This window comes from Arthrobacter sp. KBS0702, assembly GCF_005937985.2.
Classification (GTDB): Bacteria; Actinomycetota; Actinomycetes; order Actinomycetales; family Micrococcaceae; genus Arthrobacter.
This window is the reverse complement of the sequence record NZ_CP042172.1, coordinates 907969-1021784: the sequence shown is the minus strand read 5'-3', so window position 1 is coordinate 1021784 and position 113816 is coordinate 907969. Positions and strand designations below refer to the sequence as shown.

The window sequence follows — 113816 nt, the reverse complement described above, 5'->3', positions numbered from 1 at the left end:
GTGCACGAGATGGGGTTCCCGGCAGACGCTGCCGCTCCGCCCGGGCCGCACCAGGGCTGAAAGGCTGCCGATGGACTACCACCGACGCACCTCCGTAGACGAAGCGCTGCCGGAACGGCAGGGCTTCCCGCACGATCCGGCTGCATCCGGGTCCACGGCCGGAAGCGCCTCCGGAACCGCGGCCGCCGGCGCCAGCGGCAACGGCAGCCGGAGGCAGTCGGGACCCACCCTGCCCGCGCCGATGGAAGCCGAGGCCTTCCACACCGCCAGCGAGCGCATCCTGCGCGCCATCAACACCGTGATCGACGGCAAGGCCGAGGCGGCAAAGCTGGCCCTGACCGTGCTCCTCGCCCAGGGCCACCTGCTGCTGGAGGACGTCCCGGGCGTGGGCAAGACCCTGCTGGCGAAGACCCTGGCCCGCACCATCGACTGTTCGGTCAGCCGGATCCAGTTCACTCCTGACCTGCTGCCCTCCGACGTCACCGGGGTCTCCATCTACAACCAGGCCTCACGGATGTTCGAGTTCCGGCCCGGCGCGGTGTTCGCGAACATCGTGATCGGCGATGAGATCAACCGCGCCTCCGCCAAGACCCAGTCCGCGCTGCTGGAGTGCATGGAGGAGCACCAGGTCACGGTGGACGGGAACTCCTACAAGCTCGACGAGCCGTTTATGGTGGTGGCCACCCAGAACCCGATCGAGATGGAGGGCACCTACCCGCTGCCGGAAGCACAGCGGGACCGCTTTATGGCCCGCATCTCGATGGGCTACCCGGACAAGGACTCCGAGATGGAGATGCTGGAGACCCATCAGGCCACGTCCCCCCTGGCCCGGGTGACGGCCGTGGTCACCGCCGACGAGGTGGCCGCCATGATCGCCACCGTCCAGCAGGTGTACGTGTCCCAGTCGATCAAGGAGTACACGGTCGCCCTGGGCCGTGCCACGAGGGAAAGCTCCATGCTCCGGCTGGGCGCCAGCCCCCGCTCCATGCTGCAGCTGCTGCGGGCCGCGAAGGCCACCGCCGCGCTGGAAGGCCGGGACTTTGTGCTGCCGGACGACGTCGTGAGCGTCGCCGAATCGGTGCTGGCGCACCGGATCATCCTGGACCGGAAGGCGGCCAGCACCGGCGAGACGCCGCAGAGCGTCATCCGGTCCATCCTCGCAAAGGTGCCGGTCGGGCAGGACACATCCGCGGCGTTGTCCCGGGCCGGCCGCGACAATGGACGGCCCCGCTCCGCCGCACAGCCCTCCGCGACCCCCACAAGCCGCTAGGGAGCTGGCGCAGCCGTGGCGTTGCTGGACCGGTTACCGAGGAACATCTTCAGCTCCCGTGGCTGGGGCCTGCTCGGGGCTGGGATCCTGTCCCTGCTGGCAGCCCAGGTGATGGGACGCCGCGACTTGCTGGCGCTGGCCCTGCTGCTGCTGGTCCTGCCGTTGCTCTCCCTTGCCGGGACCCGGGTGTTGAAGCCCCGGTTCCAGGTCTACCGGGAGTTCAACCCCTCCCCGGTGGAGACATCCGCTACCACCACGGTCCGGCTGGCGGTGGCGCGCACCGGCCCCGGCACCGGCCACGCCCTGATGGAGGAGCAGCTGCCCTCGCGGTTCGGGCAGTCTCCGGTCTTCCGTTTCCCGGCGCGGACGGCCACCGCGGGGTCCAGCCGTTACGAGTACCAGTTGCGGAGCGCGAAGCGCGGCCAGTTCCTGATCGGGCCGGTCACGGCCGAGTTCAGCGACCCGTTCGGACTCTCCGTGCACCGCCACGCGATCGACGCCGGCGACATCCTCACCGTCACCCCGGCCGCCGTCGAGCTCCCCGAAACCGGGCTGGCCGGCGCACGCGGCCACGACGGCGTCACGGCGACGCGGATCCGCGCCAATCCCAGCGACGACGACGTGATGACCCGCGAGTACCGGAACGGTGACCCGATGCGCCGGGTGCACTGGGCGGCGACGGCCCGCCACGGTTCGCTCATGGTCCGCCAGGAGGAATCCGTCACGACGCCGGAGGCCACGATCATCCTGGACCAGCGGTTCCTGGCCTACTCCCATGGCGCCGGCTACGTCGCCGGCGGCAGCGCGGCCGACGCGCACGAACTCGTCACCACCGACGCGTTCGAGTGGGCCGTTACAGCAGCCATGTCCATCAGCGCCCACCTGGGCGAGCGCAACTACGCGCTGCGCTGCCTGGACCCGGCCGGCGACCCGGCGTTCCTGCATTCCCCGTCGGCGCCCGAACCGGAAGCCGACGAATACTCCGGTGCCGGCGGCCTGCAGTCCATCGCGGAGAGCCTCGCGGCGATCCAGCTCACCGGGCCGCACCACCCGAGCGCCGACGCCGGTCCGCAGCCGTTCGACGACCGGCTGATGGACAAGCTCTCGGCCCACCGGCTCCGCGGGCCCATCCTCGCGATCCTGGGGCGGCTCTCGGCGGCCGAGGCGGGGGCCCTCGCCCCGGCGGCAGGGTTCGGCGCGAATGCCTTCGCCCTCGTCATCACCGACCGCGGAGCTGACACCGGCCCGGTCCTGGAAATCCTTCGCCGCGGCGGCTGGCACGCCGTGGCCGTCTCCGCGGCCACCCCGCTCCCGGCCGCCTGGTCGGCCTTCGACCAGGGCGGATCCCCGGGGCTCACGGCTGCTGCCGATGTGCGCCGCGGCGCGGGAGGCCGGCGATGACCCTGGCACCGCACCGCGGCCCGGCCGCCGGGAGCCCGGCCTCCGACGACGACCGGCGGGCCGCCCCGGCACCGGAAGGGGCCGCCCGGCGGGACCGGGCCGTCGTCGAGCCCTGGGCAATGGGGCTCGCCGTCGCGGTTGCGGTGGCAGGTGCGGCGCTGGGACTCAACGGTGTGCTGCGCGGGTGGGCTTGGTATCCGGCCGTGCTCACCACGGTCTTCACCGTGGCGATGACGATGGCGGGGCTCCGGGCCCTGCGGCTGCGCGGGGTCCTGGTCGGCGCCGGCGGCTTCCTGGCGCTGGCCCTGGTGCTCACGTTCACCTTCTTCCGGCAGCACAGCATCGCCGGTTTCATCCCCTCCGGCGACACCCTGGTCCAGCTGCAGCGTTACCTGCGGCGTGCCAGCGAGACCGTCCTGGCCGAGAGCACGCCGGTGGCGCCCAACGCCGGCATCGTGCTGCTGATCTGCGGAGTGCTGGGCCTGCTCGTGATCCTGGTCGACGCGCTCGCCCTGCCGCTCTCGCTGCCGGCAACCAGCGGGCTCGGGATCCTGGCCATCCTGGTGGTCCCGGCCATGGTCAAGCCGCAGAGCGTCGGCTGGCTGGGTTTCACCGGGGCAGCCGTCGGCTACCTGATGATCCTTGCCTGCAGCAACTGGTTCCATCCGGGCTCCGGAGCCCGGGCGGACACGGCGCACAACCCGGGCCAGCTGAAACGCGCCACCCTGACCGGGGCCATGGCGCTGGCCCTCACACTCCTGCTCCAGCTGGTGGTCCCGGGCTTCGACCAGGGCACCTTCCCGCAGGGCTCCCGGCTGAACCCCTGGGGCACCGCCAACGGGCTGAATCCGATGATCAGCCTGGGCAACAGCCTGCGCAGCCCCACCGGCACCGGCCGGATCACGTACGCCACCAACGCCGCGACGGCGCCCTACCTGCGCTCGGTCACCGTGGACGGCTTCGACGGCGATTCCTGGTCGCCCGACGACCGCGACGCCAGCCGCAGGCTGGGCACCGGGAGGATCGACCCGGGAGTCGATTCGACCGTCGAAGAGCAGGTCCGGGTGGTCACGGCCGTCAACACCGGCCAGTTCACCAGCCCCTACCTGCCGGTGCCCTACGCGCCCGAGGCGGTCAACGGGCTGACCGGCCGGTGGACCTGGGACCCGGCCACCCTGAGCATCAAGGGCGTGGACCTGAACTCCCGCAACCAGCAGTACGTGGTGATGTCCGTGGCGCCGAAGCTGTCGGCGGCAACGCTGGCGCAGGCATCCGCCCCGGCGCGCGGCATTCCGGACATCTTCACCCGGATCCCCGGCAACGTCCCACAGATTGTGCGCCAGACCGCCGATGCGGTCACGGCCGGGAGCAGCACCGGCTACGCCAAGGCAATGGCGATCCAGAAGTACCTGCGATCCGTGGAGTTCCGCTACTCGCTCCAGTCCCCCGTCCAGGGCGGCTACGACGGGAACGGGCTGTCCGTACTGTCGGACTTCCTGGCCCAGAAGAGCGGCTACTGCATCCACTTCGCCTCGGCCATGGCCGTGATGGCGCGGCTGGAAGGGATCCCAAGCCGGGTCGCCGTCGGCTACGCACCGGGCCGGCCCACCGGGGCCACGGTGTCGATCCCAGGCCAGGGGGCGCTGCCCGAGTACGAGGTTGATGCCCGCGACGCGCACGCCTGGCCCGAGCTCTACTTCCAGGGCGTCGGCTGGGTGGCATTCGAGCCGACGCCGTCCCGCGGTGTGGTGCCGGCCTACGCCGTCGAGCCGGCCGCGCCCAGCGGCGCCAGCACCAACCAAAACAATGACGGCCTGATCCCCAAGGACGACCCGAAGCCGAGCGCGGCGCCGGCGCCCGCCCCGCTTCCGCTGCCCGGCCCCGGCGGCGAGGCCGGGTCCGGCAACCGGCTGATCCCGCTGCTGTACGGGACCGGCGGCGTGCTGCTGGTGCTTCTGCTGCTGGCAACCCCGGCACTGGCGCGCGGTGGCCTCCGGCGGCGCCGGCTGAAGCTGGCCGGAGCCGGCCAATCCGGGGCCGCGGCGCCGGCCTGGGCCGAGCTGCTGGACCTGGCCACAGACTTCCGCGTTCCGCCGCGGGACAGCGAATCCCCGCGGCACTTCGCCGCACGGCTGCGCGGGTCCTCGGCCCTGGGCGGCCCGGTGGTGGGCCCGGACGCGCTGGGCGGCCCGGTGGTGGGCCCGGACGCGCCGGGCGGCGCTGAGGCGGGGGCACAGGCCGCCGTGGCGGAGCTGACCTCTGACTTTGAACGCCAGCAGTACGGCCGGCCCGATGCCGGTACGCCGGCCGGCGGCGCCTCCGCGGACCGGATCGCCGCGGTCCGGGATGCCCTGCGGGAGAACGCGTCGTGGTGGACCCGGCTGCGCGCCACCTGGCTGCCGCCCTCACTGCTGGCACACTGGCGAAGCCGGGCGTCGAGGCCGCTGCACGCGGCCTCGGGCCCGGCGAAGAGCGCCGGCCGGGTCGCCGCGGAGTCCTGGTCCAGGATCCGCGACGCCGCCCGCAGGCTCCGCCGCGGCTAGCCGGCGTAGGGGTCGGCGATGCCGATGTACTGGGTGTAGAGGTACTCCTCGATGCCTTCGAGGCCGCCCTCGCGCCCGAGCCCGGACTGCTTGACGCCGCCGAACGGGGCGGCCGCGTTGGACACCACGCCCGCGTTCAGGCCCAGCATGCCCGTCTCGAGCCTCTCGCCCATCCGGATGCCCCGGTTCAGGTCCCGGGTGAAGACGTAGGCCACGAGGCCGTATTCGGTGTTGTTCGCGAGCCGGACGGCTTCGTCCTCGGTGTCGAAGGTGATGATCGGGGCGACCGGGCCGAAGATTTCCTCGGACAGGATCCGGGTGCCCTCGGTGACGCCGGTGAGGATCGTGGGCTGGTAGAAGTAGCCGGGGCCTTCGACGGCGGAGCCGCCCAGCACGGCAACCGCACCGGCGGACACCGCGTCGGTAACGAGTTCGTGGACCTTGTCGCGGCTCTTCGCGTCGATCAGCGGGCCGACCTTGGATTCCGCTTCGGTGCCGCGGGCCGTCGTCATCTCTGCCATCTTCGCGGCGAACTTCTCCGCGAATTCGTCGGCGACGGACTCGTGCACGATGAACCGGTTGGCCGCGGTGCAGGCCTCACCCATGTTGCGCAGCTTCGCCAGCATCGCCCCGGCCACGGCAGCGTCGACGTCGGCGTCCTCGAACACCACGAACGGGGCGTTGCCGCCGAGCTCCATCGAGGTCCGCAGCACCGTCTCGGAGGCGTCCGCGAGCAGCCGCCGGCCGACCTCGGTGGAACCGGTGAAGGAGAGCTTGCGGAGCCGGGAGTCCTTGATCAGCGGGCCGGTGGTGGCGCCGGCGGTCGAGGTGGGGATCACGTTCAGCACACCGGCGGGGAGGCCGGCTTCGAGCATGACGGCGGCGAAGAGCTGCGAGGTCAGCGGCGTGAGGTTCGCGGACTTCAGCACCATGGTGCAGCCGGCCGCGACGGCGGGGGCGATCTTGCGGGTGGCCATGGCCAGCGGGAAGTTCCACGGCGTGATCAGCAGGCAGGGGCCCACCGGCTTCTTGGTCACCAGCAGCCGGGTCTTGCCGTCCGGGGAGACGGAGTAGCGCCCGAAGGCACGGACGGCTTCCTCGGAGAACCAGCGGAGGAATTCCGCGCCGTAGGTGACCTCGCCACGGGCCTCGGCCAGCGGCTTGCCCATCTCCAGGGTCATCAGCAGCGCGAAGTCATCGGCCCGTTCAGTGACGAGGTCGAAGGCGCGGCGCAGGATTTCGCCGCGCTCCCGGGGCGGGACCTTGGCCCAGGACTCCTGCGCGGCGGCGGCGGCGTCGAGGGCGGCGGCGCCGTCCTCGGGACCGGCATCGGCCAGGCTCAGCAGCACCTTGCCGGTGGCGGGGTCCTCGACGTCGAACGTCTTGCCGGATGCGGCCGGACGCCACTGTCCGTCAATCAGCAGGCCGGTCGGCACGGAGGCCAGCAGTGCGGCTTCGCGCTCCGCGGTAACGGTGGGCTGGGCAGTTACAGTCACAATGACTCCCTCGTCAGCAATGGGTTCGGAAATTTCTGATCGGCCCCGCGGCGGCTTGGCGCCGCGGGCCCCGGACTACTGCCACGGTACTGCCGGATTCTCCGGAGTGTCTACGCATCCGCGCACTAGTCCACGCGGGTTTCGCTGTGCAGCTGCACAAGGGCGGCCGCAGCCCGGGGCAGGGCCGGCGGCAGGGGTGTCAGCGTGCGGCGAGCACGGCCGAATAAAGTTCGCGTTTGCTGACCTTCGCGTCCTCGGCGACGGCCGCGACCGCCTCCTTCAGCCGGATGCCCTGGGCAATGAGCGCGTTGACGGCGGCGACCTGGTCCTCCGGTTTGCCCGGCTCCCGTTCCGGAGCGCCTCCCACCACGACGGCGATCTCGCCGCGGACCTCGTTGTTCTCGGCCCATTCGAGGAGTTCGTGGACGTTTCCGCGGATGACCTCTTCGTAGGTTTTGGTCAGTTCCCGGCAGACGGCCGCCCGCCGCTCGGCCCCGAAGCGTTCGTGCAGGGCTCGGAGCATGGGCTCCAGCCGGTGCGGCGCCTCGAAGAAGACCATGGTGCGCCGTTCGGAGTCGAGGTCCGCGAGCCGGGAGGCCCGTTCGCCGGCCTTGCGCGGCAGGAAGCCTTCGAAGCAGAAGCGGTCCGTCGGCAGCCCGGAGAGGGCGAGCGCGGTCAGCACGGCCGAGGGCCCGGGCACGGCCGTGACGGTGAGCCCGGCGGCGACGGCGCCCTCCACCAGGCGGAAGCCGGGATCCGAGACCGAGGGCATGCCAGCGTCGGTCACCATGACCAGGGTCTTCCCGGACCGCACCTGGTCCAGGAGTTCGCCGGTCTTGGCGGCCTCATTGTGTTCGTGGTAGCTGATCACCCGGCCGGCCACGGTGATGCCGAGGCTTTGTACCAGCCGGTGCAGCCGCCGGGTGTCCTCGGCGGCCACGATGTCCGCTGTCTCCAGGAGTCCGATCAGCCGGGCGGAGGCATCCCCGACATTGCCGATCGGCGTGGCGGCCAGCACGATCCGGCCCGGACCGGCGGCCGTCCCCGCTGTCGGAACAGCGTCGGCGGGGGCAGGGGACGGGGAACTGCTTTGCTCGGGATCCACACCACCAGCCTACTGCCGGCGGGCGCGCGGGACCGACGATTCCCTGCCGCGAACGGTAGCATGGGCAACGTGACGCAGACCCCCATGCGGCCTGCCGAGGCCGGTTCAGCCGCATCGGCGCCCGACGATGCCAGCCCAGACCGTACCCGCCACGCCGGAAGTCCGGGGCCGGCCGGGACCCCCCGCAACCTTGAGGGCCACCGCTGGATCAGCCGGCCCGACGACGCATTCACCGTCGAAGCCCTCACGCAGCGGCTGATCGGCAACATCCGCAGCTGGCGGGACTACCCGGCCTCGCTGCGCCTGTGGTTCTGGCTCATCCCCGCACTGACCGCGGTGCTCGGCGGGATCCTGCGCTTCGTGCGGCTGGACGACCCGCACAACCTGGTCTTCGACGAAACCTACTACGTCAAGGACGGCTATTCGTTCCTGGTCAGCGGTTACGAGCGGGCGTGGCCGGACAAGGCCAACGACGCCTTCATCGCGGGCAACCCCGGCGTGCTGCTGGAGAGTCCGGAGTACGTGGTCCATCCGCCGGTAGGCAAGTGGATGATCGCCGCCGGCATGTGGCTGTTCGGGCCGGAGAGCTCGTTCGGCTGGCGTTTCGGCGCCGCCCTGACCGGCACCCTGTCCATTTTCCTGCTTGCCCTCATCGCGCAGAAGATGTTCCGCTCGCTCACCCTGGGCGCGGTGGCCGGCGTGCTGCTGGCGGTCGACGGCCACCACCTCGTGATGTCCCGCACCTCGCTGCTGGACATCTTCCTGATGTTCTGGGTCCTTGCCGCCTTCGGCGCGCTGCTGATGGACCGCGACGACGGCCGGCGCCGGCTCGCGGCGCGGCTCGGCCGGCAGGCCGCGGCCTCCCCCGGCGGGGTGCCCTCCCGGTTGCAGCTCGCCGCCGGCCCGTGGCTGGGAATCCGCTGGTGGCGTCTGGCTGCCGGTGTCTGCCTGGGCCTGGCCGTCGGCACCAAATGGTCCGCCCTGTTCTTTATGGCCGGCTTCGGGCTGCTGACGGTCCTCTGGGACCTCAGCGCCCGCCGGATCGCGGGCGTCCACGGCTGGATCACCGGGGGCATCCTCAAAGACGGCATCCCCGCCTTCCTCAGCATCGTCCCCGTCGCGGCCCTGGTCTACACGGCCACCTGGACCGGCTGGTTCCGCTCCAGCAACGCGTACTTCCGTCACTGGGCCGAGACCAACCCTTCGGCGGAGTGGGGCTGGCTTCCGGATTCGCTCCGCTCGCTGGCGCACTACCACCTGGAGGCGTACAAGTTCCACCAGGGCCTGACCGCGGACCACCCGTACGAGGCGAGCGCCTGGAGCTGGCTGGTGCTGGGCCGGCCGACGTCGTTCTTCTACGAGTCGCCCAAGCAGGGAACGGACGGCTGTGAACTGCCCAGCTGCACCTCTGCCATCCTCTCGGTCGGCAATCCGCTGATCTGGTGGAGCGCGGCCATTTGCCTCGTGGTGCTGCTGTTCTGGTGGGCCGGCCGCCGCGACTGGCGTGCCGGGGCCATCCTGGCCGCAGTGGGCGCCGGCTACCTGCCCTGGTTCCTGTACCCCGAACGCACCATGTTCTTCTTCTATGCGGTGTCCTTCGAACCGTTCCTGGTGCTGGCACTCACCTATTGCCTGGGACTGGTGCTGGGCCGGCGCACGGACCCGCTCTGGCGGCGCCGCTCCGGCCTGTTCCTCGTGGCGCTGTTCGTCGTGGCCGCCGTGCTGCTCTCGGCATTCTTCTACCCGGTGTGGACCGCGGAGCTGATTTCCTACCAGGACTGGCGGTTACGCATGTGGATGCCGTCCTGGATCTAGGGCAGGATTACTAACGGAGTCCGGGGCCGCCGGGCCACGGACCGGAACGGGAGACGTGGGTTGTGAGAGAAGCTAGCACCGGGCTGCTCGTTGAGCTGGACCCGGAAAGCAATGTGACGGACCTGCTGCTCGAGCAGCACGCCAAGGACCCCGTGCACGCGCTCTACTCCCGCAAGGGGCCCTCCGGCTGGACCGACATCCCGGCCCAGCAGTTCCTGGACCAGATCCGGGCCCTCGCCAAGGGCCTGATCGCCGGCGGCCTGGCCCCGGGTGAGACGGTGGCCGTCATGTCCGCCACCCGCTACGAGTGGACCGTCGTGGACTTCGCCATCTGGTTCGCCGGCGGCGTCACGGTCCCCGTTTACGAAACCTCCTCCGCCAGCCAGGTCGAATGGATCCTGCACGACTCCGGCGCCCGGCGCGTCTTCGTTGAAAACCAGGAGAAGGCCGCCCTGGTCCAAGGCGTCCTGGACGGCTCGGGCCTGCTGGGCGACCGGCTGCTCGGCGTCGTCCGGATGGACTACGACGGCGCCGCGCCGAACCTCGCCAGCCTCGCCGCCGCCGGCTCGGGCGTCAGCGACGCCGAGCTGGAGCGGCAGCGCTCCGCGGCCGGCCTCGCCGACGTCGCCTCACTCGTCTACACCTCGGGCACCACGGGCCGGCCCAAGGGCTGCGAAATCACCCACGGCAACTTCGCCCTCGTGGCCAAGAACATCGTCCTGTTCCTGCCCGAAATCCTGCTGCAGCCCCACACCCGGACGCTGATGTTCCTCCCGCTGGCCCACGTCCTCGCCCGAGCCGTCCAGGTGATTTGCCTCAGCGCAGGCACCACGCTGGGCCACACCTCCAACGCCAAGGAACTCCTGGAGGACCTCGGCACGTTCAAGCCGACCTTCCTGCTCGTGGTGCCCCGGATCTTCGAAAAGGTCTACGCCGGCGCCGCGCACAAGGCCGCGCTGGCCGGCAAGGACCGGCTCTTCGAGACGGCTGCCGCCGTCGCCGTCGAATATTCCAAAGCGCTCGACGCCGCCGCCCGCGGTGCCGGCGCCGGCCCCGGCTGGGTCCTGCGCGCCAAGCACGGCGTCTTCGACCGGTTGCTGTACCCGAAGCTGCGGCAGGCGTTCGGCGGCCGCCTGGGGTACACGGTCTCCGGGGCGAGTCCGCTGAGTGACCACGACGCGCACTTCTTCCGAGGCGCCGGCATCCCCGTGCTCGAAGGCTATGGTCTGACCGAAACGACGGCGCCCTGCACGGCCAACACCCCCACCCGCACCCGGGTGGGGACCGTGGGGATCCCCGTGCCGGGCACCACCATCAGGATCGCCGACGACGGCGAGATCCTGGTCAAGGGCATCGGTGTCTTCAAGGGCTACCACGCAAACGAGGCGGCCAACGCCGAGGCGTTCGTCGACGGATTCTTCCGCACCGGCGACCTGGGTTCCCTGGACGCGGACGGCTTCCTGACCATCACGGGGCGCAAGAAGGACCTGCTGGTCACCGCGGGCGGCAAAAACGTCGCCCCGGGGCCGCTGGAGGAGAAGATCCGCGAACACCAGCTGGTGGCGCAGGCCGTAGTGGTCGGTGACGGGCGGCCGTTTGTCTCCGCCCTGGTCAACCTGGACCCGGAAGGCCTGGAGAACTGGTGCGCGGCGCAGCGGGTTCCCGCCATGGGGACAGCGGAAGCGGCAGTCAGCGAGCAGGTCCGTGCCGCCATCCAGGCCGCCGTCGACGAGGCCAACACGCTGGTGTCCAAGGCGGAGTCGATCCGTGCCTTCGTGGTCCTGGATGCCGACTTCACGGTCGAGTCCGGGCACCTGACGCCGTCCCTGAAGCTCAAGCGCTCCGCCGTCGTGCGCGACTTCGAGGCGCAGATCAACCGGATCTACGGCTAGCGCCGCGGCGCCCGGTCCGTCGGACGCAAAAGCGGCCGGCACCTGTGGGTGCCGGCCGCTTTGCTGGCGGTACTCCTAGGACGTCCTGTCGCGGGCCGCCGGTGCCCCGCCGCGGTCTGCGGCGGGCGCATCGCCGCCGTCGGCGTTGTGAACCGCACCGGTGTCGCGGACGGCGCCGGTGTCCCGTCCGGTGTCCGCGTCGTGGCCGGCCGGGGTTTCTGTCCGGCCGTTCCGTCGCTTGAAGCGGCGGCCCTTGAGCTCAGCGGGGTCCACGGCGCCGGCCTCGTCCTCGCCGGATTCGCTCTCCCGGGCGGCGGCCCGCGGCGGCAGCCCGCGGCGTTTGCGGGTGGGCCAGGTGAGGACCAGGGTGAGCAGGGCAGCCAGCAGCACCAGGGCGCCGATCACAATGCCGGAGTCCACCCAGAACTGACCCGGGAACAGCCGGATCAGGGTGTCCTGCAGCGAGAACGTCCAGGTTCCGTTGGCGAAGAAGACGCGGTGGAACTCGGTGAAGAACTGCTCCCAGCCCAACGCCGCGAGCACGCCCAGGCCAATGATGATCACCAGGGTGGCGATGGAACCGGCGAACAGGCCGCGGCGGACGCCTCCGGTGCTGCGGCGGCGCAGGTAGAGGATGGCGACCAGGCCGAACAGGGCAAGCAGGGCGCCCGCCCCGAACGCGGAGAGGATAACGAGCTTGACGTCGGCCATGTGGCTGACTTCGCCGTCCTTGAACAGCTTCTCCCCGGCACGGTTGACGAGCTCGCCGAGATAGCGCGGGCCGGACCAGTTGCTCAGGTAATCCACGGCGTAGGACCCGTAGGTCATCCGGTCGTCGGTGCTGAAGCCGTAGCCGTCGCCCGGGAAGCCCGGACGGTTGTACTCCACCCAGAGGAACAGGGGGCTGGTCACGGCACGCACGGCCAGGACCAGCAGGATGACCGGGTAGCAGACCGCGAGCAGGACCTGCATGACCCGGGGGGCCACCGGCTTCGCGTTGGCGGCGTGCTCGCGTTCGGCGTTGCGGCGCTCCACCTCTTCCCGGGGCGGCCGGACCTGCAGCGCGGAAGTGGGCAGCGACTCGTGGAAGCCTTCGTCCGTGGACCGGCGGCCGCTTGCCTCGGTGGAGGCGGCCAGGCCCGTGCCCGCGGCAGAGCCTGTGCCTTCGGCGGGGCCCGTGCCGGCGGGGCCCGTGCCTTCGGCTGCGGCCTTCCGCTCGGCGCGGCGGCCCTGGCGTTCGCCGGCGGCGGGGGCTCCGGACGCATCGCCGGCGTCAGGCGTCGCGGCGCCCCGGCCGGCGCCGGCGGTGCTGTCGGCCCGCTGGCCCGCTGCCGCCGGCTTCATCCACTCGAAGGCGGGCTCGTCGGCGTCCTCGGCCGGATCCAGGGGCGGATCCTGCCGATTCGGAGGGGTGGGACTCTGTTCAGTCACTGCTGCTTCGCTTCCGTAGGCTCTCACGCCACCGGGCCTTGGGTCCGGCGGCGCCACATATCTGACTCCGAGCCTACCGTCAGGGCCTGTGCACCGGCGAGGTGCCACCCCGGAGCCGGGCGGATTCAGGCGGCAATTTCGGTGTACCCGGCGTCCGCGCTGCCAAGGTCGCCGCTGGCACCGGCCCGGTGCGCCCGGCCGCCGTACCTGAGCACGTAGCCCCAGTAGGCCGCCACCACCGAGGCGCCGACGGCAATTTTGGCCCACACCGGAAGATCGCTCGGCGTCACAAAGCCTTCCACCACACCCGAAACCAGCAGGACCAGGACGAGTCCGAGGGCCACCGTGATCAGCGAGCGGCCCTCGAGCGCGAGCGCCTGCGAACGGCGGCGCGGCCCGGGCGCCACCATGGCCCAGAAGATCCGCAGCCCGGCCGCGCTGGCCACGAAGACAGCCGTCAACTCCATCAGGCCGTGCGGGAGAATGTAGCTGAAGAACACGTCGATCTTGCCGGTCGCGGCGAAGACTCCGGCGGCGACGCCGACGCCCTGGGCATTGCCGATCAGGATCATCGGGACCCAGAACCCGGTGATGCCCAGGGCCACGGCCTGCGCGGCGATCCAGGCATTGTTGGTCCACACCATTCCGGCGAAGGACGCGGCAGGGTTCTCGGAGTAGTAGTTCACGAAGTCGTGGTCCACGTATCGGCGGACCGCCGCATCCGAGCCCAGGGCGCGGAGGGCCTCCGGCGAGTTGCCGATCCAAAGCGCATACGCCGCGGCGATCAGGCAAAAGGCGAGCCCGCACGCGATCGTCAACCAGCGGATGCGGTACAGGGCGGCGGGCAGGGCGATGACGAAGAACTGGGCGAGGTCCTCCATGAAGTTCGATCGAGCACCGGTGAACCGTGTGCGGGCCTGGGCAAGGGCCGCCGACAGCGCCGCGGACCGACCACTCTCGGGCGCCACGGAGCGCAGCAGCGAGAGGTCGGCGGAGGCGCCCTGATAGAGCCGGAGCAGTTCGTCGGCTTCGGCCCCGTCGAGCCTGCGCTGGTGCGCCAGGGCGTGTAGTCGCGCCCACTTGTCCCCGTTCACCAGGGAGAACGCCTCGATGTCCACGGCACCACCCTAAGCCCCGGGGCCCGGATTGCGCCCCCACGACGGCGCGAACGGACACTTGGGGCCCCGGTTGCCCCGGAAAACAGGGCCCCAAGTGTCCGTTCGCGCTCAGGATCGGGGCCGGATGGTGGTTAGACTGTGCCTGATTGGCAGACGAGCGGGGGCGGGTTTGAGTTCCATCATCACAGGCGAGGCCGTCGTGCTTGAACTGCGCCCGGCGTCGTTTGCAGCCCGGGCGCTGGGGCTGCTGCTGGATGTCCTGGTGCACGCCGTCGTGCTCTGGGGCCTCGTCTCGGTGGTGGGCGCCGCAGCCCCGGACCTGGACCGCGCCGTCCTGGGCGCCTTGATCACCGTGGCCGTGGTGTTCTGCTTCGTAGTGCTGCCGGTCACGGTGGAGACCCTCAGCCGCGGGCTGTCATTGGGCAAACTCGCCACCGGCCTGCGGATCGTGCGCGACGACGGCGGTTCCATCCGCTTCCGGCACGCCCTGATCCGGGGGCTGATCGGGTTCCTCGAAATTTACGCCACGCTGGGCGCCCTGGCGGTCGCCGTCGCGCTGTTCAACGGCAGGTCCAAGCGGCTCGGCGACCTCGTGGCCGGCACCTACGCGCTGCGGCGCCGGGTCCCGGCCGAGGCGCCTGTGCTGCACCAGGTGCCGTTCCAGCTGCAGCCCTGGGTGTCGCTCGCGGACATCGGCCGGATCCCGGACGCCGCGGCCCGCCGCGCCTCGCTTTTCCTCCGCCAGTCTGGGCGCATGTCCCCCGCTTCCAGGGTGGTCATGGCGGAGTCGCTTGCCACCGAGCTGGCGGCGCACGTCGCTCCCCCGCCGCCGGCCGGAACCGGACCGGAGGACTACCTGGCCGCCGTGCTGGGCGAACGGAGCCGGCGCGAACTGGACCGCCTGCATCTCACCCGGGAACGCAGCGCCCGCCTTGGCGCACGGCTGGGCCGGCTGCCCCACGAGCGCGGCCGCTGACCCCGCAGGGGCAGCGGAACCGGATCAGCGTTTGGCGTACTGGGCCCAGGGGATGTTCCAGTCGCCGAAGCCTTCCAGCGGTTCCACGGCCGGGGCGCCGGTATTGAGGGTCTGCACCACGTCACCGGTCTTCATGTTGGTGAAGAACCAGGCGGCGTCCGCGGGGAGCAGCCCGACGCAGCCGTGCGAGACGTTGAATTTGCCCACCGCGCCCCACGCCGATTCGAGGGCCTGGTGGACATACACCCCGGAGCTGGTGAGGCGGTTGGCGTACTCCACGGTCAGCGGCGGATAGTAGCCCTTGTCCCCGGGCTTCAGGCCGATGCTGCCGGCGTTGAATTTGGAACTGCGTTCCTGCTCCATGATCACGGCGTAGCCGGTGGGCGAGAGCCAGTCGGCGTCTCCCAGCGTTACCGGCGCGGTCCTGACGAGTTGTCCGTCGAAGTAGACCTTCATGGTCTTGGTGAGGTCATCGACGACGGCGAGGCGGCGTTCACCCACCGTGAAGGAGACCTTGGTGTCGGAGTTGCCGATCATTTTGTTGCCGAAATCGACTCCGAAGAGCTTCAGGTCCACGGTGACCTGGGAGTTGGCGGCCCAGAACGCTTCAGGCCGGAGCCGGACACGGCGGTCCGAATACCAGCGCCACGCCACGGCCTGGCCGGACGACGCCGTGACGGTGACGGCCTTTTCCATTGCCGCCTTGTTCAGCACCGGCTCGCTGAAGACGATCTCGATGGGCTGGCCCGCGCCGACGGTGGTGCCGCCCCGCGGGTAGATGGCGGCATCCGCCTCGTTGGCCTTGGCGACGGTGGTGAAGGTCTGGGCCTTCTTCGTCTCGCGTCCGGCCTGGTCAACAATGGTGAAGCTGTACGTGTACCTGGTGTCGAAGTCCAGGGGCTCCTCTGCGGTCCAGGTCGAGCCGTTCGGGCTCGTGGTCCCGGGGACGGGGTTACCGCCGGTGTCGGGCACCAGCAGCACGTCCTTGACCACCCCGTTGACGGCCTTGACCGACGGGAGGGAGGCCGGGTTGACGCCCTTGGCGCCATCGGTGGGCGTCACCCCGAGTTCGACCGCCTTCACAACCGGGGCGGCCAAGCCCGCGACGTTGCGCATCGGCGCAGCCGACTCCGAGGGCAGGGCGCCGTCGGCCCAGACCGGGCTGGTGGCGGCGCCGATCCCGCCCGCGCCCACTGCGAGGCAGACCCCGGCGACGGCCAGTATCTTCCCGGTCCTTCGTCCGGTGTTTCGTCCGCTGTTTCGTCCGGTGCCACTGCCGCCCCGGGTGTTCCGGGCGCTCAATTCCGCCATCGGTTGTTCCCCCATTTCCCCCATTGCACATCCTGTAACAGCCTGACGGCTCAGTTCGCGTACTGCGCCCAAGGGATGTTCCAGTCCCCGTAGCCGTCGTCGTTCGCTGCGTAGTCGCCGTCGGTGTTGACCACGTTGACGACGTCGCCGGCGGTCATGTTGTCGAAGACCCACTGGGCGCCGTCCGGGCCGAGGCCGATGCAGCCGTGCGAGAGGTTGGCCTGGCCGATGAAGGGCAGCGCGGAGTCCGTGGCCTGGTGGATGAACTCCCCGCTGGGGGTCAGCCGGGTGGCGAAATTGACGTCCAGTTCCCCGTAGTAGGCCGGGTCGCCGGGCTTGAGGCCGATCGAGGCCGCGCTCATGTGCTCCACCCGGTACTTCTCCATCAGGACCAGGTAGCCCCGGGCGGACGGGAACCTGGTGTCGCCCATGGTAGCGGGCCACTCGCCCACCTGCTTGTCGTTGATGAAGGCTTTGAACGTGTGTGCAGTGGCGTCGGCGACGGCGACCTTCTTGTCGCCGATGTGCACGGTCACCTTCTTGTTGAAGTTGCCGATCTGCCCCTTGCCGAGATCGACGCCGAACAGCTTCATATCCATCGTGATGGTGCTGTTGGCGGCCCAGAAATTCTCCGGGCGGTACCGGACCATGGTGTTGCTGAACCAGTGGAAGTCGCCCACCTGGCCGGAGCTGGAGGTGATCTTGATCGCCTTTTCGACGGCGTCACGGTTCAGCACCGGCTCGCTGAAGGTGATCTGCAGCGGCTGCGCCACTCCGACCTTCATGCCATCCAGCGGGTAGATCGCGGCGTCGGCTTCGTTGGCGGTCGAGACCGTGGTGAAGCTGCGTGTGGTGCTCGTGCTGCGCCCGACGCCGTCCACGATCGAGTACGTGCAGGTGTAGCGGGTGTTGAATTTCAGCGGCCCGGCGGCGGCCCAACTGGAACCGTCAGCGCTGAGCGTTCCCTCCACGCCGTCGCCGGAGGCGCTGGTGAGCGACGCCCGTTCGATCCGTCCGTTAACCACCTTCAAGGTCACCGGGGCGGCGGGGTTGACCTGCGTGGCCGCGTCCGCGGGGGCGGCGGTCAGCTGGACCGGCGGCACCACCGGGAAGGCCAGGCCCTGCGTGGAACGCTCGGGCGAGGCGGACTCGGAGGCAAAGGACGGGTGGGCCAGCGGACCGGCCGCGGCGAAGACGCCGCCGCCGGCTGCCAGGGCGCACACCGCAGCCAGCACGGCGGCCTTCCGGCCGGCGCTCCAGCTTTTCGGGGCGATCACGATACTCGGGTCCTTCCAGACGTTACCTTGAAAGCATAGGTGAATTTCCGTCCCGCCCCGCCGCCACCCACGCCACGATACGGTCACAAAAAGGGGCCCCGGACGGTGACGTCCGGGGCCCCTGGCTGCACGCCGCGGTGCTTCTAGTAGCGGTAGTGCTCCGGCTTGTAGGGGCCTGCGGCGTCAAGGTCCAGGTACTCGGCCTGTTCCTTGGTCAGCTCGGTGAGCTCAGCGCCGAGAGCGTCCAAGTGCAGCCGGGCCACCTTCTCGTCGAGGATCTTGGGCAGCACGTAGACCTGCTTTTCGTACTCGCGCTCCCCCTCCGGCTGGGCCGCCTTGGTGAACAGTTCGATCTGCGCGATGGTCTGGTTGGCGAAGGAGTTGCTCATCACGAAGGAGGGGTGGCCGGTGGCGTTGCCGAGGTTCAGCAGCCGTCCCTCGGACAGCACGATGATGGAGCGGCTGTCCTTGCCAGTGGCGGGATCGGCCTCGAAGACCCACTCATGCACCTGGGGCTTGATCTCGACCTTCTTGATGCCCGGGATCCGCGCCAGCCCGGCCATGTCGATCTCGTTGTCGAAGTGGCCGATGTTGCCCACGATTGCCTTGTCGCGCATCCCGGCCATGTGTTCGGCCATGATGACATCCTTGTTGCCGGTGGTGGTGATGAAGATGTGGCCCTCGGCCAGCACGTTCTCCAGTTTCGCCACCTGGTAGCCGTCCATGGCGGCCTGCAGGGCGCAGATCGGGTCGATTTCGGTGACAATCACCCGCGATCCCTGGCCGCGGAAGGCCTCCGCCGCGCCCTTGCCCACATCGCCGTAGCCGCAGACGACGGCGACCTTGCCGCCCATGAGCACGTCCGTGGCGCGGTTGATGCCGTCCGGCAGCGAGTGGCGGATGCCGTACTTGTTGTCGAACTTGCTCTTGGTCACGGAGTCGTTGACGTTGATCGCCGGGAACAGCAGCTTGCCCTGCTCGGCGAGCTGGTAGAGGCGGTGGACGCCGGTGGTGGTCTCCTCGGTCACGCCGAGCAGGCGCGAGCCGATCCGGGTCCACTTCTGCGGGTTCTTCTCGAGCGAGGCGCGCAGGACGGACAGGAAGACGCGGCCTTCCTCGGACTCGTCGTCGCCCGTTGCGGGAACGGCGCCCAGGGCCTCGAACTCGGCGCCCTTGTGCACCAGCATGGTGGCGTCGCCGCCGTCGTCGAGGATCATGTTCGGGCCCAGCTCCGGGTTGCTGTCCGCACCGGGCCAGGTCAGGATCTGTTCGGCCGTCCACCAGTACTCTTCGAGCGTCTCGCCCTTCCAGGCGAACACCGGAACACCCTTCGGGTCCTCGACCGTGCCCCGGCCGACCACGACGGCGGCGGCGGCCTCGTCCTGAGTGGAGAAGATGTTGCAGGAGGCCCAGCGGACCTCGGCGCCCAGGGCGGTGAGCGTCTCGATCAGCACGGCCGTCTGGACGGTCATGTGCAGCGAACCGGCGATCCGGGCGCCCTTGAGCGGCTGGCTCGCACCGAATTCCTCGCGCAGGGACATCAGGCCGGGCATTTCGTGCTCCGCGAGGCGGATCTGGTGCCGGCCGGCCTCGGCCAGGGAGATGTCGGCAATTTTGTAGTCGAAGGTCATGGGGATCCTTTGTGGTAGCCGGAATGGAGCTGAAGGGACTGCAAGTGGTTCGGCGCCGGGGCGCCCGCCGATGGGCCGGCACCGGGATTTCCCTCGGCCACCTGCCGTTGCAGGGGCGGGATTACTCCGCGGCGTGGCGGGGCGCGCCGCCGGAGCGGCCGCCGTCGTGGTTGCCGCCGTCGTGCTGGTCGGAGCGGGCAGCGGTGGCAGCGGCGAGGAGTTCCGGCGGGAGCAGCAAGGGGATGCCGTCCTCGATCGCGTACCGGAGAATCTGCCCGTCCGCGCCGGGGCTCGTTGCGACAAGCGCTTCGCCCTCCTGTACCAGGGCGGAACCCGTGACGGGGCAGCGCAGGACAGACAACAGCTCGGGACTGATCAACGACATGGTAGGACCTGGCATGGTGAAGGCTCCCTGGGTGCGACGCAGCAGGCGCCGGTGGCGTACGGAAATTTCAGTTCCCAGCCTACCGCCAGTTCGCGGCTCAGGAGGGTTCGCGCAGGACGCGCAGGTGTCCGCGGCGTGTGCCTTCGGCCCCGGCCGGGGCTTCCAGGGCCGGATGCGCGGTCCGTTGTCCCTGGACGGGCTCCGTGGACGCGGGCCTGGCCGCGGCGGCCTCCCGGACGGCGTGCGCCAGGGCCAGCAGGTCATCGGGCCCGGGTCCGGCCGGGGTTGCGGGCATCGCGAGCCGCAGGACTTCCCAGCCGCGAGGCACGGTCAGCGAACCGGCATGCTGTTCGCAGAGGTCATAACAGTGCGGTTCGGCGTAGGTGGCCAGCGGGCCAAGGACGGCCGTGGAATCGGCATAGACGTACGTCAAAGTCGCCACCGCCGAATTGCGGCAGGCGGACCTTGAACACTGACGAATTGCACCCACGACATCACAGACTACTCCCTCCGGCCCGCGGCGCCGCGCATTGAAACGCCCCCTCGGTCCCGGACGCCGCGTGCGGCCGAAAGTCCGGTCCGGCCAGGGTGCACGCCAATGGCTGCTGCGCACGACGGCGGCCGGGGCGCGGCGGGGCGCGGGGGCGCGGCGGCGGCGCGGGGGGCGCGGCGGGGGCGCCGTCTCGCAGAAATCCAGCGCCGGGTTTAGAGTCAAGATATGCAGTCATCGCACCACGTTCCCGGCTTTACGGTCCGGTTGGCTGATCCCGCCGCCGGCGGCACCGCCACGGGCAAGGGCTTCCGTCAGCGCCGCAGGAACCGTCATGGCCGGGGCCTGCGCGGCGAACTCATGCTCCCCACCTTGCCCGGGTACCGGACCCGCTCCGACCGGTTCGATGACTTTGTCCTGGACTCCGCCCAGCGCCTGCACGACATCTGGGGCAAACCGCTGGACGGTGTCCGCTTCGCCGTGGAGGAGATCCCGCCGGGACTCGAGCAGCTCGTGGCCGAGGGGACGCCTGCGCCGATGGGCAGCTACACCCCGGCGACGGCCGAGGACGGCCCCGTGATCACGCTGTACCGGAGGGTCGTGGAGCAGGCCTGCGGCAGCCGTGAGGAACTCCAGGACCTCGTGCACGACGTCGTAGTCGAACGCACGGCGGAGATGCTCGGCGTCCCGCCGGAGTCGCTGGACCCGGTGTACCGCCGCCGCTACTAGGTCGCCGCGGGTCGTCCGCGGGCCCAGGTTCTTCCGCGGGCCGGGCTAGTACCCGAGGATGACGGGGACCTGTTCCTGTCCGGCCGCGCCGGGCGCCACCGGGATGGTCGAGACGTCGGACTTGTTGTCCTGTTCCAGCAGGACGGAGCCGTAGGCCGCGCCGCCTGCCGCCGACACCAGGTACCCCACCAGCGGCGAGCCCTCCACGTCGGCGGGGATCCGGACGGACGCGGTGGTTCCGCCCGCGATGTCGGCGGTGGCCGCGGCGCGGATCTTGCCGTCGGCGGTGATCGGCGTGTAGGAGATCGTGGCCCGGCCGTCCGGGACGCCGAACATCAGGAAGCGGGCGCCTGTGGCCGGCACCGGGACCACGTGTTGGCTTCCGAGCCGCACCGAGGAGGGCGCCCAGGCGAAGTCGGCGGCGTCCTCGGCCTTGAGCCCGCGGGTGACGCGGGCGGCGGCGGCAAAGGACACGTCCGAACTGGCCGTGAGTGTGTAGTGGCCCGCCGGAACCCCCGCGAGCGAGACTTCGGTCACGGCGCCCGCCTTTGCGGTCACCACCCCGCCGCCGGGCAGGGGCTTCTGGCCGTCACGGCCGAACAGTTTCACTTCCACCACGGCGTCCGCGGCGCCCGGGACGGTGATCTGGAGGGCGGGTTTGGCGTCGGCGAAGCCGGGTTTGGCGGCCAGCGCGGCCAGCGCGGCCGGGTCCTGGAGGTCGAGGCCCGAGATCGCCTGCCGGGTGGCCGGGGCCGTTCCGGGCGAAATGAAGTCCACGCCGCCGGCGGTCAGTCCGCGGAGCACGCTTTGCTGGATGACGGCCGCGACCGGTCCGCCGGTGCTGCGCACGCGCACGCTCAACTGCTCCTGCCCGGGCGCCAGGCCGGCGAGAATGACGGAGCGGGTGGTGCCCGGCGCGACCAGCAGCCCGCGGCTTCCGGGCGCCTGGATGGGCCCCTTGGCGCCGTAAAGATCCAGGCTGACGGTGGCCGGGGTGCCGGAGGCGTTGCTGAGGTTCAGGACCGCGGTCCGGCCGATGGCGGTGTTCGCCCCGACCAGCCAGAGGTCGTTGGCCGGACGCTGGCAGGCCGCGGCGGCGGTGCCGCGCAGGTCGCCGTCGGCGGCGGTGTAGCTCATCACGGCGCCGGCGGACGGCTGCCGGTTTCCCTGCGCATCGGCGCTGAGGACGCTGACGGCGTCGACGGCGCGCTGCGGGACCACGCCGGCCCGGAGCGCCGGGGCGCCGGGGGCGGGGCTGGGCGCTGCGGACGGCGCAGTGGCCTTGGCCAGTTCCACCAGCGGGCTGCCGGTGAGCGCAGCGAGGCGGCTTCCGGGAAGTTCACCGGCACTGGAACTAAGCACGACGGCGTTAACCGCGCTCTTGGCGGTGGCTGATTCCGGGCTGAACTGTGGGTCGGTGCCCACGGGCGCACCTTCGAGCAGCCGCGCGGGTCCCGGACAGATGCCCAGGCTGCTCCCGGCGGGCACCGCGGCCAGGGGTGCCTCGAGCGGGCGGCTGCCGGGGCCCTGCGGGGAAAGTGCCGCCGCCGCGACGAGGCCGCCGCCGGCCGCAACCAGCAGCGCGGCGGAGAGGACGCCGCCTACGGCACCCCAGAGGATTTTCACCCGGGCCAAGGCCGGGGCCGGGGCGCTGCGCGTGCTGCTGCCGCGTCCGCTTCTGTCCCGTTTGGCTTCCGCCGCGGCGTCCGGAGCCGGCCGGGTGGGGTCGGGCCGGTCCGGAGGCGTTGGGCGCCCGTTCTCGTTCTGGTCATGCATGCTGATGTTCCTTACGCAGGGAGCCTTCGTCCCTGGAGAGCCCGGTGTTCGGCCGGCGGGCCGGCATGGGGATGGCCAGCAGGATGGTCAGGCCGATCACGACGGCCTGGGCGATTCCGGTCCACAGCGCCCACGGGTTGTCGTAGCGGATGGTGAGCTTGCCGCCCTGGGCCGGCAGGGTGAACGCCTGGGCCCAGTCCGAGGAGGTGGCGGTCAGGCGCCGGCCGTCGACCCAGGCACTCCAGCCCGGGTCGGAACGCTCGGCGAGGACCACCAGGCGGCCTTCCGGCCCGGCCATCACGGCCGCCTCGGCCGTGATGGCCTCGGAGGGCAGCAGACCGACGGTCGCTCCGGCGCCGTCGACGATCCGGACGCGGTGTGCGACGTCGGCGGCGCCGATCACCGGCTGGTTCAGCGGGCTGATCCGCCACAGCCAGCCGGCATCGGTCTGGCCGACGGCGACGAGGCCGGGGACCGCGTCCATCCGGCTGGCGGTCAGCTGGGCCGCGCTGTCCGCGGCTTCCAGCACCACGAAGCCGACCCCGAGCTGCTCCAGCTGCCCGCGCGGGTCCACGCCCTGGCCGGCGACGATGGTGGCGACCACTCCGCGCAGCGACGCGGCAACGGCATCGTCGTCGCGCACCGTTTCCTCCCCTGGCGCCCCGATCACGGTGCGGGCGGAGGCGACGGCGGAGAGGGCGTCCAGCCGTGTGCCGGCGCCTCGCATGAGGGAGGCCGCGAAGGTTCCGTTTTCCCCTGCGGTGATGACCAGGGTCCTGGCCTGTTCCGGGCCTTCGGCGCGGTCGATGGCCGTCGCCGGCAGGGTGCGGGCCTTGCTGGCCTGGACCAGCCGGCGGGTGCCCAGGTCCCCGGTTCCGGCCGTGTCGGTGGCGGAGCCGGTTCCGGGGATGGCGTCCGGGGAGCTGCCGGTGGCACCCGCAGCGGCAGTGGGGTCGGTTGCTGTGGTGGGTGTGGCGGCGGAGGCCGGAACGGTCTGCAGCACGTTGTGCGCGGCCCAGGCGGCCAGTCCGGCCAGCGGACCGGCGAGCAGCAGCACTATGGCGGTGACGGCGGTGCCGCGGACCAGGATCTTGCGGGCCAGGACGTGGCGGCCGGGCGCGGCAGCCGCCGTCGCGTCGGCGGCGTCGAGCAGGGCTTCGGCGCCGACCAGGGCCGCGCCGAGCAAGGTGAACGCCGCGGCGGAGACCGCAGGACCGGTGAACGGGGTGACCAGGACCTCGGCGCTGGCGCCGGTGGCGACGTGACCCGCCAGCCAGCCGCCTGCCAGCATCAGTGTGCCGGCGGCCCAGAGGCAGCGGGCCAGCCGGGCCCGCCGGCCGTGCCGGCCGGGGAGAAACAATGCCGTCAAGGCCAGCAACAGCACGGGCAGGCCGAGCAACAGGGCCAGCAGGAGCGCCCACGGCACGGCCCCCGGCCCGAAGGGGGCCAGCCCGGCAACGCCTGCGCCGGGGTCGAAGCGCAGCGGCTGGCCCAGTACCTGCTGCCAGAGCGGAGCAGGGTCGAAACCCAGCGGCAGGCCCGGATCGGCGAGCAGGGCACGGGGCCGGTCCAGCACGGAGAGCGCAAAGGGAAGGAACAGGGCCAGGCTGGGCAGCAGCGACCACCAGACGGTGCGTCCGCGGCGTCCCAGCAGCACGCCGCAAAGCGCGACGACGACAACGGCGGGCAACAGCAGCGACGGCGCTGCCGCGGTGACGACGGCCAGCGCCAGTCCGGCCGCGGCTGCCGCGGTCCAGGACGGGGTGCCGTTGATTCCGGGCTTGGCGGGAGGTTTCTCCGTGAAGCGCCGCTCCCCCGGGCCCGGCACCGCAAAGCGTCCGCGGCCCGGGACCGAGCCGGTGGCGCGCAACAGGGCCAGGACAAGCAGTGGCATCATCACGTGCGCAACCAGCGGGCCGAGGCGGCCCTGGTTGAGGGCCACCTGCAGGGCCGGCGCGCCGGCCCAGAGCAGCGCGGCCGCGAGCCGCAGCCGGCGCCGCTGGGTCACGGCCCCGGCGGCAAACCAGGCGCCCAGGGCGGACAGCGGCATCGCGAGGACCAGCAGCCACACCACGGTGCCGCTGGCGTTGCCGGCCCCGAGGACGCCGAGCAGCCACAGCACGTAGCCGAAGGGGTCGCCGTGGCCCGGTAGTCCGGCCCCGAGCGCAATCCACCAGCTCGAAGCATGGTTCCAGATGTCGCCCAGGCGGGCTGAGACCGGTATCAGCGCCCCGCCGGTGACGGCGTCGGCCCGGAACAGGTTCAGCAGGCCGATGAGCGAGGCCGCGGCGGTGACCAGCAGCGCCAGCAGCGCCCCGTTGCCCACCCAGGCGCGCCCGGTGGTGCTGAGGGCCGCGAAATCGTCGGTGGAGTCCCCGCTCGGCTGGTCCGCGAGCGGGTCGTGCCCGGCGTCCGGGTCGGAGTCGTCGGATCCGATGGCCTCGATGAGGGAGCGGCGGTGCGCCCAGACCTCGCGCCGGGGCGTCTGCAGGCCCTTGATCACGGAGCGCCGGATGCGCCGGGTGCGGGCCGCGTTGCGGCGGCCGCGGAGCACGGCGGCGGGACGGCCCAGCGCGCCGAGGGTTGCCAGCAGCTGCGAGAACCCGTGCCCGGGGTCCTTGACGGCGATGCTGAGGACAAGCTTGAAAAGGCTGCCAAGCAGGGCGCCGACCGCGTGCAACGGGACTTTCCACGCCGAGGCGTGCTTGAGCCGAAGGTGGACCTGGGCCTTGCGGGCCGCCGTCGCGGTCCCGAGGGCGTGCGGCCGGTGCGAGACGTGGAACATCCTGGCGCTCGGGACCACCACCACACGGTGGCCGGCGAGCCGGTTGCGCCAGCAGAAGTCGACGTCGTCCCCGCTGCCGGGCAGGGCCGGGTCGAAGCCCCGCAGATCTTCCCAGACGTCGCGGCGGATCAGCATGCCGGCGGAGTTGACGGCGAAGGTGTCGCTGCGGCCGTCGTACTGGCCCTGGTCGAGTTCGTCGGCTTCGATCAGGGTCAGGCGTTCGGCCCACCGGCTGGTGGAGAGCCCGACGTCGATCAGGCGGCGACCGGCGTGCCAGTCCAGCTGCTTGCAGCCCGCTACGGTGACCGAGGGCGCGCGCTCCACGGCATGCAGCAGCTCGGCGAGGGCCTCCGGGGCCGGCGCGGCGTCGTCATGCAGCAACCAGATCCATTCGGCGGCCGCATCCGCGGCGCCGCCGCTCCGGGGCGCGAGGGCCTTGAGGCCGGCCTGGACGGCGGCGCCCATGCCGGTCCTGGCCTGCTCGAAAACGCTGACGTTGGAGGTGCCGAGCGCCTGGCCCAGCAGCGCCGCCGAGTGGTCGCGGGATCCGGTGTCGACCCCGATCACCGCGTCCGCCGGCCGCGTTTGCGCCGCCAAAGCCGCCAGGGTCCTGGGGAGATAGTCACCGCCGTTGTGGGCTACCACAACGGCGGTGACACGTACTTCTTGAAGAATTAGACTGCCCGCTTCCTAAGCCGGCGGCGTTCCCGCTCGGAGAGGCCGCCCCAGATTCCGAAGCGCTCGTCGTTGGACAAGGCGTACTCCAGGCACTGCGAGCGGACGTTGCATGCACCGCACACTTTCTTGGCGTCGCGGGTGGAGCCGCCCTTTTCCGGGAAGAAGGCCTCCGGGTCGGTCTGCGCGCAGAGCGCGTCCGTCTGCCATCCCAGTTCGCCTTCGTCATCGAAGTCCTGTCGGGACGGCAAGCCGATCCACACCGGCTGGGCGGTGGTTCCGGAGTGCAGGGTCTGCAGTTCCATCGGCGGGTCCAGCGGATCGTCCTGCTCCGGGTTGCCCGCCAGGAGTGCTTCGTGTGCTGCGAGGAAGGCCGTGGCCTGGTCCTGCAGGGAATCCTGGGTGTGTTCGTTGTACCGCTCCGCGGCGTCCGGATCGGCCGGGTCGACATACCAGTCGCTCGGCACTCCGCGTGAACGGTATTTTGCCGTCGCCTGGCCGGCGACGACTTCATCTTCATGGATACGCTCTGCAAGCCCCATTGGCGTTCCCTCTCTGATTTTGCAGCCCCTGACTGACCCTCGGACACTCGGTTGTGTGCCGGCTGTTGCGCAGTGGCTTTCGATACCTAATTACACGTGTGTAAGTATCCGGGAGTCAAGCCGCAGCGGAGATAATAATCAATTTCCATCGGATTGCCGGGGCACGCCACGCCCGGGATTTTTCGGACGCCGTCCGCGCCCAGCCGGGGAATTGACAGCATACTGAGCAGTTTCCTGCGCTTTTCCTGCGACCACACTGGGATTCTCTTGCGTTTTCGGCGATTTTGCGCGCCGGCCCTCCACCGCGTCGCGGCGCTTCCCTGCCTCCAGCCGGACTTGTCGTGACGGAGATCACGCCGGGATGGCCGTGGCAAGATGAACGCATGAGCATCCCGGCAATCGAACTGATGACGGCCCTGCGTTCGGGCCAGTCCACCTCCCCGCGGCTGACCTGGTACGGGCCCGACGCCGAACGGGTGGAACTCTCCGGCCGGGTACTGGACAACTGGGTGGCCAAGACCAGCAACCTTCTCCAGGACGAGCTGGACGCCGAACCGGGGACGCGGCTCCGGCTGGACCTGCCGGCACACTGGAAGTCGGTAGTGCTCGCGCTGGCCGCCTGGCAGCTGGGCATGGAAGTGGTGCTCGACGCCGCGGAAGCCGAACTGATCGCCACCGCGGAACCCGATCCGGCGGCCGCCGGGGGTGCTTTCGAGACCGTTGTGGCGGTGGCGCTGCCGGCGCTGGCGATGCGGTGGCCGGGCGAACTGCCCTCCGGCGTCGTCGACTATGCCGCAGAGGTCCGCTCGCACGGCGACTTCTTTATGCCGCACGTGGATCCGGAGCCGGACCGCCCGGCCGTCCGGACCGCTGCGGGCCCGGTGCACACCCACGGCGGATTGCTGGCCGGTTTCGCTGCGGCAGGGCAGGCCTCGGAGGCGGGCCTGCGGCTGCTGGTCCGGGCCGCCGACGGGCTCGAAACGGTCCTGGCCCAGGCCCTCGCGGCGTGGCAGGGGGACGGCTCCGTGGTGTTGGTGCACCCGGACGTGCCGGTGACGGAGCGGCTGCTCAGCGACGAACGCGTCAGCCGGAGCTGACCCGCCGGCTCAGCGGCGCTCGGGGTTGGCGCCGGGTGCGTCGGGCTCCTCGGCCGGCTGCCCGGGAACCGTGACGGGCGCCCCGCTGTGCGGGTGCCGTTCGATGATCTCGTGGTCGTGCGAGAACTCCGGCTCGTCGTCGAGTTCCTTGTTGAAGACCAGGAAGCGGTAGGCGAAGAAGCGCACGACGGTGGCGACGAGGATGCCGACGACGCCGGCCAGGAACAGCATGTTCTTGTCCGTGATGCCCATGCTGTACTTGGCGAGGGCGGTGAGGCCGGTGGAGATGCCGATGCCGATGCCGTTGATGAGGACGAACATCGCGAACTCACGCAGCACGTTTTCCTGCCTGCGGTGGCGGAACGTCCAGAAGCGGTTCGCGATCCAGGAGAAGATCGTGGCGACGGTCGCACCGACGAAGCGGGCCTTGGCCTCGCTGTCGGACATGGCGCCGTGCATCAGGTAGTACGTCAGGCCGTTGTCGATGACGAAGGCGACACCGCCGACGGCGCCGAACTTCGCCACTTCGCGCCAGAAGAGCGAGGCAAGCCCGCGCACACGATCTGCAAGTGTGTTAATCATGACCCTCCGTGGCCCTCTTGAATCTGTCAGCCAACCGGCCAACGGCCCATTTTAGCGCCGTTTCCCGGGTGCGCGCCCCCGGCCGGCGCAAATCCGGGGCCCGCCCCCGGCAGTCCCCGCCGAAAATTGCGGCCGATTCGGCGGCCCGGGCGCGCGGGGGCCGGGTTCCGCGCAGGTTTTCGGTAGGCTGGGAGATGTGACTTTTCCTGTAATCGGTGTGGTTGGCGGCGGCCAGCTAGCCCGCATGATGGCCCCGGCCGCGACCGCACTCGGCTTCGAACTCCGTGTCCTGGCAGAGGGCGAGGACGTCTCCGCCGTCGCTGCGGTGCCCAAGGCTCCCGTCGGCGACTACACCGACCTCGACCACCTGCTGGAGTTCTCCCGCGGACTGGACGTGCTGACCTTCGACCATGAGCATGTCCCCACCGGGCACCTGCGCGCCCTGATCGAGGCCGGCGTCAACGTCCACCCGGGCCCCGACGCCCTGGTCAACGCCCAGGACAAGCTGGTGATGCGTGCGGCCATCGACCGGCTGGAACTCCCGAACCCGCGCTGGGCCGCCGTCGCCGATGTGGAGGCCCTCGTCGCCTTCGGCGACGACGCCGGCTGGCCGGTGGTGCTGAAGACGCCGCGCGGCGGCTACGACGGCAAGGGCGTACGGATTGTGGACTCCGCCGAGGACGCCGCGGCGTCAGCGGACTGGTTTGAGGCCATGTCCCCGCTGCTGGCGGAGGCCAAGGTGGAGTTCAGCCGTGAGCTCTCCGCGATGGTCGCCCGCACCCCCGACGGCGAATCCCGCGCGTGGCCGGTGGTGCACACCATCCAGGTCGACGGCGTCTGCGACGAAGTGATCGCCCCCGCCCTGGACATCCCGCTGGAGGTTGCGGCCGCCGCCGAGGACGCCGCAGTCCGCATCGCCAACGAACTCGGTGTCACCGGCGTGATGGCCGTGGAGATGTTCGAGACCCCCGGCGTCGGCGCCGGTTTCCTGATCAACGAACTCGCCATGCGCCCGCACAACACCGGCCACTGGACCCAGGACGGCTCGGTCACGAGCCAGTTCGAACAGCACCTGCGCGCCATCCTGAACCTGCCGCTGGGAGCCACCGACCTGCTCGGGCCCGTGGTGGTCATGAAGAACTTCCTCGGCGGAGCGAACCAGAACCTGTTCTCCGCCTACCCGGCGGCCCTCGCCAGCGAACCGGCCGCCAAGGTCCACTGCTACGGCAAGGCCGTGCGCCCGGGCCGCAAGATCGGCCACGTCAACCTCGTCGGCACCTCAACGGCCGACGTCGACTCCGTCCGGCAACGGGCCGGCACCGTCGCCAACATCATCCGGGACGGTCGGGCCCCGGCCGGCACCGGCCAGGGAACCACCGAGGAGACCGCGTGAGCGCCAGCACCGAAGCCCAAGCTTCCGGACCCCGGGCCGCCGACAACGGCTCCACCCCGATCGTGGGGCTCGTCATGGGCTCCGATTCCGACTGGCCCGTGATGGAGGCCGCCGCCGAGGCGCTGGCCGAATTCGGCATCCCGTTCGAGGCCGACGTCGTCTCGGCGCACCGCATGCCCACCGAAATGATCCGCTACGGGCAGACCGCCCACGAACGCGGGCTGCGCGTGATCATCGCCGGCGCCGGCGGCGCCGCTCACCTGCCCGGCATGCTCGCCTCCGTGACGCCGCTGCCGGTCATCGGCGTCCCCGTGCCGCTGAAAACCCTCGACGGGATGGACTCCCTGCTGTCCATCGTGCAGATGCCCGCCGGCGTCCCGGTCGCCACGGTCTCCATCGCAGGCGCCCGCAACGCCGGACTGCTGGCGGTGCGGATGCTGGCCTCAGGCACGGATGCCTTCGCGGGGCAGTTGCGGTCCCGGCTGCTTGAGTTCGCCCAGGAGCTCAACGACGCCGCCACGGCCAAGGGCGCGAACCTGCGCAGCAAGGTGGCCGACGTGTTCTCCGACGACAACAGCGTTCCGCGGGGCGGCCGGTAAGGATCCAGGACATGAGCCAGAGTTTCGCTGCTGCGCAGGACAAGAGGCAGCCGACAAAGGGAGCGCTCACCGACCCGGTCCGCTACCCCTCCGGGGCGGGCCAGCGGGTCCTCGCCAAGCGTGCATTCCTGCTGATCCTGCTCACCCTGCTGGTACCCGGCAGCGCGCAGACCGTGGCGGGCAACCGCCGGCTGGGGCGCACCGCGCTCCGGGTGACGCTGACGGTCTGGGCCCTGGTCATCGTGGCGCTCCTCCTGCTCGTGATGTCCCGGCCCACCCTGATCAACCTCGTCGCCGACTCCGCCGCCTCGCTCGTTCTGATCATCGTGCTCACGGCGCTGGCCCTGGGCTGGGCGGTACTGTTCGTCAACACGCTGCGCCTAATCCGCCCGGCGATGCTCGAGACCCGGGCGCGCGCCGCCGTCGTCGTGACCCTGGTCCTGGCCATGCTGCTCAGCAGCGGCAGCCTGGGCTACGCCGCCTACCTGCTGAACGTCGGCCGGGACGCAATCGGCACGATTTTCGCCAGCGGACCGGCGATGGAGCCCTCCGAGGGCCGCTACAACTTCCTGATGATGGGCGGCGACGCCGGGGCGGACCGCACCGGACGCCGCCCGGACAGCCTCTCGGTGATCAGCGTGGACGCCAAGACCGGCCAGTCCGCCATTATCTCGATCCCGCGCAACCTGCAGAACGCCCGGTTCAGCGACGACTCGCCGATGCGGAAGATCTACCCGGACGGCTACGACTGCGGCGATGAGTGCCTGATCAACGCCATCAACACCGAGGTCACCAACAAGTACAAGGACCTCTACCCCGGAGTGGAAGACCCGGGGGCGCAGGCCACCCTGGAGGCGGTCTCCGGGACGCTCGGAATCAAGGTCCAGGCCTACGTCCTGGTGGACATGGACGGCTTCGCCAAACTCATCGACGCCATGGGTGGCATCCGGATCAAGGCCGGCGGCTGGGTCCCGATCAGCGGCGAGACGATCGACGAGGCCAAGGGCATCCACGGCATGCCGCTCGGCTGGATCCCGGCCGGGGACAACACCCTGGACGGCTACCACGCCCTCTGGTACGGCCGCTCGCGGGAGTTCGTCGACGATTACGCGCGCATCGCGCGGCAGCAGTGCGTCCAGCAGGCGATGCTCAAACAGCTGGATCCGGCCACCCTGCTGACCAAGTTCGAGGACATCGTCAAGGCCGGCACGAAGGTGGTCGATTCCAACATCTCGGCCAGCCAGCTCGGCAGCTTTGTGGACCTGGCGATGAAGTCCAAGGGCCAGCCGGTGAGCCGGCTCACCATCGGTCCGCCCGACTTCGATGCCTCCTTCTCCACGGTGCCGGACTTCGACAAGATCCACCAGGCCGTGGACAAGCTCCTGGGGCCGGCACCCGCGGCGGGGGCGGCCGACGATTCGCTCCGCCAGCCGGCCGCGGCTCCCGGGCCGATCTCCGCCGGCGCGGTGCCATTGGCGCAGCCGGGCACCAAGCCCGCGCCGTCGCCGTCGTCGTCTGACTTCACCCCGGTGACGACGACGCCCCAAGGCGAGCCGATCACCGAGGAAATGCTCAACGGCTTCAAACGCAACGGCGATGAGCAGTCCATCCGCAACCTGGTAGCCACCAACGGCCAGTGCGCCCCGCTCTAGGATAAGGATCCATGTACGCACTCGAGAACGTCCTCCGGCCCTACGCCTGGGGGTCCAAGACCGCGATCGCCGGCCTGCTCGGCCGGCCGGCCTCCGGCGGTCCGGAGGCCGAGCTGTGGGTCGGCGCCCACCCGGACTCGCCCTCCGTGGTCGTCACCAGGGACGCCGCGGCAGCCGCTCCTGCCGCTGGCGCCACGGGCGACGGCGACCGGCTGGCGCTCGACGCCCTGATCGCCAGCGACCCGGTGCACCACCTGGGCGGGGATAGCGTGGCCGAGTTCGGTCCGCGGCTGCCGTTCCTGCTCAAGGTCCTAGCCGCCGAGCGGCCGCTGTCCCTGCAGGTGCATCCGACACTGGAGCAGGCTCGGGCCGGCTTCGCCCGCGAGGAAGCCGCCGGCGTCGACCATGCCGCCGCGACCCGCAACTACAAGGACGACAACCACAAGCCGGAAATGATCTTCGCCCTGACGGACTTCGAAGCGCTGTGCGGCTTCCGGCCGGCAGCGGCGTCGCGGGCCATCTTCCAACACCTGGCGGACTGTTTCGAGCTGGCAGGCCTGGACCTGCCGCCGCTGATCCCGCAGCTGCTGGAGGATCTCGCGCGACCGGACGAACCGGCCGCGCTGCGGTCCGCCTTCGAGCGGCTGATCGCCGGCGGCGAGGATGTCTCCGCGGCGACGGCCGCCGTCGTCGCCGCCCTTGTCTCCGGCGCCCCGATGGGGGCCCACGTGGCGGAGCTGACCACCGTGGTGAACCTCAACGGGGACTACCCCGGGGATCCCGGTGTGTTGATCTCGCTGCTGTTGAACCGGATTTCGCTGGCCCCCGGCGAGGCCGTGTACCTGCCCGCCGGGAACGTGCACGCCTACCTGCGCGGCCTGGGCATCGAGGTGATGGCCTCCTCGGACAACGTGCTCCGCGGCGGGCTGACGCCGAAATTCGTGGACGTCCCCGAGCTGCTGAAGACGGTCGCTTTTGAGGCCGTTGGCGTGCCCATGCTCTCCGCCGAGACCACGATGCTGGGTCAGGAGCTCTTCCGCCCTCCGTTCCGGGAATTCGCGCTGCAACGGGTGGAACTGCTTCCGGGCGCGGAGCCGGTCCCGCTCGCGCAGTCAGGAGCCGCCGTGATCATCGTGGTCACCGGCTCAGTCCTGCTGGACTCCCCCAAGGGCGACCTGCAGCTGGATCACGGGGCGTCCGCGTTCCTGCCGGCCGCCGAGGCGCCGGTTAACGTGCACCCCGTCGCCGGTGCCACCGGGCCCGCCGTGGCCTTTGCCGTTACTACCGGAATGAAGGCCTGAGCCGTGGACTACTTCCTGCAGGGCCCGCACTGGGCCGACGTACAGCGCGCCCTGGGCCGCACCGTCCACGAAGAGGCGGGACCGGGCTGGCGATTCCTGGCCATCGAGGAAAGCAACCCCGCCGGCAAGCTGCTCTATGTGCCCTACGGGCCCCTGGCCGATTCCCTTGACGCCTTCGACGCCGCGCTTGAGTCCCTGACCGCACTGGCACGCCGGTGCGGGGCGGTGTTCGTCCGGGTGGAGCCGGTCGACGCGGGCTTCACCAGCGCCGACGCCGGCACCGTGCTGCGCAGCCGCGGGCTGCGTCCCGCCCCGGCGAACCTGCAGCCCGAACTGAGCTGGATCGTGGACCTGGACCGCGACTTCAAGGACGTCCTGGCGGACATGAAGCCGGTCAACCGCAACCTGTACCGCAACATCCACAAGAAGGGTGTGACGTTCCGGTCCAGCCAGGACCCGGCGGAGATTTCCGTGCTGCTGAAGTTCCTGCACCTGACCGCGGCCCGCAACGGCTTCAAGCCGCAAAGCGACGAGTACCTGAGCCAGGTGGCACGGTCTTTGATGCCCGCCGGCGCGGCCACCCTGTTCATCGCGGAACTGGAGGGCGAGCCGATCGCCGCGGCCCTGGCGTACGACTCGGCGGACACCCGCACCTACGCCCACGCCGCTTTGGACGACACCCACCGGAAGCTCAGCGCGGGAATCCCGCTGCTTGTGACGCTGATGGCCGACGCTAAGGAAAAGGGCCTGCAGCATGTGGACCTTTGGGGTGTGGCTCCGGCCGACCAGCCCGACCACAAGTGGGCCGGTTTCACGGCGTTCAAGAAATCCTTCGGCGGCCGCGAAATCGCCTTCCCGGGGACCTGGGACCTGCCGGTGAAGAAGCTTCGCTACGGCACCTACCAACTCGCCCGCAAGGCCGCCCAGGTAGGGAAGAAGCTCGTCAACTCCCTGCGCGCCCGCCTCCGGAAGTAACCCCTCCGGCGCGAACGTACACTTGAGGCCCCTCGCCTCGGCGCGAACGTACACTTGGGGCCCCTCGGAGCCCTGTTTTCAGGGCCCCAAGTGTACGTTCGCGCGATGGCAGCCGTCGGGAGCTGTGGATAACCCCTCTGACCGGTTCATGTCGGCGCACACTGAAGCATGGCCCGTCGTCCGCTGCCGCCGGAATTGCTTGCCGGCTCCTTCACCGCCCGGGATGCCGATGCCGCGGGCATCTCCCGCAAGCGGACCCGCCGGCCCGATGTCTATGTGCCCTCGCGCGGCATCCGGGTTCCCGCGGCCGCGGACGACCCCGCCGCGAGCCTTCGCGCTTTCTCCGCCCTCGACGACGAGTCGACACTGACCCACCACTCCGGCGGACGGTTCTGGGCCATGGGCCTGCCCGGGTGGCTGCAGGAGGACTGGCGGATCCATGTGGCCCGCGAACGTGACAGCAGCAAACCGCGACGCCGCAACGTCGTCGGACACCGCCTGACCTTCCTGCCCGGCGAGGTGGTGGTCGTGGACGGGCTCCGGGTGACCTCGCCGGCCCGGACTTGGCTGGATCTTGCTGCCATCCTGACACCCGACGAGCTTGTGGCGGCCGGCGACTCCATCGTCGTCGCCCACGGGCCGGAGTTCCCCGCGCCCCGGTCCGCCCTGGCCGCCCCGGCGGAGCTTCAACGGATCGTTGCGGCGCATCCCGGAATGCGCGGGGTGCGTACCGCGCGGGCGGCGCTGCCGGACATCCGGGTGGGCGCCGACTCACCGCAGGAAACGAAAATGCGGCTGATTCTGTGCCGGGCAGGTTTGGGCGAACCCGTGCTGAACCACATCATCCGCAACACGTGGGGCCAGGCCTGCGTCTGGCCCGACGCCGCCTACCCGGAGCACTACGTCGCCCTTCAGTACGACGGCGCCCACCACGCCGACCCAAGGCAGCAGCAGAGCGACAGCCGTCGGCTGGCGATGACGGAAGCCCTCGGCTGGAAGGAAGTGCGGGTCTTCAAGGAGGACCTCGACGGCGATCGGCCCTTCGTCATCGAGAAGGTGCGGGCCGCCCTCGGCCGCAGCCTGCGCGCCGAACGTACACTTGAGGCCCCGATCCGGCTGGATTCGGGGCCCCAAGTGTACTTTCGCGCGCTGTGACGGCTAGTGCTTGCGGGCGTAGCCCTCCCACTTGCTGGCCTGGTGCTCGCCGTCGACGAAGCGGATGGTGCCGGACTTGGAGCGCATCACGATGGACTGGGTGAGGACCTTGTCCTTGGAGTAACGCACGCCCTTGAGCAGGTCGCCGTCGGTGATGCCGGTGGCCGCGAAGTAGCAGTTGTCGCTGGAGACCAGGTCGTTGGTGGAGAGCACCCGGTCCAGGTCGTGTCCGGCGTCAATCGCTTTCTGCTTCTCCTCGTCGCTGGTGGGCCAGAGCCGGCCCTGGATGACGCCGCCGAGGGACTTGATCGCACAGGCCGCGACGATGCCTTCCGGGGTTCCGCCGATGCCCATCAGCGCGTCGACGCCGGTGCCGGCACGGGCCGCCGCGATGGCGCCGGCAACGTCGCCGTCCATGATGAACTTCGTGCGGGCGCCGGCTTCGCGGATTTCCTCGACCAGCGGCCGGTGCCGGTCGCGGTCCAGGATCATCACGTTGAGCTGGTTGACCTTGACGCCCTTGGCCTTGGCGATGAGGTGCAGGTTCTGCTTGACCGGCAGGCGCAGGTCAACCATGTCGGCAGCTTCCGGGCCGGTGACGAGCTTCTCCATGTAGAACACGGCGGAGGGGTCGAACATGGAGCCGCGCTCGGCCACGGCCAGGACGGCCAGAGCATTGTTGATGCCGAGGGCGGTCAGCCGGGTCCCGTCGATCGGGTCGACGGCGACGTCGCACTCGGGGCCGGTGCCGTCGCCGACACGCTCGCCGTTGAACAGCATGGGGGCTTCGTCTTTTTCGCCTTCGCCGATGACCACGACGCCGTTGAAGTGGACGGTCTGCAGGAAAGAGCGCATGGCGTCGACGGCGGCACCGTCGGCCTTGTTCTTGTCGCCGAATCCGACCCAGTGGCCGCCGGCGATGGCCGCGGCCTCGGTGACGCGGACCAGTTCCAGAGCAAGGTTGCGGTCAGGCTCATCGATTCCGACGGCGAGCGACGGGGAAAGCGTGGAGTACTTCTGGGTCATGGACGCTGGTGACACGTGAACCTCTTCTTCGAGTGGCGATCGTTGAACCCGGGGCATCCGGGGTCCGGCCGCCACGGTGATCCGTCTGTAACTGATCATAGTCGCGGCGGCCGCGATCGGTCATGGAATGACCACACCGTGAACCGCCCGGCACCGGCCGGCACCCTCCCGTCGAATGTGAGATCGGCCCGGAATGGGCGACTATAGAGGGGTGAATGAATTGCAGGACACGTCGCCCAAGGCCCCCGGATCGCCGGCCGGCGGAGCAGCACCCGGCGCCGAAGGCGCCGCCGGCGGCCAGCCCGTGAAGCCCGTCATCCGCGCGGCCGCCGCCAAGCGGGCCAATGCCTCGGTGATCGGCATGATCATCGCGCTGGTCCTGAGCATCGCCGCCTTCCTGCCGGTGGTGCTGATGAACCCGTCGCCGAAGAGCGACGGCTACCATCCGGACATCAACGTCAGCGCCATCGCGAAAAACGCGGCGGGTGTGGCCGGATTCACACCGGTGGCGCCGGATACCGGCGACACATTCCGTTCGAATTACGCCCGCTGGGAGTCCGGCACAGGCAGCGGCGTGGCCACCTGGGAAGTCGGCTACCTGACGCCCAAGGACTCCTTCATCGGGCTGGTCCAGACCCGCCAGTCCAATCCGACGTGGCTGCTGCAGCAGACCAAAAGCGCCCCGGTGACCGGGACTCGGACCGCCGGCGGGCGCGACTGGCAACTGCGTGACACCGGCAAGGGCGAGAAGTCCATGGTGCTCGACTACCGCGGGACCACCGTGGTCCTGACCGGCCCCGCTCAGCTCGAGGAGTTTTCCGTGCTCGCGGCGGCCGTCGTGAAGGCGCTGGACGCCCCGGCAGCAACAGTTTCACCCTCGGCCACCCCCACGCCGTAAAGTAGGGGCCGTGGCTACTTACCTGACTCCCGCCCTCGCCTGGCGCCGGCTGCGCGAAGGCAACGAACGCTTCGTCGCCGGTGAATCCTCCCACCCCAACCAGGACGCCTCGCGGCGCTCCTCGCTGGTGGAGACCCAGAACCCCTTTGCCGTCATCTTCGGCTGTGCCGACTCCCGCCTCGCCGCCGAAATCATCTTCGACCTCGGCCTCGGGGACGCATTCGTCGTCCGGACGGCCGGCCAGGTGATCGACGACGCCGTCCTCGGCTCGATCGAATACAGCATCGGCGTCCTCGGCGTGCCCCTGATCGTGGTCCTCGGCCACGACAGCTGCGGCGCGGTCATCGCCACCAAGAACGCCGTGGAGACCGGAGAGATGCCGGCCGGGTTCATCCGCAGCCTGGTCGAACGCATCACTCCCGCCGTGCTGACCTCGATGCGCAACGACCAGCATGACGTCAACGACATGGTCGTGGAGAACGTCAAGCAAACCTCGCAGCGCCTCGTGGACAGCTCCCGGGTGATTTCCGACGCCGTCGAGGGTGGACGCGCCGCCGTGATCGGGCTGGCCTACCGCCTCGCCGAGGGCCGCGCGGATCTCGTTTCCGGCATCGGCGAGCTCCAGTAGCCCCGCTTCAGCGCCGGTTCACGGTTTTCGGTGGGACGCTTGGGCAGAATAAGCTAGCCCCATGACTTCCACAGCAGATTTGAACACTGAAGAGTTCCGCATTGAACACGACACGATGGGCGAAGTCCGCGTCCCCGTGAACGCGCTGTACCGTGCCCAGACGCAGCGTGCGGTCGAAAACTTCCCGATCTCCGGCAAGACCCTGGAGCGCGCCCACATCGAGGCCCTCGCCCGGGTCAAGAAGGCTGCCGCCCAGGCCAACGCGGAGCTGGGGGTGCTCGACGGCGAGCTGGCCCAGGCGATCGCCGACGCCGCCGACGAGGTCGCCGCCGGGAAGTACGACGGCGACTTCCCGATCGACGTGTTCCAGACCGGATCCGGAACCTCCTCGAACATGAACACCAACGAGGTCCTGGCCGAGCTCGCCTCCCGTGCGCTCAAGGCCGCCGGCAGCGAGAAGGTGGTCCACCCGAACGACCACGTCAACGCCTCGCAGTCCTCCAACGACGTTTTCCCGACCTCGGTCCACGTGGCTGCCACGTCCGCCCTGATCAACGACCTGATCCCGGCACTGGGGTACCTCGCGGAGTCGCTGGAGCGCAAGGCCGTCGAGTTCAAGGACGTCGTGAAGTCCGGCCGCACCCACCTAATGGACGCCACCCCGGTCACCCTCGGCCAGGAGTTCGGCGGCTACGCCGCGCAGGTCCGCTACGGCATCGAACGCATCAACGCCTCCCTCCCCCGCGTTGCCGAGGTTCCGCTCGGCGGCACCGCCGTCGGCACCGGCATCAACACCCCGGCCGGCTTCCCGGAGCGTGTCATCGAGCTCCTCGCCGCGGACACCGGGCTGCCGCTGACCGAGGCCCGCGACCACTTCGAGGCCCAGGCCAACCGCGACGGACTGATCGAGGCGTCCAGCCAGCTGCGCAACATCGCGATCTCCTTCATGAAGATCAACAACGACCTGCGCTGGATGGGCTCCGGCCCCAACACCGGCCTCGGCGAAATCGCGATCCCGGACCTGCAGCCCGGCTCCTCGATCATGCCCGGCAAGGTCAACCCGGTCATCTGCGAGGCGTCCATCATGGTCTGCGCCCAGGTCATCGGCAACGACACCGCCATCGCCTGGTCCGGCACCAACGGCGCCTTCGAGCTCAACGTCGGCATCCCCGTGATGGCCGCCAACCTGCTCGAATCCGTCCGCCTGCTGGCGAACACCAGCCGTGTTATGGCCGACAAGATGATTGACGGCATCACCGCCAATGTCGAGCGGGCCCGTTTCCTCGCAGAGGCCTCGCCGTCCATCGTTACGCCGCTGAACAAGTTCATCGGCTACGAGAACGCCGCCAAGATCGCCAAGAAGGCCGTCGCCGAGGGCCTGACGATCCGCGAGACCGTGGTGGCGATGGGCTTCCTCGAGCGCGGCGAGCTGACCGAAGAGCAGCTGGACACCGCCCTGGACGTCATGTCCATGACGCGGCCGCCGCACAAGGCCTAGCCCCCACCGCCTGCTCCTGCGGGCAGCGTGTCCGACGGCGGCCGGCACCTTTCCAGCGAAAGGCGCCGACCGCCGTCGTGCTTTAACCGGCGCCGGGCCGGTCAGTCCGTCGGCAGCTCAGCTGCGGAAGTGCGCCGCGCCGTCCGGTTCCCGCGCGCGCTCAATGGCCTCCAGATGGCCCGGCATCAGCTCGGGAAACTCCTCGGGCCGGAACCATCCCACGGCGAGGGATTCATCGTCGTTGACGCGCGCCTCCCCCGAGACGAAGCGGCACCGGAAGACCAGGGTCAGGAAGTGGCAGACGTCGCCGTTGGGATAAGTGGTGGGACCGACGGCATCCACCGAGACGAGCCGTTCGGCTACGGCCACCACCCCGGTTTCCTCCAGGACCTCCCGCAGCAGCCCCGGCGCCGGCTCCTCGCCCGGTTCCAGGATCCCGGTGATCAGCCCCCATTGGCCGTTGTCCGCCCGCTGGCCGAGCAGGACCCGGCCGGCGTCGTCGAAGACCACCGCCCGCGCGCCCGGAATCCACAGCGACTCGTGGCCGATCTTCTCGCGCAGTTTCAGGATGAAGTCCGGAGTGGCCATGCCGCCAGCCTAGCCCGCGGGCAGCAGCAGCATCGCAGCCGCCGTGCCCGCCAGCATAAAGGGGCCGAACGGGATGTCCGACTTCAGCGTTCCGCGCCGCGTCAGGAGCAGGGCCACGCTCCAGAGTCCGCCGAACAGGAAGGCCGCGAAGGTCCCGGCGAAGACGTGGGCCCAGCCGAGGAACCCGAGGTAAAGGCCCAGCACCCCCGCAAGCTTGACGTCCCCGAAGCCCATCCCGGGCGGGTAGACGGCGCGCAGCAGGAAGTAGAACAGCCAGAGGACCGCGGCGCCGGCCAGGACCCGGAGTCCGGGCACACCGAACAGTCCCGCGCCGCCGTCGGCCGCCGCGCCGCCAAGCAGCAGCACACCCGCGACCGCATAGGAGGGAAAGATGATCCGGTTGGGGAGCAGGTGGTGCCGGATGTCGATGACGGTCAGCCGGGCCGCCATAACGGCGAAGTACGCGCACGCCAGCAGCACCAGCCAGAAGGCCAGCGGGGCGGCTCCCCCGAGTTCGCCGAGACGATGGATCACCCTCGGATGCTACCGGTTTTTGCCGCGCCCGCGCCGCTCCCCGCCGGGTTGATGTGACTGGCGGCCCCTGCTCCCCGCCGCTAGGCTTCCCGGATGACTGAACTCGCCCGCTACTGGCCGCCCTTTGGCCTCACCCTGACCACGCCCCGCCTCACGCTCCGTCCCATCCGAGACGAAGATATCCCGGCAGCGGTGCGGGCGGCCCGGAGCGGCATCCACGAACCCGGCCGCAGCCCCTTCAGCACGCCCTGGACCGAATCCCCCGCCGAGGAGCTGGGGCCGAACATGGCGCAGTGGTACTGGCGTTGCCGCGGAACCATGTCGCCGCAGGACTGGACCCTGCTGCTGGGCATCTGGCACGACGGCGAGTTCATCGGTTGCCAGGACCTCGGGGCCAAGGACTTCGCCACCCTGAAGACGGTCAGCACCGGCTCCTGGCTCACCCAGAGCGTGCAGGGCCAGGGACTAGGCAAGGAAATGCGCGCCGCCGTCGCCCTCTACGCCTTCGACTGGCTCGACGCCGAGGTCGCCGAATCCGAGGCAGCCGCCTGGAACCAGCAATCCCTGGGCGTTTCCCGCTCGCTCGGCTACGAACTCAACGGCACCACCCGCGCCAATTGGGGCGGCCAGCTCCGGGACGCCCAACGGGTCCGCCTCACGCCCGCCACCTTCAAACGCCCCGACTGGACCCTGAAAGTCGAAGGCCACGAACCCACCGCCAAGCACCTGGGCATCGGCCTGTAGGACCCCGCGAGCGGGGCCACGGCGCCCCGCCGTCGCTTAGACACCTCCCGTCGCTGCGCCGCGGTCGCTGGGGGACCTTCGCTCCGCTCTGGTCGGCGATGCGCTCCTACGCGGCCCACCGCGTCCCCGCGAGGGTGACGGACGCACGAGCCGTGCCGCGGCCCCTTCGCGTAGTCGCGCATCGCGACGACGGCGGCCCCGGAGGTCGCCCAGCGACCGCAGCGGGTCGCCGTCGTTGTGTCTAAGCGACGGCGAAGGGGCCGAGGCCCGGCGGACCCGACCACGCCACACGGCAAAGGGGCCGAGGCCCGGCGGACCCGACCACGCCACACGGCAAAGGGGCCGAGGCCCGGCGAACGCGGCCACGCCACACGGCAAAGGGGCCGAGGCCCGGCGAACGCGGCCACGGCCCCAAACAGACGTTGCCCTAGATCTCAGCCCCCTCGAGCATGTCCGTCACCAGAGCCGCGATCGGCGAGCGCTCGGAGCGGGTCAGGGTGATGTGCCCGAAGAGCGGGTGGCCCTTGAGGGTTTCGACGACGGCGGCGACGCCGTCGTGCCGTCCCACCCGGAGGTTATCGCGCTGGGCGACGTCGTGGGTCAGCACGATCTTGGAGTTCTGGCCGATCCGGCTCATCACCGTGAGCAGCACGTTCTTCTCGAGGGACTGCGCCTCGTCCACGATCACGAAGGCGTCGTGCAGGGAGCGGCCGCGGATGTGCGTGAGCGGCATAACCTCGAGCATGCCGCGATCCATGACCTCCTCGACCACCTCCTGGCTGACCAGCGCCCCGAGGGTGTCGAAGACGGCCTGGGCCCACGGGTTCATTTTCTCGGACTCGGACCCGGGCAGGTAGCCGAGCTCCTGGCCGCCGACGGCGTACAGGGGTCGGAACACGATGACCTTGCGGTGCTCACGGCGCTCCAGGACCGCCTCGAGGCCGGCGCACAGGGCCAGGGCGGACTTCCCGGTGCCGGCGCGGCCGCCGAGGGAGACAATCCCCACGGACGGGTCCATCAGCAGGTCGATGGCCAGACGCTGTTCGGCGGAGCGGCCGTGCAGGCCGAACACGTCCCGGTCCCCCTTCACCAGGCGAACCTGCTTGTCGGCCCCGACGCGGCCCAGGGCCGAACCGCGGCTGGACAGCAGGACCAGCCCGGTGTTCACCGGCAGCTCGGCCGCGGCCGGGATGAAGACCGGCTCGTGGCCGTAGAGGGTGGCCACCTCGTCCTCGGCGGCGTCGATTTCGGCGATGCCGGTCCAGCCCGAGTCTTTGACCAGCTCGTTGCGGTACTCGTCCGCGAGCAGGCCCATGGCGGAGGCCTTGACCCGCATCGGCAGGTCCTTGGAGACCACGGTGACGTCGCGTCCCTCGTTGGCGAGGTTCTTGGCGACGGCGAGGATCCGGCTGTCGTTGTCGCCGCCGCGGAAGCCGGCCGGCAGCACCTCGGCCGAGATGTGGTTCATCTCCACCATGAGGGTGCCGCCGTCATGGCCCAGCGGGATGGGGCGGTCCAGGCCGCCGTGCTCCACCCGGAGGTCATCGAGGAGCCGCAGCGCCTTGCGGGCGAAGTAGCCCAGCTCCGGGTCGTGCCGTTTGCTTTCAAGCTCGGTGATGACCACGATCGGCAGGATGACTTCGTGCTCGGCGAACCGCAGCAGCGCGCGCGGGTCCGAGAGCAGCACGGAGGTGTCGATTACGTAGCTTCGGGCGGTTTCCTGCTCTGCTGTCCCTTCCCCGGAAACAGCAAGACCGGCCGCAGCGTCGGGATTCGCTGCGCCGGTCGTGGAAGTGGCTCGCTTGGCGCGAGAGGTAGCCTTCTTGCCCTGGTCGGAAATGACGTCGGGCAATACTTCAGAAATAGCCACATCGACTCCAGCCCCGGGCCGCCGGCCCGGAATTGTTATTGGTGAGGCGGCTCGGCCGTGAGGCCGGACGCGGCCTCCCATACATCCGGTGCGAACTTCCGCTCCATGTACTGGCCTCCCCGATCAGCCGGCGGTTTGCCCGCTGATGTGATTAACGTACGTCCGCGGCGCGACGATTGCCGGACTATTTTTCGGCGATTCTTGAAGACATCAGGTGACGCGCGGATTAACCGTTCACGCCCCGAAGCGGCGCTGCCTGCCGGCGTAGTCGCGCAGGGCGCGGAGGAAGTCCACCTTGCGGAACGCCGGCCACAGGGCCTCACAGAAATAGAACTCGCTGTAGGCGCTTTGCCACATCAGGAACCCGGACAGCCGCTGCTCCCCCGAGGTACGGATTACCAGGTCGGGATCGGGCTGGCCGCGGGTGTAGAGGAAGCGGGAGATGTCGTCCACGCTGAGTTCGTCCGCCAGCTTGCCGATGTCGGCGCCGCGGGCGACGGCGTCATGCAGCAGTTCGCGGACGGCGTCGACGATCTCCCGGCGGCCGCCGTAGCCGACGGCGACATTCACGTGGATCTTCTCGTGCGCCGGGGTGCGGGCCGTGAGTTTGTGCAGCCGCTCGGCGAGGTAGTCGGGCAGGAGCTCCGGCGCACCCATGGCGTGCACCGAGATGTCGGCGTCCTCGTCGAGGCGGTCCAGGGTGTTGGCGATGATCCCCATCAGCAGATCCAACTCCTCGCCCGAGCGGTTCATGTTGTCGGTGGAGAGCATGTACAGCGTGACGACCTTGACCCCAAGCTCCTGGCACCAGCCGAGGAATTCGTGGATCTTGTCCGCGCCCGCCTGGTGGCCCTGGCTCGTGGGGGCGTTGAACTGCCGGGCCCAGCGGCGGTTGCCGTCGACCATCACGCCGATGTGCCGGGGGATCCGCTCCGGGTCAAGGGACCGCTGGAGTTTCCGCTCGTAGAAGCCATACAGGAACCCGGGCAGTTCCATCCGGAGATTCACCTGGCTTCCTTGAGGTCTGACGGCAGTGCATTCCTAGGCTACCCGCCGCAAGGCCCCCGCCGCGCACACCGCAGGCGTCATTTTCCGGCACCCTCATTGTTACCGACGAGTAACTTACTGGGCCGTAGGTTATTATGGCGGCATGGAGAGCACCAGTCCGGAGCCCGGATCCGAGCGGTCCGCAAACGATGCACCTGGCCCCTCGGGCCGCGGCAACGGCCCGGTCGATGACGCCGCCGTCAGGATCGCCGAGCTGCTGATGATCAAGCCGAAGTGGCGGGGCTGGATCCACACCGTCACCGCGCCGCTGGCCTTTGCCGCCGGCCTGGTCCTGGTGCTCCTCGCCCCCACCGCGGATCTGAAGATCGCGTCGGCGGTGTATGCCTTCACGGGCGTCCTGCTCTTCGGCGTCAGCGCCGTCTACCACCGCGGGAACTGGTCCCCGCGCGTCAAGATCGTGCTGAAACGGCTGGACCACACCAACATCATGCTGGTCATCGCCGGCAGCTACACCCCGTTGGCCTGGGCGCTCCTGGACCGGCCCAAGGCCGTGCTGCTGCTGTGGGTGATCTGGTCCGGCGCGGTGCTGGGGGTGCTCTTCCGGCTGCTTTGGACCCACGCCCCCCGCTGGCTCTATGTGCCGATCTACATCGCCCTGGGCTGCGGCGCGCTGTTCTACCTGCCCGACTTCTTCGCCGCCAGCGTCCCGGCCGCCGTGCTTATCTGCGTCGGCGGCGCGCTGTACATCGCCGGCGCCGTCTTCTACGCCCTCAAAAAGCCGAACTTCAGCTACGAGCATTTCGGCTTCCACGAACTGTTCCACGCTTTCACGGTCTTTGCCTTCGCCGCGCACTACATCGGGATTGCGATCGCCGTCCTGGGCTGAGGCCTCCTGCCGTACACCCCGGGCCGCAGCTGCGCGGATTCTCCCCACGTTTGAAGGCCCGACGCCGGGACCCGCCGGGACTCCGCCCCGACACGCCGTCCGCCGCCGTCGAACCCGGGGAAAATCCGGCGACAGGGTCGGCCCTTAGCCCGGCCGTCCCGCGGCGATCAGTTCCGGGAGCTGGCGCATGTCGCGGAACACGGTCGTGCCGGGGCCTTCCAGCCGGCCTGCCGGGGTCACGCCGCCCGCGTAGGCAAAGACATGCATCCCCGCGGCCCGCGCCGCCTGGACGCCGTACGCGCTGTCCTCGACGACGGCGCAGCGCTCCGGGGCGGCTCCGAGCGTTCCGGCCGCGTGCAGGAACAGGTCCGGCGCGGGTTTGCCGTTGGCAACTTCGGTGGCGCTGAAGATGCGGCCGGCGAAACGGTGCAGCAGCCCCGTCCGACCCAGGGTGCGCTGCATCTTCGCGTGGCTGCCGCTGGAGGCAACGCAGTGCGGAAGCCGGAGCCGGTCCAGGGCCTCCTCGATGCCGTCGACGGCCGCGAGGTCCCGTTCGAAGGCCTCGTGGTACCACTGCTGGTAGGTCCGGTCCCAGCCGTCGGCCAGTTCGATGTCCAGCTCCCGTTCGATGGTGGCGATGAAGTTGGCCTCGCTCTTGCCGACAAAGCGCTGGACGATTTCCTCGATCTCCAGCTCCCAGCCGAGATCGGCCAGCACCCGCTGGTCTACCCGGACGGCGATCACCTCGGAATCCACCAGGACGCCGTCGCAGTCAAAAACCACCAGTTCAAAGGCGTCCGGGGCCACCGGGGAAGAAGTCATCCAGCCATGCTAGCCAGTTGTTCCCGGAGCGCCTCGACAGAACGCGCCGGCAGCTGGCAGACCATGCCGCGGCACAGGTAGGCCTGCGCTGCCCCGTCCGGCGCGGCCTCCCTGCCGCGCAGCAAGGGGACCCGGCCGTCGTCGGACTCCCCCGACGGGTCCTGCAGCGCGATCACCAGTCCCGGGCTCGGCGATTGCAGCAGTGTCCGGTGCAGCGCCGTCCGCTGCGGCGTGTCGGGCCCGACGACGGCGGCCTCCAGCGGGCCCGCCAGTGCGGCCTGCGCCGCGGCCAGCAGCCAGCCGGCCACGCGGGGAGCACGGGCGGCAAGAGGCGGCAGCAGGGACAGGATGTTCCCCGCCATGGCTCGGTGTTCCGCAGATCCGGTGAGGGCGGACGCGGTCAGCAGGACCCCGGCAAACGCGGCCGCACCGCTGGGGGTGGCGTTGTCGAACGGATCCATTCCCGCTCGGCGGCCCTGGGCGTTGAAGACCTGCGGTGATTCGCCGGCCGTGTCACGCAGCATTCCATCGGCGGCGAACCGGGAGCCGGCGGCTGCCACGAGGGCTTCGGCGAGGTCGTACCAGCGGGTCCGCCCGGTGACGGCGTAGAGCGCGAACAGGCCCTCGGCGCAGAAGGCGTAGTCCTCCAGCAGGCCGCCGATGCCGCGGGCCGTCCCGTCATGGGAGACCCGGACCAGCCTGCCCGGTTCCGCCCCCTGGCCGGGGGTCCAGTGCACCCGTTCAAGGTAGCCGGCTATCCGTTCCGCCGCGTCCACGAGTTCGGGCCGGTCCAGCACGGCGCCGGCTTCGGCCAGGGCCGCGACGGCCAGCCCGTTCCAGCCGGCCACCACCTTGTCGTCCCGGGCCGGCTGCGGCCGCGCCGCGCGGGCTCCGCGCAGCACGGGCCGCACCCGCTGCCACAACCCGGTGTCCGGACCGTCCAGGGCCCGGCCAGGATGCAGCGGCGACCCGGCCTCGGAGACGGTAGCCGTGGGGTGCACGTGCATCAGGCGCGCCACCGCGGCACCGTCCGCCGGCCCCAGCAGGGCGGCCAGTTCGGCTGGGGTCCAAAGGTAGCTGGCGCCCTCGGCATGCACCCCGTCCACCACGGTGTCCGCGTCGAGCGATGAAGCCAGCGCCGCGGGGGCCGTTCCGTCCTGCCCCTCGGTTCCGCCGAGCCCCAGCGAGGCTAGCATCCAGTCCGCGGTGCTGCCGGCGACGGCGGCGGCATCCCCGGCCGGGTACCCGGCGGTGCCGCCGAGGCGGATCCAGTGGACGTAGACCCGCAGCAGCTGGGCATTGTCGTAGAGCATTTTCTCAAAGTGCGGCACGGACCAGTCCCGCGTCACGGAGTAGCGGGCGAAGCCGCCGTCGAGCTGGTCGAAGAGGGCCGAGCGCGCCATCGCGGCGAGCGTGCGCCCGGCCAGGTCCCGGGCCGCCTCAGCCGACGCGGACGGCACTGCGGCGTGGCGGATCAGGAACTCCAGGACGGCCGACGGCGGAAACTTCGGCGCCGCGCCAAAGCCGCCCGCCGCGTCTTCTGAGCGGGCGAGGGCACGTACCGCTTCGGAGAGCAGCTCCGGGTCCAGGTCCGGCGCCGGCGCGTCCAGCCGGACGGCTGTGCCGTCCTGCGCGGCCGCGATGCCGCGTGCCAGCGCGTCGGCGTTCGCTTCGACGGCGCTGCGGCGTTCCAGCCAGGCTTCGCGGACCGCGCCGAGCACCTGGCGGAAGGACGGCCGGCCGGGCATTGGCCGGGGCGGATAGTAGGTCCCGGCGTGGAAGGCCCGGCCGTCCGGCAGCAGGAAGACGGACATCGGCCAGCCGCCCTCGCCGCTGATGGCCTGCGTGGCGGCCATGTAGACGGCGTCGACGTCCGGACGCTCTTCCCGGTCCACCTTCACGGCGACGAAGTTGGCGTTCAGGAAGTCGGCGGTGTCCTGGTCTTCGAAGGACTCGTGGGCCATGACGTGGCACCAGTGGCACGCCGCGTAGCCGATCGAGAGGAACACCGGGACATCGCGGGCCGCGGCGAAGGCGAAGGCTTCGTCGCCGAAGGGGCGCCAGTGCACGGGGTTGCCGGCGTGCTGGCGCAGGTAGGCAGAGGGTTCCCCGCCCAGGGCGTTGGACGCCCCGGGCCAGGCTTCGGAGGAGCCGCGCTCAGCGGGTCCCGGGTCCGGCGTCACCGTTGGCTTCCGGCCGGGTGTCCGCGCCGTCGGTGCCGGGCCGGTCCCCGCCGGTCCGGCCGCCGTCTCCGGGCCGGCCGGAGTCGCCGCCGGCACCGTGCTGGGCCGCCTCAAACTGCGCATACTCGTCCGCCCCCGCACGTTCTTCCTCCACCTGCGCGCGGTACCGGACCCGGCGGATCCTGCGCACCATGTCCACAATCAGCAGTGCCGTGAGCACAACAATGAACGCGGTCAGCAGGAAGCCCAGCAGGCCCGGGGTGACCTGGTCCTGGTCGAGCCCGGGGCGCAACGACGGCGACGGTGCGGGCGACGGGGATGTCGCCAGGGCGGTGAGCAAGGAATGCACGGTGGAAACCTTCTGTGGGGAGCGTCTTTTGCGGAACTTTGCCTGCCGCATTTCTACGCGGCATAGAAGTCCCTGCTGGATCTATCTTAGCCCGGCGAAGAAGTCCGTTTCGGGCACCTCGGTGGGGACCCGGGACTGGATCAGCGAGTAGTCCTCCCACGGCCAGGTCTGCCGCTGCATCTCCGGCGATACGGCGAAGAAGAAGCCTTCCGGGTCGATCTGGGTCCGGTGCGAGCGCAGGGCGTCATCGCGGGCCTCGAAGTAGTCCCCGCACTCGATCTGCGTGGTAGTGGGATGGGTGGGTGCCGGCGGGGTGTGGCCCTCCGCGTCGGCCTCCAGCCACGCGGCGAGCCGTTCGGCGTAGGGCGACTGCAGCCCGGCCTCCTCCAGGGCGTAGTGCAGGGCGCGGAAGCGTTCCGGGCTGAAGGCGCGATCGTAGTAGAGCTTGGCCGGGGCCCAGGCCTCCCCCGTGCCCGGGTACCTCGCCGGGTCGCCGGCGGCCTCGAAGGCCTCAACGGCGACGCGGTGCGCCATGATGTGATCCGGGTGGGGATAGCCGCCGTTCTCGTCATAGCTGAGGATGACCTGCGGCTTGAACTCACGGACCAGCCGGACCAGCGGCGCCGCTGCCCGCTCCAGCGGCAGCGTCGCGAAGGAACCGACCGGGAGCGGCGGGAGCGGGTCTCCCTCCGGCAGGCCCGAGTCGACGAAGCCAATCCAGCGCTGGCGGATCCCGAGAACCCTGGCCGCGTTCGCCATCTCCAACCGGCGGGCGCCGGCCATGTCCCGCTTGGGGTGCGGAGCACTCTCCATCGCCGGGTTCTGGATGTCTCCGCGGGAACCGTCGGTGCAGGTGGCCACCATCACCTCGACGCCGGAGGCGGCGTACATGGCCATCGTCGCCGCACCCTTGCTGGACTCGTCGTCGGGGTGCGCATGGACGGCTAGCAGCCTGAGCGGGGCCGGCTGACTGGGGGACGCTGTCATCGTCGGACGGCTCCTCTTTCTACTGCGGATATCTACTGCGGATTTCTAGTGCGGATTCGGTGCTGGACCGGGTGCCGGGGCGGAACATGGGTGCGGATTTTCCCCGGCCCGATCCACACTAAACTGGACTGGTGACTTCTGAGGAGCAGCCTGCCGCGCCCGCGCCGGCACCTACCAGCCTAGCCAATCGTTACGGCGGCCAAAAGCGTGCCCTGGGCGGCAAGGCAAAGCGGAACCTCCTGATCGTTGCCCTGGCCGCCGGGATCGGCGTTATGGCCTGGATCTCGACGTCGGCGGCCACCGAGTCCGTCGGTTTCAAGGACATCGGCTACAGCACCCCCGACGCCACCCTGGCCGAGATTGATTTCCAGGTCACCAAGAATCCGGGGACTGCGGCCAAGTGCGCGGTCAAGGCCCTCGACTCGAAGTTCGCCGTGGTCGGCTGGAAGGTCCTCGACGTCGGTCCCAACGCCGCCGATGCGGGCACCGACGGCGGCCGCACCACGGTGCACCGGGTGAGGTTGCACACCGAATCGCAGGCCGTGTCAGCCGTCGTGGACAACTGCTGGATCCCGGACGCCGCCAAGTAGCGCCGCCCGGCCGTTAACCCGCGGTCAAAAAGGGCGGCCGCCGTAACACGGTGTGACCTGCACCGCAGCGGTTCTTGGGTTTATCCACAGCATTGACTACAATGGATCAATACCCCTGCCCCGCTGAGCTGGTTACTGAGATCCATAAGTGGCCACCGTGGCGGGGTCTTTGCTTGTTTGACCAGCTTGTTTGACCATCAAAAGGAGAAGTCCGTGTCGACCACCAACAGCGCAACTGCAGCTTGGCTCACCCAGGAAGCTTTTGACCGCCTGAAGGCAGAGCTGGACCACCTCTCCGGCGCCGGCCGTGCAGACATCGTTCAGAAGATCGAAGCTGCCCGCCAGGAAGGCGACCTCAAGGAGAACGGCGGCTACCACGCAGCCAAGGAAGAGCAGGGCAAGATCGAGGCGCGCATCCGCCAGCTCACCGTGCTGCTGCGCGACGCGCACGTTGGTGAAGCCGCGGCCGACGACGGCATCGTTGAGGCCGGCATGATCGTGGTCGCGAAGATCGCCGGGGACGAAGAGACATTCCTGCTCGGCTCCCGCGAAATCGCCGGTGACTCCGAGCTGGACGTCTTCAGCGAGAAGTCCCCGCTGGGTTCGGCCATCGTCGGCCACAAGGAGGGCGACAAGCTCAGCTACACCGCCCCGAACGGCAAGGACATCACGGTGGAGATCATCTCCGCCAAGCCGTACGTCGGCTAGTCGCACCAGCTCCCGACGCCGGCCCTCCCCCTGCGGGAGGGCCGGCGTCGATGTTTAAGCCGGCCGGCGCTGGCTCAGCAGCAGCGCCGCCACCACTCCGCCGACGGCCCCGCCCAGGTGCGCCTGCCAGGAAACATAACCCGCCACGGTGGGCAGCACCCCGAAAAGAATCCCGCCGTAGGCCAAAAAGAGCAATACGGAGAGCAGGATTTGCCCCCAGTGGCGGTTGAAGAAGCCGCGCACCAGCAGGAACGCGAAGAGCCCGAAGACCAGCCCGGACGCGCCCACCGTGATGTTGTAGCCGCCGATCAGCCACACCACCACGCCCGATCCCAGCCAGCTCGAGGCGAGGGCGGTGGCAAAGACCCGCGCTCCGGACAGGAAAACCAGGAACCCGAAGATGATCAGCGGAAGCGTGTTCGAGAGCAGGTGGGCGAGGTTGGCGTGCAGCAGCGGAAACGTGAGGATGTCCAGCAGCCCGTCCGGAGTGCGGGGGCGCAGCCCGAAGGTTCTGTTGAGTGAGTGCAGCATCAGGGCGTTGAGGAACTCGATCGCGTAGAGCAGCAGCACGAACGAACCCACCACCTGAAGTCCCCGGCGGGCTCGGACGGCGGGGGTGTCACCGCGCCGCTCCCCCTTGGACGCGTCGAGCACCGCGACCGCCTAGTGCACCACGATCGGCTGGAAACCCTCGGCTCGGAGCGCGCCCAGGACCTGTTCGCAGTGCTCGTGGCCCTTGGTTTCGAGGTTGACCGTGATGGACACGTCGCCCATGCTGATCGAACCGCCCACCCGGGTGTGGTCCAGACCGGTGACGTTGGCATCGTTTTCGGCGATGATCCGGGCGATCGTTGCCAGCGAGCCCGGGCGGTCATCAAGCATCATCCGCACGGTCATGTAGCGGCCGGCGGCGGAGAGGCCGCGCTGGATGACCTTGAGCATCAGCATGGGGTCGATGTTGCCGCCGGAGAGGACCACGGCGGTGGTTCCGGGGTTCTCGATCTTGCCCTCCATCAGGGCGGCCACGCCCACGGCGCCGGCCGGTTCGACCACCATCTTGGCCCGCTCGAGCAGGAAGATCAGCGCGCGGGCCAGTGCGTCCTCGCTGACCGTAACGACGTCGTCCACGAGCTCGCGGATGATGCTGAACGGCAGCTGCCCCGGCCGGCCCACGGCGATGCCGTCGGCCATCGTGGAGACGCGCTTGAGCGGCACGAGCGCGTCCGCGGCCAGCGAGGGCGGGTAGGCGGCGGCGTTTTCGGCCTGCACGCCGATGATCCGGATGTTCCGGCCGAGTTCCTTGGCCCGGGCTTTGACCGCGACGGCGACGCCGGCCAGCAGCCCGCCGCCGCCGACGCCCATCAGGATGGTGTCCACGTTGGGGATCTGTTCGAGGATTTCCAGGCCGACGGTCCCCTGGCCGGCGACGACGTCGACGTCGTCGAAGGGGTGGACAAACACGGCGCCCGTTTCGTCGGCGTAGCGCTTGGCCTCGGCGAGCGCCTCATCAACGTTGTGGCCGTGCAGCACCACCTCGGCGCCGTGGCTGCGGGTCGCGGCCAGCTTGGGCAGGGCGACCCCCAGCGGCATATAGATGCGGGCCTTGATGCCGAGGGCCTTCGCCGCGACGGCGACGCCTTGGGCATGGTTGCCGGCCGACGCCGCCACGACGCCGCGCTTTTTCTCCTCGACGGAGAGCTTGGCCATCCGGACGTAAGCGCCGCGCACCTTGAAGGAACCGGCGCGCTGCAGGTTCTCGCATTTGAAGTAGACCTCGCCGCCGGCGATGCTGCCGAGGGCCCGGGAAGACTCCACCGGGGTCCGCGTAATAATCCCGTCGAGCAGCTTCTGCGCCTCCAGGACATCGTCCAGCGTGACGGGCAGGCTCTCGAGGGTATTCACGAACTAGTCTCCTTTGGGGGTTCCGGCATCGGCGCCAGGGAGGTGGACCTCCCTGAAGCTCGGGTCCTCGCCGGCGCCGGCGAGTGCAGGGGATCCCTGGGGGCTCGCGGCAGCCAGCTCATCATCATGTTCCCACGTTCTGCCCGCAATGTACCGAACGGCCGAGTTTGCTACGGCGAGGATCGGGACCGAGAACAGGGCTCCTGGGATCCCGGCGAGGTAGGAACCGGCGGCCACGGACAGGATCACGGCCACCGGGTGGAGCGAGACGGCCTTGCCCATCACCAGGGGCTGCAGGATGTGGCTTTCGAGTTGCTGGACCAGCAGCACGATGCCGAGCATCACCAGCGCATTGACCAGCCCGTTGGCCACGAGCGCCAGCAGCACGGCGATGGCGCCGGTCACGAGCGCGCCGACGACCGGGATAAACGAGCCGATGAAGACCAGTACACCGAGCGGCAGGGCCAGCGGGACGCCGATGATCGCGGCACCGACGCCGATCCCGACGGCGTCCACGAACGCGACGAACATCTGTATCCGTGCGTAGCTGACCATCGAGGTCCAGCCGCGGCGGCCGGCGCCGTCGACGGCCCGGCGGGCCTTCCGCGGCATCAGCCGGACCAGGAAGCCCCAGATCCGGTCGCCCTCGAGCAGGAAGAAGATCAGGACGAAGAGCGCCAGCAGGAGCCCGGCGGCGAAGTGCCCCGCGGTGCTGCCGAAGGTGAGCGCCCCGCTGAGGATGCTGCTGCTGTTGTTCTGCAGCGCCGCGGTGCCTTCCTTGATGTAGGTGTCGATCTGGGCTGCTGTCAGGTGCAGCGGGCCCTCGGCCAGCCAGGTCTGGACCTGCTCCACGCCGGTGAGCGCTTGGCTCCAGAGCTCGCCGAAGCCGGCGGTGAGCTGGCGGCCGACCAGGGCGAGGGCGCCCGCGATGAGCCCGATGAAGCCGAGTACGGTCAGTGCCACGGCGGCGCCGTTGGGCACCCGGCGCCGGCGAAGCCACCGCGTGATCGGGCTGAGCAGCCCGGCCAGCAGCGCGGCGACCATCACGGGGATGATGAGGAAGGTGATCTTGCTCAGCAGCCAGATGAGCGCAGCGGCGACGACCAGGATGAGTCCGATCCTCCACGCCCATGACGCCGCGATCCGCACCCCGTACGGGATGTCCTCGTCCAGTTGCCGGTCGCTGCGGGGCTGGTCGCTGCGGGGCATGGGTGCGGGCACGGTCCCGGCAGCCGTCGGTCCGGGGTCCGCGGCGGGGGCGGAGAGCCCGGGGGCGGCATACCCGGGGAGCTCGGAGTCTGATCGGGGGGTGGCGTCCTCAGCTGGCGTCATAGCCCCATAATTCCCCAGTGCGCCGCCGAAGTGAAACGGGAAGGGCAAACGCAGCTAGCCCTCGAGCGCGGCGGTGATTCCCCAGCTCATGGTGAAGGACTCCCCCGCCGGCAGCCAGGCCAGGCCGTCCCCGCTGTTGAAGGCATTGGCCGGCCCCGTCATCGGCTCGAGCGCCACAGCCCTGGTGCGGCCGGGGAAGGTGTCGGTGACAAAGACATGGACGTAGCGGCAATGCTCGTCCTGCCAGAGGCTCACGCTGCGGCCGTCTGGCGCGCGCAGCGTGCTCCGGGCCACGCCGCCGTCGAAGTCCAGGTCGGTGTAGGCGCAATCCAGCACGAGGCCGTCGATCTCTCGGCCGGACCGGAGGTCGAAGTCGCCGCCCACCGGCTCGGTGCCGCGCGGGATCAGGCGGTCGTCCGTCACCAGCCGGGTGCGGCCGCTGACCGTCACGGTAAGGTCCTCGCTCGGGACCTCTCCCAGCCGCAGGTACGGGTGGGCGCCCAGCACAAACGGGGCCGGCGACTGGGAGTCGTTGACCAGCGTCTGCCGGACCGTGAGCCCCAGGTCCCCCTCCAGTTCGTAGCGCACCCGGTGCCGGAGCAGGAAGGGGTAGCCGTGCTGCGGGAAAACGGCCGCTTCCAGGGTCACCGAGAATTCCGTTTCATCCACGAGCTCGTAGGACGCGTTGCGCAGCAGCCCGTGGCTGGCGTTATTGCGGGACACCTCGGTGATGTCCAGCTGCTGTTTCTTCCCGTCGAGGTACCAGAGTCCGTCCTCGACGCGGTTCGCCCACGGTGCCAGGGTGATTCCGGCGGCCCCCGGGGAAATCTGGTCGTCCCCGTAGCTCTCCGTCAGCTGGACCCCGGCACGGCTGTACAGCCGCAGTCCGGCTGCCAGTTCGGTCACGATGGCCAGGGCGTCGCCCCGGCGCAGCTCGTACTGCCGGCCGCTCGCGTAGCGGCGGGCGGAGGCGTCGGAAGGGGATTCGGGGGAAGCGCTGCGGTCCATGGGCACCACGGTACCGAACCGGGTCTTCACCCGCACACGGCGGGGCTTTGCCGGAAGCTCGCGAAGTCTGATCGAATGATGGAATGCGCGCCCACAGCATCAGCCAGGCCACCCTCGCCGACGGCCGGGAACTCTATTACTTTGATGACGCCGCCGACGGCGCCGCCGACGGCGGATCCGGCGGCACCGATGCGGCTGCGCAGCGGCGGGGCAGCCGGCGGCCGGGCTTCGCCGACCTCAGGGCGCCCGGAGCCCGGAGTGCCGCCGGCGAGCTGCGCTTCGACGCGCTCACCGGCGAATGGGTGGCCATCGCGGCGCACCGCCAGTCCCGGACGCACCTCCCGCCCGCCGATGAGTGCCCGCTCTGCCCCAGCACTCCGGAGAACCCCTCGGAGATCCCGGCGCCGGACTACGACGTTGTGGTGTTTGAAAACCGCTTCCCCTCCCTGGGGCCCGACGTCGGACGGCTCCCTGCGCGGCCGGCGTGGGGAACCAGCGTCCCGGCGTACGGTCGCTGCGAGGTGGTCTCCTTCACGCAGGACCACACCGGCTCCTTCAGCGGCCTCGGCGAGGTCCGGGCCCGCACCGTGGTGGAGGCCTGGGCCGCCCGCACCGCAGCGCTCAGCGCACTGCCCGGGATCCGCCAGGTGTTCCCGTTCGAGAACCGTGGCGCGCAGATCGGCGTCACGCTGCACCACCCGCACGGCCAGATCTACGCCTACCCGTATGTTCCGCCGCGGGCCGCCGTGCTGGCCGCCGCGGCCCGGAAGTACTACGACGACGCCGGCGGCCGGGACACCCTGACCGGATCGCTGTTGCGCGCCGAACGGACCGACGGCAGCCGGATGGTGCTCGAGGGCCGGCACTTCAGCGCCTATGTCCCATTCGCCGCCCGTTGGCCGCTGGAGGTGCACCTGGTCCCGCACCGGCAGGTGGCCGACCTCGCGGGCCTCGACGACGGCGAGAAAGACGAACTCGCGCGGCTGTACCTGGACCTGCTCCGGCGCCTCGATGCCCTCTACCCGACCCCCACGCCCTACATCGCGGCTTGGCAGCAGGCGCCGCTGGATAAGCTGCTGCGCCCGGCCGGCTACCTGCACCTGCAGCTGACCTCGCCCCGCCGCGCCGCGGACAAGCTGAAATACCTGGCCGGCTCCGAGGCGGCCATGGGGGCGTTTATCAACGACACCACCCCGGAGGCCGTCGCGGAGCGGCTCCGCGGCGCCGCGGACACCACCGGCACGGAAGGCAGCACACGATGAACGTCCCGCTCGGCACCACGGAACTCCGTTCCAGGTTCGAGGCCGTCTTCGGGGCCGCCCCCGACGGCGTCTGGCAGGCCCCGGGCCGGGTCAACCTCATCGGTGAGCACACCGACTACAACGAGGGCTTCGTGCTGCCGTTCGCCATTGACCGGGCCGCCAGGGTGGCCGTCCGCCTCCGCCCCGACTCCACCGTGCGGATGCTGTCAACCTTCGGAAACCAGGGGCTGACGACGGCGGACGCCGCGGCCTTGGAGCCCGCCGCGGCCAGGGGCTGGACGAAGTATCCGCTCGGTGTGCTCTGGGCCCTGCAGCAGCGGGGCCTCGCCGTCCCGGGCCTGGACCTGCTCCTCGACTCGGACGTGCCGCGCGGGGCCGGACTCTCCTCCTCGCACGCCATAGAATGCGCCGTCATCCTGGCCCTCAACGAGCTGACCGGCGCGGGCCTCAGCGCGCAGGACATGGTCCTGGCCACCCAGCGTGCGGAGAACGACTTTGTCGGCGCCCCCACCGGGATCATGGACCAGTCTGCCTCGCTCCGGGGCGCTGCGGGCCAGGCGGTGTTTCTCGACTGCCGCGACCAGGGCGTCCGCCTGGTGCCGTTCGACGCCGAGGGCGCTGGCCTGGTGCTGCTGGTGATCGACACGAAGGTCTCGCACTCGCACGCCGGCGGCGGCTACGCGGCTCGGCGCGCGTCGTGTGAACTGGGCGCTGACGTGCTCGGCGTCCGGGCCCTGCGCGATGTGGGGGTCGAGGATCTCGAGGAGGCAGCCGGCCTGCTGGACCCGGAGACGTTTCGCAGGGTCCGGCATGTCGTCACCGAGAACGACCGCGTGCTGCGGACCGTGGAGCTGCTCGAGGGTGCCGGGCCGCAGGCGATCGGCCCGCTGCTGGACGCGTCGCATGCCTCGATGCGGGACGATTTCGAGATCTCCTGCCCCGAGCTGGACCTGGCGGTGGACACGGCCCGGACCGCCGGCGCGATCGGCGCCCGGATGACCGGAGGCGGCTTCGGCGGCTGTGCGATCGCGCTTGCCCCGGCGGGCGCGGAGGAAAGGCTGCGGGCCACCGTCGCAAGCGCCTTCACGGGTGCTGGTTACGCGGCACCGGACATTTTCCGCGTGCGCCCGGCCGCGGGAGCCCTGCGGCTGGCCTGACCTGCTTCGAACGGACCTGGGCCGCGCCGGACCTGCTCCGGCGGGCCCGGCGTAGGCTGGGCGCATGCCTGAAGCTGTCATCGTCGCCACCGCCCGGAGCCCCATCGGCCGCGCCTTCAAGGGATCACTGAAGGACGAACGGCCCGACGATCTGGCCTCCGCCATGGTCGCTGCCGCCCTGGCCAAGATCCCCGCCTTCGACCCGCGCGACGACGTCCGCGGCCTCGACGACCTGTATCTGGGCTGTGCCGAGCCCAGCGGGGAGGCCGGGTCCAACATGGCCCGGGTGGTCTCCATCCTGGCCGGACTCGACAACGTGCCCGCCGCCACCGTCAACCGCTTCTGCGCCTCGAGCCTGCAGACCCTGCGGATGGCCTTCCACGCCATCAAGGCCGGCGAGGGCGAGGCCTTCGTTGCGGCCGGGGTGGAAGCGGTCTCGCGCTACCGTGACTGGGCCGGGGCCGGGGAGACCGACGCCTCCACCCACAACCCGCTGTTCGAGCCGGCGCGGCAGCGCACCGCGGCCCGGGCCGCGTCCAACACACCGTGGACCGATCCGAGGCTGGGCGGGCGGATGCCGGACATCTACATTTCGATGGGCCAGACCGCGGAAAACGTCGCCACCAGCTACGGCATCAGCCGCGCAGAGCAGGATGCCTGGGCCGTCCAGAGCCAGAACCGGGCCGAGGCGGCTCTCGCCTCCGGGTTCTTCGCCCGCGAGATCACCCCGTACACGCGCCGGGACGGCACCGTGGTGGACCGGGACGACTCGCCGCGGGCCGGCGTCACCCTCGACTCGGTGGCGGCGCTGCAGCCGGTCTTCCGCGCCGAGGGTACCGTGACGGCCGGCAACGCCTGCCCGCTCAACGACGGCGCTGCCGCCGTCGTTGTGATGAGCGACTCCCGCGCGAGGGAGCTGGGGCTGGAACCGCTGGCCCGCATCGTCGCCACGGGAGTCAGCGCCCTGTCCCCCGAATTGATGGGCATGGGCCCGGTCGAGGCGACCCGGCGGGCGCTGAAGCAGGCGGGCCTCACCATCGGCGACATCGACCTGGTGGAACTCAACGAGGCTTTTGCGGTGCAGGTGGTGGCGAGCGCGCGGGAACTGGGGATCGACCCGGACCGGCTCAACGTCCACGGCGGCGCCATTGCCCTCGGACATCCCTTCGGCATGACCGGCGCCCGGATGACGACCACCCTGCTCAACGGGCTGCAGGAGAGGGACGGCAGCCTGGGCCTGGCGACCCTGTGTGTGGGAGGCGGCCAGGGCATGGCAGTGATCCTGGAACGGCTCGGCTGAGGCCGATGACAATAAAGCGGCCCCGCCTTTCCGGCGGGGCCGCTTTATTGTCGTGCTGTTTTTTCTTGCGGCTGCTAGTCGTCGCCGCGGAGGATGGCCAGCAGGCGGATGATCTCGACATAGAGCCACACGAGGGTGACGGTGAGGCCGAAGGCGGCGGTCCAGGAGAAGCGCTGCGGGGCGCCGGCGCGGACGCCGGCCTCGATGCTGGTGAAGTCCATGATCAGGGAGAACGCGGCCAGGCCGATCGCGAGCAGGCCGATGAAGACGCCCAGCGGAATGCCGAAGATTTCGAAGCTTGTGCGAAGGCCGAACGGGGAGTTGACCGCCCCGGTCCACATCATCACCATGTTGATGAGCGCGAAGACGGCGTAGCCGATCAGCGCGATCATAAAGAAGCGCATGGCCTTGGGCGTGGCCCGGACCTTGCCGCTCTTGAACAGCACCAGGGTCACGGCGAAGACGGAGAGCGTGCCGATGACGGCCTGCAGGCCGACGCCGGGGAACATGCCGTCGAGGATGCGGGTCAGGCCGCCGAGGAACAGGCCCTCGAGGGCGGCGTAGGCCAGGATCAGCGCCGGGGAGGGCTGCTTCTTGAAGGTGTTGACGAGGGCCAGGACAAAGCCGCCCAGCGCGCCGACCAGCATCAGCATGGAGGCCAGGCCCTGGGCCACCACGAGGGTGACGGCTGCGCCGGCAATGACGGCGCCGAGGCAGGCCGCGGTCTTCATGATGACGTCGTCGAAAGTCATGCGGCCGGTGTCGACCGGTCCCGCGGCCGGGCGGTTGTACAGGTCCTGCAGTTGGTCGTTGCTCATGGCCTGCTGTGCCGGGTTCCAGCCGGCCTGGGCCTGACCGTAGCCGTTCTGGCCGTAGCCGTTCTGGCCGTACGGCGCCTGGCCATAAGCGTTCTGGCCGAAGCCCTGCCCGTAGGCGGCCTGCGGGGCAGGCGGTGCCTGGGTGGCTCCACGGAAATTCTTTCCGTTGAAGATCGGGTTTCCGCCAAGTGCCATTGCTGGTGTCCTCCAGGTTAAGGGGGTAGGTGATGATAGCTCGTAAAGATCGGTACGCTTCACGCTACCAATTCCCACGCCCGGGCGGCAGGGATAGTTCCCGCCGGGTTCCGGCCGCAACACAACCGTGATCTGGGCGCGCCCCGGTTCAGGTGGCGTCGGCCTGCCTGTTCCACCCCTGCCGGCCGCCGGCCAGGAACCCGGAATGCGACCCGCTGTCGACTTCCGGCCGCTTCAGGATGCTGGGTTTGGGTGCGGGGAGGACCCCGGGGATCGGCACAGGGTCCCCCGTGCCACCGTTGACCACCAGGTCATCGACGTAGATGTCGCCCTTTTGCTGGTCATGCTCGGACCCCAACTGCACCGTGTCGGCCGTGGTGGCGCGGATGTCGATGGTGTTCGATTCAAAGACGGACCGGCCGTCCCACCAGATCTGCACGCCGGTCGCGGGCCCATTCGGAACGACGTGCATGACCAGTCGGTGCCAGATTCCGTCCCGGACGTTCGGCGCCAGGCTGGTGTAGGTGAACCCCTGCGGCGACGTGGTCCGCAGCACGAGTTCGTGCGAGATGTTCTGCCGGAAGACATCCATGATCCGGACGCCCCCGGAGAAGATCCGCAGGTACGGGACATTGTTGCCAACAGGGCCCTCGGTGGCAATGTTAAACCAGCCGTCGGCATAGATTTCCCGCGTCTGGGTGTCGAGTGCCAGACTCACCTTGGCAAGGGATCCCGGATCCGTGGTGGTGTGGAGCCGGATCGAGCAGGTGCCGGAGTGGGCCGCGGCAGAAGACAGCGTCGCCGCCCCCGTTCCCGCAGTGACCAGTTGCAGCCCCTCAAGCGAAGACGTCTCGAAGTTGGCTGCCACGGCCGTTCTGCCGGGGTAGGGATCCACGGCCGGCGCCGCTCCGCTCACGCAGGCCTGCGCCCCGGCGGTTGACGGACCAGACACCAGCGCCGGCACAAGCAGCAGCGCCAGCGCGGCTGCGCCGGCGACTACGTATCTGGACCACCGTTTCATCGGTCGTCCCTCCGACTTAAGCGTTGAAATCACACCAACAGCACCAACCTCAGGACAGGCACCCCTGGGATGCCTTGGACGAACCATACCCCGGTGAAACTTGGGTAAACCTTGGGTGCCCGGCCCTCCCACCGTGCGGCCGGGGGCTGGAATGTTTAGGAATCCTCGGGAACAACAAAAGTTTTCTTTAGCTCGGCTAAAGCGGTGATCATGGCCGGCTTCACGGTTGTTACGCGATCGCGACGTTCTGCCTGCTCGCGACGGCGTTGGATGCACCGCCCGGGCTGTAACATGGGGCCGACAGGGTGACGGAGGTCACAGGCTATACGGCTCCATCGCATCGCAGTATCTGCTCCGCCTTCGCCCCCTGAACGTTCGCAGCGGTTGCAATGGCGCAACCCAGACCACCCCCATGTGGAGGTTTTCAATTTGAGAAGCACACCGAGAGGCCTGTCGCAGAGACGGCGCGGCAGGATCCTGAAAGCTGTGGGGGCCATTTTCGCCGCCGTGGCGGCCCTCCTGCTGGTTGTCGCCCCGGCATCGCAGGCCGCGACCCCGTCGCCGACACCATCCCCGTCGAGCACCACGTTCCAAAACAGCATCAGCGGCTTCCTGCGCGGCGACGACCGCGCGCCGCTCGCTGGTGTCACCATCACTGCCAAGAGCGGTGACTTCACGGGAACAGCCAAATCGGGCGCTAACGGCGCCTGGAGCATCGGCGTCCCCACTCAGGGAACGTATGAGGTGGAACTGGACGTCAAGACCCTTCCGGAGGGCACCAAGCTCGCCGAGGGCCAGGAGAACCCCCGCAAGGTCACCTTCAGCCAGACCTCCAACCTCTCGGTGATCTTCGCCTTCGGCAAGGGCATCGTTGTCCAGCAGCAGGATTTCGGCCAGAACCTCCTCAACCGCCTGGTGGCCGGCCTGAGCTTCGGCCTGCTCCTCGCCCTCGCATCCGTGGGGCTTTCGCTGATCTTCGGCACCACCGGCCTGACCAACTTTGCGCACGGCGAGATGGTCACGCTCGGCGCCGTCCTGGTCTTCGGCTTCAACGCCATGAACCTGCCGTTCTGGCTCTCCATCATCCTGGCGCTCCTCGGCGGCGGTCTCTTCGGCTACGTCCAGGACGCCGGGCTGTGGAAACCGCTCCGGCGCCGCGGGACCGGCCTGGTCCCGATGATGATCGTCAGCATCGGCCTGGCCCTGGCGGTCCGCTACGTCATCCAGTTCTACTTCGGCGGCGCCACCCAGCAGCTGCCGTTCGCGCAGAGCGCCGAAATCCAGATCGGCCCGATCTCCATCTCGCCGAACAACCTCTGGTCCCTGCTGATCAGCGTGATCGTCATCGCCGTCCTCGGCGTCGTGCTGCTGAAGACCCGGCTCGGCAAGGCAACCCGCGCCGTCGCCGACAACCCTGCCCTCGCTGCGGCCTCCGGCATCGACGTCGACTCCGTCATCCGCATCGTCTGGGTCACCGGCGGCATGCTGGCCTCCCTCGGCGGCATCCTCTGGGCCTACTACCGGCCCGGCGTCACCTTCGACATGGGATCCCAGATCCTGCTGCTCATCTTCGCCGGCGTCACCCTCGGCGGCCTCGGCACCGTGTGGGGCGCGCTGTTCGGCTCCATCATCGTCGGCATCTTCGTTGAGCTCACCACCGTGTTCGGCCTCGCCGCCGACCTCAAGTACGTGGGAGCCCTCTTCATCATGATCGTTGTCCTCTTGTTCCGGCCCCAGGGCATCCTGGGCCGCCGCGAGCGCGTGGGTTAGGAGACAAACATGGACTTCGGATTCATTCTTTCCAGCGCTGCCGGAGAAATCTTCAGCCCGACGACGGCGGCGTACGCGCTTGCCGCTCTCGGCTTGGCCGTCCACTTCGGCTACTCCGGCCTGCTGAACTTCGGCCAGGCCGGCTTCATGGCGGTGGGGGCTTACGGCTTCGCCATCTCCACCCTGACCTTCCACGTGCCGTTCTTCGTGGGCCTGCTGATCGCCGTCGTATGCTCGGCGATCTTCGCCCTGCTGCTCGGTATCCCCACCCTCCGGCTCAGGGCCGACTACCTGGCCATCGTCACGATCGCGGCTGCGGAAATCGTCCGCTACATCGTCACGACCAACCAGCTGACCTCGGTGACCGGTTCCGCCAACGGCCTTGCCGCCTTCGAGGGCGACTTCTACGCGATGAACCCGTTCCCCGAAGGAACCTACTTCGGCATGAACAACCGCGACCTCTTCATCCGCGTGGTCGGCTGGGCCCTGGTCATTGTCTGCTGCCTGCTGGTCTGGCTGCTGATGCGCAGCCCCTGGGGCCGCGTCCTCAAGGGCATCCGCGAGGACGAGAACGCCGTCCGCTCGCTTGGCAAGAACGTCTACTCGTACAAGATGCAGGCCCTCGTCATCGGCGGCGTGCTTGGCGCCCTTGCCGGCATGGTCTTCACCCTCCCCCGCGGCGCGGTGCAGCCCGCCAACTACGGCACGGAGCTGACGTTCTTCCTCTACACCTGCCTGCTGCTCGGCGGACTCGGCACCGTGCTGGGGCCCGTGGTGGGCGCAATGATCTTCTGGGTCGTACTGTCCCTCACCCAGGGCGTGCTGTACGGCCTGATCGAATCCGGCGCCGTCACGTGGCTGAACACGGTCCAGGCCGGCCAGCTGCGCTACATCCTGGTCGGCATCGCACTGATGCTGCTGATGATCTTCAGGCCCCAGGGCGTCTTCGGCAACAAGAAGGAGCTGGCGTTCGCATGAGCATGCACAGCGAAGAACCCAAGACGGCAGCCGGGACCCCCGGCGAGACCATCGACTACATGACGGATTCGCGTCCGATTGCCGCCGGTGAGATCGCGCCCGGCTGCAAAAAGCGCGATCCGATCCTGGTGGCGGAGGACGTCACCCGCAGCTTCGGCGGCATCAACGCCGTCGACGTCCAGTACCTGGAGATCCCGCGGCACAAGATTACGGCGCTGATCGGCCCGAACGGGGCCGGCAAGACCACGCTGTTCAACCTGCTGACCGGCTTCGATACGCCCAACACGGGCAAGTGGCAGTTCGAGGGCAACAGCCTGGCCGGCGTCTCCTCCTACAAGGTGGCGCGCATGGGCATGGTCCGCACCTTCCAGCTCACCAAGGTCATGGGCAAGCTCACCGTTATGGAGAACATGCGCCTTGGCGCCTCCCAGCAGTCCGGCGAGAAGCTCTCCAAGGCCCTGTTCAAGGGAATCTGGGGCGGCCAGGAGAAGAAGATCACCGAGCAAGCCAACGTGCTGCTCGAGAAGTTCAAGCTCGATGCCAAGAAGGACGACTACGCCGCGTCCCTGTCCGGCGGCCAGCGCAAACTCCTCGAGATGGCCCGCTCGCTGATGGTGCGCCCGAAGCTCGTTATGCTCGACGAGCCGATGGCAGGCGTAAACCCGGCGCTGACCCAGTCACTGCTGGACCACATCAAGAACCTCAAGGCCGAGGGCATGACCGTGTTGTTCGTCGAGCACGACATGCACATGGTCCGCCACATCGCCGACTGGGTGGTGGTGATGGCCGAGGGCAAGATCGTCGCCGAGGGCCCGCCCGCCGAGGTCATGAAGAACCCGGCAGTGATCGACGCCTATCTGGGTGCCCACCACGACGTGGATCTGGGTGACTCGGAAGGCATCAAGGTGCTCGCGGCCGAACTCGAGGCCGACGAGGAATCAATTGTCGGCACCGACAACGCCGGCATCATCTCCACCGATGTCCTCGTGGCGGAGTCGGCAGAGTCCGATACCGCCAACGGGGCACCGCACGGCAGGCGCAGCGCAGAGGAGCCGACCCGCGGCGAGCCGAACCGGACAGAGAAGGAAACAGAATGAGCGCCACCAGCGCGGCAGCAACCGCAACGAACGCCTACGACGGCGACTCGGTCGTCAAGGTCACCAACCTGGTTGCCGGCTACATTCCGGGCGTCAACATCCTCAACGGCTGCAGCATTGAAGCCCGCAAGGGTGAGCTGATCGGCATCATCGGACCCAACGGTGCCGGCAAGTCGACCCTGCTGAAGGCCATGTTCGGCCTCGTCAAGGTCCACTCCGGGTCCGTGGTGGTCCGCGGCCAGGACATCACCGGGCTGAAGGCCAACAAGCTGGTCAGCCGGGGCGTGGGCTTCGTCCCGCAGACCAACAACGTGTTCGCGGCCCTGACCATCGAAGAGAACCTCCAGATGGGCATGTTCCAGCGGCCGAAGGACTTCGCCGAACGGTTCGACTTCGTCGCGGACCTGTTCCCGGAACTGGCCAAGCGGCGTGCCCAGCGCGCCGGTTCGCTCTCCGGCGGCGAACGCCAGATGGTCGCCATGGGACGGGCCCTGATGATGGATCCGGCCGTGCTGCTCCTCGACGAGCCCTCGGCCGGCCTCTCCCCCGTCAAGCAGGACGAAACCTTCCTGCGGGTGCATGAGATCAACCGGGCCGGCGTCTCCGTCATCATGGTGGAGCAGAACGCGCGCCGCTGCCTGCAGATCTGCGACCGCGGCTATGTCCTGGACCAGGGCAAGGACGCGTACACGGGTACCGGACGGGAGCTCATGAAGGACCCCAAGGTCATCCAGCTGTACCTGGGCACCCTGGCCGACACCGTCGACTAGACCGCCACAGCAGTCCAGGAAGGGCCGTCACCAGCCGGTGGCGGCCCTTCTGCGTGTCGGAGCGCCGGGAGGCCCGGTAAGCCCTTGGGCTCCGGCGGCCACTTCCGCACCGGTTCCGGACAGCCGCACCGCGGATCCGGGTAGCCCTCGTCTGAATCCGCAGCGCAAGACCGGTTCCGCAGCGCCAACGAGACTGCATCGCCGGCCCAGCGACATCAAGCCCACCCCTTGGCGCGGGCGTCACGTGGAGCAGAGTATTGGGCCTGCGCCCGGCGGGTTGGGCCGCTTCTGCGGGGTCCAGCTGAACGGGGCAGGCCGAAAGACTGACGTGCGTGACGCCAAGGCCCGGTCGCGTCCTTCGCCGCCGCTCCCCTCCCGGCTCCCCACAAACAAGAGACCCCCGTCCGGACTGGACGGGGGTCTCCTGTTTGTCTAGGGGAATGCGGCTTTACAGCTTGCCGAACTCTTCCTTGACGGGCTTGTAGGTGTTGTCATCCTGGAACTCGTAGATGCCGATGTAGGCTTCCGTCGGGTCACCGGCGTCGGAGAACGTTACGGGGCCGGACTGGCCGTCGTAGTCGATGTCCTTGCCGTTGCGGAGCAGGGTGACACAGCTGGCGAAGTTGTTGCACTTCTCGCCGCCCTCGGAGACATCCTTCAGGTGCTTGGCGATGTCCACGCCCTTGGTGCTCTTGGCTTCCTCAGCCGCCAGTGCGATCAGGTTCACGGCATCGTAGGACTCGCCTGCGTAGCTGTAATCCTTGAGCGCGGGGTCGATCGCGAGGAGCTTCTTCTTGAAGTCATCCTTGGCGAAGGTGCCCGGGATGGTGCCCTGGGCGCCCTTCAGGGTGCCGGGCTTGAAGTCCTTGCTGTAGTCGGACATGTTGCCGTCCACCATGAAGATCTGGGTGGGCTTGACGCCCTTGCCCGTCATCAGCGGAACGATGCTCTTGGCCTGGTCGAAGGTGATCAGGGCAATGGCATCCGGCTTGGCCGCGAGGACCTTGTCCACCTGGCTGGAGAACTGCGAGTCGCCTTCGTTGAAGAGTTCCTGCGCCACAACCTTGCCGCCAGCAGCTTCAACCGCCGCCTGCACGTTCTTGGCCAGGCCGGTGCCGTATGCGTCGTTCAGGACGATCATGCCGACGGTCTGTGCACCACAGGTGGTCATGTAGTTGCCGAGGACCTTGCCCTGCAGCACATCGGACGGGGCGGTGCGCCAGTAGAGGCCCTTGTCGTCCCAGGTGGTGAAGTCCGGCGAGGTGTTGGCCGGTGAGAACTGGATAACGCCGGCACCGGTGATCTGGTTGATCACGGTCTTGGAGACGCCGGAGGAGGCGGCGCCGATGATGGCGCTGACGCCCTGGCCCAGGAGCGCGGAGGTGGACTGGGTGGCGATGTCAGTCTTGGTGTCGCCGGAGTCGCGGTGGATCACCTCGACGGGCTTGCCCAGCACGCCGCCGGCGTCGTTGATCTCCTTGATACCGAGGTTAACGCCCGCGATTTCGGGCGGGCCGAGGAAGGCGAGGGAGCCGGTGGTCGGCAGCAGCGAGCCGAGCTTGAGCGGCGTCGGGGTGGTGGTCGAGGAAGCAGGCACCGCACCTGCCGCGCTGGCCGAGCTGGTGGCGCCCCCGGTTGCACTGGGAGCCGGGCAAGAGATACCGCCGGCCTGCGCTGATGCCGAACCCGAACCGGAAGACGACGGCGTGGACGAACCGCCACAAGCCGTTGCCAGAAGGGCGACGCCGATGCTAAGCGCTGTGAGCTTAGCGATGCGCGGCGCCACCTGGGGGAGTGAAGTCATAAAAAATCTCCTCGATCGAAAGGTGCGAACGGCCTTTGACGCGAAAGATCAGGTGTTCCTGATTTAGTTTCAAGCTAGTGCAAATTCCGCGCGAAAATAAGTGACTACGGTCACATCCTTATAACACTCGTTGCATGGTGGGAATCAGGCGAGGGAATGGGCGCCTCCCCTCGCCTCAGGCGCCTCCGGAGGCCGACGCCGCCTGCCGCCACTGGCATCGGGGGACGCGGCCCTCCTCGGGCCCGCTGGCCTGCCGTGGCTGCCCGCGAAAACGCCCCCGCACCGGTCATTGCGACCGTGGTGCGGGGGCGTCTTTGATGTTCCCCTGCCGTCGGGGGGATTGGGAGGAACTGGACAAACATATGTGGCGAAAATGTGCAAGTCAAAAGCGCCGCGTGAGACGGACGCTCACCGTGTGTGCCCCAGGTGGGACTCGAACCCACAACACGCGGATTTTAAGTCCGCTGCCTCTGCCAATTGGGCTACTGGGGCGCCCGGTCAATGGTATCCCGGGCCGGGCCGCTACGCGGCGGCTGGCGGTACGCCAAAGGGCTCGGCGTAGCGGAAGGCTCCGCTGACGCCGCCGGGCCAGAGCGCCAGCGGCAGCAGCAGGAAGTGGTCTCCCCAGGCCGGGTCCGGTGGTTGCACGCCGAGGGAGGTGGAGGGCACAAAGCCGAACCGCGCGTAGTACTCCGGGCTGCCCAGCAGGGCGATGCCCCGCTCCCCCGCCGCATTTGCCCGATCGATGGTTTCTTTCATCAGCGCCGACCCGATCCCGTGGCGTTGCAGCCGTGGGGTCACCCCGATGGGCCCCAGGCCCAACAGCTCCAGCTCCCCCGCCCGCCCCCGGGTGCTGATCACGTGCCCTACGATTTCGCCGTCGAGCTCAGCGACGATGCTGAACTCGGGCAGGTACTCCGCACAGTCAAAAAGCCGCCGCAGCAACTCGACCTCCTCCGGCTCCCCTTCGACCGGCAGCCCCGTGACGGGCGAGATGGCGAAGGCCGCCGCGGTGAGCGCCAGGAGGGCAGGCCGGTCAGCCGGCTCCTCGGTCCGGAGCACGAGGGTGGGCGCGGGCTGCTGGGCGCCGCCGTTCGCGCTCCGGCTGCCCGCGGAGAGCTCGTGGAGGACCTCGAGCGCACGCTCGGCGTCGGCCACGGGAACCAGCAGGTGGTCGTGGTGGAACCCGGCGAGGACGTTGCAGCTGATCTTTGCCTCGGTCAGGGCTGCGCTAACGGCGGCGGTGAGCCCGACGGCCTCCAGCGAGGAGTGCACCTGCAGGGTGATCCAGGCGGCCACGAAGTCGTACTTCAGACCCATTGCATCGGCGTCGTCCCGCGGCAGCACCACGGTCAGGCCCTCGGCTTCACGGACGGCCGCCGCGATGTGACCGGCCAGCGGTTTGCCGTGCGGCCAAAGGGCATAGACGTATTCGCCCTCGCGGATTACCGGCCGCATGGTTGCGAGCAGCGTGTGCAGGTCCTTCTCAGCAGGAGTCATGGGCCAAGTCTAGGCGGGGACGCCCGCCCGCCGGCCAATCCGGGCCACCACCCACGACAACGCCACCAACGACGACGGCGGCCGTTCCCGCAGAAGGGAACGGCCGCCGTCGTCGGGCTGCTGGCGACTACTTGGAGTCGGCCACAACAGTCTGCTTGGGTGCCTCGGCAGGCTTGTCGGCCGCCGGCGCGGCGGGGGCCGCAGGCGGAGCCTCAGCCGGCTTCGGAGCCGGCTTCGCCGCGGCCTCGAAGGCGCCGCGCGGGTTGTCGAGGTCCATCAACTGGGTGGTGTCGCGGCCCAGGAAGAGCTGCCAGAACCAGCCGGAGATCACACGGATCTTGCGCTCCACGGTTGGCATGGCCAGGCCGTGGTAGCCGCGGTGCGCCAGCCAGGCGAGCGGTCCCTTAAGACCGATCCGGCCGATGAGGTTGATGTTGGCAACACCCTTCCATTCGCCGAAGCCGGCGACGGCGCCCAGGTTCTTGTGCTTGTAGTCCTTGAGTTCCTTCTCCCACCGGGAGGCCCACAGGTTCTTGGCGAGGCGCTTGGCCTGGCGCAGCGCGTGCTGGGCGTTCGGGACGCAGGTGCCGTCGGGCAGGCCGCTGCCGGTGAGGTCAGGCACGGCGGCGATGTCGCCGGCGGCCCAGGCGTTCTCGATGATGCCTTCGTCGCCGGAGATGCGGAGGTCGGGGAGGACGCGGACGCGGCCGCGGGGCTCGAGCGGGAAGTCGGTGGAGCGGACCATCGGGTTGGCCTGCACGCCGGCGGTCCAGACGAGGGTGTCCGATTCGAATTCCTGCGCGGGCGTCTTGTCCGGGAGGTTTATGAGCTTCAGCGAGCCCTCGGCGTTGTCCAGCGAGGTGTTGAGCAGCACCTCGATGCCGCGGCTGCGCAGGTGCTCGACAACCCATTCGGCCTGCTTGGCCGTGACCTCGGGCATGATCCGGCCCATGGCCTCGACCAGGACGAAGCGGACTTCCTCCTGCTTGACGCGCGGGTTGTTCTTGACCGCGGCCCGGGCCAGGTCTTCCATTTCGGTGATGCATTCGATGCCGGCGAAGCCGCCGCCGACGACGACGAAGGTCAGGGCGCGGGCGCGTTCGACCGGGTCGGTCATGAGCGAACCGGTTTCGATGCGCTCCAGGACACCGTTGCGCAGGGCGACGGCTTCCTCGATGGTCTTCAGGCCGATGCCCTTGTCCGCGAGGCCCTTGATCGGGAACGTGCGGGTGATCGCACCGGCGGCGAGCACGACGTCGAAGTAGGGAATCTCGAAGTTCTCGCCGCCGTCGGACGGTGCCACCACGGCTGTGCGGTTGGCGTGGTCGATCGAGGTGACGCGGCCCTGGATCAGTTCGGTCTGCTTGAGGTGCTGGCGGTGCGAGACGACGGCGTGGCGTGCCTCGATGTTGCCGCCGGCCACTTCGGGGAGGAAGGGCTGGTAGGTCATGTAGGGCAGGGGATCGACGACGGTGACGATGCCGCCGGCGTTCGCGATCTTCTTCTGCAGTTTGAGGGCTACGTACAGGCCGACGTACCCGCCGCCGACGACGAGTACCCTGGGACGGTCCTGGAGCTGAGGGGTGGATGCCATGCGTCAAGAATACCGTAGTTTGTGAAAAACTTCACTAACTCCCCGGGCTCCCCGACTCCACCGAATCCAAGGCGCCCGTTTCGGGGCCGCCGGGCGGCGCGGAGGCTGCGCGGGCTGCCCTCCGGAGCTGGATGGCGGCCCCGGCGATAATGCATACAAAGAGTCCGCCGAAGCCGAGCACCACCATCGCCGGGACGGCGCTGTCGGCCGGTGATGGAGCCTCCGCGACCGGCATGGTCGCCTCGGGCAGCGTCGGTGCCGCGCTGGAGGGGCTGGGCAGGGCAGCGGGCGCCGAACTGACCGGGTTGCCGCGCCGGTGGACCCGGATCCAGTCCGAGATCGACCCCAGCGGGTTGACCGCGCTTTCCGGAACATCGGCCTTCAGCGCAGCCTCGGCGTCAAGCACGCCGAAGCCGTACAGCGGGTCCTTTCCCGGAAGCCCGGCGTCCTTTGCGGTGCTGACAATCCGGTTGATGACCTGGCTGGCTGACATGTCCGGCCACTTGGAGCGGATCAGGGCCGCCACGCCGGCCACGATGGGGGTGGCGCCGGAGGTTCCGGCCCACTCGGCATAGCCGCCGCCGGGCATGCCGCCCACCAGGTTCTCGGCCGGGGCGGCGACGCCGATGCTGATGCCCTGGGAGGACGAGTCGATGCTGGCGACGCCCTTGCGGTCCAGGCCGGCCACCGTCAGCACACCGGGAATGGTTGCCGGCGCCCCCACCTGGATGTTCCCGCCGACGCGGTTGCCGGCCGCGGCGACGATCACCACGTCCTTTTGCTCGGCGTACAGGAACGCCGCATCCCAGCTTTGTGGCCACTCCGGGGCGGTGCTGCCGAGCGAGATATTGATGACGCGGGCCCCGTTGTCCACGGCCCAGCGGACCGCGGCGGGAATCTGGTCCTGGTCGCTCTTGCCGCCCGGGTTGGCCGACCCCAGCCAGGTGGACACGGACAGGATTTGGGCCTCCGGGGCGACACCCACGATCCCGTCGGAGCCGACGCCGGTCCCGGGCGTTGGGCTGGGGCTGGGGCTGGGGCTGGGGCTTGGGCTGGCACTGGCTCCGGCCGGCTGGTGTCCGCGGCCGGCCAGCATCGTCGCCACGAGCGTGCCGTGTTCGGGCTTGGCTCCGATGCTCTTCTGGCCGTCGGCGGCCCCCGCGCCGGAGACGTCCGCTCCCCCGGCCAGCACGCCCTTGAGGTCCGGGTGTTTGCCGTCCACGCCGCTGTCGATCACGGCGACCTTGACGTTGGCGCCCTTCGAGACGTCCCAGGCTTTGGTGATGCCGGATTCGGCGAGCCAGTATTCCTTGTCCCGGGTGGCGTCCGCGTGGGCCGCCGGGGCCAGCGACAAAGCTCCCGCGGTGCTGCACCCGGCCAGGGCCAAAGCCATCAACGCGGAGGCGGTCCGGCGGTGCCGGGCTGTTGCTCTGGTCATTCGGGTCCAATCGGCGGTATGTCTGCGGGCGCGGCAGTCGGTGGCGGCTGCCTCCGGCGGCGGTGGCGGCAGGCACTGCCTGGGTGGGCGCTGCGCTGGTGGACACTGCCGGTCCGGGCGCAAAAGCTAGCTGATGCTCAGGGCAATCCCGTCAAGAATATCGTGTTCACTGGTAATGGCCGACGTGATCCGCCCGTTGGTGGCGTCCGCCATCCGTTCCAGCACGCGCCGCCAGACGAGGCCGCCGGCACCGATCACGTCAACGCGCCCGGGGTGCATGTACGGCAGGGCAGCCCGGTGCTGCCGGGTCATCTCCAGCAGGGAAGTGCATGCCTCCCGGGCGGTGGCGAGGTCCAGTTCCGTGCCGTGGATAGCAGCCGGGGAGTACTCCGCCAGCTTCAGTGCGTGGGCGGTGATGGTGGTGACGGACCCTGCCACGCCGATCACGGCGGTGGCACGGTCCAGCGGAACCGTCAGCGCCGCGTGGCTGATGGCGGCGTCGACGTCGGCCTCCGCGGCGGCGATCTGCCCGGCCGTGGGCGGGTCGCCCACCAGGTGCCGTTCGGTCATCCGGACGCAGCCGACGTCGACCGACTTGGCGGCGATGACGCCGTCGGCGTCGCCGAGTACGAATTCGGTGCTTCCGCCTCCCAAGTCCACCACGAGCACCGGGTCCTTGCCCCGCGAGGGCAGGACGCTGCTGGCTCCGGCGAACGACAGGGCGGCTTCCTCGTCGCCGCTGATCACTTCGGGTTCGATGCCGAGAAGTTCGCGGACACCGTCGATGAAGACCTGCCGGTTGCGGGCGTCCCGGGTCGCAGAGGTGGCCACGAAACGGACCTTGCCGGCGCCGTGGCGGCGGATCAGCTCGGCATAGTCGCGGGTCGCGTCGAGGGTGCGCTCCAGCGCTTCCTGGGCGAATTCCCCGGTGGCGTCGACGCCCTGGCCGAGCCGGACCACGCGCATCTCGCGCACGACGTCGGTGAGTCTGGGCGAGGTGCCGGCGGATTCGGCCACGTCGGCGATCAGGAGCCGGATGGAGTTGGTGCCGCAGTCGATGGCGGCCACGCGGCTCACTGCCCGGCCCCGGTGTCGGTTGCTGCGTCCTCGCCTGCGGCGGGGGTCTCCGCGCGGGCCTTCCGGACCGGGGCGGGCCGGCCAACGATGTCCGGAAGCCCCTGCGGTCCGTGCCGGCTCAGGTCCCGCGAGGGGGCCTCTCCCCCGGTGTCCCAGGCGCCGTCGCAGTAGCAGCGCTCACGCGTCCACCACTGGCTGATGCCGGCGATGGCCTCGTCGCCGAGCGGGTTGACGCCGGGTCCGGCCGCGAGCGAGTGGCCCACCAGGACGTGCAGGCACTTGACGCGGGTGGGCATGCCTCCGGCGGAGACGCCGTCGATCTCCGGCACTGACCCGATGCCGGACCGGGCCCCGATCTCGGCGCGGGACTGCAGGTAGGCTTCGTGCGCGGCGCGGTAGCCGGCTGCCAGTTCGGCGTCGGACCCGAGCCGGTCGTTCATCTCGTTCATCAGCCCGGCGGCTTCAAGCCGCGACACGGCTGAGGTGATGACCGGGTGGGTCAGGTAGAAGGTGGTGGGGAACGGCGTGCCGTTGCTGAGCCGCGGCGAGGTGGCCGCCACGAGGGGGTTGCCGCACACGCAGCGGGCCGGGATCTCGACGACGTCGCGCACCGGCCGGCCCAGCTGTCGGCTGAGGACGTCGAGGTCGCGGGCCGTTGGTCGGCGTGAAGCCTCAGCCGCTGTGGCCGGTGCCCCCTCGACGGGGTTCCCGGCTTGGGGGGTGTCCACTCGGTTCTCGTCCACTGGCGCGGCACCTTCCTGCCCTGTTGGGATTACCGGCCTGCGGTAATCGGCGGCGGGCGCCGCTCCTAGTCTGTTGCCGACCGTTTGATGGAGTCCCAGAGGGAATCCACCCACGGCAGATTGGCGGGGTCTGTGGCTGTTCCTGACGCGGCACCGGCACCGGGCGTTCCGGCAGGAAGATCGCTGCCGAAAACCCAGTAGCCGGTTTCGCCGGGCATAACCATGTTAATGCGGTCGCGGGCCTGCTGCTTGACGTAGTTCGGGTCCTGCCAGCGCGAGACCTGTCGCTTGAGGTCCGTTTGCTTCGCCTGCTTGGCCGAGATGTCGGCCTCCAGCTCCGCGATTTCGGCGCGCTTTTCGAGGAAGATCTTGACCGACGGCGCCAGCAGGATGGTGATCGCGATCATCACCAGGGCCAGGGCCAGCATCCGGCCGGAGAAGGCCTTGGCCGGGACGGGATCGACGTCCTCCCCTGCCCCGGCGGATTCCCCGGACTGGCCGGCCTTGGCTGTGGCGGCTGTGGCCGCCCGGCCCGCGGCGACCCTGGCGGATCCCGCCGCTGCGCCGGCGGTGGCGCGGCCGGCAGTCGGGGCACCGGGTGCCTGCGGACCGTGATCGGGACGGGCAGCTTGGGTATCCGGTGCGCTGCCGTGCCGCGCGCCACCGAAATCGGCCCGGATGACGTCGCCGCCGTCGGCTTCCCCCCGGCCGGCGGCCGAAGACTTCGTGGCCGCGGCAGCGGCCCGGGGAACCTTGGGACGGCGGGTTGCCATGTCACTCCTTCAAACAGGCCAACAAAATACCGGCCAAGAGGGACCGGCCAAAACAGAACCGGTGGCCATGGTCATTCCACCATAGCCACCGGTTCGGGGTTTTTTCGGGTACTAGCCCTTGAAACGCGGGAACGCGCTGCGTCCGGCGTAGCGTGCGGCGTCATCGAGTTCCTCTTCGATGCGCAGCAGCTGGTTGTACTTGGCGACGCGCTCGGAGCGGGCCGGCGCGCCGGTCTTGATCTGGCCCGCGTTGGTGGCGACCGAGATGTCGGCGATGGTGGTGTCCTCGGTTTCACCGGAGCGGTGCGAGGTGATGGTCGTGTAGCCCGCGCGCTGGGCGAGGGACACGGCGTCGAGCGTCTCAGTCAGCGAACCGATCTGGTTGACCTTTACCAGCAGCGAGTTGGCGGTCCGCGAATCGATGCCGGTCTGCAGGCGCTCCGGGTTCGTAACGAACAGGTCATCGCCGACGATCTGGACCTTGTCGCCGATCGCGTCCGTGAGGGCCTTCCAGCCCTCCCAGTCGTTCTCGTCCAGCGGGTCTTCGATCGAGACCAGCGGGTAGTCGGCCACCAGCTCGGCGTAGTAGGCGCTCATGTCGGCGGAGCTGAGGGACTTGCCCTCGAACTGGTAGGCGCCGTCCTTGTAGAACTCGGAGGAGGCGACGTCGAGGGCCAGGGCAATGTCCTTGCCCGGGGTGTAGCCGGCGTTCTTGATCGCTTCCTGGATCAGGTCCAAGGCCGCGCGGTTGGACGGCAGGTTCGGGGCGAAACCGCCCTCGTCGCCGAGGCCGGTGGCCAAGCCCTTGGACTGCAGCACCGCCTTGAGCGCGTGGTAGACCTCGACGCCCCAGCGCAGGCCCTCGGAGAAGGTCTCGGCGCCGAGCGGGACAACCATGAATTCCTGGATGTCGACGTCGGAGTCCGCGTGCGAGCCGCCGTTGAGGATGTTCATCAGCGGTACCGGCAGGACGTGCGCGTTCGGGCCGCCCAGGTACTTGTACAGCGGCAGGTCGGCAGACGCGGCAGCGGCGTTGGCGACGGCGAGGGAGACGCCCAGGATTGCGTTGGCGCCGAGCTTGCCCTTGTTGGCGGTGCCGTCCAGGTCGATCATCGACTGGTCGATGCTGCGCTGGTCGGTGGCATCGAAGCCGATCAGGGCGGGGGCGATCTGGTCGATGACCGCGTCAACGGCCTTCTGGACGCCCTTGCCGAGGTAACGGCCCTTGTCTCCGTCGCGGAGCTCTACGGCCTCGTGTTCGCCGGTGGAGGCGCCGGAGGGAACTGCCGCGCGGCCGATCTGGCCGTCGGAGAGCAGTACTTCAACTTCTACGGTCGGGTTGCCACGGGAATCGAGGATCTCGCGGGCGTGGATGGCATCGATAAGCGCCATGAATATGCTCCTTTGGGTGAAGCGATCTGCTGGGAATCTGACTGCTGGGAATCTAGCGGTGGATCAAGCCTAAAACCGACGTCCTCGTCGCCTCTAGCCTAGTCGAGAGTGGGATAAGTTACGGAAAGCTATCCAGCCCCCGGACGCTGCCCCGCGGCGCCGGTGCCGCCGGCGCCACCGGTGCCGCTGCTTGGAGTGTCCTCGAAGCGGCGGTTGGCCGCGCGCAGGGCACGTTCGGCGTCCAGGCCGTTGCGGCGGGCAGCCGCGACGATGCCGAACAGCAGCTCGCCGAGCTCCTGTTCGGTGGCGGGTACGGGGGTCGGTGCGGCCGCCGGTGCGGCCCCGGGTTCAACAGGCAGTCCGGCGCGTTCGGCCCGGTCCAGCAGCTTCTGCGCCCGGGCCAGGGCCGGAAGCGCGGCCGGAACCCCCTCGAAGGCGTGCTCGCGGCCGGGCTTCTCGGCCCTTTTCACGGCGTCCCATTTCAGCACGATCTCCTCGACCGTGGCCGGGAAGTTGTCCTGCAACGAGCCGTCGGGGCGGAAGACGTGCGGGTTACGCCGGATCATCTTCTCCCGCAGGCCCCGGGCGACATCGTGGAAGTCGAAGGCGCCGCGTTCCTCGGCAATCCTGGCGTGCAGCACCACTTGCAGCAGGACGTCGCCGAGTTCGGCCTGCAGCTCGGCGTCGCCGCCGTCGGCCTCGATGGTTTCGGCCACCTCATGGGCCTCCTCGAGGAGGTACTCCACGAGGGATTCGTGGCTGAGGGCGCCCATCCAGGGGCAGTGGACGCGCAGCTCGGCGATTGTTTGCAGCAGCTCTCCGAGCCGCGCGTCCGTTGCGTTGGGGTCCTCAGCCAAGGTCGGCGTAGGCCTCGTTGATGTACTCGACCAGGGCTTCCTTCTCCTCGAGCGGCAGGAACGCGGCTTCGGCGGCGTTCAGGGTCAGCTCGAGCAGGTCGTCCAGGTCGTAGTCGAAAGTCTCCACCAGCAGTTCGAACTCGTCCGTGAGGGTCACGCCGCTCATCAGCCGGTTGTCCGTATTGATCGTGACGTTAAAGCCGAGCTGGTAGAGCATGTCCACGGGGTGGCTCTCGATGCCCTCGCCGAAGCCGGCGATCGCGCCGGTCTGCAGGTTGGAGGAGGGGCAGATTTCCAGCGCGATGCCGCGGTCCCGGACCCAGCTGGCGAGCTCGCCGAGGGTCACGAGGCCGATGTTGTCGTCGACCTCGTCGCTGTCCGGGTCGGTGGCGGCAGCCTCTGCCGACTCGGCGTCCTCGAACTCGACGGTGACGTCCTCGGCGATCCGCACCCCGTGGCCCAGGCGCAGCGCCCGGCCGTCAACGAGGGCGGACTGGATGCTTTCCAGGCCGGCCGCCTCTCCGGCGTGGATGGTGGCCGGGAAGTTGTGCTGGGCCAGGTAGGTGAAGGCGTCCTTGAAGCGGGAGGGCAGGAAGCCGTCCTCGGCCCCGGCGATGTCGAAGCCGACGGCGCCCTTGTAGCGGTGGCGGACGGCGAGTTCGGCGATCTCCTGGCCGCGGTCGGCGTGGCGCATGGCGGTGATCAGCTGGCCGACCTGGATTTCCCGGCCGGTCTCGGCGACGGCGTCGACGCCGGCGTCCAGGCCCGCTTGGACGGCTTCGACGACGTCGTCCAGGGACAGGCCCTGCTGCAGGTGCTGCTCGGGTGCCCAGCGCACCTCGCCGTAGACGACGCCGTCGTCCGCGAGGTCCTCGACGAATTCCTTGGCGACGCGGAACAGGCCTTCCTTGGTCTGCATCACGGCGATGGTGTGGTCGAAGGTCTCGAGGTAGCGGACCAGGGAGCCGGAATCGGCCGATTCGCGGAACCACTCCCCCAGCGCGACCGGGTCGGTGGAGGGCAGTGTGTGGCCGACTTTTTCGGCAAGTTCAATGATGGTGGCCGGACGCAGTCCGCCGTCCAGGTGGTCATGAAGGGAGACCTTGGGGAGGCCCTTCAGGTCGAATTCGAGGTCAGGGGCAGCGTCAGGAATAGTCTCAGTCACGTTCCCACCATAGGGTCGGACGGCGCCGTGCGCTACTTGCGGGAGGCGTCGGTCTCTGCGGACCGGGCGGAGTCCGAAGTCGGAACTTCCGCCGCGGCGGCTTCATCGCGCCGGCCCAGGCGTTTGTGCCACCAGCGCAGGGCGTGATCGACGCCGACGCCCAAGACGATTGCGAAGACGACGGCGATGCCGGCGCTCAGCAGCGGGTTGTGGTGCAGCCAGGGGAAGGAGCTGGCGAGCAGACCGATCCCGAGCGAGTAGATGACCCACGTAAAGCACGCAAAGGCGTCCAGGACGAAGAACCTGCGGTGCGGGAATCCAGTGGTGCCGGCGACGTAGTTGACGGCCACGCGGCCCCAGGGGATGTAGCGGGCGGTGAAGATGAGCACGGCGCCGCGTTTTTCGAGTTCGTAGCGGGCCCAGCCGAAGACTCGTTGCACCTTGGGCTTGCGCATCCAGCGGAACCGCTCGAGGCCGATCTTGCGGCCGAGCAGGTAAGCCATATTGTCCCCGGCGATGGCGCCAAGCAGCGCCGTGAGTCCGAGGAGCCAGAGGTTGGGCTGCCCACTGTGCCGAGAGTACGCGGCGAGGGCCACGATCAGCGTCTCACTGGGGACCACCATGGCGAAGCCGTCGACGAAGAAAAACGCCAGCAGGAGGGGGTAAATCCACCACTGGCCGGCTGCATGGAGCACGGCCTCATTAATGAACTCCACGCGGGCTGTGCTCCTAGAAACTGAAAGGGTCGGGACGTACCCGGAATGGACGGGCTGGCACTGGCGGGCCTACGGCACGGACGTGACGTGAATCGCATCCCAGTGTCCCACGGTCGGGGGGTCTCGCGCTACGCGGCCGGTCCGATGTTTCCCGCCGTGGCGCTCCGGGCGGCCCTTAGCCGTCCGTCGGCGGCGCGGGCTGGTTCCGGTCGTCCAGGACGACCTCCTTTGGCAGCCTGCCGCGCAGCCTGCTGAGGGCGACGTCGACGGCAATACCGAGGACGATCGCGCAGATAATCGCGATCGTGGCGCCCAGCAGGTGGTTGTCGTCGAACCATTGGCCGAAGAACAGGCCGACGGCCACCGAATAGCTGGACCACAGCACCGCGGAGAGCACGGTCAGCCCGACAAAGTAGGACTGCGCATAATGGGTGGCACCGGCGGTCAGGTTGACGGCCACCCGACCGATCGGGACGAACCGCGCCACCATAATCAGCGAGGCCGGCCGCTTCCGGAGCTCGCGCGCCGCCCAGCCGAAAGCCCGTTGAGCCCGGTGCCCGCGCATCCACTTCCAGCGCGTGGTTCCGGTGGCGCGCCCCATCAGGTAGGCAATGTTGTCCCCGGAGAATGCGCCGGCGGCCGCCACGACGATCAGCAGGACCGGGTTGGGCACATCGGCGGTCGCGGCGACGGCGGCCAGGCCGACCACCACCGACTCGCTGGGAACCGGCGGAAAAAAGCCGTCGATCACGCAGCAGGCGAACACTAGGAACAAGACCCAGGGTTGGCCCGCTGCGGCCAGGATGAAGTCGTTAATTGCCTGCACGGTTTCCTAACGCACGGCGGGACCCGGTTTCTCCCGGAATGCTGTGGTGCCAGTGTACTGCCCCGCCGCGGCCCGTTGCCCTATCACTTGTGGCTGCTAAACCAGGGTCAGAGCAGCCATAAGTGATAGGGCAACGAGGGGCCTTAGGCGATGCGGTCGATGATAAGCTGCTGCGCCGGTCGGGAGCCTTCCGGAGCGATCACGGCGGCGTGTTCGAGCGCTTCCTTCGCCCGGCCGAACTTCTCCGGGGTGTCCGTCAGCAGGGTCATCAGGGGTTCCCCGGCGCGGACGGTGGCGCCCGGCTTGGCGTGCATCCGCACACCGGCACCGGCCTGGACCTGGTCCTCCTTGCGGGCGCGGCCGGCTCCGAGGCGCCAGGCGGCGACGCCGACGGCCATCGCGTCGAGTTCCACCAGCACACCGTCGGCCTGGGCGTAGATGGTCTCGGATTCCTTGGCGACCGGCAGCTTGGCGCGCGGGTCGCCGCCCTGGGCCTCGATCATCCGGTTCCAGACGTCCATGGCGCGGCCGTCCTTGAGGGCGGCGCGCGGATCGGCGTCGTGGACGCCGGCGCAGGCCAGCATCTCCTCGGCCAGCCGGACGGTGAGTTCGACGACGTCCTCCGGTCCCCCGCCGGCAAGGACCTCCACGGATTCCTCGACCTCGATCGCGTTGCCCGCGGTGAGGCCCAGCGGCGTGTTCATGTTGGTCAGCAGGGCCACCGTGTTAACGCCGGCGTCCTTGCCCAGGGCCACCATGGTCTCGGCCAGCTCGCGGGCGCGCGCCTCGTCCTTCATGAAGGCGCCGCTGCCCACCTTGACGTCCAGGACCAGTGATCCGGTGCCCTCGGCGATCTTCTTGCTCATGATCGAGGAGGCAATGAGCGGGATGGCCTCGACCGTGCCGGTGACGTCGCGCAGGGCGTAGAGCTTCTTGTCGGCCGGCGCCAGTCCGGCGCCGGCGGCGCAGATCACGGCGCCCACGTCCTGCAGCTGGGCCAGCATTTCCTCGTTGCTCAGCGCTGCGCGCCAGCCGGGGATGGCCTCAAGCTTGTCCAGGGTGCCGCCGGTGTGGCCGAGGCCTCGGCCGGAGAGCTGCGGCACGGCGACGCCGAAGACCGCCACCAGCGGGGCCAGCGGCAGGGTGATCTTGTCCCCCACGCCGCCGGTGGAGTGCTTGTCCGAAGTGGCCTTCACGCCGCCGTCGGGCCGGCGCAGGCTGGAGAAGTCCATCCGCTCGCCGGAGGCGATCATCGCCGCGGTCCAACGCGAAATCTCGGCGCGGTCCATGCCGTTGAGCAGAATGGCCATGTTCAGTGCCGCCATCTGTTCGTCGGCGATGGCGCCACGGGTGTAGGCGTCGATCGTCCAGTCGATCTGGGCGGGGCTGAGTACACCCTTGTCCCGCTTGATGCGGATGATGTCGACGGCGTCGAACGCTTCACTGTTGCTGGTGTTCTGGGTCACCGGGTTTCCTCCAGGTGTTGGGGGCCAAATGCGTCGGGGAGCACCTGGTCCATCGTCTTGATGCCCTGTGTGGTCATGAGCTCCATGTCCGGGGCCCGGAATTCGTAGAGCAGTTGGCGGCACCGGCCGCACGGCATCAGCACGTTGCCGTGCGCGTCGACGCAGTAGAAGGCGCGCAAGAGGCCGCCTCCGGTCATGTGAAGGTTGCCCACCAGCGCGCACTCGGCGCACAGCGTGAGCCCGTAGCTGGCGTTTTCGACGTTGCAGCCGCTGACGATCCGGCCGTCCGCGGTGAGGGCAGCCGCCCCCACCGCGAACTTCGAATACGGCGCGTAGGCGTTTTCCATCGCCGCGACGGCCGCCTCCTCGAGGGCGGCCCAGTCGACGGCGGCGGCCGTGCCTGCTGCCAGGTTCTCCGTCATCGTCAGCCCTTGACGTACGGAATGCCGCTGGCCGCCGGCGGCCGGGAGCGGCCGACAAGGCCGGCGACGGCGAGCACGGTCACGAGGTACGGAAGCATCGCCATGAACTGGCTCGGGACCGGGGTGCCGATGATCGTCACGATGCTCTGCAGGTTGTCCGCGAAGCCGAACAGCAGGGCTGCGAAGAAGGCGCCGATCGGGTTCCAGCGGCCGAAGATCAGGGCGGCCAGGGCGATGAAGCCTCGGCCGCCGGAGATCTCCTTGGTGAAGCTGTCGATCGCGACGAGGGTGAAGAAGGAGCCGCCGATGCCGGCGATGGCGCCGCCGAGGGTGACATTCCAGAAGCGTGTGGCGTTGACCTTGATGCCCATCGTGTCGGCTGCCTGGGGGTGTTCGCCGACGGCACGGACCCGCAGGCCCCACTTGGTCTTGAACAGCCCCACCCAGACCACGATCACGGCGATGTACATCAGGTAGCCGATCAGGGACTGCTTGAACAGGATCGGCCCGATCAGCGGAATGTCGCCCAGGACGGGGATGGTGATCGGGTCAAGGTGCTCCGGCGAGTTGAACTTGGCCTTGTCCGCCTGCATGACGGTGCTGAACAGGAAGCCGGTGACTCCGGAGACGAGGACGTTGAGCACGACGCCGACGATGATCTGGTTGACCACGTATTTGATGCTGAACAGGGCCAGGACCATGGACACAAGCGCCCCGGCCACGGCCGCGGCCAGCAGGCCCAGGAAGGGGTTGTGCGTCAGTGTGGCGATGATCGCGGCCGTAAAGGCGCCGCCCAGGAGCTGGCCTTCGATGGCGATGTTCACGACGCCGACACGTTCGCAGAGCACGCCGGAGAGCGAGCCGAACACCAGCGGCACGGCGAGGGTCACCGAGCCCGCGATCAGTCCGGCCAGCGAGATGTTGGTGGTGCGGGCTCCGCCGACCACCCAGATCAGGAACGCGGCGACGAACAGGACAATGAACGCGACCGGGACCCAGGCCGGGGCCTTGTGGTTGCGGGTCTTGAGGAAGACGGCGTAGCCGGCCAGGGCCAGCATCAGCACCGAGAGGACGATGCCGCCGAGGAAGGCCGGAACCTCCAGCGCCGGCAGCTGAAAGAAGTCGCTGGCGGTGGAGATGCCGAACTTGGCGGTCTGGTGCGGGCCCATCAGCCCGAAGAAGATGAACGCCACAACCGCCAGGACCAGCAGGGTGACGGGGATCTTCCAGGTCACGGGCTTGGCGGTCACGGCCCGCTTGTGGTTGGTGGCCGACGGCTTTTCGTCTGGCCGGGGTGCAGGCTGCTGTCCCGGCTGGGGCGAGGTTGCTGTTGTGCTCATGCTGCTGCTCCGGTGGTTGCTGCCTGCTTGGACTTGGCGGCCTTGGCGGCCTTCTTCTTGCGCGGGTTCAGGCCGAACACCGCGCGCACCAGCGGGGGCGCGGCGATGAACAGCACGATCAGCGACTGGACCACCAGCACGATGTCGATCGGGGTCCCGGTCTGGATCTGCATCTGGACGGCGCCGGCGCGGAAGGCGCCGAACAGCAGGCCGGCGGCGAAGGTGCCCCACGGCGTCGACCGTCCCAGCAGCGCGACCGTAATGGCGTCAAAACCGTAGGTGGCAGCGACGCCGTCGGTGAGGACCTTCTCGGTGCCGGCCACCTGGGCCACGCCGGACATGCCGGCCAGGGCTCCCGCGATCGCCATCACCAGGATGGTGGCGCGGGGGACGTTGATGCCGGCGGTGAGGGCGGCCTTCGGGTTGGCGCCGACGGCCCGGAATTCGAAGCCGATCGTCGAGCGGTTCAGCACCCACCAGACGAACACCGTCGCGGCGATCGCCAGGAGGAAGCCGAGGTGCAGCCGGTACTGGGTGCCCAGGATCTGCGGGTAGATGGCGCTGGGATCCAGGATCGGCGAAATCGGGTTGGTCTCGCCGGGCCGCTGGAAGGCCGGGGTGTTGAGCAGGTAGCGCAGGAAGTAGAGCGCGATGTAGTTGAACATGATCGTCAGGATCACCTCGTGGGCGCCGGTGCGGGCCTTGAGGAACCCGACCAGTCCGGCCCAGAGGGCGCCGCCGACGATGCCGGCCACCAGGACCAGCAGCAGGTGCAGCCCCATCGGCAGGTGCAGCGCGAAGCCGACCCACGAGGCGAGGATGCCGGCCATGATGATCTGGCCCTGCGCGCCGATGTTGAACAGCCCGGCGCGGAAGGCAAGGGCGACGCCGAGGCCTGCGGTGATCAGCGGGGTGGCGATGGTGAGGGTTTCCATCAACGGGGCGAACTGCCCGGCCACGCCGGTGCCGCGCGGGTTGAACACGGAGCCTTGGAACAACGCCACGTAGGAGCGCGTGGCGGCGGACCAGACGGCGGAGAAGAAGTCGCTGGGCCGGGCGAAGAGGTAGCCGGCGCTCGCGCTGACCTCCTTGTCCGTGCTGGCGATCAGCAGGCCGCCCAGGATCAGCGCGAGCAGCACGGCCAGTACGGAAACCATGCCGCTGCCGGTGAAGATCTTGCGCAGCAGCGAGTCGGGGCCGCCGGGGACGGTCCCGCTCTGGGCGGAGACCGGGACGGCGGAGGGACGCATGGCGCCGCCGGCCGTGTCCAGCGAGGTGGCGGTGGTGGCGTCGGCCGCCGGGGCCTCGGTGTCCGGGGCCTCGGTGTCCGGGGTGTGGGCCGGGTCCGGTTCAGCCGCGTGGCGGGGCTTGTTTACTTCAGTCATGGTGCTCTCCTACGGCGCCGGAGGCTGACTCCTGCGCGGACTGGGCGGCGGGCGCCGGGGCAGCGGCTGTGGTTGCCGGGGTCTTGGTGGTGTCGGCGTGGGCCTCGTCGGGCGACAGCCCGGCCATCATGAGGCCAAGGACGTCGCGTCCGGTGCCGGCCGGCACAATGCCCACCAGCTTGCCCTTGTAAAGCACGGCGATCCGGTCCGCCAGTTCGATCACTTCGTCGAGTTCGGTGGACACGATCATCACGGGCGTGCCGTGGTCGCGTTCCGCCACAATCCGCTTGTGCAGGAACTCGATGGATCCGACGTCGACCCCGCGGGTCGGCTGGGAGGCGATGAAGAGGCGCAGCGGACGCGACAGCTCGCGCGCCATGACCACCTTCTGCTGGTTGCCGCCGGACAGGGTTCCCGCGGCGAGCGAGCCGGACGGGGTGCGCACGTCGAACTCGTCGATCCGGGTCTGCGCATTTTCCAGCACCTTGGCCGGGCTCATGCTGATGCCCTTCGCGAACGGCTCCTGGTCGTAACGGTCCAGGATCAGGTTTTCGGCGATCGAGAACGTCCCGATCAGGCCGTCCACCGAGCGGTCCTCCGGCACGAAGCCGACGCCGGCGCCGAGCACGTCCTTGACGCTGCGGCCCAGCAGTTCTTCGCCGTCGAGCAGGACGGAGCCGTGGACCCGGTCCTGCAGGCCCAGGATGGCTTCGGTGAGCTCGGTCTGGCCGTTGCCCTGGACGCCGGCGACGGCGAGGATCTCGCCGCGGGCGATGTCGAAGCTGATGCCGTCCACCACGTGCTGGCCGCTGGGCGCGATCACGGTCAGGTCCTTGACCTGGAAGGTGGTTTCCTGCGGCTTGGCCGGGGCCTTGTCCAGGGTCAGGTTGACCGCGCGGCCCACCATCATCGAGGCGAGTTCCGTCGTCGACGCCGTGGGGCTGGCCGTGCCAACGACCTTGCCGCGCCGGATCACCGTGATGGTGTCCGATACGGCCTTGACCTCGCGCAGCTTGTGCGAGATGAAGACGATCGAGGTGCCGTGGCTCTTGAGCTGGCGCATGATGTCCAGCAGTTCATCGGTGTCCTGCGGCGTCAGCACGGCGGTGGGCTCGTCCAGGATCAGCACCTTGGCGTCGCGGACCAGGGCCTTGATGATTTCCACCCGCTGCTGGACGCCGACCGGCAGGTCTTCGATCAGGGCGTCGGGGTCGACGTCGAAGCCGTACCGGTCGGAGATCTCCTGGATCTTCCGGCGGGTGTCATCGAGATTGAGGAATCCGCCGGCCTTCGTGGTTTCAGCCCCCAGCGCCACGTTTTCAGCGACGGTGAAGACCGGCACCAGCATAAAGTGCTGGTGCACCATGCCAATGCCGGCCGCCATGGCGTCCCCGGGACCGCGGAAGCTGACGGGCTTGTCGTCGATGAGGATTTCGCCCTCGGTCGGCTCGTAGAGCCCGTAGAGGACGTTCATCAGCGTGGACTTGCCGGCGCCGTTCTCGCCAAGCAGACAGTGGATCTGCCCCGGTTCAACCACCACATCAATGTGGTCGTTGGCTACCAGGGAGCCGAAGCGTTTGGTGATCCCCTTGAGTTCAAGTTTCAAAACTCTGACCAATCTCGAAGTATGTCCGGGTCACGGCCCGGATGCCGGTGATGGGGCTGCAGAACCAGCCTAGTGCCTGCGACGACCGGCGAAGCGGGGCCGGCGCAACGAAAAGCGCCACAGCCCGTGCGGTCTAAAACCGCGCGGGCCGTGGCGCTTAGCGAGGGAGTTAGGCCTTCGGGCTGGCTGCGGACTCAACCTTCAGCTTGCCGGAGGCAATATCCTTCTTGATCTGGTCCAGGTCCGACTTCAGCTGGGCCGGAACCTGGGAGTCCAGGTCGTGGAACGGAGCCAGCTGCACGCCGTCGTTCGCGAGGGTGCCGACGTACGGCGTGTTGGTGAACTTGCCGTCCTTGTCTTCCTTCACAACGGTCTCCACGGCTTCGCCCATCTGCTTCATGACAGAGGAGAGCATGATGTCCTTGTAGTCCGGAGCGGTGAGGAAGCCGTCGGAGTCAACCCAGATGAGCTTGACGTCCTTGCCTGCTGCCTTGGCTTCCTTCAGGGCCGCGCCTGCACCCTTGCCGACCGGTCCGGCGACGGGCATCACGATGTCCGCACCCTGGTCGAGGAAGTTCTGGGTGAACTGCTTGCCCTTGTCCTGCTTCTCGAAGTCGCCGGTGAAGGAGCCGTCCTGCTTGGCCTTGTCCCAGCCGAGAACCTTGACGTTCTTGCCGTTCTTCTCGTTGTAGTACTTCACGCCGTCGGCGTAGCCGTCCATGAAGATGGTGACGGTGGGGATCTTGATGCCGCCGAAGGTGGCGACCGTGCCGGACTTGGTGGTGCCGGCGGCGAGGTAACCGGCCATGAAGGCGGCCTGGGCCGTGTCGTAGATAATCGGCTTGACGTTGGCGATGGGCTTGTCGTAGCCGAAGTCGATGATCGCGAAGTGCTTGTCCGGGTTCGCCGTGGCCTGGGTCTTGGTGGCGTCGCCGAGGAGGAAGCCGACCGTGATGGTCAGGTTGCAGCCGGCGGTGACCATGGCGCGCAGGTTCGGCTCGAAGTCGTTGTTGGTCTTGGACTCGACCTGGTTGACCTTGATGCCGAGGTCCTTCTCGGTCTTCTTCAGACCTTCGTAGGAGGACTGGTTGAACGACTGGTCGTCGAATCCACCGGAGTCGGACACGATGCAGCCCGTGTAGTTGCTGGCCGACTTGGTGGCGCTGCTGCCGGCGTCGGGGGCGGCCCCGCAACCGGTGAGCAGCAGGGCAGCCGCACCCGCGGTGGCGACGCCGGCCATTGAACCGCGCTTAAGGGTGGCGCGCAGTGAGTTCTTCAAAGTTCCTCCAGGAAGAAAGAGATAGGCGCTACGACGGGAGTCCAATGAGTGTCTGCTTCCGGTTTTCCCCCGAAACACTGTTGTCACTGACGGATTCGCAGCACTGCGCCGAGGCGCACTGATGGAAGCTACTTTAGTGTCATGGAACACGTCGAGTAACACAGTTCACAGCTGTTTCCCAGATTGTTGAGAACTTGTTACCAAGCGGTACCCCACCTGCGCGAACGTACACTTGAGGCCCCGAAGTCGTGGGAAATCGGGGCCTCAAGTGTACGTTCGCGCGTGCTGGTGGCGGAGCTAGCTCAGAGGCGGACCAGCATCTTTCCGGTGTTGGCGCCCTCGAGCAGGTCCATGAAGGCCTGCGGGGCGTTCTCCAACCCATCCACGATGGTCTCGTCGTAACGGACGGTGCCGTCGGCCAGCCAGCCGGAGAGCTTCTCGACGAACTCGCCCATGTACTGCCAGTAGCCGCCCACCAGGAAGCCCTTGAGGGTCAGCTGTTTGCCGATGGCCAGCATGAGGTTCCGCGGGGCCGGCGTCGGCTCGGTGGAGTTGTACTGAGAGATGGCGCCGCACATGGCGACGCGGCCGCCGACGTTGAGCACGGACAGCGCGGCCTCGAGGTGCTCGCCGCCGACGTTGTCGAAATAGACGTCGATGCCCTTCTCCCCCGCGGCCTCCTTCAGCAGCTCGCGAACCGGGCCGTCGTGGTAGTTGAAGGCGGCGTCGAAGCCGAGCTCCAGCAGGCGGGCCACTTTCTCCGGGGTGCCGGCACTGCCGATCACCCGGGAGGCACCCATTGCCTTGGCAATCTGCCCCACCAGGGAGCCGACGGCGCCGGCTGCGCCGGAGACGAAGACGGCCTCGCCGGGCTTAAATTCGGCGACCTTGAGCAGCCCGGCGTAGGCGGTCAGGCCGGTCATGCCGAGCGCGCCCAGGAAGGCCGACGCCGGGGCCAGGTCGGTGCGGGCGGGCGTCGTCGCGGCGGCGTCCAGGACGGCGTACTCACGCCAACCGAGGCTGTGCACCACAGTGTCCCCCACCTCGCGGTCGGCTGAGCGGGTGGCGATGACCTCGCCGACGGCGCCGCCCTCCATGGCGGCGTCCAGGGCGAACGGCGCGGAGTAGGACTTGACGTCATTCATCCGGCCGCGCATGTAGGGGTCCACCGAGATGAAGAGATTGCGGACCAGGACCTGCCCGTCCTGCAGGTCCGGCAGAGCCGACTCGGCGAGGCGGAAGTTCTCCGGCACGGGACGTCCGTGCGGGCGGGACGCGAGCTGGATCTCGCGGGTTGTGGTGGGGATGGTGGTGGTTTCGTTGCTCATGCGGCGACCTCCAGGATCTTGATGTCTACGGTGATGTTGCCTCGGGTGGCGTTGGAGTAAGGGCAGACCTCATGGGCCTTGGCGACGAGCGCCTCGGCGGTTTCGCGGTCCACGGCCGGCAGTGCGACCTCGAGTTCGGCGGCGATGCCGTAGCCGGAGCCGCCGTCGAGGGCGCCGAGGTGGATCTTCGCGGCGACGGCGGAGTCGGTCAGGTCCGCTTTCTGCTGGCGGCCCACCAGGCGCAGGGCGGAGTGGAAGCAGGCGGCGTACCCGGCGGCGAAGAGCTGCTCGGGGTTGGTCCCTTCGCCGCTGCCGCCGAGCTCAACCGGGCTGGCCAGTGCGACGTTGAGCTTGCCGTCGGACGTCTGCGCGTTTCCGTCGCGTCCTTCGCCGGAGGCCAGTGCCTCGGCCGTATAGAGGGTCTTCATAAGGGTCCGATCTGTTGGAAATTCAGAGAAAACTGGGGGGTGCCGCGGAATCGCAGCCTGGCGGCGTGGGTCAGCGGCCGTCCTGCAGCGCAGCGGTCAGCCGGCCCAGCGTCTCGCGGAGCTGGTCAAGCTCCACGGCGGAAAGTCCGGCGGCATCGGCGAGCCGCTGCGGAATGCCGGTGGCGCGGGCGCTGAGGGCGGTGCCGGCCGCGGTGAGGAATACCTCCACGCGCCGCTCGTCCGCTGTGGACCGCCGTCGCTCGACGTAGCCGAGGGATTCGAGCCGCTTGAGCAGTGGCGAGAGCGTGCCGGAGTCGAGGCCGAGCTCCTCGCCCAGCTCGCGGACGCCGCGCGGTTGGTCCTCCCAGAGCACCATCATCACGAGGTATTGCGGGTAGGTCAGTCCGAGCTCGTCCAGCATCGGCCGGTAAGCGGCTGTGGCAGCCCGCGAGGCCGAGTACATGGCGAAGCACACCTGCCTGTCCAGGCGGGGGACGCCAGGCTCGGGGGCGTGGCTGGAAATGGTTTCGGTCACCCAAGAACAGTAGCCCACAATTCAGTTGTGCACAATTCATTCGTCCGAAGCCAGAGCGCGAACGTACACTTGAGGCCCGAAATCGCGGGGATTTCGGGCCTCAAGTGTACGTTCGCGCGGGGTGGAGGGGCGCGAAGTGTACGTTCGCGCCGGAGGGCCTAGAGGTCTCGGAGGGTGCGGAGCGCGGCGGCGGTGAGCACCCGGATGCCGAGGCCCAGGGCGCGCTCGTCCAGGATGTAGTCGCCGCGGTGCAGGTCGTATTCTTCGCCGCCGGGGGTCTTCGTGCCCAGCCGCATCATTGCCCCGGGCAGGTCGGCCAGGAACCAGGCGAAGTCCTCGCCGCCCATCGACTGCGGGGTCAGCACCACCGAGCTCTCGCCGATCTCGGCACGCGCGGCGGCCTCGATCAGCGCGGTTTCGTGTTCGGAGTTCACCACCGGCGGAACGCCGCGGGTGTGTTCCAGGTGGACGTCGACGCCGTAGGGCGCCGCGATCTGCTGCACCACCTCGTCGAGGATCTCCCCCGCGCTGTGCCAGGCCTCGCGGTCCAGGCAGCGCATGGTGCCGGCCATGTAGCCGCTCGCCGGGATGGCGTTCGGGGCCGAGCCGGCCGAAATGTGTCCCCACACCACGGAGACGCCGCTGCGGACGTCGACACGGCGGGACAGCACGGCCGGGACATTGATGGCGATCTGGGCCAGCGCAAAGACCAGTTCCTCGGTCAGGTGCGGACGCGACGTGTGGCCGCCCCGGCCGGTCAGTTCAATCTTGATGGTGTCCGACGCCGAGGTGATGGCGCCGATCCGGGTGCCGATCTTGCCCACTTCGATCCGGGGGTCGCAGTGCAGCGCCAGGATCCTGGGCACCCCCTCCAGCACGCCTTGTTCGATGCACGCGTGCGCGCCGCCGGGCATGGTCTCCTCGGCCGGCTGGAAAATGATGCGCACCGTGCCGCCCAGCGGCGACGACTCATGCATCTGCTGCAGGACCAGGGCGATGCCCAGCATCGTGGTGGTGTGGACGTCGTGGCCGCACGCATGCGTCACCCCGTGGTTCTTGGACGCGAACGGCAGCCCGGTCTCTTCGATAATGGGCAGCGCGTCAATGTCGCCGCGCAACGCCGTCGCAATCGGGCCCTCGCCGACGTCGACCGTCAGCCCGGTGCCCTCGAGCCGGCGGGGCTTGAGCCCGGCAGCCTCGAGCCGCTTGGCGAGCTGGTCGGTGGTGCGGAACTCCTTGAAAGAAAGCTCCGGGTGCGCATGCAGGTCGCGGCGGAAGGCGGTCAGCTCCGGCAGGAGTGGCTCCAGCCACGGCCCCACCAGGGTGGTTGGCTCAGCTTCAGTAGTGTAATTGCGCACACAATCACTGTAGCGAGAGTCCAAAAAATAGCGGCATCGCCGACGGCGCGTTACGGTTCCCGGACAGCGCCGCGGTCGCGGCTCAGTACGGCTAGCGCCCCGGCGCCGACGCCAGCCCCCCGGAGGGGGACTAGAGCAGGAGGGGACTAGAGCACGTCCGTGTCGCCGCTGGCCTTGAGCGCGTCCACCGCGGCCTTGACCCGCTGGGAGTTCGCCTTTGTGGTGACGAGCAGCGCATCCGGGGTATCCACGATCACGACGTCTTTGATGCCGATCAGTGCGATCACGCGCTTGGTGTCGGTGACCACCACACCGCTGGCGTTTTCGGTGAAGACGCGGGCGCCCGCGCCGATCACGGTGACGTCGTCGACTTCCTTGGCGCTGTTGAGGCGGCCCACGGAGGCGAAGTCTCCGACGTCGTCCCAGCGGAAGGTGCCGGGCACGACGGCGACGTCCCCGGCCGCGGCGGCCGGCTCGGCGACCGCGTAGTCGATGGCGATCTTGGGCAGCGTGGGCCAGACGCGGGAGGTGACCTCGTCGCGCAGCGGGGTGTCCCAGGCCTTGGCGATTTCCTGCAGGCCCGCGAACAGCTCCGGCTGGTTGGCTTCCAGGTGCTTGAGCATAAGCGAGACCGGCGCGACGAACATGCCGGCGTTCCAGACGTACTCGCCGCTGTCCAGGTACTGCTGGGCGACTTCCTCGCTGGGCTTCTCGACGAACTCGACGACCGTGTGGGCGCTCGGGGCACCTGCCACACTCAGCTTGTCGCCGGCGCGGATGTAGCCGAACCCGGTGGAGGGGTGGGTGGGCTTGATGCCGATCGTCACGATCTTGCCGGCGGCCGCGGTGTGGATCGCCTCGCGGACGGCGTCCTGGAACAGTTCGTCAGGGCTGATGACCTGGTCCGCGGCGAAGGACCCCATGATGGTGTCCGGGTCGCGCTCGTACAGGATGGCGGCGGCGAGCCCGATGGCCGCCCCGGAATCCTTGGGCTCGCTCTCCAGGACCAGGTCCGCCTCGGACACCTCGGGCAGCTGGCGGCACACGGCCTCGCGGTGTGCGGTTCCGGTGACGACCAACACGCGGCTGCCGGCGAGGGGTTCCAGCCGGTCATAGGTGGCGCGCAGCAGGGTGCTGCCGGACCCGGTGAGGTCGTGCAGGAACTTCGGGGCAGCGGCCCGGGACAGCGGCCAGAGCCGGGTGCCGACTCCGCCGGCAGGAATCACCGCGATAAAGCGGTCCAGCGGGGAGTCCGCTGCATCGCCCTCGGGTGAGCCGTGGCTGGTCATATTGTCTGTAGTCATCACGGCTACTTTAGCGGAACGCCGCCCAGACGCCCCGGGGCACGAGTGTGGCGACGCGCACGGGGCCCGCGGGCAGGACGCTGACGGCACCCGCGCACCGATCCGCCACCGGCGCCAGCAAATGTGGCGTTCGTCTCAAAAGTGGTTGAAAACCGCGCCGGGCGCCGTCACCATCGATCCGCTGAATTGAATAAGCTGAGAGCGAAGCCTAGATTTAGGCTTGAGCTTACGAGTGCTCTCGCAGCAGGCGTTCCCCCCGCGTGGATCCCATGCCAGCGCCGCTGTGTTGCAGGGAGGTTTATTCAGTGCCGACAAAACCAGCTGGCACCTTGTACCGCGGCCGTGAAGGCATGTGGTCCTGGGTTGGACACCGCGTTACCGGTGTAGTGATCTTTTTCTTCTTGTTGGTCCACGTGCTGGACACCTCATTGGTGCGTGTGTCCCCCGAGGCCTACACCGCCGTGATCGGTGCCTACAAGAACCCCCTTATGGCCCTGGGTGAAACGGGCCTTGTCGCAGCGATCGTGTTCCACGCCTTCAACGGCCTGCGGATCATCGCCGTCGACTTCTGGAAGAAGGGCGCGAAGTACCAGCGCCAGATGCTGTGGACGGTCCTGGCCCTCTGGGTCGTCGTCATGGTCGGCTTCTCCATCCGCCACCTGTCCCTCGCCTTCGGAGGTCACTAAACCATGACTGCAACCATTCAGAGTCCCCGCAGCGGCCGGATTGCACCGCAGTACCGCCGCAACGGCTCCTCCAAGGGCAACTTCGAGATGCTGGCATGGCTGTTCATGCGGCTTTCCGGCGTCGTCCTCGTGGTCCTCATCTTCGGCCACCTGACCGTCAACCTGCTGGTGGGCGAAGGCATCCACGCCATCGACTTCGGCTTCGTCGCCGGCAAGTGGGCCGACCCGTTCTGGCAGGTCTGGGACCTGGCCATGCTGTGGCTCGCCATGCTGCACGGCACCAACGGCGTGCGCACCATCATCAACGACTACGCCGAAAAGGACGCGACGCGCCTTTGGCTGAAGATCGTGCTCTACGCGGCCGCCGCGGCCATCATCATCCTCGGCACCCTGGTGATCTTCACCTTCAACCCGTGCCCAGTGGTTGACGGCGTGCAGCTGCCCGGCGGGTTCTGCCCCGCCCCGTAGCGGCCCCTGCCTTCGGGCGCTGGTCCTTGCCTGCTTTGCGGAACAAGGATCAGGAGACTTCACTGCGCAGGCTCCGCCGGCGGTGTTTTACAGCGAATTTTGAGAGAAAGAGCATCTGGTATGCAGGTCCATAAGTACGACGTCGTCATTGTCGGTGCCGGTGGCGCTGGCATGCGCGCCGCGATCGAATCCGGTCAGCGTGCGCGAACAGCAGTACTGACCAAGCTTTATCCCACGCGCTCCCACACCGGCGCGGCGCAGGGCGGCATGTGTGCAGCCCTGGCCAACGTCGAGGAAGACAACTGGGAGTGGCACACCTTCGACACCATCAAGGGCGGCGACTACCTGGTGGACCAGGACGCCGCCGAGGTCATGGCGAAGGAAGCGATCGACGCCGTCCTGGACCTGGAAAAGATGGGCCTGCCGTTCAACCGCACGCCCGAGGGCCGGATCGACCAGCGCCGCTTCGGCGGGCACACCCGCGACCACGGCAAGGCTCCGGTCCGCCGCGCCTGCTACGCCGCGGACCGCACCGGCCACATGATCCTGCAGACCCTGTACCAAAACTGCGTCAAGCACAACGTTGAGTTCTACAACGAGTACTACGTGCTCGACCTGCTGACCGTCGAGGAAGACGCGGTCCGCGAGGACGGCACCCCGTACAAGCAGAAGCGCGTGGCCGGCGTCGTCTCCTACGACCTCGCCTCCGGCGAGCTGCACGTTTTCCAGGCCAAGTCCGTGGTTTTCGCCTCCGGCGGCGCCGGCAAGGTCTTCAAGACCACCTCCAACGCCCACACCCTGACCGGCGACGGCATGGGCATCGCGTTCCGCCGCGGCATCCCGTTGGAAGACATGGAGTTCTTCCAGTTCCACCCGACCGGTCTCGCCGGCCTGGGCATCCTGCTCTCCGAGGCTGCCCGCGGCGAAGGCGCGATCCTGCGCAACTCCGAGGGTGAGCGCTTTATGGAGCGCTACGCCCCCACCATCAAGGACCTCGCCCCGCGTGACATCGTGGCCCGCTCCATGGCCAACGAGGTCCGTGAAGGCCGCGGCTGCGGCCCGAACAAGGACTACGTCCTGCTGGACCTGACCCACCTCGAGCCGGCGCACATCGACGCCAAGCTGCCGGACATCACCGAGTTCGCCCGCACCTACCTCGGTGTGGAGCCGTACACGGAGCCGGTTCCGGTCTTCCCGACGGCGCACTACGCCATGGGCGGTATCCCCACCAACATCAGCGCCGAGGTCCTGCAGGACAACGACACCGTTGTCCCCGGCCTCTACGCCGCCGGTGAGGTCGCCTGCGTCTCGGTGCACGGTTCCAACCGCCTGGGCACCAACTCGCTGCTGGACATCAACGTCTTCGGCAAGCGCGCCGGCATCGCCGCCGCGGAATACGCCAAGACCGCGGACTTCGTCGAACTTCCCGCCGATCCCGAGGCGTACACGCTGAACCTGCTGGAGCACGTCCGCACCTCGGACGGCACCGAGAAGGTGGCCCAGATCCGCAAGGAACTGCAGGACACCATGGACGCCAACATGCAGGTGTTCCGCACCGCCGAGACGCTGAACCAGGTCCTGAAGGACATTGCGTCCTTCGAGGAGCGGTACCAGCGCATCAGCGTCCAGGACAAGGGCAAGCGCTTCAACCTGGACCTGCTCGAGGCCGTGGAACTCGGCTTCCTGCTGGAACTGGCCAAGGTCATGACTGTGGCTGCCCTGCACCGCGAGGAATCCCGCGGCGGACACTTCCGCGAGGACTTCCCCGAGCGCGACGACGAAAAATTCATGAAGCACTCCATGGCGTACAAGGATGACCACGCACCGGCGGACGGTTCCGCCGAGTCGATTGCCGGCATCCGGCTTGCCACCAAACCGGTGGTCTTTACGCGCTACGAGCCGATGGTGAGGAAGTACTAAGATGACCGCTGAACTCGCTGAGCCAGCCTCCAAGATCGAACTGCCCGCCGGCGTCGGCGGCGGCGGGGACATCCCGTCCTTCGACGTCCACCTGCGCGTGCGCCGCTACAACCCGGAGGTCTCCGACGAGTCCACCTGGGACGACTTCCACGTCACCATGTACGGAACGGACCGCGTCCTGGACGCACTGCACAAGGTCAAGTGGGAGATTGACGGCAGCGTCTCCTTCCGCCGGTCCTGCGCCCACGGCGTCTGCGGCTCCGATGCCATGCGCATCAACGGCCGCAACCGCCTGGCCTGCAAGACCCTGCTCAAGGACCTGGACACGTCCAAGCCCATCACGGTCGAGCCGATCAAGGGCCTGCCGGTGGAGAAGGACCTGATCGTGGACATGGAACCGTTCTTCCAGTCCTTCCGCGAAGTCATGCCCTTCCTGATCAACCGCGGCCACGAGCCCACCAAGGAACGTCTGCAGTCCGCCGAGGACCGCGAGCGGTTCGACGACACCACCAAGTGCATCCTCTGCGCCGCGTGCACCTCGTCCTGCCCGGTGTTCTGGACCGACGGCCAGTACTTCGGCCCGGCGGCGATCGTCAACGCGCACCGCTTCATCTTCGATTCCCGTGATGACGCCGGCGACATGCGCCTGGAGATCCTCAATGACAAGGAAGGTGTGTGGCGCTGCCGCACCACCTTCAACTGCACCGAGGCCTGCCCCCGCGGCATCCAGGTCACGCAGGCCATCGCCGAGGTCAAGCAGGCCATCCTGGCCCGCAAGATCTAGCTTCCCTTTTCACCACCAGCTCCACACGACGACGGCGCCTCCCACCTTCCCGGTGGGGGCGCCGTCGTCGTAAGCCCCTATGACCGAAAGGTTCCTGTGTCCCGCTCCGAGAAAGTCTCCTTCGAAGGTTCCACCGGCGAGCTGCTCTCCGGCGTCGTCGACCTCCCCGAGGGACCGGTGAAAGGCTGGGGCGTGTTCTCGCACGGCTTCACGCTGGGCAAGGACAGCCCCTCGGCCTCGCGGATGTGCAAGGCGCTGGCGGACAACGGTGTGGGCATGCTGCGGTTCGACAACCTGGGCCTTGGCGAGTCCGCCGGGCTCTGGTCGGAGGGTTCTTTCAGCCACAAGGTGGCGGATACCGTGAAGGCCGCAGAGTTCATGCGCGAATCCGGCCGGCCCGTCTCACTGCTGGTGGGGCACTCCTTCGGCGGTGCCGCGGTGCTGGCGGCCGCACGGGAGATCCCGGAGCTCGACGCCGTCGCTACCGTCGGTGCCCCGTTCTCGCCCAAGCACGTGGCCCACGTCTTTGACGCGGCGCTGGACCGGATTCTGAGCGAGGGCAGCGCCGAGGTGGACCTGGGTGGCAAACGGGTGGAGATCAGGCGGCACTTCGTGGAGGACCTGGAAAACGCGGACCTGACCGACTGCATCCGGCAACTGCACAAGCCGCTGATGGTGCTGCACTCCCCCACCGACAACACGGTCGGCATCGAGAACGCCAGCAGCATCTTCCAGACCGCGCGGCACCCGCGCAGCTTCGTCTCGCTGGAGGGCTCCGACCACCTGCTGACAGGCAAGGGCCAGGCCGCCCGCGCGGCGAAGATTATTTCAGCGTGGGCCGATCAGTACCTCGACGCCGGAAACTAGCTGACGGGCGGCGGACCGCCCGGGGCTCGGTCGGAGTCTTCCCCGGCTGCACCTGGCGGGCGCCCCAGCCGTTAGTCTTCGCCAACGGCGCTGATTTCACGTCCTCCTCGCGGATGGCCGACCACGCCGCCGAGACGAGGTAGACCTGGCTGACCAGGTTGAACCAGATGAGCAGCCCGATGATGATCGCGAACGGCGCGAGGATCGGGTTCCGGCCGGCGCTGGCGAGCAGCTCGGCGCTGAAAATCTGCAGCACGCTGGTCCCCACGGCGGCGAGGATGGTTCCTTCCAGGAGGGCCCGGCGCTGCAGTTTCAGCCCGGCGGCCAGCCGGAACATGATCAGCGCGGTCGCCCAGCCCAGCACCAGCGGCACGGCGATCTTGATGGACGTGGTCAGCGGGCCGGCCACCAGCGGGTCCAGCTTAAGCTGTTCGGCGACCCAGCCGGCGGCGGTGCCGAACACCAGCGAGGCGCCGGCACTGATCACCAGCGCGACGCCGAGCAGCAGCAGGGTCCCGACGTCGTGCAGTTTGAGCAGGATCGGATTCATCTTCAGCGGCCCGAGCCGCAGAACCCCGCGCAGGCCGTCGCGCAGGCCCGCAATCCAGCCCAGCGACGTCACCACGGTCACGACGGCGGCAATCACGGCCGTCCACCCCAGCCCGTTGGGGTTCAGCAGGTCCTGCGGGTCCACCAGCCCCTCCCGGCCGTCGACCTTGAGCAGGCCCGGGGCGCTCGAGGCGACGCTGCCCACCACCCGCTCCAGCAGGGCGGGCTGGCCGCTCAGCAGCAGGCCGGCCACTGAGAAGCCGGTGGCCAGCAGACCGGTGATGGAGAAGAACATGTTGAAGCCGATGCCGGCGCTCATCAGCGGGCCGTGCTGCAGGTTGTAATGCTGGAAAGCGCGCATCGGCCGGAAGGCGTTGAGCCGGGCCAGCTGCCATTGGACCATCGCCAGCGGCGCGGCCAGGCCCCCGCCGGAGGCGCGGCTCGCCTTGCTCCAGTCGACCCGTTTCCGGATCACTTCGAGCCGCAGACGTGCCAGCTCGGTGGGAAGGGGAGGATCAGCGTGCGCCTGCTGGGCCGGCCGGGTCTCGGTGGTCGTCAGATTCGGTGCCAAAGTCAAGCTCTTCCCGTAGCTGCCAGATGCCGTTGTCGTCGTGCTCGTAAAGTCCCATGCTAGCCACCGGGAAGCTGGCCCTGTAATCCTTGAGCACCGTTTCGGCCTCGTCGAGGCTCTCCGGGGCCACGTCGTGGGCCACGGTCACGTGCGGGTGGTAGGCGAAGGGGAGCTCGCGCTCCAGCGGGCCGGACTGCAGCTGGCGGTGCAGGCTGACGCATTCGCCGAAGCCGGCCTCGACGTTCAGGAACACCACCGGCGAGACCGGCCGGAAGGTCCCGGTGCCCGCAATCGTCACGGTGAACGGCGCCTGCTGGCGGGCCACCTCACGGACGTGGCTGCGGGTGGCCTCCCAGTCCTGCGTCATGGTGGTGGTCACGAGCGTGATATGCGCCGGCACTGTCGCCGCCATCGGATCGCCGAAGGAGGCACGCCAGCGCTGCAGTTCCTCGGCGATCTCCGGCGGGAAGCCCAGGATGACGCCGATGCTGATGCCTTCGTCCGGGGTCTGCCCAGTGCCAGACGCCGGGCCCTGATGGGGTGCGGCGGCTGAACCCTTGCGTCCGCTGTGGTGGGCGGCGCGTCCGGTGTCGCTGGCGGTGACTTTGCTGGCGGAGGACATTGCGCTAGTGGACTCCCCGTGTTCCGGCGTAGGGCAGGAAGCCAACCTTGGCGTAGACCTCCCGGAGCGTCACCGAGGCGATCTCCCGGGCCTTGTCCGCCCCCACGGCCAGCAGCCGGTCGAGCTCCGCCGGGTCGGCGAGCAGCTCGTTGGCGCGGTCCCGGATCGGCGACAGGTGGGCCGTCACGGCCTCGGCCAGGTCCACCTTGAGGTGGCCGTACATCTTGCCCTCGTACGCCGCGACGAGCTGGTCAACGCTCTGGCCGGTGATGGCCGAGTAGATCGTCAGCAGGTTGGAGACGCCCGGCTTGTTCTCGCGGTCGAAGCGGATTTCGGTTTCCGCGTCCGTGACGGCGGACTTGATCCGCTTGGCGATCAGCTTGGGCTCGTCGAGCAGGTTGATCAGGCCGGCCGGTGACTCGGCGGACTTCGACATCTTCGCCGTCGGGTTCTGCAGGTCGTAGATCTTGGCCGACTCCTTCTGGATGAAGGGCTGCGGCACCGTGAACGTCTCGCCGAAGCGGGAGTTGAAGCGCTGCGCAAGATCGCGGCTCAGCTCCACGTGCTGGCGCTGATCCTCGCCGACCGGAACACCGTGCGGCTGGTACAGCAGGATGTCCGCGGCCTGCAGGATGGGGTAGGTGAACAGCCCGACGCTGGCCTGCTCCGACCCCTGCTTCAGGGCTTTGTCCTTGAACTGGGTCATCCGGGAGGCCTCGCCGAAGCCGGTGATGCAGTTGAGCACCCAGGCCAGCTGGGCGTGCTCGGGAACCTGGGACTGGACGAACAGCGTGCACTTGTTCACGTCGACGCCGCCGGCAATGTACTGCGCGGCGGTGACGCGGGTGCGGTGGGCCAGCTCGGCGGGGTCCTGCGGCACCGTGATGGCGTGCAGGTCCGGGATAAAGAACACGGCGTCGTATTCGTCCTGCATCCGGACCCAGTTCACCAGGGCGCCCAGGTAGTTTCCGAGGTGCAGGGAGTCCGCGGACGGCTGCATGCCCGAGAGGATGCGGTGTCGGGTGCCGGCAACGGCAGGCGCCCGGCCGGCGGTCGAGAGGGCGGCGTCGGGGGCGGCGTCGGCGTCGGCGTCGGCCACGGTCGACGCGGTGGAAGGAGAGGTCATCAGGGGAACCTTAAAACTAGAGCCGGTAGTCCACTACCAGCGGGGCATGGTCGGAGAAGCGGGTGTCCCAGGACGGCGCCCGGTCAACAACGGCTGACACCGCCGCGGCGGCGAGGGCGGGCGTGGCCATGTGGTAGTCAATGCGCCAGCCGGTGTCGTTGTCGAAGGCCTGTCCCCTCTGCGACCACCAAGTGTAGGGGCCGTCGACGTTACCCGCCAGGCCCCTGTGAACATCCTTCCAGCCGATTTCCTCGCCGAAGAAGCGGTCAAAGTAGGCCCGCTCCTCGGGCAGGAAGCCGGCACGTTTGACGTTGCCCTTCCAGTTCTTGATATCCAGCTCGGTGTGGCCGACGTTGAGGTCGCCCACCACCAGGGCGTGGTCACTGTGCTTGGCCAGTTCCGGCAGGCGGTCCACCATCACGTCCAGGAAGCGGAACTTGTCGTCCTGCTTCGGCGTGCCGGCCTCCCCGGAGTGGACGTAGGCGCTGGCCACGGTCAGCTGCGACGCCTCGCCCGCGGCGTCGCGGACGATGTAGTCGGCCTCGACCCAGCGGCCGGCGGTGGCGAAGTAGTCGTCGCCGATGCCGTTCCGGGTGGCGACGGGTTCGGTGCGGGAGGCGATGGCGACACCGGCGCGGCCCTTGGCTTCGGCTTCGGCGTGCAGGATGTGCCAGCCTTCGCCGAGCAGTTCCCGGACGATCGCGTCAGGCGCGCGGACCTCCTGCAGGCAGAGAATGTCCACGTCCCGCGGCGCCAGCCATTCCGCCATGCCCTTTTTGTAGGCGGCGCGGAGGCCGTTGACGTTTACCGATGCGATGCGAAGGTGGTCCTTCTTCAATGCCGAGCTCACCCGCTCCACTCTAGTCGATGATGGTTCCGCTGACCGGCTCGTCGGAACCGCCGGCGGTCTTGATCATGTCCCGTGCATTGGTGGCCGTGATCTCGATGGTTTCCAGCGCGCGCCGGATGGTGTCCTGGTCCGAGGCCGCGCCCTTGGCACGTTCCTGCTCCACCACACGGACCTGCACCTGCACGATTTTGAACGAGTGGTCCAGTTTCATGTCGCGGATGTCGTCGGCTTCGCGGCGGTCGCCAACGAGGCGCGTGCCGCCGTGGTCCCTGCTGCCTGACGACGGCGCGCGGCCCACCGCTGAGTTAAACGCGTTCTGCGCCTCGTTGAGCTTGGCCCCGGCCTTTTTGGCGGCCCGCTGGATGCTGAACACCACGAAGGCTGCCAGCGCGAGCCAGCAGGCGGCGATGACGGCGACGACCCAGCCCACGACGTCGTTCTGGTTCGCCGCGAAAATGACGGCCACCAGGAAGGCGATGATAAAGACCGTCATTCCGAGTCCGCCGATGCGGAACATCGAGAACTTTCCGGTGGCGGCATTGAACGCGGACGGATTGGAAGTGGGGTTGCCCAGGGATCGCATGTGCCTATTATCGCAAACCGCCCGGGCACCGGGTCCCGCTTCCACCCCCGGCGAACGGCGCGGGCATCCTCAGGAGCGCACGAGGCAGAACGGGTGGCCGCTGGGATCGGCGTAGACCCGGAAGGCCGTGCCGCCGGCGGCCAGGTTCGTGGCCCCGAGCTTCAGTACCTGCTCCTCGGCGGCGTCCAGGTCCGGCACCATGACGTCGACGTGCATCTGCTGCGGGTGGTCGGCGTCCGGCCACTGCGGCCGGACCAGCCGCTCGACCCGCTGGAAGGCCAGGGCGGGACGGTCGGCGGCGTCGCCGATGCTAATCCAGTCCGCGTTCTCCTGGACCCGGATCATGCCGAGCAGCTGCTGGTAGAACGTCGCGGACACGTCCGGCTGCTCACAGTCAATGACCAGGGCGTGCCATCGTCCGATCATGGGATTCTCCTTAGCTGCAGGTGGATCAGGCGGTCCGGGTCAGCCCACGCATGTCATTTCAGGAACAGCCGGCGGAGCCGTCCGGTGGTGAGCGCCACGCCGAGGACGATCATGACGAGGTAGTAGCCGATGTGCACCGCGGTGGCGGAGGTGAACACGCCCACACTGATCTGGCGCAACAGTTCCACCCCGTGCCACAGCGGCATCGCCTGGATCAGCAACCGGATGGGCTCCGGGTAGACGCTCAACGGGTAGAAGGTCGCGCTGAACAGGAACATCGGCAGCATCACGAAGTTGATCCAGTCCATCTGCTGGAACGTCTTCATGAAGCTGGTGATGCCCATGCCGAAGCTCGCGAACCCGAAGGCGATGAGCACCGAGGCCGGGATCATCAGGACCGCCCAGGGCGTGCTGATCAGACCCATCACACCCATGACGGCGGTGAAGCCGGTGGCGTACATGGCGCCGCGGAGCAGGGCGAGGAAGATTTCGCCCATCGCGACGTCGATCGGCCCCAGGGAGGTATAGAGCATGCCCTGGTACAGCTTGGCGAAGTTCATCTTGAAGAAGACGTTCCAGGTGGAGTCGTAGACCGCGCCGTTCATCGCGGACACGGCCAGCAGCGCCGGCGCAATGTACGCTGCATAGCTGATCTCCTGGCCGCCCGGGCCCTGGACGGACCCGACGATCGCGCCCAGGCCCACGCCCATCGAGATGAGGTAGAGCACGGGTTCGAAGAAGCCCGAGACCATCACCATCCAGTTGCTGCTCTTGGTGGCCATCAGTCCGCGGGCGACGACGGCGCGCACGTTGCGTGAGTAGAGCGGGCCGAAGTGGCGGTTGCGGGCGGCCTCGGTGACGCTGTGGCCGGCGGCCTGGTTTCCCGAATCGTAGGGTCCGGCGAGCACGCTCATGATGCCATCCTTTTGGCGAACAGGCGCCTGGTCAGGACCCAGCCAGCGACGGCGAGGCCGACCAGGAAGACGACGTGGACCACGGTGAGCAGCGGCGCTTCCTCGTAGCCGTAGCTGAAGACGCGGCCCAGCTCGGTGCCGTGCCAGATCGGTGAGATCCAGCCGATCCAGCGGACCGCAAGCGGCAGCGTGTCCAGCGGGAAGAAGGTGCCGGAGAACAGGAACAGCGGCATCACGATGAAGCGCATCACCATCGCGAACTGGCCCTTGTCGGTGGTGACCGTGGCCGCGTAGGCCATCAACGGCAGGCCGAAGGACAGCCCCGCCAGGGTGGCCACCAGGATGGAGACCCAGCCCCAGGCCCCCGGGGACGCCCCGAACAAGGCCACGACGCCGAAGTAGATCGCGGACTGCAGCACAAACCGGATCGTGACGGCGAGGATCTGCCCGGCGGCGATCTGTTCCGGTGTCAGCGGCGAGGCGTGCGGCCCGTAGTAGACCCGGCGCCACTTGAAGCCGTCCATGACCGGGAAGGTGAACTCGTTCGCAGCGGTCATGACGGCGGCGGAGATCAGCAGTGCGGGGGCGATAAACGTCAGGTAGCTGACGCCGCCGAACACCGTGGTGGAGTTGGTGTCCACCAGGGTGGCCAGGCCCACGCCCATCGCGAAGAGGTAGGCGACCGGCTGGCCGACGCCGTACATCACGATGGTCCAGCCGTAGCCCTTCATCACCCGCAGGACCTGCTCAGCGTAATAGAAGGCACCCCAGCGCCGGGCCCGGTCCGCCGAGACGGCCGGTGAATGCGCGCGCAGGGCCGGGGCCGCCGCCGTCTCCGGGCTAGTCAACGAGGCTCCGTCCGGTCAGGCGCAGGAAGACGTCCTCCAGCGAGGAACGGCGCACCAGGGAGGTGACCGGGCGCAGCCCCCGGGCGGAGACCTGCTCCAGGGCGGCCTCGCCGTCGTGGGCGTAGATGAGGACGCGGTCCGGCAGGGTTTCGATCCGTTCGCCGATGCCCTCGAGCTCGGCGGCGACGGTGGCGTTCCGCTCGGAGCCGAAGCGCAGCTCGAGGACCTCGCGGGTGGAGTAGTCACGGATCAGGCTCGCAGGGGAACCCTCGGCCATGATCTTGCCCTTGTCCACCACGATCAGGCGGTCGCAGAGCTGCTCGGCCTCGTCCATGTAGTGGGTGGTGAGGATGAGGGTGACGCCCTGCTCCTTGAGCCGGAACAGCCGGTCCCAGAGGATGTGCCGGGCCTGCGGGTCCAGCCCGGTGGTGGGTTCGTCCAGGAGCAGGATCCGGGGCTCGTTGATGAGGGAGCGGGCGATCGTGAGGCGGCGCTTCATGCCGCCGGAGAGCGCGTCCACCTTGGACTTGGCCTTGTCCGTCAGCTGCGCGAATTCCAGCAACTCGTCGGCCTTGGGCTTGAGGTAGCTCATCGGCAGGCCGAAGTAGCGGCCGTAGACCAGCAGGTTGTCGCGGACCTTCAGCTCCTCGTCCAGGTTGTCCTGCTGCGGCACCACGCCAAGGTGCGCGCGGACTTCCGGACCGTGCTGCTCCGGGTCCAGGCCCATGATGCTCAGGCTGCCGGAGGTGCGCTGTGCGACCCCGCCGATCATTTTCATGGTGGTGGACTTGCCGGCCCCGTTGGGGCCGAGCAGTCCGAAGGCTTCGCCGGCGGGCACGCGGAAGGAAATGCCGTCGACGGCGGTGACGTCGCCGTAGCTTTTGGTGAGGTTTTCGGCGGTGATGACGTACTGAGGTTCGCCGTTTTCGGCGGGGCTGCTCACGGGAGCTTCTTTCGAGACAAGTTCAGACACCCGGAACACGGTAGTCCATCCCGGCAAACTATGAAAGAGTCTCTTCGTAAAAATATCCAGACGTTTGCCAATTCGTGATGTTGCTTAACCGCGCAGGGGCGCCCGCTCCCTGAGGAGGGGCGCCCCTGGCGCCGGATTTCGCACCCGTGGCCCTAGGCGGCGGCTGCACTTTCCAGGTGGCGTTCGGCGGTTTCCACCACGTTGGCCAGCAGCATGGCGCGGGTCATCGGCCCTACTCCCCCGGGGTTCGGCGAGAGCCAGGCTGCGACGTCGGCCGCAGCCGGCTCCACGTCGCCGGTGACCACGGCTTTGCCGGAGCCGTCGTCGACGCGGCTGACGCCGACGTCGAGCACGATAGCGCCGGGCTTGAGATCCGCCGCCTTGATCATGTGCGGCTGGCCGGCCGCGGCGATCACGACGTCGGCCTGCCGGAGTTCGGCGGGCAGGTCCACGGTGCCGGTGTGGGCCAGGATGACGGTGGCGTTGACGTCCTTGCGGGTCAGCAGCAGGCCCACCGGGCGGCCGATCGTGACGCCGCGGCCCACCACCAGGACGCGCTTGCCGTTGAGGCTGATACCGTGCCGGGTCAGCAGCTCCACGCAGCCCTTGGGCGTGCAGGGCAGCGGGGACGTCATGGGGCCGCTGACGTTCGCCACCAGCCGGCCGAGGTTCATCGGGTGCAGGCCGTCCGCGTCCTTGTCCGGATCCATGGCCTCCAGGATGACGTCCTGGTCGATGTGCGCCGGAAGCGGGAGCTGGACGATGTAGCCGGTGCACTCCGGGTTCTCGTTAAGCTCCCGGACCACCGCCAGCAGTTCCTCCTGGGTGGTCTCTTCCGGCAGGTCGCGGCGGATCGAGGTGATGCCCACCTCGGCGCAGTCCTTGTGCTTGCCGCCGACGTACCAGGTGCTGCCCGGGTCGGAGCCGACCAGGATGGTGCCCAGGCCCGGGACGATCCCCTTGGCCTTGAGCGCCGCGACGCGCTCGGTCAGTTCGGCCTTGATCTCAGCTGCGGTGGCCTTGCCGTCCAGGATGCGGGCGCTCTGCGCCCGGCCCGGAGCGGATTCCGTAGTTGGGGAGTTGGTGGCGGTCATCGAATCACCACTGCTCGTGCTGCGGGTACAGCGGGAAGTCCTCGGCGAGCTTGTCCACGCGGGCCTGGAGGGCCTCGACGTCGGTCGCGGAGCCTGCCTTCAGGGCGGTGGCGATGATCTCGGCCACCTCGGTGAATTCCTTGGCGCCGAAGCCGCGGGTGGCCAGGGCCGGGGTGCCGATGCGCAGTCCGGAGGTGACCATCGGCGGGCGCGGGTCGAAGGGCACGGCGTTGCGGTTGACCGTGATGCCCACCGAGTGCAGGAGGTCCTCGGCCTGCTGTCCGTCCAACTGGGAGTTGCGCAGGTCCACCAGGACCAGGTGCACGTCGGTGCCCCCGGTGAGGACGGAGACGCCGGCGTCGGAAAGGTCCGACTGGTTCAGCCGGTCCGCGATGATCCGGGCGCCTTCCAGGACGCGTTCCTGGCGTTCCTTGAATTCCTCCGTGCCGGCGATCTTGAAGGCCACGGCCTTGGCCGCGATCACATGCATCAGCGGGCCGCCCTGCTGGCCGGGGAAAACGTTGGAGTTGATCTTCTTGGCCCACTCCTGCTTGGCCAGGATCACGCCGGAGCGGGGGCCGGCCAGGGTCTTGTGCACCGTGGAGGTGACGACGTCGGAGTACGGGACCGGGCTCGGGTGCAGCCCGGCGGCCACGAGGCCGGCGAAGTGCGCCATGTCGGTCCAGAGCAGCGCGCCGACCTCATCCGCGATCGAGCGGAAGGCCTCGAAGTCGAGGTGGCGCGGGTACGCGGACCAGCCGGCGATGATGACCTGCGGCTTTTCGGCGAGCGCCTGCGCCCGCAGCTTGTCCATGTCGACCCGGAAGCTGCCTTCCTCGACCTGGTAGGCGGCGACCTCGTAGAGCTTGCCGGAGAAGTTCAGCTTCATGCCGTGGGTCAGGTGGCCGCCGTGGGCCAGCGAGAGGCCCAGGATCTTGTCCCCGGGGGTGATCATGGCGGACAACGCGGCGGCGTTGGCCTGCGCGCCGGAGTGCGGCTGGACGTTGGCGAACTCTGCGCCAAAGAGCTCCTTGACCCGGTCGATCGCGAGCTGCTCCGCGATATCGACGTACTCGCAGCCGCCGTAGTAGCGGCGGCCCGGGTAGCCCTCGGCGTACTTGTTGGTGAGGACGGAGCCCTGTGCCTCCATGACGGCGCGCGGCGCAAAGTTCTCGGAGGCGATCATCTCCAGGGTGCCGCGCTGGCGGCCGAGTTCCTGGGCCAGGACGGCGGCGATTTCGGGGTCGAGCTCAGCAAGCGGCTGGTTGCTCACGGCTGCTGAGGAAAGGCGAAGGGAAGTAGTCACGAAGAACTCCTGGCTTGGCAACGGTCACTGCTTTAAGGTCAGGTTACCGGCTGGCCCGCTGCGGTGCCGCAAAATTACGGCCCCAAAAACGGGGCCGTTCTGCGGGCAGGGCACCCTCGAGGGGTCCCATCGGCGGGCCGGCAGCGGAGGCTGCCAACCGGAAAAACATGACCCTCGGCCCAGGCGTACGATCCGTGGTCTGCGTGCGTGCCGCTCCCTGGTGGTAAGCCACCCAACGCCAGTTGCGACACGTCCAGACTATCCCAGCCGCGGGTAGGCTGTCTTTCGTGACTGACGACCAGCTGACTGCCGCCTATATCCTGACCCTCTCCTGCCCCGACCGGCCCGGAATCGTCCACGCTGTGGCCGGCGCCCTCCTGGTGGCGGGCTGCAATATTACGGACTCCCAGCAATACGGCAGCCAGGGCACCGGAACCTTCTTTATGCGGGTCGAGGCCACGACGGCGGCCCCGCCGGCCGAGCTGCACGCCGCACTGGAGCCCGTGGCCCAGGCTTTCGGCATGCAGTGGAGCCTCAACCCGGCCGGCCGGAAGGTCCGCACGCTGCTGATGGCGAGCACCTCCGCCCACTGCCTCAACGACCTGTTGTTCCTGCAGCGCTCCGGCACCCTGCCGATCGAGATCCCGGCGATCGTCTCCAACCACCGGGACCTGGCCGGCCTGGCCGAGTTCTACGGCATCCCGTTCCACCACATCCCGGTCACCAAGGACACCAAGGTCGAAGCCGAAGACGCCCTGCGCAAGCTCATGGCCGAGCACGACATCGAGCTCACGGTCCTGGCGCGGTACATGCAGATCCTCTCCGACGAGCTGTGCACGGAGCTCACCGGCAAGGCGATCAACATCCACCACTCCTTCCTGCCCTCCTTCAAGGGCGCCAAGCCGTACCACCAGGCCCATGCCCGCGGCGTGAAACTCATCGGCGCCACGGCACACTACGTCACCGCTGCCCTGGACGAGGGCCCGATCATCGAACAGGAAGTCATCCGGGTGGACCACCGGCGCACCGCCGAGCAGTTCGTCCAGATGGGCCGCGACGTCGAGGGGCGCACCCTCGCCCAGGCCGTGCAGTGGCACGCCGAACACCGGGTACTGCTGGACGGCAACCGGACGGTTGTTTTCAGCTAAGGCGTTCAGCCAGGCCCTTGCCTTGGACGCCCGCCCGCCCTTGACTGGGACCATGGGCGCAACGCCGACGGATGAACTGACGGGCTTCCTGGACCTGCTCAAGGCCGAGGGCCGGCGCGGGGTGCTGGGCCTGGACTGCGGACAGGGAGCGGACGGACTCCTCTTTGTCCGCGCCGGGATCCACTTCACCGGCGTCGACGCCTCCGAGGAGAACATCCACGCTGCCCGCGCCCGGGGGCTCTCGGCCTCGGTGGCGGCCGGGCGTGCGCTGCCCTTCGCGGACGCCGCCTTTCCGGCCGTCTGGGCGGTGGACGCGCTGGCCGGCCTGCCGCCCGGGGAATGGGACGACGTCGTCCGCGAACTTCGGCGCGTAGCGGAACCAGACGCACCGATCGCCGTCGTCCTCCCCGACCCCGGACATCCCGAACTGGGCCACGGCTTCACAGTCCTCCGCTCCCCCGCCTGAGCCCCAGTAAGCCGTCAGGGACGCCGGACGCTGCGCATGTAGCCGCCCAGGAAACCGCCCACGATCAGCAGGACGGCGCCGGCCCGCGCCAGGCGCACGCCCAGGCGGTGGCGATCCTTGCGCCGGGCGCGCCAGGAGGCCAGGAAAATTAGCGTCGCGGCCAGGTTGGCGGCGGCATGCACGACGCCGATGCGCCGCGTGGCCGTATCGGCCCGTGCCCACTCGGCCCAGCCGCTGAGTCCCGTCGGCGCCGCGGCGAGGACGCCGAGTCCCACCAACCGGCGCGCTGCCCGGCGGGAGCCGTCGTCGGGGAAGAAGTCCAGGAACATAGCCATGAACCAGGCCCCGAAGGGCACGTCGGTGAGGATCACGTGCGGCGGAATGCCGGTGGCGTCGCCGTGGAAGAAGCGCCGGAGCCGGGGCTTGGCAATCAGCCGGGCGGCCAGCGGCTCCGCGGTCCGGACGGCCGGGTCGAGCGCGTCGGCCTCACCCAGGCGTTTCATCAGCTGCAGGAACATGGCGGCCACCTCCGGGGATGCGTGGGATTGGCCCCGATCCTACTCAGCGACGCCGCCCCTGCAAGAGGCGTGTGTCCTAGGCTGGAGGCATGACTCCCGTTTACGCTTTCGCCGGTGACACCCCGGCTGTCCACGAATCCGCCTTCGTCGCCCCGAGCGCCTCGATCATCGGCCGGGCCAGCCTGGCCGAGGACTCCAGCGCCTTCTACGGCGTTTCCGTCCGGGCCGACACCGCGGCGATCACCGTGGGCGCCGGCAGCAACCTGCAGGACAACGTCGTGCTGCATGCGGATCCGGGCTTTCCCTGCAGCGTCGGCGCCCGGGTCAGCATCGGCCACAGCGCCGTGGTGCACGGCTGCACGGTCGAGGACGACTGCCTGATCGGGATGAGCGCCACCATCCTCAACGGCGCAGTGATCGGCGCCGGCTCGCTCGTGGCGGCCGGCGCGGTGGTCCTCGAGGGCACGGTGATCCCGCCCCGCTCGCTGGTGGCCGGCGTGCCGGCCAAGGTCCGCCGCGAGCTGAGCGACGAGGAGTTCGCGGGCGTCCAGCGCAACGCCACCCACTATCAGGAACTCGCCCGGGCGCACCGCGAAATTCACAGCTGACTCACAGGGATCATTCATGGTTGACGCCGGACACGGGCGCGATGGGTTGCGTTAACTTCTTGACTACAACGCCGTGATGGGGCACTCTTCATTGCATGCCCTCACCAACGCGCTCAACGAGGAGCCGCACTAAAAACCCCGGGTCGCAGTCCGCGCTTCGACATCTCAACCAGCAGCGGATCATCGAATGCCTGCTGGCAGGTCCTTCCACCCAGGCGGAACTGGCCCGGCAGACCGGACTTTCCACGGCCACGGTCTCGAACATCGTCAAGATCATGCAGGACGCCGGGCTGGCGTCCACCGAGCCGATCACCAGCTCCGGACGCCGCGCCCTGAACGTCCGACTCAACAGCAACGGCGCCGTCGCCGTCGGCATCGACTTCGGCCGCCGCCACCTGCGGGTGGTCCTGGCCTCGCTCAGCTACCACGTGGTCGCGGAAGAATCGGTCCTGCTGCCGCTGGGCCACCACGCCGAGGAAGGCATCGCCGCCGCCGTCGCCGTGCTGGACCGGCTGCTCGCCGGAAGCGGTGTGGAACGCAGCGCCCTGGTGGGCGCCGGCGTCGGCATCCCGGGCCCGATCGACCGCCGCACCGGCACCGTGGCGCAGGGGGCCATCCTGCCCGAGTGGGTGGGCATCAACATCCTCCAACGGCTCGAGGAAGCGCTGGATCTACCGGTTTTTGTGGACAACGACGCCAACCTCGGCGCCCTGTCCGAAGTCACCTGGGGCCCGCACACCGGCATCAGCAACCTGATGTTCCTGAAGATCGGCTCGGGCATCGGCGCCGGGCTGATCCTGAACGGCATGCCCTACTACGGGAACGTCGGCATCACCGGCGAAATCGGCCACGCGACGATCCACGAGCATGGCCTCGTCTGCCGCTGCGGCAACCGGGGCTGCCTGGAAACGATCGCCTCCACCACCACCATGATCGAACTCCTGGGCCGGGGCGAGGACAAGCCGCTGACCGCCGAGGACATCGTCCGCAAGGCCCTCGCCCGCGACTCCGCCACCCTCCGCGTCGTGGACGACGCCGGCCTCGCCGTCGGCCGCGCGCTGGGCAATGTCGCGAACCTCATCAACCCCGAGGTGATTGTGGTCGGAGGCCCGCTGGCGGGGCTCGGCGAGTTGCTGCTGGACCCAATCCGGCGCGGCCTGGTGCGCCACGCGGTACCCGTCATCGGCGAGACCACCACCCTGACGATGTCCTCGCTCGGAGACCGGGCCGAGGCCCTCGGGGCGACAGCCCTGGTGTTCCAGCACGCCGGAATCCGGCGAAACTAAAGCAGCCGTTATCTTGCTGTTGCGTTAAAGACTTGACGACAACGGCGTGATCCAGTTTACTTTTCCATCAGACGGCCCTGCGGTTTGCAGGGGCGGACAACGAAGTCATGCATTGGAGGCGTAAGGGCAGATGACGTCCCTCAACACGCACAGCGATCCGGTAATTCTCGAGATGCGCTCCATCACCAAAGAGTTCCCCGGCGTTAAAGCATTGGCCGAGGTGAACCTGCGGGTGAAGGCCGGCGAGATCCACGCCATCTGCGGCGAAAACGGCGCCGGAAAATCCACCCTCATGAAGGTGCTCTCGGGCGTTTACCCCTACGGCAGCTACACCGGCGACATCGTCTACCAGAGCGAAGTCCAGCAGTTCAAGGACATCCGCGCCAGCGAGCACGCCGGCATCGTGATCATCCACCAGGAACTGGCGCTCATCCCGGAACTGTCCATCATGGAGAACATCTTCCTGGGCAACGAGCCGACCAAGCGCGGCGTGATCGACTGGGCCGAGGCGCGGATCCGCTCCACCGAACTGCTCGCCCGGGTGGGCCTGCGCGAGGACCCGGACACCCCGGTGAAGGAAATCGGCGTCGGCAAGCAGCAGCTGGTCGAAATCGCCAAGGCGCTCAACAAAAAGGTGAAGCTCCTCATCCTGGACGAGCCCACCGCGGCCCTGAACGAGTCGGACTCCCAGCACCTGCTGGACCTGATCCTGGGCCTGAAGGGCCGGGGCATCACCTCGATCATCATTTCGCACAAGCTCAACGAGATCGAGCAGATCGCCGACTCCATCACGATCATCCGCGACGGCAAGTCGATCGAGACCCTCGACGTCAAGGCCGACGGCGTCGACGAGGACCGCATCATCAAGGGCATGGTGGGCCGGACCCTGGAATCCCGGTTCCCGGACCACGAGCCCAAGATCGGCGAGAAGTTCTTCGAGGTCAAGAACTGGAACGTGGGCCACCCGCAGATCCAGGACCGGCTGGTCTGCAAGAACTCAAACTTCTTCGTCCGCCGCGGCGAGATCGTCGGCTTCGCCGGGCTGATGGGCGCCGGCCGCACCGAGCTCGCGCGCTCCCTCTTCGGCCGCTCCTACGGCCGGTTCATCTCCGGCCAGGTCTACAAGGACGGCAAGGAACTGCACCTGAAGACCGTCAAGCAGGCGATCGACGCCGGCCTCGGCTACGTCACCGAGGACCGCAAGTCGCTGGGCCTGAACCTGCTGGACGACATCAAGGCCACCACGGTCTCGGCCGCGCTGAAAAAGATCAGCAAGCACAACGTCGTCGACGCGGACAAGGAATTCACCGTCGCGGAGCAGTACCGCAAGTCGCTGCGCACCAAGACGCCGTCCGTGGAGGAAGGCGTGGCCAAGCTCTCCGGCGGCAACCAGCAGAAGGTGGTGCTGGCGAAGTGGATGTTCACCGACCCGGACCTGCTGATCCTGGATGAACCCACTCGCGGGATCGACGTCGGCGCCAAGTACGAGATCTACGGCATCATCCAGCAACTGGCCAACCAGGGAAAGGGCGTCATTGTCATCTCCTCGGAGCTTCCCGAACTGCTGGGTCTCTCCGACCGCATCTACACCATCTTCGAAGGCGCCATCACCGGCGTGCTGAACAAAGAGGAAGCCAGCCAGGAAAGCCTCATGAAGCTCATGACTTCCGCCCGCAAGACCGCCTGACCCTCTGGACCATCCAGAACATTCCGGACAACAAGGACTGACAAAATGAACGCGCTCAAGAAGCTCTTTGGCGGCAACACCCGCCAATTCGGCATGATCTTCGCCCTGGTTGCATTGATCGTCTTCTTCCAGATTTTTACAGAGGGCCGCACGCTCACCCCGGGCAACGTCATCAACCTCTTCAATGGCAACTCCTACATTCTGATCCTCGCGATCGGGATGGTGCTGGTGATCATCGCCGGCCACATCGACCTCTCGGTTGGCTCGGTCGCCGCGTTCGTGGGCGTCAGTGTCGCCCTGATGATCCGCGACTGGGGCATCCCGTGGTACGCCGGCATCCTGCTTGGCCTGCTGCTCGGAGCCCTGATCGGGGCCTGGCAGGGCTTCTGGACCGCCTACGTCGGCATTCCTGCCTTCATCGTCACGCTGGCCGGCATGCTGCTCTTCCGCGGCTTCAACCAGTTCGTCGGCAAGTCCAACACCATCCCGGTGCCGAACGACTTCCAGTACATCGGTTCCGGCTACCTGCCTGAATTCGGGCCCAACACCGGCTACAACAACCTCACCCTGCTGCTGGGCCTGCTCGGCGCCGCCTTCGTGGTGTTCAGCGAGATCCGCTCCCGCCGCAAGGCCAAGGCCCTGGGCGCCGAGGTTCCGGAGGCCTGGGTCACCGTCACGAAGCTCGTCCTGATCTGTGGCGCCATCCTCTACGCGACGTACCTGTTCGCGACCGGCCGCCCCGGCACCTCGTTCCCGATTCCGGGCCTGATCCTGGCCGTCCTCGTCCTGATCTACGGCTTCATCTCCTCCAAGACCATCATCGGCCGCCACGTCTACGCCGTCGGCGGCAACCGCCACGCCGCCGAACTCTCCGGCGTGCAGTCCAAGAAGGTCAACTTCCTGGTGATGATGAACATGTCGATCCTGGCCGGCCTCGCCGGCATGATCTTCGTTGGCCGCTCCACCGCCTCCGGCCCGTTCGACGGCGTCGGCTGGGAACTCGACGCGATCGCGGCCGTCTTCATCGGCGGCGCCGCGGTGACCGGCGGCGTCGGCACCGTGATCGGCTCGATCGTCGGTGGTCTGGTGATGGCCGTGCTGAACAACGGCCTCCAGCTCCTCGGCGTCGGCGCCGACCTCACCCAGATCATCAAGGGCCTCGTGCTTCTGATCGCCGTCGCCTTCGATGTCTACAACAAGACCCAGGGCAAGAAGTCGATCATCGGCATGATGATGAAGAACTTCGGCCGCAGCAGCGAAAACAGGCCCGACGAAACCACTTCCACCAAAGAGGTCATCGCCAAGGAATCCTGAACGCTTCCTGGCCCTGGAACCCCGATTCTCCGAACACCATCTATAGAAAGTGAACCAAGCAATGCAACTGATTGGTAAAGCAGGAAAGGCAGCAGCGATCGCTGCTATTGCGGCACTGGCGCTGACAGCCTGCGGCCGTTCCGACAGCGGAACTTCCGGTGGCGCAAGCGGCGGTGAGGCGTTCCCCAAGAACTCCTCGATCGGCGTCGCGCTCCCCCAGAAGACCAGTGAAAACTGGGTGCTGGCAGAGAAGCTGTTCAACGATGGCCTCAATGGTGCTGGCTTCAAGGCAGATGTGCAGTTCGCCAACGGCGGCGTCTCGGAGCAGCAGAACCAGATCAGCGCCATGGTCACCAAGGGTGCCAAGGTCATCATCGTGGGTGCCATCGACGGCGCCCAGCTGGGTACCCAGCTCAAGCAGGCCAAGGACGCCGGCGCCACCATCATCGCGTATGACCGTCTGCTCCTGAACACCGACAACGTCGACTACTACGTCGCCTACGACAACTTCAAGGTCGGCGAGCTGCAGGGCCAG

The 113816-nt window shown here is 68.8% G+C and carries 104 protein-coding genes and 1 tRNA gene (1 of these 105 running past the window's edge); 41 read left to right on the top strand and 64 right to left on the bottom strand.

Annotation, left to right across the window (positions count from 1 at the left end):
* Positions 1-70: 70 nt before the first annotated feature.
* Genes FFF93_RS04695 through FFF93_RS04685 form a run of 3 tightly spaced genes read left to right on the top strand, consistent with a single transcriptional unit; the run spans position 71 to position 5214 of the window.
* Entirely contained in the window at positions 71-1270 is a 1200-nt protein-coding gene (locus FFF93_RS04695) for a MoxR family ATPase (RefSeq protein WP_138769950.1), read from the top strand.
* A 15-nt stretch (positions 1271-1285) separates the two neighbouring features.
* Positions 1286-2671 carry a DUF58 domain-containing protein gene (locus FFF93_RS04690; protein WP_138769951.1) on the top strand — a complete coding sequence of 462 codons (1386 nt, stop codon included), beginning with the start codon at positions 1286-1288 and terminating at the stop codon, positions 2669-2671.
* Positions 2668-5214 carry a DUF3488 and transglutaminase-like domain-containing protein gene (locus FFF93_RS04685; RefSeq protein WP_138769952.1) on the top strand — a complete coding sequence of 849 codons (2547 nt, stop codon included), beginning with the start codon at positions 2668-2670 and terminating at the stop codon, positions 5212-5214. The genes FFF93_RS04690 and FFF93_RS04685 overlap by 4 nt, the downstream gene beginning before the upstream one ends.
* Here FFF93_RS04685 and FFF93_RS04680 read toward each other — a convergent pair.
* Both FFF93_RS04680 and rsmI read right to left on the bottom strand, forming a co-directional pair.
* On the bottom strand, positions 5211-6710 hold the full coding sequence (locus FFF93_RS04680; RefSeq protein ID WP_138769953.1) for an NAD-dependent succinate-semialdehyde dehydrogenase: 1500 nt from the start codon (positions 6708-6710) through the stop codon (positions 5211-5213). The two genes, FFF93_RS04685 and FFF93_RS04680, sit on opposite strands and share 4 nt — an antisense overlap.
* Positions 6711-6909: 199 nt before the next feature.
* Entirely contained in the window at positions 6910-7815 is a 906-nt protein-coding gene (gene rsmI / locus FFF93_RS04675; RefSeq protein WP_138769954.1) for a 16S rRNA (cytidine(1402)-2'-O)-methyltransferase, read from the bottom strand.
* A gap of 60 nt (positions 7816-7875) precedes the next feature.
* Between rsmI and FFF93_RS04670 the strand changes: the two genes are divergently transcribed.
* Both FFF93_RS04670 and FFF93_RS04665 read left to right on the top strand, forming a co-directional pair.
* Positions 7876-9630 (top strand): dolichyl-phosphate-mannose--protein mannosyltransferase, encoded by a 1755-nt coding sequence (locus tag FFF93_RS04670; protein WP_138769955.1) that lies wholly within the window; start codon positions 7876-7878, stop codon positions 9628-9630.
* 62 nt (positions 9631-9692) lie between these two features.
* Entirely contained in the window at positions 9693-11522 is a 1830-nt protein-coding gene (locus FFF93_RS04665; protein WP_138769956.1) for a long-chain fatty acid--CoA ligase, read from the top strand.
* Between the two features lie 75 nt (positions 11523-11597).
* Here the strand turns inward: FFF93_RS04665 and FFF93_RS04660 are convergent, their stop codons facing one another.
* Together FFF93_RS04660 and FFF93_RS04655 are read right to left on the bottom strand one after the other, a co-directional pair.
* The gene (locus FFF93_RS04660; protein ID WP_138769957.1) at positions 11598-12953 is read right to left on the bottom strand and encodes a TIGR01906 family membrane protein; all 1356 of its coding nucleotides are present in this window, start codon (positions 12951-12953) and stop codon (positions 11598-11600) included.
* Positions 12954-13078: 125 nt separating this feature from the next.
* On the bottom strand, positions 13079-14071 hold the full coding sequence (locus tag FFF93_RS04655) for a stage II sporulation protein M (RefSeq protein ID WP_186372230.1): 993 nt from the start codon (positions 14069-14071) through the stop codon (positions 13079-13081).
* 169 nt (positions 14072-14240) lie between these two features.
* On the opposite strand from FFF93_RS04655, the gene FFF93_RS04650 reads away from it, so the two are divergent.
* A complete protein-coding gene (locus FFF93_RS04650) occupies positions 14241-15047 on the top strand; it encodes an RDD family protein (protein WP_138769958.1) in 807 nt (268 codons plus the stop codon).
* Positions 15048-15071: 24 nt separating this feature from the next.
* On the opposite strand, the gene FFF93_RS04645 is transcribed toward FFF93_RS04650, so the two are convergent.
* From FFF93_RS04645 to FFF93_RS04625, 5 genes are all read right to left on the bottom strand, one after another.
* The gene (locus tag FFF93_RS04645; protein ID WP_138769959.1) at positions 15072-16358 is read right to left on the bottom strand and encodes an Ig-like domain-containing protein; all 1287 of its coding nucleotides are present in this window, start codon (positions 16356-16358) and stop codon (positions 15072-15074) included.
* A 50-nt stretch (positions 16359-16408) separates the two neighbouring features.
* Complete coding sequence (locus FFF93_RS04640; RefSeq protein WP_138770540.1) at positions 16409-17632, bottom strand: Ig-like domain-containing protein; 1224 nt, start codon at positions 17630-17632, stop codon at positions 16409-16411.
* 146 nt (positions 17633-17778) lie between these two features.
* A complete protein-coding gene (ahcY, locus tag FFF93_RS04635) occupies positions 17779-19266 on the bottom strand; it encodes an adenosylhomocysteinase (RefSeq protein WP_138769960.1) in 1488 nt (495 codons plus the stop codon).
* A gap of 121 nt (positions 19267-19387) precedes the next feature.
* On the bottom strand, positions 19388-19651 hold the full coding sequence (locus FFF93_RS04630; RefSeq protein WP_138769961.1) for a Trm112 family protein: 264 nt from the start codon (positions 19649-19651) through the stop codon (positions 19388-19390).
* Positions 19652-19748: 97 nt separating this feature from the next.
* The gene (locus FFF93_RS04625; protein ID WP_138769962.1) at positions 19749-20141 is read right to left on the bottom strand and encodes a DUF3499 domain-containing protein; all 393 of its coding nucleotides are present in this window, start codon (positions 20139-20141) and stop codon (positions 19749-19751) included.
* 228 nt (positions 20142-20369) lie between these two features.
* On the opposite strand from FFF93_RS04625, the gene FFF93_RS04620 reads away from it, so the two are divergent.
* On the top strand, positions 20370-20870 hold the full coding sequence (locus FFF93_RS04620; RefSeq protein WP_138769963.1) for a metallopeptidase family protein: 501 nt from the start codon (positions 20370-20372) through the stop codon (positions 20868-20870).
* Positions 20871-20915: 45 nt separating this feature from the next.
* Here the strand turns inward: FFF93_RS04620 and FFF93_RS04615 are convergent, their stop codons facing one another.
* From FFF93_RS04615 to FFF93_RS04605, 3 genes are read right to left on the bottom strand one after another with little or no spacing between them, the layout of a single operon-like run.
* Positions 20916-22646, bottom strand: a complete 1731-nt coding sequence (locus FFF93_RS04615; RefSeq protein ID WP_222424645.1) for a DUF5719 family protein — start codon at positions 22644-22646, stop codon at positions 20916-20918.
* Entirely contained in the window at positions 22639-26076 is a 3438-nt protein-coding gene (locus tag FFF93_RS04610; protein ID WP_138769964.1) for a glycosyltransferase family 2 protein, read from the bottom strand. The genes FFF93_RS04615 and FFF93_RS04610 overlap by 8 nt, the downstream gene beginning before the upstream one ends.
* Before the next feature lie 29 nt (positions 26077-26105).
* Positions 26106-26648, bottom strand: a complete 543-nt coding sequence (locus tag FFF93_RS04605) for a WhiB family transcriptional regulator (RefSeq protein WP_138769965.1) — start codon at positions 26646-26648, stop codon at positions 26106-26108.
* 383 nt (positions 26649-27031) lie between these two features.
* Here FFF93_RS04605 and FFF93_RS04600 point away from each other — a divergent pair, with 383 nt between their 5' ends.
* A complete protein-coding gene (locus FFF93_RS04600) occupies positions 27032-27745 on the top strand; it encodes a TIGR03089 family protein (RefSeq protein ID WP_138769966.1) in 714 nt (237 codons plus the stop codon).
* Between the two features lie 9 nt (positions 27746-27754).
* Here FFF93_RS04600 and FFF93_RS04595 read toward each other — a convergent pair whose 3' ends face one another.
* Positions 27755-28327 (bottom strand): GtrA family protein, encoded by a 573-nt coding sequence (locus tag FFF93_RS04595; protein WP_138769967.1) that lies wholly within the window; start codon positions 28325-28327, stop codon positions 27755-27757.
* A 244-nt stretch (positions 28328-28571) separates the two neighbouring features.
* On the opposite strand from FFF93_RS04595, the gene FFF93_RS04590 reads away from it, so the two are divergent.
* The 6 genes from FFF93_RS04590 (at position 28572) to FFF93_RS04565 (ending at position 35402) form a co-directional block, all read left to right on the top strand.
* Positions 28572-29720, top strand: a complete 1149-nt coding sequence (locus tag FFF93_RS04590; RefSeq protein WP_261375392.1) for a 5-(carboxyamino)imidazole ribonucleotide synthase — start codon at positions 28572-28574, stop codon at positions 29718-29720.
* Between the two features lie 74 nt (positions 29721-29794).
* Positions 29795-30319: a 5-(carboxyamino)imidazole ribonucleotide mutase gene (purE, locus tag FFF93_RS04585; protein WP_138770541.1), complete on the top strand. Its 525-nt coding sequence runs from the start codon at positions 29795-29797 to the stop codon at positions 30317-30319.
* An 11-nt stretch (positions 30320-30330) separates the two neighbouring features.
* Positions 30331-31971: an LCP family protein gene (locus FFF93_RS04580; RefSeq protein ID WP_138769969.1), complete on the top strand. Its 1641-nt coding sequence runs from the start codon at positions 30331-30333 to the stop codon at positions 31969-31971.
* Positions 31972-31982: 11 nt separating this feature from the next.
* Positions 31983-33272, top strand: a complete 1290-nt coding sequence (gene manA, locus FFF93_RS04575; protein WP_138769970.1) for a mannose-6-phosphate isomerase, class I — start codon at positions 31983-31985, stop codon at positions 33270-33272.
* A 3-nt stretch (positions 33273-33275) separates the two neighbouring features.
* Positions 33276-34247 carry a peptidoglycan bridge formation glycyltransferase FemA/FemB family protein gene (locus FFF93_RS04570; RefSeq protein ID WP_138769971.1) on the top strand — a complete coding sequence of 324 codons (972 nt, stop codon included), beginning with the start codon at positions 33276-33278 and terminating at the stop codon, positions 34245-34247.
* 168 nt (positions 34248-34415) lie between these two features.
* The gene (locus FFF93_RS04565) at positions 34416-35402 is read left to right on the top strand and encodes a hypothetical protein (protein ID WP_186372229.1); all 987 of its coding nucleotides are present in this window, start codon (positions 34416-34418) and stop codon (positions 35400-35402) included.
* Between the two features lie 3 nt (positions 35403-35405).
* Here the strand turns inward: FFF93_RS04565 and glpX are convergent, their stop codons facing one another.
* Entirely contained in the window at positions 35406-36428 is a 1023-nt protein-coding gene (gene glpX, locus FFF93_RS04560; RefSeq protein WP_186372267.1) for a class II fructose-bisphosphatase, read from the bottom strand.
* Positions 36429-36639: 211 nt separating this feature from the next.
* Between glpX and FFF93_RS04555 the strand changes: the two genes are divergently transcribed.
* The 3 genes from FFF93_RS04555 (at position 36640) to FFF93_RS04545 (ending at position 39452) form a co-directional block, all read left to right on the top strand.
* A complete protein-coding gene (locus FFF93_RS04555) occupies positions 36640-37326 on the top strand; it encodes a DUF4245 domain-containing protein (protein WP_395858418.1) in 687 nt (228 codons plus the stop codon).
* Positions 37327-37336: 10 nt separating this feature from the next.
* Entirely contained in the window at positions 37337-37954 is a 618-nt protein-coding gene (locus FFF93_RS04550; RefSeq protein ID WP_138769974.1) for a carbonic anhydrase, read from the top strand.
* Between the two features lie 61 nt (positions 37955-38015).
* Entirely contained in the window at positions 38016-39452 is a 1437-nt protein-coding gene (locus tag FFF93_RS04545; protein ID WP_138769975.1) for a class II fumarate hydratase, read from the top strand.
* Between the two features lie 117 nt (positions 39453-39569).
* Here FFF93_RS04545 and FFF93_RS04540 read toward each other — a convergent pair whose 3' ends face one another.
* Entirely contained in the window at positions 39570-40040 is a 471-nt protein-coding gene (locus tag FFF93_RS04540) for an NUDIX domain-containing protein (RefSeq protein ID WP_138769976.1), read from the bottom strand.
* A 9-nt stretch (positions 40041-40049) separates the two neighbouring features.
* Positions 40050-40574 (bottom strand): A24 family peptidase, encoded by a 525-nt coding sequence (locus tag FFF93_RS04535; protein WP_138769977.1) that lies wholly within the window; start codon positions 40572-40574, stop codon positions 40050-40052.
* A 93-nt stretch (positions 40575-40667) separates the two neighbouring features.
* On the opposite strand from FFF93_RS04535, the gene FFF93_RS04530 reads away from it, so the two are divergent.
* The gene (locus FFF93_RS04530) at positions 40668-41318 is read left to right on the top strand and encodes a GNAT family N-acetyltransferase (protein ID WP_138769978.1); all 651 of its coding nucleotides are present in this window, start codon (positions 40668-40670) and stop codon (positions 41316-41318) included.
* 427 nt (positions 41319-41745) lie between these two features.
* Here the strand turns inward: FFF93_RS04530 and FFF93_RS04525 are convergent, their stop codons facing one another.
* The gene (locus tag FFF93_RS04525; protein ID WP_138769979.1) at positions 41746-43188 is read right to left on the bottom strand and encodes a PhoH family protein; all 1443 of its coding nucleotides are present in this window, start codon (positions 43186-43188) and stop codon (positions 41746-41748) included.
* A 234-nt stretch (positions 43189-43422) separates the two neighbouring features.
* On the bottom strand, positions 43423-44184 hold the full coding sequence (locus FFF93_RS04520; protein WP_138770542.1) for an isoprenyl transferase: 762 nt from the start codon (positions 44182-44184) through the stop codon (positions 43423-43425).
* Between the two features lie 154 nt (positions 44185-44338).
* On the opposite strand from FFF93_RS04520, the gene FFF93_RS04515 reads away from it, so the two are divergent.
* Positions 44339-45082, top strand: coding sequence for a hemolysin III family protein (locus FFF93_RS04515; protein ID WP_186372228.1), 744 nt, complete (start codon positions 44339-44341; stop codon positions 45080-45082).
* Between the two features lie 144 nt (positions 45083-45226).
* On the opposite strand, the gene FFF93_RS04510 is transcribed toward FFF93_RS04515, so the two are convergent.
* From FFF93_RS04510 to mca, 4 genes are all read right to left on the bottom strand, one after another.
* A complete protein-coding gene (locus FFF93_RS04510; protein ID WP_138769980.1) occupies positions 45227-45904 on the bottom strand; it encodes an HAD family phosphatase in 678 nt (225 codons plus the stop codon).
* Positions 45901-48087 (bottom strand): thioredoxin domain-containing protein, encoded by a 2187-nt coding sequence (locus tag FFF93_RS04505; RefSeq protein ID WP_261375293.1) that lies wholly within the window; start codon positions 48085-48087, stop codon positions 45901-45903. Before FFF93_RS04505 ends, FFF93_RS04510 begins: the two co-directional genes overlap by 4 nt.
* Positions 48062-48436, bottom strand: coding sequence for a hypothetical protein (locus FFF93_RS17075; protein ID WP_261375291.1), 375 nt, complete (start codon positions 48434-48436; stop codon positions 48062-48064). The genes FFF93_RS04505 and FFF93_RS17075 overlap by 26 nt, the downstream gene beginning before the upstream one ends.
* An 81-nt stretch (positions 48437-48517) precedes the next feature.
* Positions 48518-49423 carry a mycothiol conjugate amidase Mca gene (gene mca / locus FFF93_RS04495; protein ID WP_138769982.1) on the bottom strand — a complete coding sequence of 302 codons (906 nt, stop codon included), beginning with the start codon at positions 49421-49423 and terminating at the stop codon, positions 48518-48520.
* Positions 49424-49554: 131 nt separating this feature from the next.
* Between mca and FFF93_RS04490 the strand changes: the two genes are divergently transcribed.
* Complete coding sequence (locus tag FFF93_RS04490) at positions 49555-50013, top strand: DUF4307 domain-containing protein (protein ID WP_138769983.1); 459 nt, start codon at positions 49555-49557, stop codon at positions 50011-50013.
* Positions 50014-50226: 213 nt separating this feature from the next.
* Complete coding sequence (gene greA / locus FFF93_RS04485; protein WP_138769984.1) at positions 50227-50721, top strand: transcription elongation factor GreA; 495 nt, start codon at positions 50227-50229, stop codon at positions 50719-50721.
* A gap of 54 nt (positions 50722-50775) precedes the next feature.
* On the opposite strand, the gene FFF93_RS04480 is transcribed toward greA, so the two are convergent.
* From FFF93_RS04480 to FFF93_RS04465, 4 genes are read right to left on the bottom strand one after another with little or no spacing between them, the layout of a single operon-like run.
* A complete protein-coding gene (locus FFF93_RS04480) occupies positions 50776-51375 on the bottom strand; it encodes a rhomboid family intramembrane serine protease (protein WP_138769985.1) in 600 nt (199 codons plus the stop codon).
* A gap of 9 nt (positions 51376-51384) precedes the next feature.
* Positions 51385-52623 carry a threonine ammonia-lyase gene (ilvA, locus tag FFF93_RS04475; protein ID WP_138769986.1) on the bottom strand — a complete coding sequence of 413 codons (1239 nt, stop codon included), beginning with the start codon at positions 52621-52623 and terminating at the stop codon, positions 51385-51387.
* 3 nt (positions 52624-52626) lie between these two features.
* Positions 52627-53955, bottom strand: coding sequence for an AI-2E family transporter (locus FFF93_RS04470; protein WP_186372227.1), 1329 nt, complete (start codon positions 53953-53955; stop codon positions 52627-52629).
* Between the two features lie 54 nt (positions 53956-54009).
* A complete protein-coding gene (locus FFF93_RS04465) occupies positions 54010-54963 on the bottom strand; it encodes an aldose 1-epimerase family protein (protein WP_138769987.1) in 954 nt (317 codons plus the stop codon).
* A gap of 83 nt (positions 54964-55046) precedes the next feature.
* Here FFF93_RS04465 and galT point away from each other — a divergent pair, with 83 nt between their 5' ends.
* The 3 genes from galT to FFF93_RS04450 all read left to right on the top strand — a co-directional run bounded on the left by galT (position 55047) and on the right by FFF93_RS04450 (position 58682).
* Positions 55047-56225: a galactose-1-phosphate uridylyltransferase gene (galT, locus tag FFF93_RS04460; protein ID WP_261375290.1), complete on the top strand. Its 1179-nt coding sequence runs from the start codon at positions 55047-55049 to the stop codon at positions 56223-56225.
* Complete coding sequence (gene galK / locus FFF93_RS04455; protein WP_138769988.1) at positions 56222-57382, top strand: galactokinase; 1161 nt, start codon at positions 56222-56224, stop codon at positions 57380-57382. The genes galT and galK overlap by 4 nt, the downstream gene beginning before the upstream one ends.
* Before the next feature lie 64 nt (positions 57383-57446).
* Positions 57447-58682 carry an acetyl-CoA C-acetyltransferase gene (locus FFF93_RS04450; protein WP_138769989.1) on the top strand — a complete coding sequence of 412 codons (1236 nt, stop codon included), beginning with the start codon at positions 57447-57449 and terminating at the stop codon, positions 58680-58682.
* Positions 58683-58756: 74 nt separating this feature from the next.
* Here the strand turns inward: FFF93_RS04450 and FFF93_RS04445 are convergent, their stop codons facing one another.
* Positions 58757-59695: a Bax inhibitor-1/YccA family protein gene (locus FFF93_RS04445; protein WP_138769990.1), complete on the bottom strand. Its 939-nt coding sequence runs from the start codon at positions 59693-59695 to the stop codon at positions 58757-58759.
* A gap of 148 nt (positions 59696-59843) precedes the next feature.
* On the bottom strand, positions 59844-60716 hold the full coding sequence (locus FFF93_RS04440) for a hypothetical protein (RefSeq protein WP_138769991.1): 873 nt from the start codon (positions 60714-60716) through the stop codon (positions 59844-59846).
* A 486-nt stretch (positions 60717-61202) separates the two neighbouring features.
* Between FFF93_RS04440 and FFF93_RS04435 the strand changes: the two genes are divergently transcribed.
* Genes FFF93_RS04435 through FFF93_RS04420 form a run of 4 tightly spaced genes read left to right on the top strand, consistent with a single transcriptional unit; the run spans position 61203 to position 65331 of the window.
* Complete coding sequence (locus tag FFF93_RS04435) at positions 61203-62486, top strand: branched-chain amino acid ABC transporter permease (protein WP_138769992.1); 1284 nt, start codon at positions 61203-61205, stop codon at positions 62484-62486.
* Between the two features lie 9 nt (positions 62487-62495).
* Positions 62496-63464, top strand: a complete 969-nt coding sequence (locus FFF93_RS04430; protein ID WP_138769993.1) for a branched-chain amino acid ABC transporter permease — start codon at positions 62496-62498, stop codon at positions 63462-63464.
* On the top strand, positions 63461-64561 hold the full coding sequence (locus tag FFF93_RS04425) for an ABC transporter ATP-binding protein (RefSeq protein WP_186372226.1): 1101 nt from the start codon (positions 63461-63463) through the stop codon (positions 64559-64561). Before FFF93_RS04430 ends, FFF93_RS04425 begins: the two co-directional genes overlap by 4 nt.
* Complete coding sequence (locus FFF93_RS04420) at positions 64558-65331, top strand: ABC transporter ATP-binding protein (protein WP_138769994.1); 774 nt, start codon at positions 64558-64560, stop codon at positions 65329-65331. The genes FFF93_RS04425 and FFF93_RS04420 overlap by 4 nt, the downstream gene beginning before the upstream one ends.
* 448 nt (positions 65332-65779) lie before the next feature.
* On the opposite strand, the gene FFF93_RS04415 is transcribed toward FFF93_RS04420, so the two are convergent.
* On the bottom strand, positions 65780-66928 hold the full coding sequence (locus FFF93_RS04415; RefSeq protein WP_261375289.1) for an ABC transporter substrate-binding protein: 1149 nt from the start codon (positions 66926-66928) through the stop codon (positions 65780-65782).
* Between FFF93_RS04415 and FFF93_RS17070 the strand changes: the two genes are divergently transcribed.
* Positions 66906-67202, top strand: a complete 297-nt coding sequence (locus FFF93_RS17070; RefSeq protein ID WP_261375288.1) for a hypothetical protein — start codon at positions 66906-66908, stop codon at positions 67200-67202. The genes FFF93_RS04415 and FFF93_RS17070 overlap by 23 nt on opposite strands.
* A gap of 351 nt (positions 67203-67553) precedes the next feature.
* Here the strand turns inward: FFF93_RS17070 and FFF93_RS04410 are convergent.
* From FFF93_RS04410 to FFF93_RS04300, 23 genes are all read right to left on the bottom strand, one after another.
* Positions 67554-67627, bottom strand: a tRNA-Leu gene (locus FFF93_RS04410).
* 30 nt (positions 67628-67657) lie between these two features.
* Complete coding sequence (locus FFF93_RS04405) at positions 67658-68635, bottom strand: N-acetyltransferase (RefSeq protein ID WP_138769996.1); 978 nt, start codon at positions 68633-68635, stop codon at positions 67658-67660.
* A 127-nt stretch (positions 68636-68762) separates the two neighbouring features.
* Positions 68763-70229 (bottom strand): NAD(P)/FAD-dependent oxidoreductase, encoded by a 1467-nt coding sequence (locus FFF93_RS04400; protein ID WP_138769997.1) that lies wholly within the window; start codon positions 70227-70229, stop codon positions 68763-68765.
* A gap of 34 nt (positions 70230-70263) precedes the next feature.
* The gene (locus FFF93_RS04395) at positions 70264-71667 is read right to left on the bottom strand and encodes a S8 family serine peptidase (RefSeq protein WP_138769998.1); all 1404 of its coding nucleotides are present in this window, start codon (positions 71665-71667) and stop codon (positions 70264-70266) included.
* A gap of 126 nt (positions 71668-71793) precedes the next feature.
* The gene (locus FFF93_RS04390) at positions 71794-72744 is read right to left on the bottom strand and encodes a Ppx/GppA phosphatase family protein (RefSeq protein ID WP_138769999.1); all 951 of its coding nucleotides are present in this window, start codon (positions 72742-72744) and stop codon (positions 71794-71796) included.
* Complete coding sequence (locus FFF93_RS04385) at positions 72741-73472, bottom strand: DUF501 domain-containing protein (protein WP_138770547.1); 732 nt, start codon at positions 73470-73472, stop codon at positions 72741-72743. The genes FFF93_RS04390 and FFF93_RS04385 overlap by 4 nt, the downstream gene beginning before the upstream one ends.
* 80 nt (positions 73473-73552) lie before the next feature.
* Positions 73553-74260 carry a septum formation initiator family protein gene (locus tag FFF93_RS04380; protein ID WP_138770000.1) on the bottom strand — a complete coding sequence of 236 codons (708 nt, stop codon included), beginning with the start codon at positions 74258-74260 and terminating at the stop codon, positions 73553-73555.
* Between the two features lie 111 nt (positions 74261-74371).
* Positions 74372-75652, bottom strand: coding sequence for a phosphopyruvate hydratase (gene eno / locus FFF93_RS04375; protein WP_138770001.1), 1281 nt, complete (start codon positions 75650-75652; stop codon positions 74372-74374).
* 128 nt (positions 75653-75780) lie between these two features.
* Entirely contained in the window at positions 75781-76425 is a 645-nt protein-coding gene (locus FFF93_RS04370; RefSeq protein WP_138770548.1) for a MazG nucleotide pyrophosphohydrolase domain-containing protein, read from the bottom strand.
* Positions 76426-76501: 76 nt separating this feature from the next.
* Positions 76502-77674, bottom strand: coding sequence for an adenosine deaminase (locus FFF93_RS04365; RefSeq protein WP_138770002.1), 1173 nt, complete (start codon positions 77672-77674; stop codon positions 76502-76504).
* Between the two features lie 32 nt (positions 77675-77706).
* Positions 77707-78390, bottom strand: coding sequence for a DedA family protein (locus tag FFF93_RS04360; protein WP_138770003.1), 684 nt, complete (start codon positions 78388-78390; stop codon positions 77707-77709).
* Positions 78391-78565: 175 nt separating this feature from the next.
* Complete coding sequence (locus tag FFF93_RS04355; protein WP_138770004.1) at positions 78566-79216, bottom strand: DedA family protein; 651 nt, start codon at positions 79214-79216, stop codon at positions 78566-78568.
* A gap of 143 nt (positions 79217-79359) precedes the next feature.
* Entirely contained in the window at positions 79360-80682 is a 1323-nt protein-coding gene (locus FFF93_RS04350) for a thymidine phosphorylase (protein WP_138770005.1), read from the bottom strand.
* Positions 80679-81104, bottom strand: coding sequence for a cytidine deaminase (locus tag FFF93_RS04345; protein WP_138770006.1), 426 nt, complete (start codon positions 81102-81104; stop codon positions 80679-80681). The genes FFF93_RS04350 and FFF93_RS04345 overlap by 4 nt, the downstream gene beginning before the upstream one ends.
* Positions 81105-81106: 2 nt before the next feature.
* Positions 81107-82444, bottom strand: a complete 1338-nt coding sequence (locus FFF93_RS04340) for an ABC transporter permease (RefSeq protein WP_138770007.1) — start codon at positions 82442-82444, stop codon at positions 81107-81109.
* Positions 82441-83829 carry an ABC transporter permease gene (locus FFF93_RS04335; protein WP_138770008.1) on the bottom strand — a complete coding sequence of 463 codons (1389 nt, stop codon included), beginning with the start codon at positions 83827-83829 and terminating at the stop codon, positions 82441-82443. Before FFF93_RS04335 ends, FFF93_RS04340 begins: the two co-directional genes overlap by 4 nt.
* On the bottom strand, positions 83822-85435 hold the full coding sequence (locus tag FFF93_RS04330) for an ABC transporter ATP-binding protein (protein WP_138770009.1): 1614 nt from the start codon (positions 85433-85435) through the stop codon (positions 83822-83824). Before FFF93_RS04330 ends, FFF93_RS04335 begins: the two co-directional genes overlap by 8 nt.
* A gap of 169 nt (positions 85436-85604) precedes the next feature.
* Positions 85605-86675, bottom strand: a complete 1071-nt coding sequence (locus tag FFF93_RS04325) for a BMP family protein (RefSeq protein ID WP_138770549.1) — start codon at positions 86673-86675, stop codon at positions 85605-85607.
* A gap of 341 nt (positions 86676-87016) precedes the next feature.
* On the bottom strand, positions 87017-88042 hold the full coding sequence (locus tag FFF93_RS04320) for an NADP-dependent oxidoreductase (protein ID WP_138770010.1): 1026 nt from the start codon (positions 88040-88042) through the stop codon (positions 87017-87019).
* A complete protein-coding gene (locus FFF93_RS04315) occupies positions 88039-88470 on the bottom strand; it encodes an organic hydroperoxide resistance protein (protein WP_138770011.1) in 432 nt (143 codons plus the stop codon). Before FFF93_RS04315 ends, FFF93_RS04320 begins: the two co-directional genes overlap by 4 nt.
* Positions 88471-88540: 70 nt before the next feature.
* Positions 88541-88933, bottom strand: coding sequence for a MarR family winged helix-turn-helix transcriptional regulator (locus FFF93_RS04310; protein ID WP_138770550.1), 393 nt, complete (start codon positions 88931-88933; stop codon positions 88541-88543).
* A 230-nt stretch (positions 88934-89163) separates the two neighbouring features.
* On the bottom strand, positions 89164-90363 hold the full coding sequence (locus FFF93_RS04305) for an amidohydrolase (protein WP_138770012.1): 1200 nt from the start codon (positions 90361-90363) through the stop codon (positions 89164-89166).
* 146 nt (positions 90364-90509) lie between these two features.
* Positions 90510-91667 carry a mannose-1-phosphate guanylyltransferase gene (locus FFF93_RS04300; protein ID WP_395858417.1) on the bottom strand — a complete coding sequence of 386 codons (1158 nt, stop codon included), beginning with the start codon at positions 91665-91667 and terminating at the stop codon, positions 90510-90512.
* A gap of 350 nt (positions 91668-92017) precedes the next feature.
* On the opposite strand from FFF93_RS04300, the gene sdhC reads away from it, so the two are divergent.
* From sdhC to FFF93_RS04275, 5 genes are all read left to right on the top strand, one after another.
* Positions 92018-92353 carry a succinate dehydrogenase, cytochrome b556 subunit gene (sdhC, locus tag FFF93_RS04295; RefSeq protein ID WP_315851473.1) on the top strand — a complete coding sequence of 112 codons (336 nt, stop codon included), beginning with the start codon at positions 92018-92020 and terminating at the stop codon, positions 92351-92353.
* A 3-nt stretch (positions 92354-92356) separates the two neighbouring features.
* Complete coding sequence (locus FFF93_RS04290; protein ID WP_138770014.1) at positions 92357-92821, top strand: succinate dehydrogenase hydrophobic membrane anchor subunit; 465 nt, start codon at positions 92357-92359, stop codon at positions 92819-92821.
* 120 nt (positions 92822-92941) lie between these two features.
* A complete protein-coding gene (gene sdhA, locus FFF93_RS04285; protein WP_138770015.1) occupies positions 92942-94741 on the top strand; it encodes a succinate dehydrogenase flavoprotein subunit in 1800 nt (599 codons plus the stop codon).
* Between the two features lies 1 nt (position 94742).
* Complete coding sequence (locus tag FFF93_RS04280) at positions 94743-95525, top strand: succinate dehydrogenase iron-sulfur subunit (RefSeq protein WP_138770016.1); 783 nt, start codon at positions 94743-94745, stop codon at positions 95523-95525.
* A 96-nt stretch (positions 95526-95621) separates the two neighbouring features.
* Positions 95622-96392, top strand: a complete 771-nt coding sequence (locus FFF93_RS04275; RefSeq protein WP_138770017.1) for a S9 family peptidase — start codon at positions 95622-95624, stop codon at positions 96390-96392.
* On the opposite strand, the gene FFF93_RS04270 is transcribed toward FFF93_RS04275, so the two are convergent.
* The 11 genes from FFF93_RS04270 to glyA form a co-directional block, all read right to left on the bottom strand.
* Positions 96349-97512 carry a YihY/virulence factor BrkB family protein gene (locus tag FFF93_RS04270; RefSeq protein ID WP_395858416.1) on the bottom strand — a complete coding sequence of 388 codons (1164 nt, stop codon included), beginning with the start codon at positions 97510-97512 and terminating at the stop codon, positions 96349-96351. The genes FFF93_RS04275 and FFF93_RS04270 overlap by 44 nt on opposite strands.
* Positions 97457-98134, bottom strand: coding sequence for a 2'-5' RNA ligase family protein (locus FFF93_RS04265; protein WP_138770018.1), 678 nt, complete (start codon positions 98132-98134; stop codon positions 97457-97459). Before FFF93_RS04265 ends, FFF93_RS04270 begins: the two co-directional genes overlap by 56 nt.
* A 4-nt stretch (positions 98135-98138) precedes the next feature.
* Positions 98139-99260, bottom strand: a complete 1122-nt coding sequence (gene trpS / locus FFF93_RS04260; RefSeq protein ID WP_138770019.1) for a tryptophan--tRNA ligase — start codon at positions 99258-99260, stop codon at positions 98139-98141.
* Positions 99261-99276: 16 nt separating this feature from the next.
* A complete protein-coding gene (locus FFF93_RS04255) occupies positions 99277-100110 on the bottom strand; it encodes an exodeoxyribonuclease III (RefSeq protein WP_138770020.1) in 834 nt (277 codons plus the stop codon).
* Between the two features lie 10 nt (positions 100111-100120).
* The gene (locus tag FFF93_RS04250) at positions 100121-100693 is read right to left on the bottom strand and encodes a hypothetical protein (protein WP_138770021.1); all 573 of its coding nucleotides are present in this window, start codon (positions 100691-100693) and stop codon (positions 100121-100123) included.
* A 69-nt stretch (positions 100694-100762) separates the two neighbouring features.
* The gene (locus tag FFF93_RS04245) at positions 100763-101119 is read right to left on the bottom strand and encodes a VOC family protein (RefSeq protein ID WP_138770022.1); all 357 of its coding nucleotides are present in this window, start codon (positions 101117-101119) and stop codon (positions 100763-100765) included.
* A 53-nt stretch (positions 101120-101172) separates the two neighbouring features.
* Positions 101173-102033, bottom strand: coding sequence for an ABC transporter permease (locus FFF93_RS04240; RefSeq protein ID WP_138770023.1), 861 nt, complete (start codon positions 102031-102033; stop codon positions 101173-101175).
* Positions 102030-102881 carry an ABC transporter permease gene (locus FFF93_RS04235; RefSeq protein ID WP_138770024.1) on the bottom strand — a complete coding sequence of 284 codons (852 nt, stop codon included), beginning with the start codon at positions 102879-102881 and terminating at the stop codon, positions 102030-102032. Before FFF93_RS04235 ends, FFF93_RS04240 begins: the two co-directional genes overlap by 4 nt.
* On the bottom strand, positions 102874-103824 hold the full coding sequence (locus FFF93_RS04230) for an ABC transporter ATP-binding protein (protein WP_138770025.1): 951 nt from the start codon (positions 103822-103824) through the stop codon (positions 102874-102876). Before FFF93_RS04230 ends, FFF93_RS04235 begins: the two co-directional genes overlap by 8 nt.
* A 182-nt stretch (positions 103825-104006) precedes the next feature.
* Entirely contained in the window at positions 104007-104948 is a 942-nt protein-coding gene (locus FFF93_RS04225) for a bifunctional methylenetetrahydrofolate dehydrogenase/methenyltetrahydrofolate cyclohydrolase (protein ID WP_138770026.1), read from the bottom strand.
* Positions 104949-104952: 4 nt separating this feature from the next.
* A complete protein-coding gene (glyA, locus tag FFF93_RS04220; protein WP_138770027.1) occupies positions 104953-106254 on the bottom strand; it encodes a serine hydroxymethyltransferase in 1302 nt (433 codons plus the stop codon).
* Positions 106255-106541: 287 nt separating this feature from the next.
* On the opposite strand from glyA, the gene purU reads away from it, so the two are divergent.
* On the top strand, positions 106542-107402 hold the full coding sequence (gene purU, locus FFF93_RS04215; protein WP_138770028.1) for a formyltetrahydrofolate deformylase: 861 nt from the start codon (positions 106542-106544) through the stop codon (positions 107400-107402).
* A 52-nt stretch (positions 107403-107454) separates the two neighbouring features.
* Positions 107455-107868, top strand: coding sequence for a class I SAM-dependent methyltransferase (locus FFF93_RS04210; RefSeq protein ID WP_138770029.1), 414 nt, complete (start codon positions 107455-107457; stop codon positions 107866-107868).
* 14 nt (positions 107869-107882) lie between these two features.
* On the opposite strand, the gene FFF93_RS04205 is transcribed toward FFF93_RS04210, so the two are convergent.
* Positions 107883-108386 carry a DUF2231 domain-containing protein gene (locus FFF93_RS04205; RefSeq protein ID WP_138770030.1) on the bottom strand — a complete coding sequence of 168 codons (504 nt, stop codon included), beginning with the start codon at positions 108384-108386 and terminating at the stop codon, positions 107883-107885.
* Positions 108387-108475: 89 nt separating this feature from the next.
* Here FFF93_RS04205 and FFF93_RS04200 point away from each other — a divergent pair, with 89 nt between their 5' ends.
* The 5 genes from FFF93_RS04200 to FFF93_RS04180 all read left to right on the top strand — a co-directional run.
* Positions 108476-108994, top strand: coding sequence for a gamma carbonic anhydrase family protein (locus FFF93_RS04200; protein WP_138770031.1), 519 nt, complete (start codon positions 108476-108478; stop codon positions 108992-108994).
* Positions 108995-109089: 95 nt separating this feature from the next.
* A complete protein-coding gene (locus tag FFF93_RS04195; RefSeq protein WP_138770032.1) occupies positions 109090-110280 on the top strand; it encodes an ROK family transcriptional regulator in 1191 nt (396 codons plus the stop codon).
* Positions 110281-110410: 130 nt separating this feature from the next.
* Positions 110411-111967: a multiple monosaccharide ABC transporter ATP-binding protein gene (gene mmsA / locus FFF93_RS04190; RefSeq protein WP_138770033.1), complete on the top strand. Its 1557-nt coding sequence runs from the start codon at positions 110411-110413 to the stop codon at positions 111965-111967.
* A 45-nt stretch (positions 111968-112012) separates the two neighbouring features.
* Positions 112013-113281 (top strand): multiple monosaccharide ABC transporter permease, encoded by a 1269-nt coding sequence (mmsB, locus tag FFF93_RS04185; protein ID WP_138770034.1) that lies wholly within the window; start codon positions 112013-112015, stop codon positions 113279-113281.
* Positions 113282-113342: 61 nt separating this feature from the next.
* Positions 113343-113816, top strand: the start of a protein-coding gene (locus FFF93_RS04180) for a sugar-binding protein (RefSeq protein WP_138770035.1). It continues 624 nt past the right edge of the window; 474 of the gene's 1098 nt are visible here — the first part of the coding sequence; its start codon is at positions 113343-113345; its stop codon lies off the right edge, out of view.

What these genes read in the sequence shown, in the direction of transcription:
- FFF93_RS04695 (WP_138769950.1), top strand. Translation starts at nt 71, where the DNA reads ATGGACTACCACCGACGCACCTCCGTAGACGAAGCGCTGCCGGAACGG.
- FFF93_RS04685 (WP_138769952.1), top strand. Translation starts at nt 2,668, where the DNA reads ATGACCCTGGCACCGCACCGCGGCCCGGCCGCCGGGAGCCCGGCCTCC.
- FFF93_RS04670 (WP_138769955.1), top strand. Translation starts at nt 7,876, where the DNA reads ATGGGCAACGTGACGCAGACCCCCATGCGGCCTGCCGAGGCCGGTTCA.
- FFF93_RS04645 (WP_138769959.1), bottom strand. Translation starts at nt 16,358, where the DNA reads ATGGCGGAATTGAGCGCCCGGAACACCCGGGGCGGCAGTGGCACCGGA.
- ahcY (WP_138769960.1), bottom strand. Translation starts at nt 19,266, where the DNA reads ATGACCTTCGACTACAAAATTGCCGACATCTCCCTGGCCGAGGCCGGC.
- FFF93_RS04630 (WP_138769961.1), bottom strand. Translation starts at nt 19,651, where the DNA reads ATGTCGTTGATCAGTCCCGAGCTGTTGTCTGTCCTGCGCTGCCCCGTC.
- FFF93_RS04620 (WP_138769963.1), top strand. Translation starts at nt 20,370, where the DNA reads ATGCAGTCATCGCACCACGTTCCCGGCTTTACGGTCCGGTTGGCTGAT.
- FFF93_RS04615 (WP_222424645.1), bottom strand. Translation starts at nt 22,646, where the DNA reads ATGCATGACCAGAACGAGAACGGGCGCCCAACGCCTCCGGACCGGCCC.
- FFF93_RS04605 (WP_138769965.1), bottom strand. Translation starts at nt 26,648, where the DNA reads ATGGGGCTTGCAGAGCGTATCCATGAAGATGAAGTCGTCGCCGGCCAG.
- FFF93_RS04600 (WP_138769966.1), top strand. Translation starts at nt 27,032, where the DNA reads ATGAGCATCCCGGCAATCGAACTGATGACGGCCCTGCGTTCGGGCCAG.
- FFF93_RS04595 (WP_138769967.1), bottom strand. Translation starts at nt 28,327, where the DNA reads ATGATTAACACACTTGCAGATCGTGTGCGCGGGCTTGCCTCGCTCTTC.
- FFF93_RS04590 (WP_261375392.1), top strand. Translation starts at nt 28,572, where the DNA reads ATGATGGCCCCGGCCGCGACCGCACTCGGCTTCGAACTCCGTGTCCTG.
- purE (WP_138770541.1), top strand. Translation starts at nt 29,795, where the DNA reads ATGGGCTCCGATTCCGACTGGCCCGTGATGGAGGCCGCCGCCGAGGCG.
- FFF93_RS04580 (WP_138769969.1), top strand. Translation starts at nt 30,331, where the DNA reads ATGAGCCAGAGTTTCGCTGCTGCGCAGGACAAGAGGCAGCCGACAAAG.
- manA (WP_138769970.1), top strand. Translation starts at nt 31,983, where the DNA reads ATGTACGCACTCGAGAACGTCCTCCGGCCCTACGCCTGGGGGTCCAAG.
- FFF93_RS04565 (WP_186372229.1), top strand. Translation starts at nt 34,416, where the DNA reads ATGGCCCGTCGTCCGCTGCCGCCGGAATTGCTTGCCGGCTCCTTCACC.
- glpX (WP_186372267.1), bottom strand. Translation starts at nt 36,428, where the DNA reads ATGACCCAGAAGTACTCCACGCTTTCCCCGTCGCTCGCCGTCGGAATC.
- FFF93_RS04545 (WP_138769975.1), top strand. Translation starts at nt 38,016, where the DNA reads ATGACTTCCACAGCAGATTTGAACACTGAAGAGTTCCGCATTGAACAC.
- FFF93_RS04540 (WP_138769976.1), bottom strand. Translation starts at nt 40,040, where the DNA reads ATGGCCACTCCGGACTTCATCCTGAAACTGCGCGAGAAGATCGGCCAC.
- FFF93_RS04530 (WP_138769978.1), top strand. Translation starts at nt 40,668, where the DNA reads ATGACTGAACTCGCCCGCTACTGGCCGCCCTTTGGCCTCACCCTGACC.
- FFF93_RS04520 (WP_138770542.1), bottom strand. Translation starts at nt 44,184, where the DNA reads ATGGAACTGCCCGGGTTCCTGTATGGCTTCTACGAGCGGAAACTCCAG.
- FFF93_RS04515 (WP_186372228.1), top strand. Translation starts at nt 44,339, where the DNA reads ATGGAGAGCACCAGTCCGGAGCCCGGATCCGAGCGGTCCGCAAACGAT.
- FFF93_RS04510 (WP_138769980.1), bottom strand. Translation starts at nt 45,904, where the DNA reads ATGACTTCTTCCCCGGTGGCCCCGGACGCCTTTGAACTGGTGGTTTTT.
- mca (WP_138769982.1), bottom strand. Translation starts at nt 49,423, where the DNA reads ATGACAGCGTCCCCCAGTCAGCCGGCCCCGCTCAGGCTGCTAGCCGTC.
- FFF93_RS04470 (WP_186372227.1), bottom strand. Translation starts at nt 53,955, where the DNA reads ATGACGCCAGCTGAGGACGCCACCCCCCGATCAGACTCCGAGCTCCCC.
- FFF93_RS04465 (WP_138769987.1), bottom strand. Translation starts at nt 54,963, where the DNA reads ATGGACCGCAGCGCTTCCCCCGAATCCCCTTCCGACGCCTCCGCCCGC.
- galT (WP_261375290.1), top strand. Translation starts at nt 55,047, where the DNA reads ATGCGCGCCCACAGCATCAGCCAGGCCACCCTCGCCGACGGCCGGGAA.
- galK (WP_138769988.1), top strand. Translation starts at nt 56,222, where the DNA reads ATGAACGTCCCGCTCGGCACCACGGAACTCCGTTCCAGGTTCGAGGCC.
- FFF93_RS04450 (WP_138769989.1), top strand. Translation starts at nt 57,447, where the DNA reads ATGCCTGAAGCTGTCATCGTCGCCACCGCCCGGAGCCCCATCGGCCGC.
- FFF93_RS04445 (WP_138769990.1), bottom strand. Translation starts at nt 59,695, where the DNA reads ATGGCACTTGGCGGAAACCCGATCTTCAACGGAAAGAATTTCCGTGGA.
- FFF93_RS04440 (WP_138769991.1), bottom strand. Translation starts at nt 60,716, where the DNA reads ATGAAACGGTGGTCCAGATACGTAGTCGCCGGCGCAGCCGCGCTGGCG.
- FFF93_RS04430 (WP_138769993.1), top strand. Translation starts at nt 62,496, where the DNA reads ATGGACTTCGGATTCATTCTTTCCAGCGCTGCCGGAGAAATCTTCAGC.
- FFF93_RS04425 (WP_186372226.1), top strand. Translation starts at nt 63,461, where the DNA reads ATGAGCATGCACAGCGAAGAACCCAAGACGGCAGCCGGGACCCCCGGC.
- FFF93_RS04420 (WP_138769994.1), top strand. Translation starts at nt 64,558, where the DNA reads ATGAGCGCCACCAGCGCGGCAGCAACCGCAACGAACGCCTACGACGGC.
- FFF93_RS04405 (WP_138769996.1), bottom strand. Translation starts at nt 68,635, where the DNA reads ATGACTCCTGCTGAGAAGGACCTGCACACGCTGCTCGCAACCATGCGG.
- FFF93_RS04400 (WP_138769997.1), bottom strand. Translation starts at nt 70,229, where the DNA reads ATGGCATCCACCCCTCAGCTCCAGGACCGTCCCAGGGTACTCGTCGTC.
- FFF93_RS04395 (WP_138769998.1), bottom strand. Translation starts at nt 71,667, where the DNA reads ATGACCAGAGCAACAGCCCGGCACCGCCGGACCGCCTCCGCGTTGATG.
- FFF93_RS04380 (WP_138770000.1), bottom strand. Translation starts at nt 74,260, where the DNA reads ATGGCAACCCGCCGTCCCAAGGTTCCCCGGGCCGCTGCCGCGGCCACG.
- eno (WP_138770001.1), bottom strand. Translation starts at nt 75,652, where the DNA reads ATGGCGCTTATCGATGCCATCCACGCCCGCGAGATCCTCGATTCCCGT.
- FFF93_RS04370 (WP_138770548.1), bottom strand. Translation starts at nt 76,425, where the DNA reads ATGGGCGCCCTCAGCCACGAATCCCTCGTGGAGTACCTCCTCGAGGAG.
- FFF93_RS04345 (WP_138770006.1), bottom strand. Translation starts at nt 81,104, where the DNA reads ATGACGGAGAACCTGGCAGCAGGCACGGCCGCCGCCGTCGACTGGGCC.
- FFF93_RS04340 (WP_138770007.1), bottom strand. Translation starts at nt 82,444, where the DNA reads ATGAGCACAACAGCAACCTCGCCCCAGCCGGGACAGCAGCCTGCACCC.
- FFF93_RS04335 (WP_138770008.1), bottom strand. Translation starts at nt 83,829, where the DNA reads ATGACTGAAGTAAACAAGCCCCGCCACGCGGCTGAACCGGACCCGGCC.
- FFF93_RS04325 (WP_138770549.1), bottom strand. Translation starts at nt 86,675, where the DNA reads ATGGCCGGCGTCGCCACCGCGGGTGCGGCTGCCCTGCTGCTCACCGGT.
- FFF93_RS04320 (WP_138770010.1), bottom strand. Translation starts at nt 88,042, where the DNA reads ATGAGCAACGAAACCACCACCATCCCCACCACAACCCGCGAGATCCAG.
- FFF93_RS04315 (WP_138770011.1), bottom strand. Translation starts at nt 88,470, where the DNA reads ATGAAGACCCTCTATACGGCCGAGGCACTGGCCTCCGGCGAAGGACGC.
- FFF93_RS04310 (WP_138770550.1), bottom strand. Translation starts at nt 88,933, where the DNA reads ATGTACTCGGCCTCGCGGGCTGCCACAGCCGCTTACCGGCCGATGCTG.
- FFF93_RS04300 (WP_395858417.1), bottom strand. Translation starts at nt 91,667, where the DNA reads ATGACTACAGACAATATGACCAGCCACGGCTCACCCGAGGGCGATGCA.
- sdhC (WP_315851473.1), top strand. Translation starts at nt 92,018, where the DNA reads ATGTGGTCCTGGGTTGGACACCGCGTTACCGGTGTAGTGATCTTTTTC.
- FFF93_RS04290 (WP_138770014.1), top strand. Translation starts at nt 92,357, where the DNA reads ATGACTGCAACCATTCAGAGTCCCCGCAGCGGCCGGATTGCACCGCAG.
- sdhA (WP_138770015.1), top strand. Translation starts at nt 92,942, where the DNA reads ATGCAGGTCCATAAGTACGACGTCGTCATTGTCGGTGCCGGTGGCGCT.
- FFF93_RS04280 (WP_138770016.1), top strand. Translation starts at nt 94,743, where the DNA reads ATGACCGCTGAACTCGCTGAGCCAGCCTCCAAGATCGAACTGCCCGCC.
- FFF93_RS04265 (WP_138770018.1), bottom strand. Translation starts at nt 98,134, where the DNA reads ATGTCCTCCGCCAGCAAAGTCACCGCCAGCGACACCGGACGCGCCGCC.
- trpS (WP_138770019.1), bottom strand. Translation starts at nt 99,260, where the DNA reads ATGACCTCTCCTTCCACCGCGTCGACCGTGGCCGACGCCGACGCCGAC.
- FFF93_RS04250 (WP_138770021.1), bottom strand. Translation starts at nt 100,693, where the DNA reads ATGCGATCCCTGGGCAACCCCACTTCCAATCCGTCCGCGTTCAATGCC.
- FFF93_RS04245 (WP_138770022.1), bottom strand. Translation starts at nt 101,119, where the DNA reads ATGATCGGACGATGGCACGCCCTGGTCATTGACTGTGAGCAGCCGGAC.
- FFF93_RS04240 (WP_138770023.1), bottom strand. Translation starts at nt 102,033, where the DNA reads ATGAGCGTGCTCGCCGGACCCTACGATTCGGGAAACCAGGCCGCCGGC.
- FFF93_RS04225 (WP_138770026.1), bottom strand. Translation starts at nt 104,948, where the DNA reads ATGACCGCCACCAACTCCCCAACTACGGAATCCGCTCCGGGCCGGGCG.
- FFF93_RS04210 (WP_138770029.1), top strand. Translation starts at nt 107,455, where the DNA reads ATGGGCGCAACGCCGACGGATGAACTGACGGGCTTCCTGGACCTGCTC.
- FFF93_RS04205 (WP_138770030.1), bottom strand. Translation starts at nt 108,386, where the DNA reads ATGTTCCTGCAGCTGATGAAACGCCTGGGTGAGGCCGACGCGCTCGAC.
- FFF93_RS04200 (WP_138770031.1), top strand. Translation starts at nt 108,476, where the DNA reads ATGACTCCCGTTTACGCTTTCGCCGGTGACACCCCGGCTGTCCACGAA.
- FFF93_RS04195 (WP_138770032.1), top strand. Translation starts at nt 109,090, where the DNA reads ATGCCCTCACCAACGCGCTCAACGAGGAGCCGCACTAAAAACCCCGGG.
- mmsA (WP_138770033.1), top strand. Translation starts at nt 110,411, where the DNA reads ATGACGTCCCTCAACACGCACAGCGATCCGGTAATTCTCGAGATGCGC.
- mmsB (WP_138770034.1), top strand. Translation starts at nt 112,013, where the DNA reads ATGAACGCGCTCAAGAAGCTCTTTGGCGGCAACACCCGCCAATTCGGC.